General features: G+C 57.4%; 95 protein-coding genes and 1 pseudogene (1 of these 96 running past the window's edge). 45 read left to right on the forward strand and 51 right to left on the reverse strand.

What is annotated here, in order from left to right; all coding sequences use genetic code 11:
* Positions 1-190, forward strand: a 190-nt coding sequence (locus ACIQYF_RS16960) for a hypothetical protein (RefSeq protein ID WP_402864127.1), incomplete at its 5' end; no start/stop codon positions are given.
* Here the strand turns inward: ACIQYF_RS16960 and grxD are convergent.
* Positions 187-528, reverse strand: coding sequence for a Grx4 family monothiol glutaredoxin (gene grxD / locus ACIQYF_RS16965; RefSeq protein ID WP_402864130.1), 342 nt, complete (start codon positions 526-528; stop codon positions 187-189). The two genes, ACIQYF_RS16960 and grxD, sit on opposite strands and share 4 nt — an antisense overlap.
* Positions 529-981: 453 nt before the next feature.
* Between grxD and argF the strand changes: the two genes are divergently transcribed.
* Positions 982-1,902 carry an ornithine carbamoyltransferase gene (gene argF / locus ACIQYF_RS16970; protein WP_402864133.1) on the forward strand — a complete coding sequence of 307 codons (921 nt, stop codon included), beginning with the start codon at positions 982-984 and terminating at the stop codon, positions 1,900-1,902.
* Complete coding sequence (locus ACIQYF_RS16975; RefSeq protein ID WP_402864136.1) at positions 1,899-3,008, forward strand: ABC transporter ATP-binding protein; 1,110 nt, start codon at positions 1,899-1,901, stop codon at positions 3,006-3,008. The genes argF and ACIQYF_RS16975 overlap by 4 nt, the downstream gene beginning before the upstream one ends.
* A gap of 84 nt (positions 3,009-3,092) precedes the next feature.
* Here the strand turns inward: ACIQYF_RS16975 and ybaK are convergent, their stop codons facing one another.
* Positions 3,093-3,566, reverse strand: coding sequence for a Cys-tRNA(Pro) deacylase (ybaK, locus tag ACIQYF_RS16980; protein ID WP_402864139.1), 474 nt, complete (start codon positions 3,564-3,566; stop codon positions 3,093-3,095).
* A gap of 379 nt (positions 3,567-3,945) precedes the next feature.
* Here ybaK and ACIQYF_RS16985 point away from each other — a divergent pair, with 379 nt between their 5' ends.
* From ACIQYF_RS16985 to ACIQYF_RS17050, 14 genes are all read left to right on the forward strand, one after another.
* Positions 3,946-4,797, forward strand: a complete 852-nt coding sequence (locus ACIQYF_RS16985; RefSeq protein WP_402864142.1) for an MIP/aquaporin family protein — start codon at positions 3,946-3,948, stop codon at positions 4,795-4,797.
* 88 nt (positions 4,798-4,885) lie between these two features.
* Complete coding sequence (gene glpK / locus ACIQYF_RS16990) at positions 4,886-6,391, forward strand: glycerol kinase GlpK (protein WP_402864145.1); 1,506 nt, start codon at positions 4,886-4,888, stop codon at positions 6,389-6,391.
* A 149-nt stretch (positions 6,392-6,540) separates the two neighbouring features.
* A complete protein-coding gene (locus tag ACIQYF_RS16995) occupies positions 6,541-7,296 on the forward strand; it encodes a DeoR family transcriptional regulator (RefSeq protein WP_402864148.1) in 756 nt (251 codons plus the stop codon).
* 264 nt (positions 7,297-7,560) lie between these two features.
* On the forward strand, positions 7,561-9,099 hold the full coding sequence (gene glpD, locus ACIQYF_RS17000; RefSeq protein WP_402864151.1) for a glycerol-3-phosphate dehydrogenase: 1,539 nt from the start codon (positions 7,561-7,563) through the stop codon (positions 9,097-9,099).
* 373 nt (positions 9,100-9,472) lie between these two features.
* A complete protein-coding gene (locus ACIQYF_RS17005) occupies positions 9,473-10,387 on the forward strand; it encodes a glutamate/aspartate ABC transporter substrate-binding protein (RefSeq protein ID WP_402864154.1) in 915 nt (304 codons plus the stop codon).
* A 195-nt stretch (positions 10,388-10,582) separates the two neighbouring features.
* Entirely contained in the window at positions 10,583-11,329 is a 747-nt protein-coding gene (locus ACIQYF_RS17010; protein ID WP_402864157.1) for an amino acid ABC transporter permease, read from the forward strand.
* Positions 11,329-12,003: an amino acid ABC transporter permease gene (locus ACIQYF_RS17015; RefSeq protein ID WP_402864160.1), complete on the forward strand. Its 675-nt coding sequence runs from the start codon at positions 11,329-11,331 to the stop codon at positions 12,001-12,003. The genes ACIQYF_RS17010 and ACIQYF_RS17015 overlap by 1 nt, the downstream gene beginning before the upstream one ends.
* Positions 12,000-12,734 (forward strand): amino acid ABC transporter ATP-binding protein, encoded by a 735-nt coding sequence (locus ACIQYF_RS17020; RefSeq protein ID WP_019410994.1) that lies wholly within the window; start codon positions 12,000-12,002, stop codon positions 12,732-12,734. The genes ACIQYF_RS17015 and ACIQYF_RS17020 overlap by 4 nt, the downstream gene beginning before the upstream one ends.
* Before the next feature lie 161 nt (positions 12,735-12,895).
* Positions 12,896-14,800, forward strand: a complete 1,905-nt coding sequence (locus ACIQYF_RS17025; RefSeq protein WP_402864164.1) for an ATP-binding protein — start codon at positions 12,896-12,898, stop codon at positions 14,798-14,800.
* Positions 14,797-16,122, forward strand: a complete 1,326-nt coding sequence (locus ACIQYF_RS17030) for a sigma-54-dependent transcriptional regulator (RefSeq protein ID WP_402864167.1) — start codon at positions 14,797-14,799, stop codon at positions 16,120-16,122. The genes ACIQYF_RS17025 and ACIQYF_RS17030 overlap by 4 nt, the downstream gene beginning before the upstream one ends.
* Before the next feature lie 8 nt (positions 16,123-16,130).
* A complete protein-coding gene (locus ACIQYF_RS17035) occupies positions 16,131-16,460 on the forward strand; it encodes a GlpM family protein (protein ID WP_402864368.1) in 330 nt (109 codons plus the stop codon).
* A gap of 106 nt (positions 16,461-16,566) precedes the next feature.
* Complete coding sequence (locus tag ACIQYF_RS17040) at positions 16,567-17,487, forward strand: arginase (RefSeq protein WP_402864170.1); 921 nt, start codon at positions 16,567-16,569, stop codon at positions 17,485-17,487.
* On the forward strand, positions 17,484-17,858 hold the full coding sequence (locus ACIQYF_RS17045) for an EamA family transporter (protein ID WP_402864173.1): 375 nt from the start codon (positions 17,484-17,486) through the stop codon (positions 17,856-17,858). Before ACIQYF_RS17040 ends, ACIQYF_RS17045 begins: the two co-directional genes overlap by 4 nt.
* Before the next feature lie 11 nt (positions 17,859-17,869).
* Positions 17,870-18,289 carry a transporter gene (locus ACIQYF_RS17050; protein ID WP_402864176.1) on the forward strand — a complete coding sequence of 140 codons (420 nt, stop codon included), beginning with the start codon at positions 17,870-17,872 and terminating at the stop codon, positions 18,287-18,289.
* Positions 18,290-18,427: 138 nt separating this feature from the next.
* Here the strand turns inward: ACIQYF_RS17050 and ACIQYF_RS17055 are convergent, their stop codons facing one another.
* Positions 18,428-19,192 (reverse strand): MipA/OmpV family protein, encoded by a 765-nt coding sequence (locus ACIQYF_RS17055; protein WP_402864179.1) that lies wholly within the window; start codon positions 19,190-19,192, stop codon positions 18,428-18,430.
* Positions 19,193-19,418: 226 nt separating this feature from the next.
* Here ACIQYF_RS17055 and ACIQYF_RS17060 point away from each other — a divergent pair, with 226 nt between their 5' ends.
* From ACIQYF_RS17060 to ACIQYF_RS17085, 6 genes are read left to right on the forward strand one after another with little or no spacing between them, the layout of a single operon-like run.
* Positions 19,419-20,114 carry an MtnX-like HAD-IB family phosphatase gene (locus tag ACIQYF_RS17060; RefSeq protein WP_402864182.1) on the forward strand — a complete coding sequence of 232 codons (696 nt, stop codon included), beginning with the start codon at positions 19,419-19,421 and terminating at the stop codon, positions 20,112-20,114.
* Positions 20,107-21,501, forward strand: coding sequence for an aspartate aminotransferase family protein (locus ACIQYF_RS17065; RefSeq protein ID WP_402864185.1), 1,395 nt, complete (start codon positions 20,107-20,109; stop codon positions 21,499-21,501). Before ACIQYF_RS17060 ends, ACIQYF_RS17065 begins: the two co-directional genes overlap by 8 nt.
* Positions 21,498-22,379, forward strand: coding sequence for an alpha/beta hydrolase (locus ACIQYF_RS17070; RefSeq protein WP_402864188.1), 882 nt, complete (start codon positions 21,498-21,500; stop codon positions 22,377-22,379). Before ACIQYF_RS17065 ends, ACIQYF_RS17070 begins: the two co-directional genes overlap by 4 nt.
* A 15-nt stretch (positions 22,380-22,394) precedes the next feature.
* The gene (locus tag ACIQYF_RS17075; protein ID WP_402864191.1) at positions 22,395-23,519 is read left to right on the forward strand and encodes a GNAT family N-acetyltransferase; all 1,125 of its coding nucleotides are present in this window, start codon (positions 22,395-22,397) and stop codon (positions 23,517-23,519) included.
* A complete protein-coding gene (locus ACIQYF_RS17080; RefSeq protein ID WP_402864194.1) occupies positions 23,519-25,282 on the forward strand; it encodes an ATP-binding protein in 1,764 nt (587 codons plus the stop codon). Before ACIQYF_RS17075 ends, ACIQYF_RS17080 begins: the two co-directional genes overlap by 1 nt.
* Positions 25,279-26,670 (forward strand): sigma-54-dependent transcriptional regulator, encoded by a 1,392-nt coding sequence (locus ACIQYF_RS17085; RefSeq protein ID WP_402864198.1) that lies wholly within the window; start codon positions 25,279-25,281, stop codon positions 26,668-26,670. Before ACIQYF_RS17080 ends, ACIQYF_RS17085 begins: the two co-directional genes overlap by 4 nt.
* An 87-nt stretch (positions 26,671-26,757) precedes the next feature.
* On the opposite strand, the gene metE is transcribed toward ACIQYF_RS17085, so the two are convergent.
* Positions 26,758-29,061 (reverse strand): 5-methyltetrahydropteroyltriglutamate--homocysteine S-methyltransferase, encoded by a 2,304-nt coding sequence (gene metE / locus ACIQYF_RS17090; RefSeq protein ID WP_402864201.1) that lies wholly within the window; start codon positions 29,059-29,061, stop codon positions 26,758-26,760.
* Positions 29,062-29,168: 107 nt separating this feature from the next.
* Between metE and metR the strand changes: the two genes are divergently transcribed.
* Positions 29,169-30,086 carry a transcriptional regulator MetR gene (metR, locus tag ACIQYF_RS17095; protein ID WP_402864204.1) on the forward strand — a complete coding sequence of 306 codons (918 nt, stop codon included), beginning with the start codon at positions 29,169-29,171 and terminating at the stop codon, positions 30,084-30,086.
* A 65-nt stretch (positions 30,087-30,151) separates the two neighbouring features.
* Here metR and ACIQYF_RS17100 read toward each other — a convergent pair whose 3' ends face one another.
* The 4 genes from ACIQYF_RS17100 to ACIQYF_RS17115 form a co-directional block, all read right to left on the reverse strand.
* Positions 30,152-30,661, reverse strand: a complete 510-nt coding sequence (locus ACIQYF_RS17100; protein WP_402864207.1) for a GNAT family N-acetyltransferase — start codon at positions 30,659-30,661, stop codon at positions 30,152-30,154.
* 15 nt (positions 30,662-30,676) lie between these two features.
* A complete protein-coding gene (locus tag ACIQYF_RS17105) occupies positions 30,677-31,315 on the reverse strand; it encodes a LysE family translocator (RefSeq protein ID WP_402864210.1) in 639 nt (212 codons plus the stop codon).
* A gap of 22 nt (positions 31,316-31,337) precedes the next feature.
* Positions 31,338-31,778: an NUDIX domain-containing protein gene (locus ACIQYF_RS17110; protein ID WP_402864213.1), complete on the reverse strand. Its 441-nt coding sequence runs from the start codon at positions 31,776-31,778 to the stop codon at positions 31,338-31,340.
* Between the two features lie 244 nt (positions 31,779-32,022).
* A complete protein-coding gene (locus tag ACIQYF_RS17115; protein WP_402864216.1) occupies positions 32,023-33,348 on the reverse strand; it encodes an APC family permease in 1,326 nt (441 codons plus the stop codon).
* A gap of 2 nt (positions 33,349-33,350) precedes the next feature.
* On the opposite strand from ACIQYF_RS17115, the gene ACIQYF_RS17120 reads away from it, so the two are divergent.
* Positions 33,351-33,479, forward strand: a complete 129-nt coding sequence (locus tag ACIQYF_RS17120; RefSeq protein WP_402864219.1) for a hypothetical protein — start codon at positions 33,351-33,353, stop codon at positions 33,477-33,479.
* Here ACIQYF_RS17120 and ACIQYF_RS17125 read toward each other — a convergent pair.
* The gene (locus ACIQYF_RS17125) at positions 33,476-34,294 is read right to left on the reverse strand and encodes a carbon-nitrogen hydrolase family protein (RefSeq protein WP_402864222.1); all 819 of its coding nucleotides are present in this window, start codon (positions 34,292-34,294) and stop codon (positions 33,476-33,478) included. The genes ACIQYF_RS17120 and ACIQYF_RS17125 overlap by 4 nt on opposite strands.
* A gap of 93 nt (positions 34,295-34,387) precedes the next feature.
* Here ACIQYF_RS17125 and ACIQYF_RS17130 point away from each other — a divergent pair, with 93 nt between their 5' ends.
* The 4 genes from ACIQYF_RS17130 to ACIQYF_RS17145 all read left to right on the forward strand — a co-directional run bounded on the left by ACIQYF_RS17130 (position 34,388) and on the right by ACIQYF_RS17145 (position 38,582).
* On the forward strand, positions 34,388-35,152 hold the full coding sequence (locus tag ACIQYF_RS17130; RefSeq protein WP_402864224.1) for a response regulator transcription factor: 765 nt from the start codon (positions 34,388-34,390) through the stop codon (positions 35,150-35,152).
* Positions 35,153-35,376: 224 nt separating this feature from the next.
* Positions 35,377-36,996 (forward strand): FMN-binding glutamate synthase family protein, encoded by a 1,620-nt coding sequence (locus ACIQYF_RS17135; protein ID WP_402864226.1) that lies wholly within the window; start codon positions 35,377-35,379, stop codon positions 36,994-36,996.
* 21 nt (positions 36,997-37,017) lie between these two features.
* Positions 37,018-37,302 (forward strand): putative quinol monooxygenase, encoded by a 285-nt coding sequence (locus ACIQYF_RS17140; RefSeq protein WP_402864228.1) that lies wholly within the window; start codon positions 37,018-37,020, stop codon positions 37,300-37,302.
* 164 nt (positions 37,303-37,466) lie between these two features.
* A complete protein-coding gene (locus ACIQYF_RS17145) occupies positions 37,467-38,582 on the forward strand; it encodes an OpgC family protein (RefSeq protein WP_402864230.1) in 1,116 nt (371 codons plus the stop codon).
* 102 nt (positions 38,583-38,684) lie between these two features.
* Here the strand turns inward: ACIQYF_RS17145 and ACIQYF_RS17150 are convergent, their stop codons facing one another.
* The gene (locus ACIQYF_RS17150) at positions 38,685-40,103 is read right to left on the reverse strand and encodes an amino acid permease (RefSeq protein ID WP_402864232.1); all 1,419 of its coding nucleotides are present in this window, start codon (positions 40,101-40,103) and stop codon (positions 38,685-38,687) included.
* Between the two features lie 412 nt (positions 40,104-40,515).
* On the opposite strand from ACIQYF_RS17150, the gene ACIQYF_RS17155 reads away from it, so the two are divergent.
* The 3 genes from ACIQYF_RS17155 (at position 40,516) to ACIQYF_RS17165 (ending at position 45,145) form a co-directional block, all read left to right on the forward strand.
* A complete protein-coding gene (locus tag ACIQYF_RS17155; protein ID WP_402864234.1) occupies positions 40,516-43,572 on the forward strand; it encodes a transglycosylase domain-containing protein in 3,057 nt (1,018 codons plus the stop codon).
* Between the two features lie 209 nt (positions 43,573-43,781).
* On the forward strand, positions 43,782-44,363 hold the full coding sequence (locus tag ACIQYF_RS17160; RefSeq protein WP_402864236.1) for a PadR family transcriptional regulator: 582 nt from the start codon (positions 43,782-43,784) through the stop codon (positions 44,361-44,363).
* Positions 44,360-45,145: a siderophore-interacting protein gene (locus tag ACIQYF_RS17165; RefSeq protein ID WP_402864238.1), complete on the forward strand. Its 786-nt coding sequence runs from the start codon at positions 44,360-44,362 to the stop codon at positions 45,143-45,145. The genes ACIQYF_RS17160 and ACIQYF_RS17165 overlap by 4 nt, the downstream gene beginning before the upstream one ends.
* Positions 45,146-45,229: 84 nt before the next feature.
* Here the strand turns inward: ACIQYF_RS17165 and ACIQYF_RS17170 are convergent, their stop codons facing one another.
* Both ACIQYF_RS17170 and ACIQYF_RS17175 read right to left on the reverse strand, forming a co-directional pair.
* Positions 45,230-45,865, reverse strand: coding sequence for a Pr6Pr family membrane protein (locus ACIQYF_RS17170; RefSeq protein WP_402864240.1), 636 nt, complete (start codon positions 45,863-45,865; stop codon positions 45,230-45,232).
* Positions 45,866-45,872: 7 nt separating this feature from the next.
* Positions 45,873-46,103, reverse strand: coding sequence for a VF530 family DNA-binding protein (locus tag ACIQYF_RS17175; protein ID WP_055101051.1), 231 nt, complete (start codon positions 46,101-46,103; stop codon positions 45,873-45,875).
* A 220-nt stretch (positions 46,104-46,323) separates the two neighbouring features.
* On the opposite strand from ACIQYF_RS17175, the gene ACIQYF_RS17180 reads away from it, so the two are divergent.
* The 3 genes from ACIQYF_RS17180 (at position 46,324) to ACIQYF_RS17190 (ending at position 52,642) form a co-directional block, all read left to right on the forward strand.
* A complete protein-coding gene (locus ACIQYF_RS17180; protein ID WP_402864244.1) occupies positions 46,324-48,363 on the forward strand; it encodes a TonB-dependent receptor in 2,040 nt (679 codons plus the stop codon).
* A gap of 386 nt (positions 48,364-48,749) precedes the next feature.
* Positions 48,750-50,132, forward strand: a complete 1,383-nt coding sequence (locus ACIQYF_RS17185) for a carbohydrate porin (RefSeq protein ID WP_402864246.1) — start codon at positions 48,750-48,752, stop codon at positions 50,130-50,132.
* A gap of 95 nt (positions 50,133-50,227) precedes the next feature.
* A complete protein-coding gene (locus ACIQYF_RS17190) occupies positions 50,228-52,642 on the forward strand; it encodes a glucose/quinate/shikimate family membrane-bound PQQ-dependent dehydrogenase (protein ID WP_402864248.1) in 2,415 nt (804 codons plus the stop codon).
* 70 nt (positions 52,643-52,712) lie between these two features.
* Here the strand turns inward: ACIQYF_RS17190 and ACIQYF_RS17195 are convergent, their stop codons facing one another.
* The 6 genes from ACIQYF_RS17195 to ACIQYF_RS17220 form a co-directional block, all read right to left on the reverse strand.
* On the reverse strand, positions 52,713-53,663 hold the full coding sequence (locus tag ACIQYF_RS17195) for a DUF6708 domain-containing protein (protein WP_402864250.1): 951 nt from the start codon (positions 53,661-53,663) through the stop codon (positions 52,713-52,715).
* 114 nt (positions 53,664-53,777) lie between these two features.
* A complete protein-coding gene (locus ACIQYF_RS17200; protein ID WP_402864252.1) occupies positions 53,778-54,695 on the reverse strand; it encodes a hypothetical protein in 918 nt (305 codons plus the stop codon).
* On the reverse strand, positions 54,692-57,973 hold the full coding sequence (locus ACIQYF_RS17205; RefSeq protein ID WP_402864254.1) for a toxin VasX: 3,282 nt from the start codon (positions 57,971-57,973) through the stop codon (positions 54,692-54,694). Before ACIQYF_RS17205 ends, ACIQYF_RS17200 begins: the two co-directional genes overlap by 4 nt.
* 23 nt (positions 57,974-57,996) lie before the next feature.
* Positions 57,997-58,833, reverse strand: a complete 837-nt coding sequence (locus tag ACIQYF_RS17210; RefSeq protein ID WP_402864256.1) for a DUF4123 domain-containing protein — start codon at positions 58,831-58,833, stop codon at positions 57,997-57,999.
* On the reverse strand, positions 58,830-60,860 hold the full coding sequence (locus tag ACIQYF_RS17215) for a type VI secretion system tip protein VgrG (RefSeq protein ID WP_402864258.1): 2,031 nt from the start codon (positions 60,858-60,860) through the stop codon (positions 58,830-58,832). The genes ACIQYF_RS17210 and ACIQYF_RS17215 overlap by 4 nt, the downstream gene beginning before the upstream one ends.
* A 211-nt stretch (positions 60,861-61,071) precedes the next feature.
* Positions 61,072-63,414, reverse strand: coding sequence for a putative bifunctional diguanylate cyclase/phosphodiesterase (locus ACIQYF_RS17220; RefSeq protein WP_402864260.1), 2,343 nt, complete (start codon positions 63,412-63,414; stop codon positions 61,072-61,074).
* 627 nt (positions 63,415-64,041) lie between these two features.
* On the opposite strand from ACIQYF_RS17220, the gene lon reads away from it, so the two are divergent.
* The 5 genes from lon to cmoB all read left to right on the forward strand — a co-directional run bounded on the left by lon (position 64,042) and on the right by cmoB (position 69,450).
* Positions 64,042-66,471 (forward strand): endopeptidase La, encoded by a 2,430-nt coding sequence (lon, locus tag ACIQYF_RS17225; RefSeq protein WP_402864262.1) that lies wholly within the window; start codon positions 64,042-64,044, stop codon positions 66,469-66,471.
* A 333-nt stretch (positions 66,472-66,804) separates the two neighbouring features.
* Positions 66,805-67,179, forward strand: coding sequence for a hypothetical protein (locus ACIQYF_RS17230; protein WP_402864264.1), 375 nt, complete (start codon positions 66,805-66,807; stop codon positions 67,177-67,179).
* Positions 67,180-67,265: 86 nt separating this feature from the next.
* Positions 67,266-67,661: a protease inhibitor I42 family protein gene (locus tag ACIQYF_RS17235; protein ID WP_402864266.1), complete on the forward strand. Its 396-nt coding sequence runs from the start codon at positions 67,266-67,268 to the stop codon at positions 67,659-67,661.
* A gap of 92 nt (positions 67,662-67,753) precedes the next feature.
* Positions 67,754-68,497: a carboxy-S-adenosyl-L-methionine synthase CmoA gene (gene cmoA, locus ACIQYF_RS17240; RefSeq protein WP_402864268.1), complete on the forward strand. Its 744-nt coding sequence runs from the start codon at positions 67,754-67,756 to the stop codon at positions 68,495-68,497.
* Positions 68,494-69,450, forward strand: a complete 957-nt coding sequence (gene cmoB / locus ACIQYF_RS17245; protein ID WP_402864270.1) for a tRNA 5-methoxyuridine(34)/uridine 5-oxyacetic acid(34) synthase CmoB — start codon at positions 68,494-68,496, stop codon at positions 69,448-69,450. Before cmoA ends, cmoB begins: the two co-directional genes overlap by 4 nt.
* A gap of 93 nt (positions 69,451-69,543) precedes the next feature.
* Here cmoB and tadA read toward each other — a convergent pair whose 3' ends face one another.
* The 7 genes from tadA to treP form a co-directional block, all read right to left on the reverse strand.
* Positions 69,544-70,035: a tRNA adenosine(34) deaminase TadA gene (gene tadA, locus ACIQYF_RS17250; protein WP_402864272.1), complete on the reverse strand. Its 492-nt coding sequence runs from the start codon at positions 70,033-70,035 to the stop codon at positions 69,544-69,546.
* On the reverse strand, positions 70,035-71,411 hold the full coding sequence (locus ACIQYF_RS17255) for a multicopper oxidase family protein (RefSeq protein ID WP_402864274.1): 1,377 nt from the start codon (positions 71,409-71,411) through the stop codon (positions 70,035-70,037). The genes tadA and ACIQYF_RS17255 overlap by 1 nt, the downstream gene beginning before the upstream one ends.
* A 269-nt stretch (positions 71,412-71,680) precedes the next feature.
* On the reverse strand, positions 71,681-71,956 hold the full coding sequence (locus ACIQYF_RS17260) for a PTS glucose transporter subunit IIB (RefSeq protein ID WP_402864276.1): 276 nt from the start codon (positions 71,954-71,956) through the stop codon (positions 71,681-71,683).
* Between the two features lie 2 nt (positions 71,957-71,958).
* Positions 71,959-74,517, reverse strand: coding sequence for a phosphoenolpyruvate--protein phosphotransferase (gene ptsP / locus ACIQYF_RS17265; RefSeq protein ID WP_402864278.1), 2,559 nt, complete (start codon positions 74,515-74,517; stop codon positions 71,959-71,961).
* Positions 74,518-74,579: 62 nt separating this feature from the next.
* Positions 74,580-75,803, reverse strand: coding sequence for a maltoporin (locus ACIQYF_RS17270; RefSeq protein WP_402864280.1), 1,224 nt, complete (start codon positions 75,801-75,803; stop codon positions 74,580-74,582).
* A 129-nt stretch (positions 75,804-75,932) separates the two neighbouring features.
* A complete protein-coding gene (gene treC, locus ACIQYF_RS17275) occupies positions 75,933-77,576 on the reverse strand; it encodes an alpha,alpha-phosphotrehalase (RefSeq protein ID WP_402864282.1) in 1,644 nt (547 codons plus the stop codon).
* A 32-nt stretch (positions 77,577-77,608) separates the two neighbouring features.
* Entirely contained in the window at positions 77,609-79,051 is a 1,443-nt protein-coding gene (treP, locus tag ACIQYF_RS17280) for a PTS system trehalose-specific EIIBC component (protein ID WP_402864284.1), read from the reverse strand.
* Positions 79,052-79,341: 290 nt separating this feature from the next.
* Here treP and treR point away from each other — a divergent pair, with 290 nt between their 5' ends.
* Positions 79,342-80,046, forward strand: a complete 705-nt coding sequence (gene treR / locus ACIQYF_RS17285; protein WP_402864286.1) for a trehalose operon repressor — start codon at positions 79,342-79,344, stop codon at positions 80,044-80,046.
* A gap of 53 nt (positions 80,047-80,099) precedes the next feature.
* Here treR and ACIQYF_RS17290 read toward each other — a convergent pair whose 3' ends face one another.
* The 5 genes from ACIQYF_RS17290 to ACIQYF_RS17310 form a co-directional block, all read right to left on the reverse strand.
* Positions 80,100-81,524, reverse strand: a complete 1,425-nt coding sequence (locus ACIQYF_RS17290) for a gamma-aminobutyraldehyde dehydrogenase (RefSeq protein WP_402864288.1) — start codon at positions 81,522-81,524, stop codon at positions 80,100-80,102.
* A gap of 126 nt (positions 81,525-81,650) precedes the next feature.
* Complete coding sequence (locus ACIQYF_RS17295) at positions 81,651-82,982, reverse strand: APC family permease (RefSeq protein ID WP_402864290.1); 1,332 nt, start codon at positions 82,980-82,982, stop codon at positions 81,651-81,653.
* Between the two features lie 10 nt (positions 82,983-82,992).
* Positions 82,993-84,150, reverse strand: a complete 1,158-nt coding sequence (locus ACIQYF_RS17300) for an iron-containing alcohol dehydrogenase (protein WP_402864292.1) — start codon at positions 84,148-84,150, stop codon at positions 82,993-82,995.
* A 378-nt stretch (positions 84,151-84,528) separates the two neighbouring features.
* Positions 84,529-85,986: a gamma-aminobutyraldehyde dehydrogenase gene (locus ACIQYF_RS17305; protein WP_402864294.1), complete on the reverse strand. Its 1,458-nt coding sequence runs from the start codon at positions 85,984-85,986 to the stop codon at positions 84,529-84,531.
* A 98-nt stretch (positions 85,987-86,084) separates the two neighbouring features.
* Entirely contained in the window at positions 86,085-86,999 is a 915-nt protein-coding gene (locus ACIQYF_RS17310; RefSeq protein ID WP_402864296.1) for a LysR family transcriptional regulator, read from the reverse strand.
* Between the two features lie 172 nt (positions 87,000-87,171).
* Here ACIQYF_RS17310 and ACIQYF_RS17315 point away from each other — a divergent pair, with 172 nt between their 5' ends.
* Positions 87,172-88,668 carry an MFS transporter gene (locus tag ACIQYF_RS17315; protein ID WP_402864298.1) on the forward strand — a complete coding sequence of 499 codons (1,497 nt, stop codon included), beginning with the start codon at positions 87,172-87,174 and terminating at the stop codon, positions 88,666-88,668.
* Between the two features lie 12 nt (positions 88,669-88,680).
* On the opposite strand, the gene ACIQYF_RS17320 is transcribed toward ACIQYF_RS17315, so the two are convergent.
* The 5 genes and pseudogenes from ACIQYF_RS17320 to ACIQYF_RS17340 form a co-directional block, all read right to left on the reverse strand.
* Entirely contained in the window at positions 88,681-88,947 is a 267-nt protein-coding gene (locus tag ACIQYF_RS17320; RefSeq protein WP_402864300.1) for a hypothetical protein, read from the reverse strand.
* A 111-nt stretch (positions 88,948-89,058) separates the two neighbouring features.
* Positions 89,059-90,636 (reverse strand): glutamine-hydrolyzing GMP synthase, encoded by a 1,578-nt coding sequence (gene guaA / locus ACIQYF_RS17325; RefSeq protein ID WP_402864302.1) that lies wholly within the window; start codon positions 90,634-90,636, stop codon positions 89,059-89,061.
* Positions 90,637-90,739: 103 nt separating this feature from the next.
* Positions 90,740-92,209 (reverse strand): IMP dehydrogenase, encoded by a 1,470-nt coding sequence (guaB, locus tag ACIQYF_RS17330; RefSeq protein WP_402864304.1) that lies wholly within the window; start codon positions 92,207-92,209, stop codon positions 90,740-90,742.
* A 131-nt stretch (positions 92,210-92,340) separates the two neighbouring features.
* Entirely contained in the window at positions 92,341-92,889 is a 549-nt protein-coding gene (locus ACIQYF_RS17335; protein WP_402864306.1) for a sugar ABC transporter ATPase, read from the reverse strand.
* A 118-nt stretch (positions 92,890-93,007) separates the two neighbouring features.
* Positions 93,008-93,109 (reverse strand): annotated as a pseudogene (locus tag ACIQYF_RS17340) (sulfite exporter TauE/SafE family protein); the annotation flags it as partial.
* Positions 93,110-93,201: 92 nt separating this feature from the next.
* Here ACIQYF_RS17340 and xseA point away from each other — a divergent pair.
* The 3 genes from xseA (at position 93,202) to leuA (ending at position 97,419) form a co-directional block, all read left to right on the forward strand.
* Complete coding sequence (gene xseA, locus ACIQYF_RS17345; RefSeq protein ID WP_402864308.1) at positions 93,202-94,581, forward strand: exodeoxyribonuclease VII large subunit; 1,380 nt, start codon at positions 93,202-93,204, stop codon at positions 94,579-94,581.
* 4 nt (positions 94,582-94,585) lie between these two features.
* Positions 94,586-95,410, forward strand: a complete 825-nt coding sequence (locus ACIQYF_RS17350; protein WP_402864310.1) for a peptidoglycan DD-metalloendopeptidase family protein — start codon at positions 94,586-94,588, stop codon at positions 95,408-95,410.
* Positions 95,411-95,739: 329 nt separating this feature from the next.
* Positions 95,740-97,419 (forward strand): 2-isopropylmalate synthase, encoded by a 1,680-nt coding sequence (leuA, locus tag ACIQYF_RS17355; protein WP_402864312.1) that lies wholly within the window; start codon positions 95,740-95,742, stop codon positions 97,417-97,419.
* 117 nt (positions 97,420-97,536) lie between these two features.
* Here leuA and ACIQYF_RS17360 read toward each other — a convergent pair whose 3' ends face one another.
* The 16 genes from ACIQYF_RS17360 to hscB form a co-directional block, all read right to left on the reverse strand.
* Positions 97,537-100,983: a DUF4329 domain-containing protein gene (locus ACIQYF_RS17360; protein WP_402864314.1), complete on the reverse strand. Its 3,447-nt coding sequence runs from the start codon at positions 100,981-100,983 to the stop codon at positions 97,537-97,539.
* Between the two features lie 399 nt (positions 100,984-101,382).
* Positions 101,383-102,174 (reverse strand): amidohydrolase, encoded by a 792-nt coding sequence (locus tag ACIQYF_RS17365; protein WP_402864316.1) that lies wholly within the window; start codon positions 102,172-102,174, stop codon positions 101,383-101,385.
* Positions 102,162-103,310 (reverse strand): pyridoxal phosphate-dependent aminotransferase, encoded by a 1,149-nt coding sequence (locus ACIQYF_RS17370; protein WP_402864318.1) that lies wholly within the window; start codon positions 103,308-103,310, stop codon positions 102,162-102,164. The genes ACIQYF_RS17365 and ACIQYF_RS17370 overlap by 13 nt, the downstream gene beginning before the upstream one ends.
* 106 nt (positions 103,311-103,416) lie before the next feature.
* Entirely contained in the window at positions 103,417-104,886 is a 1,470-nt protein-coding gene (gene der / locus ACIQYF_RS17375; RefSeq protein WP_402864320.1) for a ribosome biogenesis GTPase Der, read from the reverse strand.
* Positions 104,887-105,024: 138 nt separating this feature from the next.
* Complete coding sequence (bamB, locus tag ACIQYF_RS17380) at positions 105,025-106,176, reverse strand: outer membrane protein assembly factor BamB (protein ID WP_402864370.1); 1,152 nt, start codon at positions 106,174-106,176, stop codon at positions 105,025-105,027.
* The gene (locus ACIQYF_RS17385) at positions 106,169-106,810 is read right to left on the reverse strand and encodes a tetratricopeptide repeat protein (RefSeq protein WP_402864322.1); all 642 of its coding nucleotides are present in this window, start codon (positions 106,808-106,810) and stop codon (positions 106,169-106,171) included. Before ACIQYF_RS17385 ends, bamB begins: the two co-directional genes overlap by 8 nt.
* A 40-nt stretch (positions 106,811-106,850) precedes the next feature.
* Positions 106,851-108,140: a histidine--tRNA ligase gene (gene hisS, locus ACIQYF_RS17390; protein ID WP_402864324.1), complete on the reverse strand. Its 1,290-nt coding sequence runs from the start codon at positions 108,138-108,140 to the stop codon at positions 106,851-106,853.
* A 21-nt stretch (positions 108,141-108,161) separates the two neighbouring features.
* The gene (gene ispG / locus ACIQYF_RS17395) at positions 108,162-109,271 is read right to left on the reverse strand and encodes a flavodoxin-dependent (E)-4-hydroxy-3-methylbut-2-enyl-diphosphate synthase (protein ID WP_019408672.1); all 1,110 of its coding nucleotides are present in this window, start codon (positions 109,269-109,271) and stop codon (positions 108,162-108,164) included.
* Positions 109,272-109,274: 3 nt separating this feature from the next.
* On the reverse strand, positions 109,275-110,255 hold the full coding sequence (locus ACIQYF_RS17400; RefSeq protein ID WP_402864326.1) for a RodZ domain-containing protein: 981 nt from the start codon (positions 110,253-110,255) through the stop codon (positions 109,275-109,277).
* Positions 110,255-111,013: a type IV pilus biogenesis/stability protein PilW gene (gene pilW / locus ACIQYF_RS17405; protein WP_402864328.1), complete on the reverse strand. Its 759-nt coding sequence runs from the start codon at positions 111,011-111,013 to the stop codon at positions 110,255-110,257. Before pilW ends, ACIQYF_RS17400 begins: the two co-directional genes overlap by 1 nt.
* 12 nt (positions 111,014-111,025) lie before the next feature.
* Positions 111,026-112,174 carry a 23S rRNA (adenine(2503)-C(2))-methyltransferase RlmN gene (gene rlmN, locus ACIQYF_RS17410; RefSeq protein ID WP_322238258.1) on the reverse strand — a complete coding sequence of 383 codons (1,149 nt, stop codon included), beginning with the start codon at positions 112,172-112,174 and terminating at the stop codon, positions 111,026-111,028.
* 28 nt (positions 112,175-112,202) lie between these two features.
* Positions 112,203-112,628: a nucleoside-diphosphate kinase gene (gene ndk, locus ACIQYF_RS17415; protein ID WP_019408668.1), complete on the reverse strand. Its 426-nt coding sequence runs from the start codon at positions 112,626-112,628 to the stop codon at positions 112,203-112,205.
* Positions 112,629-112,722: 94 nt separating this feature from the next.
* A complete protein-coding gene (gene iscX / locus ACIQYF_RS17420) occupies positions 112,723-112,923 on the reverse strand; it encodes a Fe-S cluster assembly protein IscX (protein ID WP_402864331.1) in 201 nt (66 codons plus the stop codon).
* A gap of 14 nt (positions 112,924-112,937) precedes the next feature.
* On the reverse strand, positions 112,938-113,279 hold the full coding sequence (gene fdx / locus ACIQYF_RS17425; protein WP_153328855.1) for an ISC system 2Fe-2S type ferredoxin: 342 nt from the start codon (positions 113,277-113,279) through the stop codon (positions 112,938-112,940).
* A 2-nt stretch (positions 113,280-113,281) separates the two neighbouring features.
* A complete protein-coding gene (gene hscA / locus ACIQYF_RS17430; RefSeq protein ID WP_402864334.1) occupies positions 113,282-115,144 on the reverse strand; it encodes a Fe-S protein assembly chaperone HscA in 1,863 nt (620 codons plus the stop codon).
* Positions 115,145-115,195: 51 nt separating this feature from the next.
* Positions 115,196-115,343: the 3' portion of a co-chaperone HscB gene (hscB, locus tag ACIQYF_RS17435; RefSeq protein WP_402864336.1), read on the reverse strand. It continues 374 nt past the right edge of the window; the window shows 148 of its 522 coding nt (coding positions 375-522); its start codon lies beyond the right edge, outside the window; it ends in the stop codon at positions 115,196-115,198.

Here is a 115,343-nt window from a genome sequence, read left to right on the forward strand (position 1 = left end):
AGCGTGTAATCACGCTGACTGCGCCTTTTTCCCGAATCCATTGAGTCCTCCTGAAGATAGGTCAGAAGGTGTAAACCCTATTCAGGACGGGACAACACCCACAAAAAAGCCCCGCTCTGATTATTCAGTTGCGGGGCTTTTTTATGCGCCGCCACTGAATAACAAAAGTGGCAGCAGCAACAGCGATTAAGCGTCAGCTTTATTCGCAGCAGCTTTGGCAGCAGCTTCTTTGATCAGGGTCTGCAAGGAACCGTCTGCAGCCATCTCAGCCATAATGTCGCTACCGCCAACTAACTCGCCAGCTACCCACAATTGCGGGAACGTTGGCCAGTTAGCGTATTTGGGCAGATTGGCACGAATTTCCGGGTTCTGGAGGATGTCCACATAAGCGAACTTCTCGCCACAGCCCATGACGGCCTGAGCCGCTTTGGCCGAGAAGCCGCACTGCGGGGCATTTGGAGAGCCTTTCATGTAGAGCAGAATGGTGTTGTTAGCAATCTGTTCTTTAATAGTTTCGATGATATCCACGGAGCACCTCGGCTGAACTTTCCGACTCAGATGTCGGCACGGTGGCGAATTGTAACGCAAAGCCGAGCATGGCGCTCGGTCTCCCAGACAGACAATCGTCGCCATCCTGAGCCACAAATCCAAACCCGCCGTCCAAAACCACAGCATTCCCACCCTCAGAGAACGACGTGTAGATGGCACGTAGAATTGCCAAGCAACCTGAGGGCAGTGTACAACTGGGCAGCTGAGGTAAGGCACACCGCTGAAAAGGGGCTCTGCCGCGTGCTCATGCAGCGCAAGGCTCGCTCAAACCTCTAAACACGTGACCCTTATTGGCAAGGTGCGACATTTCCTTATAAGATCGCGCCTTCCCCTATTTCGTCGCCCCGTGCGGCTTTCGCCGCAGGTCTCGCCCGTTTTTCCGAAAAACCCGGCTTTGAGTATCTGCGGTCGTTGCAAAAAAGGTAGTTAATGATGAGCGCAAGGCACTTTCTCTCCCTGATGGATTGCACGCCCGAAGAGCTACTCAGCGTGATCCGTCGCGGCATCGAGCTAAAAGACCTGCGTGATCGCGGCGTTCTCTTCGAACCCCTGAAAAACCGCGTTCTGGGCATGATTTTCGAAAAGTCATCGACCCGAACCCGACTGTCATTTGAAGCCGGCATGATCCAGCTTGGCGGCCAGGCTATTTTCCTGTCCCCGCGCGACACTCAACTGGGCCGCGGCGAGCCCATTGGCGACTGCGCAATCGTCATGTCGCGCATGCTCGATGCGGTCATGATCCGTACCTTTGCCCACAGCACCCTGACCGAGTTCGCGGCCAATTCCCGCGTCCCCGTCGTTAACGGTCTGTCGGATGATCTGCATCCCTGCCAGCTACTGGCAGACATGCAAACCTTCCTTGAGCACCGAGGGTCCATCAAAGGCAAAACCGTGGCCTGGATCGGCGACGGCAACAATATGTGCAACAGCTATATAGAAGCGGCCATTCAGTTCGACTTCCAACTGCGCGTTGCCTGCCCTGAAGGTTATGAACCCAACCCTGAGTTCGTGGCCCTGGCCGGTGATCGCGTGACCATCGTTCGCGATCCGCGTGATGCCGTGATCGGCGCTCACTTGGTCAGCACAGACGTCTGGACCTCAATGGGCCAGGAAGAAGAAACCGCCAAACGCCTGGAGCTGTTTGCGCCGTACCAGGTCAACCGCGCTTTGCTCGACCTTGCCGCCGACGACGTGCTGTTCATGCATTGCTTGCCCGCTCACCGCGGAGAGGAAATCAGCCTCGACCTGCTGGACGACTCGCGCTCCGTGGCCTGGGATCAAGCTGAAAACCGCCTGCACGCACAAAAAGCGCTGCTCGAGTTTCTCGTCCAGCCTGCGTACCAGCCAGCATGAGTCAGCCGCTATTGCTTAACCTTCGAGATCTGGCCTGTGGGTACCAAGGCCAGAGCGTGGTGCAAAACCTCAACCTGCACCTTAATGCAGGCGACATTGGTTGTCTGCTCGGCTCTTCAGGCTGCGGCAAAACCACAACCTTGCGGGCAATCGCCGGTTTTGAGCCCGTGCATCAAGGTGAAATCAAGCTCGCGGGCGAAATCATTTCCAGTGCGGGCTTCACCTTGGCCCCAGAGAAACGTCGCATCGGCATGGTGTTTCAGGACTACGCTCTGTTTCCACACCTGAGCGTGGCCGACAACATTGCGTTCGGCATCCGAAAACTCCCGAACAAAGAGCGCGTCACTGAAGAGCTGCTTGAACTGGTCAACCTTAAAAACTTGGGCAAGCGCTTTCCCCACGAGCTTTCAGGGGGGCAGCAACAACGTGTTGCCCTCGCCCGTGCCCTCGCCCCCGAGCCACAGCTGTTGCTTCTGGATGAGCCGTTCTCCAACCTGGATGGCGAATTACGCCGCAAGCTCAGCCATGAAGTACGCGACATTCTGAAAGCCCGTGGCACCAGTGCGATTTTGGTCACCCACGATCAGGAAGAAGCCTTCGCGGTCAGTGACCATGTCGGCGTGTTTAAGGAAGGTCGCCTTGAACAATGGGATACGCCTTACAACCTCTATCACGAACCGTTGACGCCCTATGTGGCGAGCTTCATCGGCCAAGGCTATTTCATCCGCGGACAATTGCTCAGCCCTGAGTCGGTGCAAACCGAGCTGGGCATATTACGCGGCAATCGGGCTTACACCTGGCCAACCGGTGGCGCGGTGGATGTGCTCCTGCGCCCCGACGACATTGTCTATGCGCCCGACAGCGCGTTAAAAGCCAAAATCATTGGTAAAACATTCTTGGGCGCATCGACCCTGTACCGCTTGCAACTGCCAACAGGCAGCCAGCTGGAATCGATCTTCCCCAGCCATGCCGACCATCCGCCGGGCACAGACGTCGGTATCCGCGTTGCAGCTGAGCACTTGGTCATGTTTCAAACCAGCGGCAGCACCGCCGCACAAATCCCGCCTACCGAATCAGGCGTAAGACGTTTGAGCAGCGCCAGCTAAAGGCAGACACAAACCGGTTTTAACGCGCTTGCTCCCGATCTTTTTAAAGATCAAACGATCGCGAGCAAGCGCGCTCCTGAGCCGTCAGGCTTTGCGCCCGATACCCGCAAAAATCGCCTGCGTATGCTCAGCCAGGACGGCGGGTGCCAGTTCCACTTCCAGCCCACGTCGACCGGCACTCACATAAATCGATTCGAACCCTTTTGCGCTTTCATCAATAAACGTGCGCAAACGCTTCTTTTGCCCTAACGGACTGATCCCACCCAACAAATATCCGGTTGCCCGCTGCGCGGCCACAGGGTCGGCCATCTCGACTTTTTTAACCCCAGCTGTATGCGCCAACGCCTTTAGATCGAGACTTCCGACGACCGGTACGACTGCGACCAATAATTCACCTTTTTCGCTGCTGGCCAATAGCGTCTTGAACACTTGCGCAGGTTCGAGACTGAGCTTTTCCGCTGCTTCCGTCCCATAAGACGCGGCCTTGGGGTCATGTTCGTAGCTATGGACTCGATGTTCGGCGCGAACTTTTTTCAGCAGATCCAGTGCAGGTGTCATGGCAGCCCCTGTTGCGTGTTGGACAAAGAAAGCGATGCCGAATTTTAAGCCATTGCCCAGTAAAAAGGCGCTAGAACGGGCATCTCGGCGTTTTTTCCTGGCTGAAACGTTACATCTGCCCTACCAATTTGTAGTGTTTTCTTACAGAAAAACGTTACCAAAAACTCATATGAAAGTCAGAATGTGAATGATGGTTCACTTTCGACCTTTGACAGCCGTGTTTCTTGTCTATATTTTTTCGAATGCGAATATGCCTGTTCGTTACACGTATTCCGTTACTCACATATGAAAAGCCGAGATCAAGACGTCCTGCTTTTATGTGTTGCTGCATTGCCACCCCCGACTGACGACGTCAAAAACAACAAAAACGAGGTTTGAAATGACGACTGCAACGCAGCACCCTACGCTTTTAGGCCAATGCACAGCCGAGTTTCTTGGCACAGCACTTTTGATTTTCTTTGGGACAGGATGCGTTGCGGCTCTCAAGGTCGCAGGTGCCAGCTTTGGCCTGTGGGAAATCAGTATCATCTGGGGCATTGGCGTCAGCATGGCGATTTACCTGACGGCTGGCGTTTCCGGCGCTCACCTGAACCCTGCGGTCAGCATTGCGCTGTGTCTGTTCACTGATTTTGATAAACGCAAACTGCCGTTCTATATTCTTGCCCAAGTGGCGGGAGCCTTCTGCGCCGCCGCGTTGGTTTATACGCTTTACAGCAACTTGTTCTTCGATTACGAACAAACCCACCATATGGTTCGCGGTAGCCAAGACAGTCTCGAATTGGCCTCGGTGTTTTCGACGTATCCACACCCAGCCCTCTCGACACTGCAAGCCTTCCTGGTTGAAATGGTAATTACCGCCATCCTTATGGGCGTGATCATGGCCCTGACCGATGACAAGAACGGTTTGCCACGCGGCCCATTGGCCCCGTTGCTGATTGGCCTGCTAATCGCCGTGATTGGTAGCTCAATGGGACCACTGACGGGTTTTGCTATGAACCCTGCGCGCGACTTCGGGCCTAAGTTGATGACGTTCCTTGCTGGATGGGGTGAAGTTTCATTCACCGGTGGGCGCGATATTCCTTATTTCTTGATTCCGATTTTTGCACCGATCGTGGGGGCAACCCTGGGTGCAGCCATTTATCGCGGGCTGATCGCCCGCCACCTGCCAGAGGCCGAGTCCGTTACGGCGCCCGCCCCAACAGGTGGCGAAGTGAAAACCCAGGCTTCCTGATATCGACTTATGAAACGGGGCGCACGAGACTACTGCCCGTTACCTTCTCGCGCCCTGAAACCATTACTTCATTCTGCAAGGCAATCACATGACCGACATTCAGAATAAGAACTACATCATTGCGCTGGACCAAGGCACCACCAGTTCGCGAGCGATCATTTTCGATCGTGACGCCAACGTGGTCTGCACCGCACAACGCGAGTTCCAACAGCACTACCCGCAAGCAGGCTGGGTTGAGCATGACCCGATGGAGATCTTCGCGACCCAAAGCGCGGTCATGGTTGAAGCCCTGGCTCAAGCCGGCCTGCATCATGACCAGGTCGCTGCCATTGGTATCACCAACCAGCGTGAAACCACCGTCGTCTGGGACAAAATCAGCGGCCGCCCGATCTACAACGCCATCGTGTGGCAGTGCCGCCGCAGCACCGAGATTTGCGAGCAGCTCAAGCGCGATGGCCACGAGCAATACATCAACGACACTACGGGCCTGGTAACTGACCCGTACTTCTCCGGCACCAAACTGAAATGGATCCTCGACAACGTCGAGGGCAGCCGTGAACGCGCGCGCAATGGCGAGTTGCTGTTCGGCACCATCGACAGCTGGCTGATCTGGAAATTTACCGGCGGCAAGACCCACGTCACCGACTACACCAACGCTTCGCGCACCATGCTCTTCAACATCCACACGCTGGAGTGGGATGCCAAGATGCTTGAAGTGTTGGATATTCCGCGAGAAATGCTGCCAGAAGTGAAGTCTTCTTCTGAAATCTATGGCCGCACCAAAAGCGGTATCGCCATCGGCGGTATTGCCGGTGATCAGCAAGCCGCACTGTTCGGCCAAATGTGCGTAGAGCCTGGACAGGCCAAGAATACCTACGGCACTGGCTGCTTCCTGCTGATGAACACCGGCACCAAGGCAGTCAAATCGAGCCACGGCATGTTGACCACCATTGCCTGCGGTCCAGGCGGCGAAGTGGCTTACGCTCTGGAAGGCGCGGTCTTCAACGGCGGTTCCACCGTTCAATGGTTGCGCGACGAGTTGAAAATCATCAACGACGCGCACGACACCGAATACTTCGCCAACAAGGTCAAAGACAGCAACGGTGTGTACCTGGTGCCTGCCTTCACTGGCCTCGGCGCACCTTACTGGGACCCGTATGCCCGTGGCGCACTGTTCGGCCTGACCCGTGGCGTGCGGGTCGACCACATCATTCGCGCAGCCCTTGAGTCGATTGCCTACCAAACCCGCGACGTCCTGGACGCCATGCAGCAAGACTCCGGCGAACGCCTCAAAGCACTGCGCGTTGATGGCGGTGCCGTGGCCAACAACTTCCTGATGCAGTTCCAGGCCGACATCCTTGGCACCATGGTTGAGCGCCCACAAATGCGTGAAACCACTGCCCTGGGCGCCGCTTATCTGGCCGGCCTCGCCTGCGGATTCTGGAGCAGCCTGGATGAGTTGCGCGGCAAGGCTCTTATTGAGCGCGAGTTCGAACCTCAGCTCGAAGAAGCCAGCAAAGAGAAGCTCTACGCCGGCTGGAAAAAAGCCGTGAGCCGTACCCGTGACTGGGAACCACACGAAGAAAGCAACTAAGCCTTAAGGCCAGAACTTCAAGTTAAGGCAGACAACGGGCGCTCTTGGCGCCCGTTGTCACATCTGCCCTCAAGGCACCTGCGTGTAGCAGACCGAGCATTCCTGCGGCATCATGGGCAAATTTTGCTTCGCCGCCCAAAGGAAACTCAATGAATCTGCCTCCACGCCAACAGCAGATCCTCGAACTCGTTCGCGAGCGCGGCTATGTCAGCATCGAGGAAATGGCTCAGTTGTTTGTCGTTACACCGCAGACCATCCGTCGCGACATCAATCAGTTAGCTGAAGCCGATCTGTTGCGTCGCTATCACGGTGGCGCCGCCTATGACTCCAGCGTCGAAAACACCGCCTACTCCATGCGCGCCGACCAGATGCGCGATGAAAAGCGCCGTATTGGCGAAGCCATCGCCGCGCAAATCCCAGATCACGCCTCGATCTTCATCAATATCGGAACAACCACCGAATCGATCGCCCGCGCGCTGCTGAATCACCACCACCTGAAAATCATCACCAACAACCTGCATGTCGCATCAATTCTGAGTGCCAAAGACGACTTTGAAGTGCTCATCGCCGGCGGTAACGTGCGTCGCGATGGCGGCATCGTGGGTCAGGCCAGCGTCGACTTTATCAACCAGTTCAAGTTCGATTTCGCACTGGTGGGCATTAGCGGTATTGATTCTGACGGCAGCTTGCTGGACTTCGACTATCAGGAAGTACGTGTTTCTCAAGCCATCATCGCCAACGCCCGCCAGGTGATTCTGGCAGCGGACTCCAGCAAATTCGGACGTAACGCAATGGTTCGCTTAGGCCCAATCACCCTGATTGATTGCCTGGTCACCGATCAGCCGCCAGTGCCCGAGTTGGCCCAACTGCTGGCGCAAAACAAAATCCGCCTGGAAGTGGTGTAAGCCTCAACACCTTCAGCCACAGCCGCAGGCTGCGATAAGCGCCGACGCACCTTCGCTGCTGAAAAGCGCGTCCCCGCAAGGCTCGATCGCAGCCTGCAGCAGGGGCGCAGGCTCTCTAATGTTCGAAAATCTTCCTTTACACCCTCTTCGATGAGTTTTTTCAATCGAAGGAGGCTGGCTGCGCGTGCATTTATCCGCTAAAATTTTCGAAAATGAACATTAATGTTCGAATTCAAATATGCGTAAAGAACGCGAGGCCTGCACATGTCACTGACCACCTTGCCTGCCACACCTCTCGCTGAGGTATACGACGTTGCCGTGATTGGCGGCGGGATTAACGGGGTCGGGATCGCGGCAGACGCGGCCGGCCGCGGCCTTTCAGTGTTCCTTTGCGAAAAAGACGACCTGGCCAGCCACACTTCGTCAGCCAGCAGCAAACTGATCCACGGCGGCCTGCGCTACCTTGAACATTACGAGTTCCGCTTGGTGCGTGAAGCATTGGCCGAACGGGAAGTGTTGCTGGCCAAAGCCCCGCACATTGTGAAACCGATGCGCTTTGTATTGCCTCATCGCCCGCACCTGCGCCCGGCGTGGATGATCCGTGCAGGTTTGTTCCTGTACGACAACCTGGGCAAACGCGAAAAGCTCGCAGGTTCGGTCAGCCTCAAGTTTGGCGCAAACAGCCCGTTGAAGCCTGAGATCACAAAAGGCTTTGAGTACTCCGATTGCTGGGTCGATGACGCCCGCCTTGTCGTACTCAACGCTATGGCAGCGCGGGAAAACGGTGCCCATGTCCACACGCAAACTCGCTGTACGGGTGCTCGCCGCAACGCTGGCTTGTGGGATCTGAACTTTGAACGCGCCGACGGCAGCCTGTTCTCGATCCGCGCCAGAGCCTTGGTAAATGCTGCCGGGCCTTGGGTTGCCAAGTTCATCAAAGATGACCTGAAACTGGACTCGCCATACGGCATCCGCCTGATTCAGGGCAGCCACTTGATCGTGCCTAAACTGTACGACGCACCGAACGCGTTCATCCTGCAGAACGAAGACCAGCGGATCGTGTTCACTATTCCGTACATGGACCAGTTCACCATCATCGGTACTACCGACCGCGAATACACCGGCGACCCGGCCAAGGTCAGCATTACCGAGGAAGAAACCGACTACTTGCTCAACGTGGTCAATGCCCACTTCAAACAGCAAGTCAGCCGTGCCGACATTCTTCGCACCTACTCGGGCGTACGTCCGCTGTGCAACGACGAGTCGGACAACCCGTCAGCCGTGACCCGTGATTACACCCTTGCCTTGTCAGGCACAGCGGGTGAAGCGCCATTGTTGTCCGTGTTCGGCGGCAAACTGACCACGTATCGCAAACTGGCCGAATCGGCCATGGCACAACTGACCCCATACTTCACTCAGATCAAACCAAGCTGGACCGCCACAGCCACCTTGCCGGGCGGTGAAAACATGACCACCCCTCAAGCCCTGAGTGCGGCCTTGGTCAGCAAACACAGCTGGCTCGATGCTGCCATTGCCAAACGCTGGGCAATTACCTACGGCAATCGCTCATGGCGCCTGCTGGATGGCGCACAAAGTCTAAGCGACATGGGCGAGCACATTGGCAGCGGCCTCTACAGCCGTGAAGTGGATTACCTGTGCAACCAGGAGTGGGCACTGGATGCGCAGGACATCCTGTGGCGCCGCACCAAGCTCGGCTTGTTCACCACCTGCGAAGAACAGGAACACTTGGCGCATTACATGGCCGGCCTAAACCTTAAACACCGCAAGGTGCAAGCGGCTTAAATGACGGCTACGTAGCCGCTGCCGTTGGCTGCGATAAGGGCTTTGGCTCTTAATGAAACAGGGCTGCTGCGCAGCCCAACGCAGCCTTCGGCAGCGGCTACAGGTTATTCCCTCACTCTTTATATTCGGTTTTCCGAACACCCAAGCCGCCATCAGTTCGGCTTTCCGGGCACGCCCCTCTACTTCCCCCTCGCCAAAAACATTTAAATCCTTATAAATCAATAAGTTGATCTAAAGCATCGTCTCTGGCACGACTCATGCTCTACACTCTGGGCCGAAAGCAAAACAGCGCACAAGCCTGTTGAGCTATTCGAAGTACACCAAGGGCTCGTGAACGGGCTCAAATAAAAAAAACAATGTCGAGGAAACATCGATGCGCATCGTTCCGCAACTTTTGAGCGCAGCAATCGCCGCAGCTCTGATTAGCACTCCAGTTTTTGCAGCCGAATTGACCGGCACACTGAAGAAAATCAAAGAATCCGGCACTATCACACTCGGTCATCGTGACTCCTCCATTCCGTTCTCCTACATCGCGGATGCTTCCGGCAAGCCGGTGGGTTACTCCCACGATATTCAACTGGCAATCGTTGAAGGGCTGAAAAAGCAACTCGACATGCCTGACCTGAAGGTCAAGTACAACCTGGTCACCTCCCAGACCCGTATCCCGCTGGTTCAGAACGGTACTGTCGACGTTGAGTGTGGTTCCACCACCAACAACGCTGAACGCGCTCAGCAAGTTGATTTCTCGGTCGGCATCTTCGAAATCGGTACCCGTCTGCTGTCCAAAGCAGACTCGACCTACAAAGACTTCGATGACCTGAAAGGCAAAAACGTCGTGACCACAGCGGGCACCACTTCAGAGCGCATCCTCAAGGCGATGAACGCTGATAAGCAGATGGGCATGAACGTCATTTCCGCGAAAGACCACGGCGAAGCTTTCCAGATGCTGGAATCGGGCCGCGCTGTCGCCTTCATGATGGACGACGCCCTGCTCGCCGGTGAAATGGCCAAGGCCAAGAAGCCTACTGACTGGGCCGTTACCGGTACGCCACAGTCGTACGAAATCTACGGCTGCATGGTGCGTAAAGACGACGCTCCCTTCAAAAAAGCCGTGGATGACGCGATCGTTGCGACCTACAAGTCTGGCGACATCACCAAAATCTACGGCAAATGGTTCCAGTCCCCGATTCCACCCAAAGGCCTGAACCTGAACTTCCCGATGAGCGACCAACTTAAAGAGCTGATCGCCAACCCAACCGACAAACCAGCGCCTGACGTCAAAATCTGATTTTTGACGAGCCCCCGAGCGTGAATGACCACGCTCGGGCGCTTTGATCAGCTGCTGTACTGGCTTCTTATTGCTTCACTGAGCACTCGAACCGCTGGTTGTCGAGCGGTCACGTGTGCCCGACTGCACTGTCGGTGAGAACGGATTCCCTGAAGCAAGTGCTTGTCTATAGACCCATCTGAGGGGAGACCCTACATGAATTACAACTGGGACTGGAGCGTGTTCTTCAAGTCCACTGGCATAGGCAGCGAGACGTATCTCGACTGGTTTATTTCCGGACTGGGCTGGACCATCGCGATTGCTGTTGTCGCCTGGATTGTCGCGCTGATACTGGGTTCGCTGCTGGGCGTGATGCGCACCCTGCCGAACCGTTTTCTCTCGGGTATCGCCACGGTCTACGTGGAAATTTTCCGTAACGTGCCCCTGCTGGTACAGCTGTTTATGTGGTACTTCCTGGTACCCGACCTGCTGCCACAAAACCTGCAGGACTGGTACAAACAAGACCTCAACCCGACCACCTCGGCTTACCTGAGCGTTGTCGTGTGCCTGGGCCTGTTTACCGCTGCCAGGGTGTGTGAACAGGTGCGTACGGGGATCGAAGCACTGCCCCGAGGCCAGGAAGCCGCGGCCCGTGCCATGGGTTTCAAGCTGCCGCAAATTTACTGGAACGTGCTGCTGCCCCAGGCTTACCGCATCATCATTCCACCGCTCACCTCCGAATTCCTCAACGTGTTCAAGAACTCCTCCGTGGCTTCCTTGATCGGTTTGATGGAACTGCTGGCACAGACCAAACAGACGGCCGAGTTTTCCGCCAATCTGTTTGAAGCCTTCACCCTGGCCACCTTGATCTACTTCACCTTGAACATGAGCCTTATGCTGCTGATGCGTCTGGTCGAGAAGAAAGTCGCAGTGCCTGGCCTGATGTCTCTGGGGGGCAAATAATGGACTTCTTCGATTTCAGCGGTATTGTTCCTGCCCTGCCGGGTCTGTGGAACGGCATGATCATGACCTTGAAACTCATGGTTCTCGGGGTTTTAGGAGGCGTTGCACTCGGCACAGTGCTGGCGTTGATGCGCTTGTCGTCCAGCAAGTGGATGGCCAATCTGGCCGGCGCTTACGTGAACTACTTCCGCTCGATCCCACTGCTGCTGGTGATTACCTGGTTCTACCTGGCAGTGCCGTTTGTACTGCGCTGGATCACCGGCGAAGACACCCCGATCGGTGCGTTCGAGTCGTGCATGGTGGCCTTCGTGATGTTCGAAGCCGCTTACTTCTGTGAGATCGTGCGGGCTGGCGTACAAGCCATTCCAAAAGGCCAGATGGGCGCCGCCAAAGCGCTGGGCATGAGCTACGGCCAGGCCATGCGCCTGATCATCCTGCCTCAGGCATTTCGCAAAATGACCCCGTTGCTGCTGCAACAAAGCATTATTTTGTTCCAGGACACCTCGCTGGTTTATACCGTTGGCCTGGTTGACTTCCTCAATGCTTCGCGCTCCAGTGGCGACATCATCGGCCGCTCCAATGAGTTCCTGATTTTCGCCGGTCTGGTGTATTTCATCATCAGCTTTTCCGCCTCGCTGCTGGTCAAGCGTCTGCAAAAAAGGTTTGCCGTATGATCTCGATCAAGAACATCAACAAGTGGTACGGGGACTTCCAGGTACTGACCGATTGCAGTACCGAAGTTAAAAAGGGCGAAGTGGTTGTGGTCTGCGGCCCATCGGGCTCGGGTAAATCGACCCTGATCAAGTGCGTCAACGCCCTCGAACCGTTCCAGAAAGGCGACATCGTGGTCGACGGCACATCAATTGCCGACCCGAAGACCAACCTGCCAAAACTGCGCTCGCGCGTCGGCATGGTGTTCCAGCATTTCGAACTGTTCCCGCATATGACCATCACCGAGAACCTGACCATTGCGCAGATCAAGGTGTTGGGCCGCAGCAAGGAAGAAGCCACCAAAAAAGGCCTCGAACTGCTTGAGCGCGTAGGTCTGTCGGCTCATGCCCATAAACACCCTGGCCAGCTTTCGGGCGGTCAGCAGCAGCGTGTAGCCATTGCCCGCGCGTTGGCCATGGACCCGATCGTCATGCTGTTCGACGAACCGACCTCGGCACTCGATCCAGAAATGGTTAACGAAGTACTCGACGTGATGGTGCAACTGGCCCACGAAGGCATGACCATGATGTGCGTGACCCACGAAATGGGTTTTGCGCGCAAGGTTGCCAACCGAGTGATCTTTATGGACCAGGGCAAAATCGTCGAAGACTGTGAGAAAGAAGAGTTCTTTGGTGATGTAACCGCTCGTTCCGAGCGCGCACAACACTTCCTCGCCAAAATCCTGCAGCACTAAAGCGCAAAAACCTGTAGCCGCTGCCGCAGGCTGCGATAAGGGCCAAAGGACCTTCGCTTTTAACAAAGCCGGGGCTGCTAAGCAGCCCATCGCAGCCTGCGGCAGCAGCAACACGTTTCGTAATACCCTTACCGCGCAGTGGTTGACCCAAGGCATCTGTGATGAAATGCGACCCCAATCTTTATCGCGGTGCCCCGCCCTCACTTGCCGTGAAACCTCGCTTGCTACGCCATCTGCTGCTGCCTCCACTGATCATCTTGCTGACGATCGGTCTAGGCTATGCCGGCTATCGCATCAGTGAGCACTTTGGCATTCGCACGCTCAACGAAAGCGGTGAACGTCAGCTTGAGTTGCATGCTCGCACCGTCGAAAGCGAACTCAGCAAATACACCTACCTGCCCAGCTTGCTCGAGCTGGAATCCAGTGTTTCGCAATTACTGGCGGATCCGTCCGCGCAAAACCGGGTCACCGTCAATCAATACCTCGAAGGCCTTAACCGCCGCAGCCGCAGTCGGGCAATCTACGTGCTCGACACCACAGGCCGGGTCGTGGCCACCAGTAACTGGCGCGACACCGACAGTTACCTGGGTGAAGACCTGTCTTTCCGTGCCTACTTTCAGGACGCCGTGCGTGGCCAGCCCGGACGTTTCTACGGTATCGGCAGTACCACCGGCGAGCCGGGCTACTACCTGGCTCACGGCCTCGAAGAGCAAGGCAAGATCATTGGTGTCGCGGTGATTAAAGTCCGTCTTGAAGCCCTTGAAGAACGCTGGCAACGTGCCCGCCTCGAAGCGTATGTGAGCGATGAGAACGGCATCATTATTCTGTCCAGCGACCCGAGCAGACGGCTCAAGTCTGTACGTCCGTTGACCGCTGACATCAAAGAGCGGCTGGCGCGCAGCCTGCAGTACTACTGGTGGCCGCTCATTGAACTGCAACCCCTTGCCAGCGAGCAATTGGGCGAAGGCACCGAAAAAGTCACGTTCGCGGCCAATCCAGGGGACGAGAGCGATGACAAGGAAGTCAGTTATCTGGCCCAGACTCGCCGGCTGAACGACACCCCATGGGACATCACCTTACTCACGCCCCTGCAGGATTTACGTCGCGAAGCGGCCAACCAAGGGATGTTGGCGGCGGTAGCCTTTGCTCTGCTGGCGTTTCTGCTGATTGCCTGGAACGAGCGACGCAAAGTGATCGCCACTCGATTGGCCGCACGTGAAGCGCTGCAAGCGGCCAATAACCAGCTGGAACGCAAAATCACCGAACGCACCGCGCATTTGCGCGCCAGCAACGAGCGCCTCAAAGACCAGATTCGCGAGCGCCGCCAGGCTGAAGACACCCTGCGCCTTGCCCAGGACGAACTGGTGCAGGCCGGCAAACTGGCGGCCATCGGTCAAATGTCTACCAGCATCGCCCACGAGTTGAATCAGCCTCTGGCCGCCTTGCGCACACTGTCCGGCAATACCGTGCGCTTCCTGGAGCGTGGCGACCTGAAAGTGGCCGCAGACAACCTCAGCACCATTAATAACCTGGTCGACCGCATGGGCCGTATCACCGCTAACCTGCGCTCGTTTGCGCGACGTGGCGACGATCACGGCCAGGCAAGTCTGGGCAAAGCGGTCGATGCGGTACTGCAGTTACTCGCCAGCCAACTCGACGCGTCTGGCGTGCAATTGCAGCGCGACCTCAGCGACGTTGGACTCAAGATCGACCAAACCCGGCTTGAGCAAATTCTGGTCAACCTGATCAGTAACGCGCTGGACGCCATGCATGGTCAGCCAACAACCCCACAGTTGTGGCTTGAAGGCGAACACAGCGAAGGCAAATACCGCCTGCGCGTGCGCGACAACGGCCCCGGTATCAACCCGCAAAACCGTAAGCATCTGTTTGAACCGTTCTTCACCACCAAACCCGGCGAACAAGGCCTGGGCCTGGGCCTGACCCTGTCTGCCAGCCTGGCGGCGGCCGCTGGCGGCAGCCTCAGCGTCGAGTTTCCGCAGGCCGGTGGTGTTGCGTTTGTCCTCCTTTTACCGCTGGTGCAACCCGCTAAGGCCGAGCCGATATGAACCACGAGCTGACCGTCCTGATTGTCGAAGACGACCCCCATGTCCTGCTCGGATGCCAACAGGCGCTCGCGCTGGAAGACATTCACAGCGAAGGCGTGAGCAGCGCCGAACAGGCGCTGGCCTTGGTCGGGGACAACTATCCCGGCATCGTCATCAGTGACATTCGTTTACCGGGGATTGATGGCCTGGAGTTGCTCAAACGCCTCAAGGCCCGCGATCGCAGCCTACCGGTGGTACTGATTACCGGGCACGGCGATATTTCCATGGCTGTGGGCGCGATGCGTGATGGCGCTTATGACTTCATGGAAAAACCCTTTTCTCCCGAGCGGCTGGTCGAAGTGGCACGCCGGGCGCTGGAACAACGCAGCCTGGCCCGTGAAGTCTGGTCGCTGCGTCGGCAACTGGCCGAACGCGACTCCCTTGAAGGCCGCATCATTGGCCGCTCGCCGGCCATGCAGCAATTGCGCGAATTGATCGCTAACGTCGCCGATACCTCGGCCAACGTGCTGATTGAAGGCGAAACCGGTACCGGTAAAGAGCTAGTGGCCCGTTGCCTGCACGACTTCAGCCGCCGTCAGCCCCAGCAGTTCGTCGCGCTCAACTGCGGCGGGTTACCGGAAAACCTGTTTGAAAGTGAAATCTTCGGCCACGAGGCCAACGCCTTCACCGGGGCGGGCAAGCGTCGGATCGGCAAAATCGAGCATGCCCACGGTGGCACATTGTTTCTCGACGAAGTCGAAAGCATGCCGCTCAACTTGCAAATCAAACTGCTGCGCGTCTTGCAAGAGCGCACGCTGGAGCGCCTGGGCTCCAACCAAAGCATCGACGTGGACTGTCGGGTGATTGCAGCCACCAAATCCGATCTCGACCAACTGAGCAAGGCCAGCCAGTTCCGCAGCGACCTGTATTACCGCTTGAACGTGGTGACCCTCGAACTGCCGCCTTTGCGCGAGCGTCGCGAAGACATCCTGCAATTATTCGAATACTTCCTGCAGCAGTCGTCCCTGCGCTTCGACCGCACGGCGCCCGAGCTGGACAACCAGACCCTGTCCAACCTCATGAGCCATGACTGGCCGGGCAACGTACGTGAACTGCGCAATGTGGCCGAGCGCTTTGCCTTGGGCTTGCCCGCGTTTAAAAAAGCCGGCAGCAACGCGTCGCAAGGGCTGGGCTTTTCAGAAGCGGTAGAAGCCTTCGAGCGCCACCTGCTCAACGATGCGTTGCAACGCAGCGGCGGCAACCTGACCCAGGCCAGCCAGGAGTTGGGCATGGCCAAGACCACACTCTTCGATAAAGTTAAAAAATACGGGCTCACTCACTGATGGATCTGATACTTAAAGCGGCTCTGGGCGCTGGTGTGGTGATCATTCTGGCGATGCTGGCAAAAACCAAAAACTATTACATCGCAGGGTTGGTCCCGCTGTTCCCGACTTTTGCCCTGATTGCACATTACATCGTCGGCAAAGGGCGTTCCGTCGACGACCTGAAAACCACGATTGTGTTCGGTATGTGGTCGATCATCCCCTACTTCGTCTACCTCGCGACGCTGTATGTGCTGGTTGATCGGTTGCGGCTCGAAGCCTCGTTGGCGCTGGCAGCGCTGGCATGGTTGATGGCTGCGACCGTACTGGTCAGCGTCTGGGTACGCCTGCACGGATAGCCCCACACGCTCCTACCGTAATCAGACAACAGGCACGCGCCTTGCATTTACCCCTTAAAGCCCGCCAGGCCTGGTTCGGCGGCGACTAAATGGGGTAAATAGCACGTTGAATATTCTCGATCTCGATCATAGCCTGACCGCTCAGGCGCCTATTGCGCAGCGGCTGGTCGATGGCCGCGCTACACGTCTCGACTTGCTGGAGTTGGGCCCAAAACTGCGCCTGTGGTCCACCGAACGCAACTATCAGCGCTTCGCTAAAAGTCTGCTGCAACGAGCGAAAAAGCCTGCAGACAAACCTGAATTGTTCTTCATTGGTTCCGGCGACTATCACCATTTAACCCCGGCGCTATTGACCGATCTGCCCGAGGCAGTGACGTTGATTCACTTCGACAACCACCCCGACTGGGTCCGCTTTGCACCCCGCCGTCACTGCGGTTCGTGGGTCAATCGCGCACTCAAACTGCCGAACATCAAACGCATCATCACCCTCGGCCCGTGCAGTGATGACCTGCAGAGCCCGCAGTTGAAGGGCGGTAACTTGGGCGCTCTGCGCCGCGGCGACTTGCAGCTATTTCCGTGGCAACACGCCCCCACCAAAGTCTGGGGCCGGATCGGCGATGGTCCTGGCCATGAGCAACACGAAAACCTTCTGCACTGGCACAACCTGTCCGAACAGGACTGGCCGAGCTTTATCGATCAGCTGATCCTGGGCCTGCCTACAGAAGCGATATGGATCACTATCGACAAAGACGTCCTGGCCAGTGAAGACGCCGCCACCAACTGGGATCAAGGCGGCATGCGCCTCACCCACCTGCTGCACGCCATCCGCGCTCTGGCCGCCCGTAAACGTGTGCTGGGCATCGATGTGTGCGGCGAGTTTGCCAAGGCGCCCCACAGCAACTTGCTAAAACGCTGGGAAGCCAAATCCGACCAACCGCCGCCCCAGCGCTGGAGCGACGCCGACCTGTTGCGCAACTGCGACACCAACGAGGCGCTGATTTCGCTGTTTGAGGAGCTGTTCCCGTGACCCTGATTGTCATTGTGCTGGTGGCGTTCTCCATCGTGCTCGATGTGATCGGCCAGCTGTGTTTCAAGAGTGGCCTCGACCGCTTGCCCGAGCTTGAAGGCGGCTTTCGCCTTAATGCCTTTTGGGGGCAGGTGTTTAACGCACCGATGCTCTGGGCCGGGATCGGCGCGTATGTGATCGAGTTTTTCGTCTGGCTTGAAGCCCTGTCACGCGCCCCCTTGAGCCTGCTTTTTCCGGCCGCGGCGCTGGCGTATTGCGGCGTGGTCTTCGCCGGCAAAGTGTTCCTCGGTGAGCATGTCAGCCGTCGGCGCTGGATGGGCACACTGGTGATTACCCTCGGCGTGATGCTGGTCTGCATCGCCGGGGCTTGAGGAGATGAACCATGGGTAACACTAAAACGCTGAACAGCACACCCAGCGGCTGGCTGCACGGTCGCTTGGGCACTGTTGTGCTGTGGGCGCTGCTGATCGCCCTTGAAAGCGGCGGACAAATTGCCACCAAAGTCGGCGGCGATCAATTGGGCCAGATGGACTTCACCCTGCAATGGTTACAGGCAGTGATGCTCAATCCGGGGGTTTGGGTCGCGATTGCCTGCTACATCGGCGCGTTTTTCGTATGGATGCTGATTTTGCGCCGCAGCAGCCTGTCACTGGCCTTTCCGCTGAGCTCGCTGGTGTTTGTGGGGGTTTTGCTGGGGTCATGGCTGGGGCTGGGCGAACACATCAGCGCCCTGCACTGGGTGGGCGTGGCAGTGATTATTGGCGGAATTGCATTGCTGGCAGAGGGTGAGCCGCAGCACTGATCGTTAAAATACAGCACACTTTGTAGCCACTGACGAGGCACGAAGGCTACGATGCGGGACCGCTGTCTGGAGCTCGCTTCGCAACCTATCGCAGCCTCGTGCCTCGTCCGCAGCTACAGCGTTTCATGCCGGCAATGGTTAAAACTTATAGCTCACGGCTGTTTGTACCGTGCCTTGGTTCACATCACCCAACTCTTTAACAATGCTGCTGTCGGCGGCAGAACCTACGAGGTGTACCCAGCTCGCGCTGGCCACCAGCGACCAATGCTCAGCCAGCGGAAATTCAACGTTCTGGGTCAGGGTCACGTTCTGAAAACCGCCACTGGCGTTGTACCGAGAGATCCCCGAAGCCTGGGCTTGGGCTTCGCTCACGCCAAAGAACGTCGACATTTGCCGGCCATCAGCGAAGTGCGCCGCCAACTGGCTGCTGCCGGTAATCCCCAGCCCCAGCGGATAACCCAGTTCCCCCCCAACCTGTCCCAGCACGCCGCCCTGCCCGCCCGCAGCGCCTACGGCCTGACCGACTTGTGCATACACACGCCAGAAATCAGCCGGGCTGTATTGCACAAAACCGCCGAGCTGCGCCATGTCTGACACATCACGCAAACCGCGCAACGAGCCATTGGCGTTCCGACCCGGCAAGTAGTTGATAAACGGCCCGGCCGTCCAACCATCAGCATTGAGCGCGCTCCAGGTCAGACCATCGTCGGTATTGAGGCTAACATCGCCCCAGTCCACATCGAAGTACGGTAACGGCACAGTCTGATAGCGGCTGCCACTCGGGTCGTACGGCTGATAACCCACCCCGACACCCACTTCTCCGCTGGGGCCGTCCGCTGCGTGCGCAGCCGCACCGACGCTCAACAAAGTGAGCAGCAAAAATGCAGGTAATGGCGTTTTCATGACACGGGCTCCATAAAAATTCATGCGCGCATCAATCTCTTTTTTAGCCGCACGACGCAAGCACTGATGTTGTTTGTAGCGAGCTACAAAAATTGTAGCTCGCACAGCCAGATTGTCCTTAAACAGCGACCAAAGCCCCAGCCAGCAGAGCGTTTTCAAGTTGGCACAGTCAATGCAATCACCTGTTTATGCGCAAAGTGCGCCTCTCCTCAACAGGACAATGCAGATGATGCAATGGCATATCGTGTGTGATTTCGACGGGACCATTACCCGTACCGACGTCATCGACAACATTCTTCAACGCTTCGCCGACCCAAGCTGGGAGACGATCGAAGAACAATGGGTGCAAGGTGAAATCGGTTCGCGTGAATGCCTGAGCCGCCAGCTGTCGCTGGTCAAAGCCTCACCAGCTGAGTTGCTGGCCTATTTCGACACCGTTGAGATTGACCCGGACTTTCCGGATTTCGTTGATCACGTCATCAGCCTTGGCGCTTCCATTGAGGTGGTCAGCGATGGCATCGAGCAAGGCATCGCCCGCATTCTGGCCCGCCACTACGTGACCCTGCTGCCGATCCTCGCCAACCGTTTGCGTCAGGTCGACCAGAACAGCTGGCGCATCGATTTCCCATACTCCAGCGACGCCTGCCGTGCGGCCTCCGGCAACTGCAAATGCAAGTCCACCCCCAGCGGCAAACGCGTACTGGTGATTGGTGATGGCCGCTCCGACATGTGCGTGGCGTCCAGCGCCGACTTCGTATTCGCCAAAGACAGCCTGGCCGAACACTGCGAACGCAACGGCATCCCGTACGCGCGCTTCGACACTTTCGCCGAACTCCCGGCCTTGCTCGCCAAATTGCCAAGCAATGCCGCTAACGCACCTCATTATTCTCGTGACCAGCAGGAACTCTTCAATCATGTCTGATATCCGAATCGCTACCCCTGAAGACCAAGTTCTTCTGGAAAAAGAAGCTAAGTACTGCTCATACGGCGACACCGTTCACTACATCGAACCACCGCGTATTTTCAGCCGCTGCGAAGGCTCTTACGTCTGGGACACCGAAGACCAAGCCTACCTCGACCTGCAAATGTGGTACTCGGCCGTTAACTTCGGTTACTCAAACCCACGGCTGAACAACGCCCTGAAACAACAGATCGACACCCTGCCGCAGATTGCCAGCCAATACCTGCACAAAGGCAAGATCGAGCTGTCGGAGCGCATCGCCGTCGACGCTAAAAACAAGTTTGGCCTCGACGGTCGCGTGCATTTCAACGTCGGCGGTTCGCAGTCCATTGAAGACTCGCTGAAAGTGGTCCGTAATGCCACCAACGGCAAAAGCCTGATGTTCGCCTTCGAAGGCGGCTACCACGGCCGTACGCTGGGTGCGTCCTCGATCACCTCGAGCTACCGCTACCGTCGCCGCTACGGCCACTTCGGCGAGCGCGCCAACTTCATCCCGTTCCCGTACCACTTTCGCGGCCCCAAAGGCATGACCAAAGAAGAATACGGCAGCCACTGCGTACAGCAATTCGCCCGTCTGTTCGAAACGGAATACAACGGCGTGTGGGACCCGAAAGTCGGTCAAAGCGAATACGCCGCGTTTTACGTGGAGCCGATCCAGGGCACCGGCGGCTACGTGATTCCACCGATGAATTTCTACAGCGAACTCAAGCAAGTGCTGGATCAACACGGCATTTTGATGGTGGTCGACGAAATCCAGATGGGCTTCTGGCGTACCGGCAAGCTGTGGTCGATTGAACACTTCGACGTCAAACCCGATGTGATCGTGTTCGGCAAGGCGCTGACCAACGGCCTCAACCCGCTGGGCGGCATCTGGGCCCGCGAAGAACTGATCAACCCGAAGGTGTTCCCGCCGGGTTCGACTCACTCCACTTTCGCCTCCAATCCGCTGGGCACCGCAGTGGGTCTGGAAATGTTCAAGATGACCAGCGAAATCGACTACGGCGCGATGGTCATGAAAAAGGGCAAATACTTCCTGGAAGGCCTCAAAGACCTGCAGAAACGCTACCCGATCATCGGCGACGTCGATGGCTTGGGCCTGGCACTGCGCTGTGAAATCTGTGGTCCGGACGGTTTCACCCCAGACAAGGCAACCCTGGACTACATGGTTGAGGAAGGCATGAAGGGCGACATCGAAATCGACGGCAAGCGTCTGGGTCTGATTCTGGACGTGGGCGGCTACTACAAAAACGTGATCACCTTGGCCCCGTCGCTGGAAATCAGCTACGCCGAAATCGACTTGGGCATCGCCCTGCTCGACCGCCTGCTGCATCGGGCGATGAAACGGTGAACGCGGCCGCTTTCACCACAGGTGATATAAATCTGGGAGAAGGCGACGCCGGGTTCGTTCTCGGCACGGGTGAGGTCGGGATTCTGTTGATCCACGGCCTCACGGGCACCCCGACCGAATTGCGTCGGGTGGCCCAGGGCTTGGCCAAGGACGGTACGTGCACGGTGTACGTACCGACCCTGGCCGGGCACTGCGGTGACAACAGCGACCTGCAAGCCACCGGCTGGCAAGACTGGTACGAAGGCGTGCGCAAAACCTTCGCCGGCATTCGCCAACGTCATCAACAGGTGTTCGTCGGCGGTTTGTCGATGGGCGCGGTGATGTCCATGTACGTGGCCAGCGAGCACCCCGGCCAAGTGGCAGGCTTGCTGATGTACTCCACCACCCTGCGGTATGACGGCTGGAGCATCAACAAACTGGCGTTCATGACCCCGCTGCTGATGAAAATCCCGGGCGGTGTACACCTTTGCAGCTTTGAAGAAAAACCGCCCTACGGCATCAAAAACGAGCGCTTGCGGGCGATTGTCGAGCGCCAGATGAAAGCCGGCGAAAGCAGTAATGCCGGGCTGTTGACGATGGAAGGCGTGACCGTGCGCGAACTGCACCGGATGAACGCAGTGGTGAAAAAGCGCATGCCGTCGATCACCACACCCGCCCTCGTGCTGCACTCCATCGAAGACGACATCACCAGTCGCTGGAACGCCGATTATGTCGAACGTCATCTCGCCGGCCCAGTGACCAAAGTGCTGCTCGACAACTGCTACCACATGATCACGGTCGACCTGCAATACCGCCGCGTGATTGAACTCAGCGACGCTTTCGTGAAAAACAACAGCAGCATTTCGCAGCACACCATTGAGTATTTGCAACAAGCCTGACCCCAAGGACGCCCCATGATTACAGCCCACGCCTTTTCATCAATCCTGGCCATCGAACGCGAGGCCTGGAATGACTGCTTTCCAGATGCTCTGGAGGATTGGGACTACATCATGGCGGTCGAAAAAGCCGGCATTGAGGACTTCGAATGGCGTTACCTGACGCTGTTCGACGGCCCGACACTGATGGCCGTCGCCACCGCATTTACCACCGGCTATCGCCTCGACACGACCGTTCAGGGCATCGGCAAGCGCTTTACCGAACACCTTTACCGCGTGCTGCCAGGGTTGATGCAGTTACCGCTCTACGCCATCGGCTCTCCGGTGACAGAACAATGCAGCGCGGGCATCGCCAGCCATGTGGCGGCGTCACAACGCCCGGCGCTGCTGGCCCAATTACTGACATTGGCACACAACGACGCCGCCCAACTGGGCATCGGCCTGATTGCCGTCAAAGACGTGCCCAGCCACGATGATGACTGGACACGAAGCTGCAAGGCCGCGGGTTTTCAGTCGATGCCGAGCCTGCCCAGCGCGATGCTGCCGGTCCCCTTTGGCTCGGTTGACGGCTACCTCGGCTCACTGGGTAAATCCACGCGCAAAGACATGCGCCGCAAACTCCGCGCGCCTGAACCACGCGTGGAATGGCGTAACAATATTGACGACGTTCTGCCCGAAGTCATGCGCCTGTACGAAGCCACGCTGGCGCGCAGTGATTTGCAGTTCGAGCGCTTACCACCCGCCTACTTCACCGGTATCCTGCAGCAATTGGGTAACCGTGCGGTATGCGTGTTGTATTGGGCCGGCGAGCAACTGGTGGCATTCAACCTGGTGCTGATCGACGAGCATCGGCTGATCGACAAATTTTTTGGCCACGACTTTGAACTCAGCCGTAAGTACAACTTGTACTTCAGAAGCTGGGTTGTGAATGTCGACTACTGTATTCGTCACAACATTGCGCTATACGAATGCGGTCAGGCCGGATACGCCAGCAAAATTCGTTTGGGGTGTACCTTTCAGAGCAACACGCTGTTTTTCCGCCACCGCAACCGGTTGCTCAACAGCGCGCTCAAACTGGTCAAACTGTTGATCCGACCTGACCGCCATGACCCCGCTCTGGCCGCAGCGATAAGCGAGTATTAATGCCCATCACGCCTGACTCATCGCGCAAGCCCCCGCCGTTCAAAGTCTCGCGCTGGACGGTACAGCGCAAGCTGGTACTGGCTTTTTGGCTGGTCAGCGTCATCCCGACCATGATCGCTGCCGAACTGGCTGCCACCACCCTGTCGCAGATTTTCGACAGCAACGTGCGGGTCTGGCTGCAAGAGTCGACCAAGATCGTCAAAGACGAAATCAGCGAGATCCTCCAGGAAAACGCCCGGGTGGCCAAACTGTTCCTGCAATACACCCATCCGCCGTCGTCAACCAAAGCCATTCGCCATGACAAGCTCACCGCCGACATCGCCGATGCGATGGGCATCGACGTGGTGGCGTTGATTCGCAACAGCGATCACAAAGTGGTGTTCAGCACCGCCAGCGACAACATCGTCGACCAGATCAGCCTGGCACCCAACGCCGTCCTGCAAACCATCAACGTTGGCGGGGTTCCTACCGGCACAGTGGTTTCGACTTTTCCTACGACTCAAGATGACACGGACTACCAATTGCTGGTCGCGACCTATATGGACAGCAGCTTCCTGACCAGCGTCGCCGATGTGCATTCCCTCGACCTGCGGCTGTACCTGTCCAACGCCAATGGTTTTGCCGAGATTTTTTCCAGCCAGCATTTCGATGACCGCCAACTGGTGTTGCCGCATGGCATTGAACAGACCTTGCGCACGACCAAACTGCCCAGCGAGCAGTTCACCAGCCGCTACAGCGGTTTGTACTGGCCGATCATGAACGACGCCGGCGAGCTGCAAGGCGTGATTTACAGCGGCCTGTTGCGCCACACCAGTCTCGTGGGGCTGGTTAACCAGACCAACTTATTTGCGTTGATTTTTCTACTCAGCTCGCTGCTGTCACTGACCGTTGGCTGGCTGGTGTCCGAGCGTCTGACACGGCCGCTGCGCGCGCTCTCAGAAGGGGTACGCGCCGTGACCGCCGGGGATTACAGCCAGCGCGTGGGCGTTTCTGGGCACGACGAACTGGCCGAGCTGAGCAGCACCTTTAACCACATGACCGTGCGGCTCGGCGAGTTGCATCATCTCGAAGCCCAGTTGCGTCGACGCGACCGCCTGCACGCACTGGGCGAAGTTGCCATGGGCTTGGCCCACGAGATCCGCAACCCACTGGGCATCATCAAAACCGCGACCCAGTTATTGCATCGCCGGGCCGACCTTGGCGAGACCGACAGACGCCATCTCGAATACGTGGTCAGTGAAGTTACCCGCATCAACGAGCTGATCACCGACTTTCTCGACTTCGCCAAACCCAGCGCCCCCATTCGCTCACAGCAGCCAGCGCTGCCGTTGGTCGAGGACATTCTGGGTTTCTGCGAGCCAGAGCTTAAAAGCCACAACATCAAGGCACAGATCGACGATCAGGCACCGGGGGCAACTCTGTACGCCGATACCCGGCAGTTGAAACAGGCCTGCCTGAACCTGATCCTCAATGCCATCGACGCGATGCCCGAGGGTGGGCACCTGACATTGCGTATTACCCGCGATGACCGCGGTGATACTGTACTGAGCATTATCGATACAGGCCAAGGCATTGAACCTGACATGATCGAACGCATTTTCACCCCTTTTGTGACCACCAAAGCGTCGGGGACGGGCCTGGGCCTGCCCAAGGTTTACTCGATTATGGAAAACCACGATGGACGCGTTGAGTGCGTCAGCGAAAAAGACGCCGGGACCACTTTCAACTTGTATATCCCGGCCCACGGAGGGGATGAGTCATGAGTCATAACGTGCTGGTTGTCGACGATGAGCCAAAACTGTGCGACTTGCTCAGCTCGGCACTGACCCAGAACGATGTGCACGTTTTCACCGCGGGCAACGGCCTGCAAGCCCTGGCAGTGCTGGAGCAGGAAGACATCGACCTGGTAATCAGCGACTGGCGCATGCCTGGTATGGACGGCCCGCAGTTGCTGGCCGAGGTTAAACTGCGCTACCCGCAATTACCGGTGATCGTGATGACGGCCTACAGCACCGTCAAAAACGCCGTGCAGTCGATGCGCAACGGCGCCTACGACTACATCGCCAAACCGTTCGACATCGACGAACTGGACATCACCGTCACCAAGGCCCTGCAGTTTCGCGACATCGTGCGCGATAACGCCCGCATGCGCGCCGAACTCGACGAACATCAGCACATTGAAAGCCTGGTGGGTGAAAGCCCGAGTTTTCGCCGCGTACTGAACGCCATCGAATCGGTGCGTGACAGCAACGCCACCATCCTGCTTACCGGCGAGAGCGGCACCGGTAAAGAGATGGTCGCCCGCGCCATCCACAAACATGGCAGCCGCGCCGACAAGCCATTTGTCGCGGTCAACTGTGCGGCGATTCCTGAAGGGCTACTCGAAAGCGAGATGTTTGGCCATCGCAAAGGTGCATTCACCGGGGCCGTGGCGGATCGCGTCGGGCGCTTTATGCAGGCCGACAAGGGCACGCTGTTTCTTGATGAAGTGGGCGATATGCCATTGGCACTGCAGGCCAAGATCTTACGTGCGTTGCAAGAACGGGTGATTGAGCCGGTGGGCGACCCGCGTGAACGTAAAGTCGATGTGCGGGTGATCGCCGCGACCAACAAGAACTTGCTTGAAGCGGTGGCCAACAAAGAGTTTCGCGAAGACCTGTACTACCGCTTGAATGTCTTCCCGATTCCGCTGCCCGCCCTGCGCGAACGTGTAGAAGACATCGCACCGCTGGCGCGGCACTTTGCCCATAACCTGGGGGCAACGGCGGGTAAACGGATCAGCGGTTTCAGCCCTAGCGCCCTTCAAGCGATGGTTGAATACACTTGGCCGGGCAATATTCGTGAACTGCAAAACTGCGTAGAACGCGCCACCATTGTGGCCAACAGCAGCACGATCGAAGACAGCGATTTGCCGCCGTATCTGTTCAGCGCCCAACCGTTGCAGAGCAACCGCTTGCTGACACCCGACGTGAGCGTACCGCCCGACCTCGAAGCCGCGTTGGCTGAAGTTGAAAAGGCCTACATCCTGGCAGCCTTGCAACAAGCGCAAGGGGTTCAGGCTGCGGCGGCACAGTTGATTGGTATTTCAGAAAGAAGCTTCTGGTATCGACTGAAAAAGCTCGACATCCATGTCGATAAAATCGTCAGGTGAACCTGACAGCGGCAAGTGACAAGCAGCAAGCCGCAGGTTTAAAAAACACCAGTCGCTTGGAGCTTGTGGCTTGCCGCTCGTGGCGCGCTACGCCCTCAGTTGCCGGGCCGCCGCGACCATGTTCACCAGGGCCGCTTCGGTCTCTGGCCAGCTTCGGGTTTTGAGGCCGCAGTCAGGGTTGACCCACAGCCGCTCAGCAGGGATGCGCTTGGCCGCCTTGGCCAGCAACTTCACCATTTCAGCCGTGTCCGGCACACGTGGCGAGTGAATGTCGTACACACCCGGGCCAATGTCGTTCGGGTAGTCGAACGCTTCAAAGGCGTCGAGCAATTGCATGTCTGAACGCGAGGTTTCGATGGTGATGACATCCGCATCCATCTGGGCAATCGACTTGATCACGTCGTTGAATTCGCTGTAGCACATGTGGGTGTGGATTTGGGTTTCATCTGTCACGCCCGAGGCGCACAGGCGGAACGCTTCTACTGCCCAGTCCAAATACGCCTGCCACTGAGCACGGCGCAGCGGCAAGCCTTCGCGCAAGGCCGCTTCATCGATCTGCACAATCTTGATGCCCGCCGCTTCGAGGTCGAGCACTTCATCACGGATGGCCAGCGCCAGTTGCTGCGCCTGTACTTTGCGCGACACATCTTCGCGTGAAAATGACCACATCAGCATGGTCACCGGGCCCGTCAGCATGCCCTTCATCACCTTGTCGGTCAGGCCTTGGGCGTATTTGATCCACTCGACGGTCATGGCCTTTGGACGGCTCAGGTCACCGAAGATGATCGCTGGCTTGACGCAACGCGAACCGTAGCTCTGTACCCAGCCGTATTGGGTGAACGCATAGCCGTCGAGGAGCTCGGCAAAGTATTCAACCATATCGTTACGTTCCGCTTCACCGTGGACCAGCACGTCCAGGCCCAAACGCTCCTGCACCTGCACTGCATGGCGAATTTCGCTGTGCATGGCGTCGGTGTATTCGCTGACCGACAGTTTGCCTTGCTTGTAGGACTGGCGAGCCAGACGAATCGAAGCGGTCTGCGGGAACGAACCAATGGTGGTGGTCGGGAACGCAGGCAGGTTCAGGCGAGCCCGTTGCCGATCAATCCGGGTGGCAAAGGGTGATTGGCGCTGGCTGTCGGCTTCGGTGATGGCGTCGATGCGAGCTTGTACCACGGCCTTGTGGATACGCGGCGAATTCGCACGGCTGGCCTGTACGGCGCGGCTTTGGGCCAGTGCTTGTTGAACCTTGGCATCGTGCGGGGTGTTCAGCGCATCACGCAGCACAGCGATTTCGCCACACTTTTGCTTGGCGAAGGCCAGCCAGCTTTTCAGTTCGGCATCCAGCCTGGTTTCGCGGTCCAGATCCACCGGGCAGTGCAGCAGCGAGCAAGAGCCGGCCACCCACAGGTTGTCGCCAAACCGCTCTTCGGCGTCTTGCAGTTGAGCCAGCGCGTTTTCCAGGTCGCAACGCCATACGTTACGGCCGTTGACCAGCCCCAACGACAACACTTTATACGTCGGCAGGCGATCCAGGACGGCTTGCAACTGCTCAGGTGCGCGCACCAGATCAACGTGCAAGCCAGCAACTGGCAGGCTCACGGCCAGGCCGAGGTTGTCTTCCAGACCGCCAAAGTAAGTGGCTACCAGCTTCTTCAGTGGCGAGTATTGAAGGATGTGATAGGCACGTTCAAAGGCGTTTTTCCAGTCTTGTGGCAGGTCCAGTGAGAGGATGGGCTCGTCGATCTGCACCCATTCCACGCCTTGTTCAGATAGACGCGACAGAATGTCAGCGTAAACCGGCAACAGATTTTCCAGTAATTCGAGTTTGTTAAATGCGTTGCCTTTGGCCTTGCCCAGCCACAGGTAGGTCAGGGGGCCGATGATGACAGGCTTGACCTTGTGGCCCAGCGCAAGCGCTTCGGCGGTTTCTTCGAAGAGTTGTTGCCAACTCAGCTCAAAGCGTTGATCTACGCTGAATTCCGGTACCAGGTAGTGATAGTTGGTGTCGAACCACTTGGTCAGCTCTTGAGCGTACTGCACCTTGCTGTGCTCGCCGCCGCAGCAACTGCTGGAGGCCCCACGGGCCATGCCGAAAAGGGTATCGAGGGTGGGGCGGCCTTCGTTGTTCAGGGTGCTGGCAAAACGCTCAGGGATCACCCCGAACATCAGCGAGTGGCTCAGGACCTGGTCGTACCAGGCGAAATCGCCCACCGGCAGCCAATCCAAGCCAGCGTCTTTGTGCAATTGCCAGTGTCTGGCCCGCAGTTCACGGCCGGTCGCTTGCAGGGAGGCCTGGTCGGTATCGCCTTTCCAGTAGGCCTCGAGTGCTTTTTTCAGCTCGCGGTCCGCGCCGATGCGTGGGAAACCAAGATTGTGGGCCAGGGCCATCGCAACATTCCTCCGTGTCAGTAATGACACAATTATCGACACCCGCAGCAACATGAGACAAACTCAACGTTTTCGTGTTCATCATCAAATTTACTCATGGAGTCATCGTGCTGGAAATTCGTCACCTCAAAACCCTGCACGCTTTACGCGAGTCCGACAGTCTGGTCGAAGCGGCCGAGCGCCTGCACCTGACTCAATCTGCGTTATCACATCAATTCAAAGAGCTTGAAGAGCGCATGGGCATGCCGCTTTTTGTGCGTAAAACCAAGCCGGTACGTTTCACCAGCGGCGGGTTACGCCTGCTGCAATTGGCCGACGCCATGTTGCCGCTGATGCGCGCTGCCGAGCGCGACATCACCCGTTTAGTCGGAGGTACCGCCGGGCGCTTGCACATGGCCATCGAATGTCACAGTTGCTTTCAGTGGCTGATGCCGACCATCGATCAGTTCCGTGATGCCTGGCCTGAAGTTGAACTCGACCTGGCCTCGGGTTTTGCGTTTGCGCCATTGCCAGCGCTGGCACGCGGGGATCTGGACTTGGTCGTAACCTCCGACCCACAAGAAATTGCCGGCCTGACCTATGTGCCGCTGTTTACCTACGAAGCCATGTTGGCCGTGGCCAATCAGCACACTTTGGCCAGCAAGCCGTTCATCGTGCCTGAAGACCTGAGCACGGAGATCTTGATCACCTACCCGGTCGAGCGTGATCGCCTCGACATCTTCACCCGCTTTCTGGAGCCTGCGGATGTTGAGCCTGCGCAAGTGCGCACTTCGGAACTGACGGTGATGATGATGCAACTGGTGGCCAGCGGCCGTGGGGTGTGCGGGATGCCGCATTGGGCGCTGCATGAATACAGCTCACGCGGCTACGTGCAGGCCAAGCGTTTGGGCGAGAAAGGATTGTTCGCCACCCTGTATGCCGCCGTGCGAACGGACATGCTGGATGCGCCTTATATGCGTGATTTCTTGCTGACCGCCAAAGACATATCGTTCTCGACGCTGGACGGGGTGAGTGCGGTTAGATAGTTCGCACCACACATCACTGTGGGAGCCTGGCTGGCCAGCTCCCACAGATTTGCGCTCGCAAGACGCTACTTGGCAGCCTCAACCAACCGCCGCATGTGTACTCGGTCGTAATACTCGTCTCCCACCCGAATCGCGCTGTCTTCCAGCCCCGACTGCTCAAAGCCGCAACGCCGGTACAGCGCCAGCGCGGCAGAACTGTCGGCGCTCACCGTCAGTTCGACCACTTTGATCTCAGGCTCTTGCTCGGCCAACGACAACACGGCCTGCACCAGTTGTTCGCCAATCCCTTGCCCGCGAAAGGCTTGGGGCACGTACAGGCCAAACAAGGTGGCCTTGTGTTGAGCTTCTTCCCAGGGCTCGAACGCCAAGCCAACAATGCCCACCAGTTGTGCGTCGACAAAAGCGCCAAACAAGGCGCTCAAGTCATCCTCCAATTGCCCTTCCCACCAGCTCAACGGCAATTTCTCGCGATGAGCAATGCTGGAAACAAAGGCTTGCGGGTGCAACGAATACGCTTGCAGCATCAACTGCCGGTAAGCCTTGGCGCGGGAGGGATCAAGCAGTTCTATAGCCATGACTACGGGTCCCAATCATAAGGGTTTACGTTGTTCCAGCATCAGCCTGATCGCCAGCCCCGCCAACACAAAGCCCATCACGTAGCGTTGCACGGCCAACCACGTGGGGTTGCGCACAAACCATACGGCTATGCCCGAAGCAAACAGCGCAATCAGCAAGTTAACAGTGAAGCTAACGCTGATTTGAATCAGGCCCAGTTCAATACTCTGAGTGAACAGTGAGCCGTGTTCAGGGCTGATGAATTGTGGAAATACCGAGAGATAAAACACCGCCACTTTAGGGTTCAGGACGCTGGTCATAAAGCCCATCAGCATTAGTTTTGGCGTTGAGTCCGGCGCCAGGTCGCGCGCTTCAAACGGTGAACGCGCGCCCGGCTTCAAGGCCTGCCAGGCCATCCATGACAAGTACAGCGCGCCCGCCCACTTCAACGCTTCATAGGCCATCGGCACCGCCAGAAACACAGCGGTAAGCCCTGCCGCTGCCGCGAACATGTGCACAAAAAAACCTGCCACAACGCCCACCAGTGACGTGACTCCCGCCTTGCGCCCCTGACAGATGGAGCGCGAAATCAGGTAGATCATGTTCGGCCCTGGCGTCAGTACCATCAGCAAACACGCCGCAGCGAAGATCAGCACATCATGGGCAGGGATCATGGCAGTCCTTGTTAACGAGAGGTCAGACAGAGGTCAACAAAGAGTCACGGTAGAACGGCAAGATGACATCACGCGTCAACGGTGCCAGCACCAGCCCGCCATCGCCCTTGGGATCGATCCACTGCACCTCTTCAATTTCGGCAGCCGGTATCACGTCTTGGTCGATGTGCAGCACAAACATCTGCGCCTGTACGTCAAAGCCCGGTTCATTGGCCGCAGGTGCCGTAAATTGCCCCAGATAGCTGGCGCGCAAAGGGTCGATCTGCAACCCAAGCTCTTCTTCCAGCTCACGAGCCAGGGCATGAATCGGTTGTTCGCTGGCTTCGATTTTTCCGCCTGGCTGCATAAACGCCTGGGTACCGCGTTTGCGCACCAGCAAGGTTTGGCCATCAGGACCGATCAATACGGCAGCGGCAATACGGATGATGTTGGCGGGAGGAGCGGTGTGTTCTGGGAGGGTCACGGGAATCGGCCAGCAAGGTAGAAAGTGCGCAAAGGATTACATGGCCGAACGCTTAAGCAAAGACACAGATGGCGCGCATAGACGAACCCTCTGTATGGACACGGGGCTCTTTGCGCCTGCGTTTCAGGACGTGTTAAACCCGGCGATCCGGCCTTCAGCCTGGGTCTTGCGCTGCTGACCGGTGTACACCAGATGAATGCCCAAAAACGAGAACCGATTGCAATAAGGATAGACCCAAGGCTTGTCAGGACGCTTCCTGGAAATCCATTTCTGGCGGTTGTACAGAGAAGCCGCGCGTCAAGAAACCCAAGTACACGCAACCAATCACCAGCCAGGTCAGGCCCAGATATATCGCCAGGTGGTCGAGGCTCATCATCAACCACAGGTCGGCCACCAGGCCAATGCTCGGAAATACCAGAAACAGCACAATCTCACGCAGGCCTCGGTGTTTGGCGCCGATCCAGTAGTGGAAGATCACCGAGAGGTTCACCCGCGAAAACGCCAGGAAGGCACCGAAGTTGATGAACGAGGTCGAGGTGGTCACGTCCAGTTTCAGCGCCAGCAGGGCAACCACGGCGCACAGCAAAATGCTGTTGGCCGGCGTGCCGAACTTGGCATGCAGGGTGCCGAAGAATGACTTGGGCAACACACCGTCACGGCCCATGGCAAACAACAGGCGCGAACCACTGGCCTGGGCTGAAAGGCCCGACGCAAACTGGCCGACGATCAGACCAATCATGAAGATCGACACAAATACGTCGCCACCGATGTTGCGAGCAATCTCGTAGGCCGCCGAATCGACGTCCGTAAATTGGAACGACGGGTGGGCGATTTGCACAAAGTACGACACACCCACAAAGATCAGCCCGCCAATCAAGGTGATCAGCATGATAGCGCGAGGAATGGTACGACGCGGGTCGCGGGTTTCTTCGGTGAGGGTGCTGACGGCGTCAAAGCCCAGAAACGAATAACAGGCGATGGCCGCACCACTCATGATGAGCGGCATGTGCATTTGGCCATTGAAGAAAGGCTCGATGGTCCATAGCGGCGTGCTTGCATCACCGCCAATGTAGTGCACACACAGCACCACAAACGCCACCAGCACCAACCCTTGGATCAGCATCAGCAAGGTGTTGATGCCGTTGGCCAGTTTCAGACCAATGATGTTGATCACGCTGGTAATGCCAATAAAGGCCAGTACCCAGATCCATTGCGGCACGGCTGGAAACGCCGAGTGCAGGTAAGCCGCGCCGATCAGCCAGATAGCCATGGGCAAGAACAGGTAGTCGAGCAACACCGCCCAACCGGCGATGAAGCCAAGCTTGGGACTGATGGCCTTGCGCACGTAGGTGTAAGCGGAACCCGCCACCGGGAATGCCGACGCCATTCGCCCGTAACTCATGGCGGTGAAAAACATCGCCACCAGGGCGGCCAGGTAAGCGGCCGGGACCATCCCAGCGGTGGATTGCGCCAGGATGCCGAAGGTACCGAGCACGATGATCGGTGTCATATAGGCGATGCCAAACAGCACCACCGACCCTAACGACAGGGTGCGTTGCAAACGAGCCATGGATGAATCTCCGCGCAATTATTGGTTTTATGGCAGAACTGGAAGTGGATGAAGCTGATATTTTTTTTATGGTCGATCACACCCACGCTCAGCGCGGGCGTGTCGCTTTGGACGCTGCGCGTGCGTGTTAGGCAGGGATCAACAACTCCCGTGTCCCGTCAGCGCGCTGGAGCACCTCACCCGGCAATTTCAAGCGCTGGTCGTCCAGATAGCGGTAGTCCTTGCGAGCCGCCTTGAGTTGCGCGAGATCCAGTTCCACGCTGAACTGGCCCTCTTCACGCCCGGCTTCAAACAGCAGCGTGCCGAATGGGTCCACCAGGGCGCTCCCGCCCGCGAACGTCAGGCCGCCGTCACCCTCCTCCACCCGGTTGACCATCAGCGCAAACGCTTGGTTTTCCTGGGCGCGAGCCATGATCGAGGTGCGGTGCGTAGGGCCGTAGGGGTCCATGTTGCCGTTGGTGACGATGAGTAATTCAGTGCCCAGTTGTGCCAGGGCACGGGCACTTTCCGGGAACTCGATGTCGTAGCAGATCAGCAGGCCCACACGCACACCGTTCCACACGCAAGTGCTGTAGCGGTCGCCGGCGTTAAAGACGCCACGGTCGGAAGCCCACAGATGGGTCTTGCGATAACGCAAGGCCACGCCTTCTGGGGTGATCATCAGCGTGGTGTTGTAGAATTTGCCGTCATCGTTTTCAGCCATGCCAATCACCACGGCAATATTGCGTGCGTGAGCGGCCTGGATAATGGCCTTGACGGTCGGACCGTCGACAGGCTCGGCAACCGCTGCAACGGTTTCGGCAGAGGGGAAACCCATCAGGTGCGTTTCCGGGAACACGATCAACTGGGTGTCGGACGCGCAAGCTGCAATGGCCGCAAGGGCCCGTTCAAGGTTGTAGGCAGTGCCGTTGTCACGGCCTGCCAATTGAGCAAATTCGACCTTCATGGGTATTCCCGTTCTTATAGCGTTGCCGCAGTATGCTTAGCCACAACCTGCCAGGGAATCACGCGGCGGGGTTAACCCGATAGGGGTAGATAGATGACCATGTCGCTGGAAGACATCGCCTGGCACCGTTCGGTAGGTCAAATGATCGATGCACTGGACCAGACCAACTTCTGGACGCAGCTCGTGCGCCTGCTCAATCAATATGTCCCGTTTGACAGCTGGGTCGTGCTGCTGTTCAGCAGCGAGCACAAACCCCTGGTATTCGCCGAGTGCCCAGGGCAGGACGGCAGCCCTGACCAGTTGTTCCAGGACTACCTCAACGGCCTGTACCTGCTCGACCCGTTCTACATCGCCAGCCGCGAATACTCGCGCACCGGCCTGTTTCGTTTGGCCGAGGTAGCGCCGGAACATTTCGAACTCACTGAGTACTACCAGCGTTACTTTCGCCTCAACGTGGTGGCCGATGAAATCCAGTTCAACAGCCACCAGCCAGACGGGCGCACCTTGTGTCTGTCACTCGGTTCGCGCCAGCGATTTGACCGCGAACAGATCGCCCTGTTGTCGCTGATCCAGCCGTGGATACTGAGCCTGTTACGCCAGCGCCTACCCTATGAGCTCAGCCTGGTGAATGCTCCCGAGTCACCGGCACTGAACGACGAATGGGGCTCGCACCTGACCGCCCGCGAACTGGACGTTGGCCGTTTGATGCTCAGCGGCTGCTCCAGCAAGGAGATCGCACGCAAGCTGGAGATTTCGGTGGAAACCGTGAAAGTGCACAAGAAGCACATCTATCGCAAGCTGGGCATCAAGTCACAGTCAGAGCTGTTCTCGATCTTTTTGCAGGCGCAAAAGGAATAGAACGGGTTGGCTCGTGGTCTTTTTGAACGATCAAAAGATCGCGAGTCAGCTCGCGTCTACTTTGATTGGCTAATGGCAATTGAGCCGCAGTTCGTCAACACTCCACTGCAAGCCCCGACTCAAAGAGAGGCTGCCTGCTCCAAACCGTTGCATCGCCGGGGTAAACCGCCTCATTCTTGCTGTTCAAACCCGCCTGAACAGTTAAGCCTGAAACAGGAAACCGTATGAGTCTGTCACTGTTAAGCCGTTATGCGTTTTTTGCCGTTTGCGTGATTTTCACCCTCGCCAGCCTGCCGTTTATGCACTATGAGTGGTTATGGCCCTTCACTGCGGTGACGTTGGCCCTGAGCCTGCTGGGTATTTTCGACTTGCTGCAAAGCCCCCATGCGGTGCGCCGCAACTACCCGATCCTGGGCAATATTCGCTATTTGGTTGAAGCCATTCGCCCGGAAATTCGCCAGTACTTGCTGGAGTCCGACAGCGATGCGTTGCCCTTCTCTCGTGCGCAACGCTCGCTGGTGTACTCGCGGGCCAAGAATGAAAGCGCCGACAAGCCGTTCGGTACACTGATTGACGTCTATCAACCCGGCTTCGAGTTTATCGGCCACTCCATGCGCCCGGCGCCGCTGACAGACCCCAGCAGCTTTCGGATCACCATCGGCGGCCCGCAGTGCACCCAACCGTATTCGGCATCGATTTTTAATATCTCGGCCATGAGCTTTGGCTCGTTGAGCGCCAATGCGATTCGAGCGCTGAACCAGGGCGCCAAGCTCGGTAACTTTGCCCACGATACAGGTGAAGGCAGTATCAGTGCCTATCACCGTGAGAACGGTGGCGACCTGACGTGGGAACTGGGCAGTGGCTACTTTGGCTGCCGTACCTCCGACGGCCGTTTCGACCCGGAACGCTTTGCCGCCCAGGCTCGCACGCCACAAGTGCGGATGATCGAAATCAAGATGAGCCAAGGCGCCAAACCGGGCCACGGCGGGATTTTGCCCAAGCACAAAGTCACCCCGGAAATTGCCGAAACCCGTGGCGTGCCGCTGGGCGAGGACTGCGTTTCACCGTCACGCCACAGCGCGTTTTCAACCCCCATCGAACTGATGCACTTCATCGCGCAACTGCGTGAGTTGTCGGGTGGCAAACCGGTGGGCTTCAAGTTCTGCCTGGGGCATCCGTGGGAATTCATGGGCATCGCCAAGGCCATGCTCGAAACCGGCATCCTGCCGGACTTTATCGTGATTGACGGTAAGGAGGGCGGGACCGGCGCGGCCCCCGTGGAGTTCACCGACCACATCGGCGCACCGATGCGCGAAGGATTGCTGTTTGTGCACAACACGTTGGTTGGCCTCAACCTGCGCGACAAGATCAAGCTCGGCGCCAGCGGCAAGATTGTCAGCGCCTTCGACATTGCCAGCGTGCTGGCCATTGGTGCGGACTGGGCCAACTCGGCACGCGGCTTTATGTTCGCCATCGGCTGTATTCAGTCGCAGAGCTGCCACACCAACAAGTGCCCAACCGGTGTGGCCACCCAAGACCCACTGCGTCAACGTGCGCTGGTAGTGCCCGACAAAGCGCAGCGGGTATTCCAGTTCCACCGCAACACGCTTAAAGCGCTGGCCGAAATGCTCGCCGCCGCCGGCCTTGAACACCCGGCGCAACTCACAGCCAAACATTTGGTGCGGCGCATGTCGGCCACCGAAATCAAACTGTTCTCGCAGTTGCACGTGTTCCTCAAACCCGGCGAGTTGCTGACGGGTGAGGTCAATGGCGAGTTTTATTCACGCATGTGGCAAATGGCCCGAGCCGATAGTTTTGAACCGAACGAGATCAAAGCCGCTTAAGTGCGTACAGGGACTGTCAACGTGTTGAAAGTTATTGCTGAAGATTTCATCAAACCTGAACACCTCGAAAAGGTGCGTCCCTGGTACGCCGAGCTGGTGGAAAAAACCCGACTGGAGCCCGGCTGTATGGCTTACGACTTATACGTTGATCAAAAAGACCCGGGGCATTTCATCTTCGTTGAACAATGGCCCGATCAAGCCGCGCTCAATGCCCACTGTCAAAGTGAGCACTTCAGACGGCTGGTGCCGCAGATCAACGCCTGTCAGGCACGTGAGTGTACGTTTGTGTTTATGGACGCGTTTTGATTAAACAGACGGGCGGCCGTTACACGCGGCCCAGAGACATTTGGCAATCGCCAACCTTTGCAATTGCTGCACAATACCCTCACCCTGCGCGCCGCCGATAAAGGGCGCGCACTTATACTGCGTTCGCCGACTTTCATTAAACCTATGGTTGAGTAAACGCCGTCATGCTTAACGGACGCGATCAGCGCATCGACTTCTTTCGAGGTCTGGCGCTGATCTTTATTTTCTGGGATCACATCCCGCACAACCCACTGGCGGCATTGACCGTGCGTAATGTCGGTCTGAGTGATGCGGCCGAAATTTTTGTGTTTCTGGCCGGTTATGCCGCCGTGCTGGCCTACGGAAAAATTGCCCGGCGTGATGGATTGCTGGTGGCCAGCGTGAAGATCCTGCGTCGCGCCTGGGTGCTGTATGTGGTGCATATTTTTTTGCTGGCGGTGCTGATGGGCATCGTGTTCTTTGCCAACAGTCACGTTGAAACCCGTGATCTGGTGCAAGACATGGGCTTGCAATACTTCTTGAGCAACCCGCAACAGGCGCTCACCGATGAATTGCTATTGCGCTTCAAACCTAACCTGATGGACCCCTTGCCGTTGTACATCGTGCTGCTGATCGGTCTACCGCTGGTACTGCCGATGCTGCTGCGCAGGGCACGTTACGTGGTCGGTGTTTCGCTGGCCCTGTATTTGATAGCGCCTTACTGGAACCTGTCGTCGCAAGAAGGCGGAGTGTGGTTTTTCAACCCGATAGCCTGGCAGTTCCTGTTTATCCTCGGGGGGGCGCTGGCGCTGTACAGCCAAAATAACCCGGCCATTGACCCTCGACCTTTACGCCGTCAGCCACTGTTCTTGAGCGCTGCTGTTTATCTGCTGCTTACCGGCTTGCTGGCACTGTCGTGGAAGTGGCCGCAGGTGCACGATGCGTACATGCCCTTGGCATTGGGTGAGCTGATATACCCGATCAGCAAGACCAATTTGTCGCCCGTGCGATTGCTGCACTTTCTGGCCTTGGTCTATGTGGTGGCCAAACTGGTTCCGCACAGCGATTGGCTCAACCAGTGGTGTGCCCGGCAAATCTGCCGCATGGGCCGTTACTCGCTGGAGGTGTTCTGCCTGGGCGTGATCCTGGCCCCGTTGGCGGACATGCTCAACGCGCTGGGCGATGATGCATGGACCATGCAAGTGTTCAGTGCGCTGTTGGGCGTTGGACTCATGGCACTGCTGGCCATGTGGCTGGACTGGAACAAGCGTTTGGGGTTAGCGCCTTCGACGACACGATAATGCCTTGTCACCCCCCTGAAGGAGCGAGCTTGCCTGCGATCTCTTGAGCTTCTAAATGATCGCGAGACACGCTCGCTCCTACCGTTGATAGGTACAGCCTGTTTAGTGCGTTAACGAAGCCGCTGATGTCTGTTCTTTAGGCGACAGTTTGAACACGTAGAACAATACCGTCAGCAGAATCAGGAACGCCGGGCCTACAAACAGGGCCACGCGGGTTTCTTCGAAGTAGGCCATCAAACCGACGACCATCAGCAAGAACGCCAACGCCGCGTACGAGCTGTAAGGGTAGAGCCACATGCGGTATTTGAGGCTGGCCGCTTCTTCTGGGCTGAGGTTTTTGCGAAAGCGCAACTGCGCCAGCAAGATCATCAACCACGTCCAGATTGCACCAAAGGTCGCGATCGCCGTCACCCACACAAACACTTTTTCAGGCGCCAGGTAGTTGAGCACCACGCCCAGCAGCAACATCGCAATCGACAGCAACAGCGCGTTACGCGGCACGCCGTTCTTGGACGTGCTGGCGAAGCTGGCCGGGGCCTGGCCATTTTGCGCCAGGCTGTAAAGCATGCGCCCGGTGCTGAAAATGCCGCCGTTACAGGACGACAAGGCGGCCGTGATCACCACGAAGTTGATGATGCCAGCGGCGGTCTTGATGCCCAGACGCTCGAAGGTCATCACAAACGGGCTACCCTGGGTGCCGATTTCGTTCCATGGGTAGATCGACAGAATCACGAACAGTGCGCCCACATAGAACAGCAGAATGCGCCAGAACACCGAGCCAATCGCGCTTGGAATGGTCTTTTGCGGATTCTTCGCTTCACCGGCGGTCAGGCCGATCATTTCTACGCCGAGGTAGGCAAACATCACCATTTGCAGGGACATGAGTACGCCCTGGATGCCATTGGGCATAAAGCCGCCGTGGGTCCAGAGGTTGGAGATACCCAGCGCCACGCCGTTATTGCCGAAACCGAAGGCAATGATGCCGATACCGCCGAGCACCATCGCAATGATGGTGACGATCTTGATCAAGGCAAACCAGAACTCGAACTCACCGAATGCCTTGACCGCAATCAGGTTGATCGAGCCCATGCTGATCAGCGCCGCCAAGGCCCAGATCCAGCGCGGAACGTCAGGGAACCAGATGCCCATGTACACAGCGACCGCAGTGATTTCCGCGACACAGGTCACCAGCCACAGGAACCAGTAGTTCCAGCCGGTCAAAAAGCCCGCCAATGGGCCGAGGTAGTCTTGAGCGTAGCGGCTGAAAGAGCCGGCTACCGGGTTGTGCACGGCCATTTCGCCGAGTGCGCGCATGATCACCAGAATGGCCAGGCCACCCAGGATGTAAGACAGCATGATGGCCGGACCGGCCATTTCGATGGCTTTGGCCGAGCCCAAAAACAGGCCGACGCCGATACAGGCGCCAAGCGCCATCAAGCGGATATGGCGTTCGCCCAGCTCGCGTTTAAGCGGGCCGCCCTGCGCGGTTTCACCGTGGGATGGGGGGTTGCCGACTGGCATAAAAGTACAACCTCATATTGTTATTGGATGTGCATCAGCAGAGCGCTCTATTAAGCCGGGCCGGTTGCCTGGCTCGCCCTTGTGAACGGCTCGTACCTTGTGGGTTGGCCGGTCATAAGGGAAACGCCCTACTGAGATCGGCGGCGAGTATTGCACAGGGTTGGTGCACAGTCATTCCCCTACCTAGGACGTATTTACCCCTCTAGAAGGCTCTATCCCTACATTTTCAGCGATTGCACGTTGCCTCCATCCTGAGAAGAAAAGTCTCTGTAAGGCCTTCACAAATCCTTCGCCTACGTCGAGCACCGTCTACGCTTGTGATAAGCGCAATCAATAGACGCACGTGGATCGACTGACTATGGGCGCACTGTGGCATTCCAATTCCAATAAAACTTCGGAGCCACCAGCAACAATGGCAGAGCCCCCGTCGCCGCCACAAAAGCCAAAAGGCCGGGGCAAACGCTATGCATGGCGTCTGTTCTGGCTGTTGCTGCTGGTGGGACTGATTGGTCTGGGCTTTGCCATCGCCAAAGAAGTACGCAGCTCGAAACTCCAGGCACGTGAGTTCAGCCGCTTTGCCGCCTCCCTCAGCTATTCAATGCACACAGGCCCCAGCAACTCGATGCTCTACCCCGGCAACGGGCCTTTCGATCAACGTTTGGGTTACAGCGCACTGGGTGACTTTTTGCCGCGCCTGCTAAAACGCGGCTACGTGATCGAACAACAGACACGCTTTTCACCTGAGCTACTGAGCTACAGCCAAAAAGGCTTTTTCGTCCCGTACGCAGAAAAAATTCAGGCCGGACTTTCCATCACTGACTGCTCGGGCACCCCGCTCTATCAATACAAGTACCCGCAGCAGCTGTACGCCAACTTCGCGCAAATTCCGCCGGTGGTGGTGCACAGTCTGCTGTTTATTGAAAACCGCGACCTGCTGGATCCCAAGCAACCGTTGGCCAATCCGGCCGTGGACTGGCCGCGTTTTGCCATGGCCGCGTACTCGCAAATCGCCAAAATGCTGCATCTGCCAGGGCAGTCGGCGGGGGGCAGCACGTTGGCCACACAGTTGGAGAAATACCGGCATTCGCCCGATGGCCTGACGGTGTCGGGCAGCGAGAAACTGCGGCAGATGATTTCAGCCAGCGTGCGGGCCTATCAGGATGGCCCACAGACTTTGCTGGCCCGGCAAAAAGTGGTGCGTGATTACCTAAACAGCGTGCCGCTCTCCGCAGTGCCCGGCCACGGCGAAGTTCACGGCATGGCTGAAGGGTTGCGTGTGTGGTACGACAGCGATTTCAATCAGGTCAATCAGCAACTGGCCAGCACCGCCACGGATGCCCGCAGTCTGGCAAGCAAGGGGCTGGCCTTGCGCGAAGTGTTGTCGCTGATGATTGCCCAGCGACGGCCCTCGTATTATTTGACCAAAGGCCGCAAAGAACTGGCGCAACTGACCGACAGCCACATCCGCTTACTGGCGCAGAACAATGTGATAGACGCTGCACTGGCGTCTGCCGCGCTGGCCAGCCAGGCGACCTATCGTGACTGGCAACTGGCGCCGACCACTCAGCCCATCGAAACCAACAAGGGCATCAGCGTGGCCCGCAGTCGCTTGTCGACGCTGCTCCAGCGCCCGCTGTATGACCTGGACCGCCTTGATCTGTCGGCCACCAGTACCTTGCAGGCAGACTTGCAAGCTCAGGTCAGCACTTACCTGCAGCAACTGGCCGACCCCGACGTTGCCAGCAAACTTGGCCTGCTGGGGCCGAGCCTGTTGACTCCGGCCAGCACCGCGCAAGTGCGTTACAGCTTCACCCTGTTTGAACTCACCCCGGACGGCGCGCGAGCGCGGGTGCAGACCGACAGCACTGATCAGCCGTTCGACATCAACGAAGGCAGCAAGCTGGAGCTGGGCTCGACCGCCAAACTGCGGGTGCTGACCACCTACTTGCAGATTATTTCCGAGCTGCATGATCGATACGGCGAGCAGTCCAGCGCCACCCTGAAAAAAATCCCGATGACCGATCAAGATCCCCTGACCCGCTGGGCCTTGGGCTATCTGATTCAAAACCCCGGCGCCAAACTCGCCAACATGCTTGATGCGGCCCTCAATCGCCAATATTCAGCCAACCCGGGCGAAGGGTTTTTCACCGGTGGCGGCATGCATCACTTCCACAATTTTCGTAACCAGGACAACAACCGCAGCCCCAGCTTGCGCGACGCGATACGTGAGTCAATCAACCTGCCGTTTGTACGGCTCATGCGCGACGTGGTGCGGTACACCTCCTATCAATCGCCGAGCAACAACTCCGACCTCTTGAGCGATGATCAAAACCCGCGTCGCCAGGAATACCTGAGCCGCTTCGCTGACCGCGAAGGCACCACTTACATGCTCAAGTTCTGGAAAAAATACAAAGGCAAAGACTCAACGGCGCGCCTTGATACCTTCCTCGACAGCATGCACCCGACCGCGATCCGAATGTCAGCCGTGCATCGCTACCTGTTCCCGAACGCAGACCAGGCCGCATTCAACAATTTTGTCCGCTCTCATCTGCGCACCGACAAAGTCACTGACGAACGCTTGAGCAAGCTCTACCAAAGCTATGGCCCGGGAGCCTACAACCTGCCGGATCAGGGCTACATTGCCAAAGTCCACCCGCTGGACCTGTGGCTGTTGGGCTATTTACTAAAAAACCCGCAGGCCACCTTCCAGCAAGCCGCCGCTGCCAGCGAGTTTGAGCGTCAAGAGGTCTACAGCTGGCTGTTCAAAAGCCGTCACAAGAGCGCCCGCGATAGCCGGATTCGCACCATGCTGGAGATCGAGGCGTTCCTGGACATTCATCAGCGCTGGCAGAAAGTGGGCTACCCGTTTGACCATCTGGTGCCCTCTCTCGCGACCGCATTGGGCAGCTCAGGGGATCGCCCGGCAGCGCTCTCCGAACTGATGGGTATTATCCTCAACGATGGCGTACGTTTGCCGGTGTTGCGCATTGATACCCTACATTTCGCCGCCGATACCCCCTACGAAACCCGTTTGGTCAACGACCCGGACAAAGGCGTGCGGGTCATGCCCAGCGAAGTAGCGACCGCGATTCGCGAAGCCCTGTCACAAGTGGTCGATGCGGGTACTGCGCGACGGGTATCGGGCAGTTTCAAACTCACTGATGGCAGCCCCTTGGCCATGGGCGGCAAGACCGGCACCGGTGACAACCGGATCGAGAGTATGGGCGCGGGGGGGCGGATCATCAGTTCCAAGTCGATCAATCGCACTGCCACGTTCGTGTTTTACATCGGCCCGAAACACTTCGGCACCCTGACCGCCTTCGTTCCGGGCAGCTCGGCGCAAGCCTTCAAATTCACCTCAGCGCTCCCAGTGCAAGTGCTCAAAGGCATGGCACCGATCCTCACGCCATACCTGCAAACCGATACCCATACCTTGTGCCAGGCACCCGCCCTCGCCCATCACTTGTAGCCGTTGTCGAAGGCTGCGGTGGGCTGCGCAGTGGCCCCCTCTTTTTTGGAATCTACAGACAACGTCGCTTAGGACTTTTTCGCAGCCTTTGGCAATGGCGGCAAGACTCGCCTAGCATTGTTGCGAATCATTACCGCTCATCAGCTCTGTTTGCGCACTCTAAAGATATATCTTAAGTTGCTTCTCACAAACACAGAGGACCAAGAGAAATGAGAGAGCATCACCCCCATCCCCCCCATCGCGAACACAACGTCGGTCAAGACGGCTTTGAAAAGCGTGCCGGTCAACGCGGTGGTCGCGGCCCACGCGTATTCGCCCCCGGCGATCTGAAATTACTGCTGCTGGCATTGATTGCCGAGCAGCCCTGCCACGGCTATGACCTGATTCGCCAGATCGAAGGGATGTTCGATGGCGCTTACAGCCCGAGCCCCGGCGTGATCTACCCGACCCTGACCTTTCTTGAAGAAAGTGAACTGATTGAAGGCGACGCTGCAGGCGGGAAAAAGCGCTATAGCGTGACCGACGCCGGTCGCCAATCGCTGATTGATCAAGCCATTGCCCTGGACGGTGTGCGCATGCGCATCGACGTCAGCAAACGTTCCTTGCGCGGCCATGATCGCCCTGCCGAAATTCACGAGGCGGTACACAACCTGCGCCATGCCTTGCAAATGCACCATGGGCGCTGGAGCCCGGCTGAAATTGCCCGCGTGCGCGACCTGCTCAACACCACCGCCAAAGCCATCGTCGATGGCCCTGTCACTGCCCAGCCTGCGCAGGAGAACGCTGAATGAATACCGCTAATACCCAGACCATTCACCGCGTCATGCATGAAATCAAACGTCGCAAATTGAACGTATTGCGCGTGGTCGACCTGACCCCGCGCATGCGGCGCATCACCGTGGGCGGGCCCGAACTGGCAGGCTTTATCAGCCTGGGTAGCGACGACCATGTGAAGCTGTTTTTCCCACAGACCGCCGAGGAACAGGCCGCGCTTGAAAACCTGGAGTTAAGCGCCGGGGCCAAAAGCAAAACCTTGCCCCCTATGCGCGACTACACCCCACGCCGCTATGACCTGGACACGCTCGAGCTGGATCTGGATTTTGTGTTGCACGGTGACGGCCCTGCCTCCACCTGGGCAGCGCAAGCCCAGCCGGGTCAGTTTTTGCACATCGGCGGCCCGCGCGGCTCAATGATCGTGCCGGACATTTTCGACCGTTATCTGCTGATCGGTGACGAAACCGCCCTGCCTGCGATTGCTCGTCGCCTTGAAGAGTTGCCGGTCAATCGCCATGCACTGGTCGTGGTTGAAGTCGAGAACGCGCAAGAAGAACAGCCGCTCGAAAGCGCCGCTTCAGTCGAGGTGATTTGGGTCCACCGTGATGCGCCAGCCGAGGATTTGCTGCGCACCGTCGAAAGCTTGAACATCCCGAGTGGCAACCTGTACGCATGGGTCGCCACCGAAAGCGCGCTGTCACGCAAAGTGCGCCGGGTATTACTCGACACCCATGGCTTGAACGAGGAATTCGTCAAGGCCGCAGGCTACTGGCGTCTGGATGACAGCGCCGAAGAGTAAGCGTTCTGCCAAAACCACGTCGGAGCTGCCCCAGGCTGCGATTTTTTGATCTTAAAAAATCGCAGCCTCGGGCAGCTACCGCCACTAGAGTGCGCGTTTATACCGATCCACAGCAACGACCATCAGCGCCACGCCAACAAACCCCGCCAAGATTCCTAACGCGTTCACAAAGGTCTGTGCATAGCCCAGTTTTTCGACATCTATAAATGGATACGGGTATACACCTAGCAGGTGCCCTCTGAGCAAGATGTAGGCGAAGTACACGATCGGGTACAGGCCCCATAACCCGATATGGCTCAGGCGTAACGCCCCCTTGGGCACGCAAAACCACCAGTACAGCGTGAACAGGACCGGCATGACGTCATGCAGCAACTCATTGGCCAGCCATTGCAGGCCTTGAGGCTGCCACAGGTTACGCAGCAACAGGCTGTACGCCACACCCACCACGATAATGCTCACGACAACACCGCTGCTGACCCACGGCTGCAGGAAAAACGTCCTGCCCTTTGAGCTGCGCGTATCTGCCGCATAGGTCAATACCGTCGCGACCAGGGTGTTGGTCAAAATGGTGAAAAAACTGAAGTAGTTCACCAGCCCGCCCAGCAGGCTCGCGCCCGATGTCCAGCGAGCGAGCAGTACCATGTCGAGCTGAATCGCCAGCCCGCTCCAGCCCAACAGGGCCATCAAGGTCAAGAGCAGGTGCTTGTGCATGGCCCTCATACGCGATTCAAATCTCGCGTTTGGTGCGGGCGTATTTCACGTAGAGCTTTTCGACCTTTTCCCGCGCCCAGGGCGTTTTGCGCAAGAACGTCAGGCTCGACTTGATGCTCGGATCGCTCTTGAAGCAGCGAATATCAATGCGCTCAGCCAGCCCTTCCCACTCGTAATGCGCCACCAGCGCAATGAGGATTTGTTCCAGCGTCACGCCGTGCAATGGGTTGTTGTTGGGTTCAGTCATGCCGAGCCTTTTTAAACAGAAGAAGGAAAGCCGCGCACCTTAGCCGAGCCCCTGCTCAGGGGGAAGTCATTTGGCACACGGGGAGTCTAGCCGGGGCAAAACCGATGTGGAGAAAGTTCCGAGTGGCGCGATTAAATGAAATGTTATATTGTAACCATTAGTGGCGTTATCCAGAGCGCCCAGCGCCCGCGCTTTCATCACCCTTGCCAAGGAACCTGCAATGTCTTGCCCTGCATTCCCACGCCACCTGCGTCGTCTGCGCCTGACTCCGCTTGCCACCTCATTGCTTATTGCCTCACCCGCCTACGCCTTGGAACTGCAAACTCAAGTGATCACCGGCAACCCCTTGGGCAGCAGCCAATTGGCAGCACCGACCACCGTATTGGAAGGTGACGACCTCACGCTGCAACAACAAGGCAGCCTCGGTGAAACCCTGAACAAACAACCGGGTGTGTCTTCGTCCTACTTCGGCCCGGGGGCCAGTCGGCCCATCATTCGCGGCCTGGATGGCGACCGGATTCGCATTTTGCGCAATGGCGTTGGCGCATTGGACGCTTCGTCACTGTCGTACGATCACGCGGTGCCACTGGACCCGGTCAACGTTGAGCGCGTCGAAATCGTACGCGGCCCGGCCGCCCTGTTGTATGGCGGCAACGCCATCGGCGGCGTGGTCAACACCTTCGACAATCGCATCCCCACCGAAGCCATTGACGGCATTCATGGCGCAGGCGAACTGCGTTATGGCGGCGCCGACACCACACGCAGCAGCGCGGGCAATCTGCAAGCCGGTGACGGCACGTTCGCCTTGCATCTGGACGCCAACGCCCGCGAGTTCAACGACCTGAAAATCCCCGGCTACGCCCGTGACCGGCATGCCCCGGCAGGCGACGATGACGACGACCAAAAGAAAGGCCGTTTGGGCAACAGCAGTGGCCGTCAAGACGGCGGCGCGGTAGGCGGTTCCTACACGTGGGACGATGGCTACGCAGGCTTGTCCTTTAGCAATTACGACGCCAATTACGGCTCACCGGCCGAGCAAGACGTGCGCATCCGCATGAAGCAGGATCACTACGCTTTCGCGTCAGAAATCCGCAATCTGCAAGGCCCTTTCAGCTCGCTCAAATTGAATGCCGGTTACACCGATTACCAACACAGCGAAATTGAAGGCGGCGAAGTCGGCACCACCTTCAAGAACAAAGGCTACGAAGCGCGCATCGAAGCTCGTCACGTGCCTATCGGCCCGCTCAACGGCGTGATTGGCGCGCAGGTCAATCGCAATGAATTCTCGGCCTTGGGCGAAGAAGCCTTCGTGCCGCAGACTGATACCAACAGCGGCGCTCTGTTCATACTCGAAGAATTACAAGCCCCCGACCGTCTCAAACTCAGCCTCGGCGGGCGCTTGGAACACACCGTGGTCGACCCGCAGGCCAAGGGCAATGAGCGCTTCGAGGCCGCTGACAGCGCCAAAACCTTCACCGCGGGCAGCCTGTCTTCAGGCGCCGTATTCACCCTGACCCCGATCTGGTCGTTGGCCGCCACCTTGGGCTACACCGAACGTGCGCCCACCTTCTATGAGCTGTATGCGAATGGCGCGCACGTCGCCACTGGCACCTACGAACTGGGCAACGCTAACCTGTCGAAAGAAAAAGCCGTGTCCAGCGACCTGGCACTGCGCTTTGACAATGGCACCCACAAAGGCAGCGTCGGGGTGTTCTACAGCCACTTCTCCAATTACATCGGCTTGCTGGGCACAGGTCGTACCTTGAATGACGAAGGTGAGCCGGACGCAAACGGTATTCCGGAATACACCTATTCCGGGGTACGGGCACGTTTCAACGGCTTTGAAGCCTCGGATCACTGGAAGCTGGGCGAAAGTGCCTACGGAAAATTTGCACTGGAACTGTCAGGCGATTACACCCGCGCCACCAACCTCGACACCGGCGAAGCCTTGCCACGCATTGCCCCATTGCGCCTGAGCAGTGGGTTGCTGTGGGGGCTGGACCGCTGGCAAGCGCGGCTCGATGTTGAACACGCAAGTAATCAGGGTCGCGTACCCGACAACGAGTCGGGCACCCGTGGCTACACCACCCTGGGTGTCAGCGCGGGCTATCACTTTGATGTCGGCCGCAGCCAATGGCTGGCCTTCGTCAAAGGCGACAACCTGACCAATGAGACTGTGCGCTATGCCAGTTCGATTCTGCGTGACATTGCCCCGGCGCCGGGGCGCGGGATTGAGGTTGGCTTGCGTACAACCTTCTAATTTGTGCACCGCTCCTTCGTGGGGGGTGGGGCAGCCTGCGATCTTTAAATAGTGATGGATGAAACGTCAAAAGATCGCAAGTTGCCCCAGTCCCCACAGGTTTTGGCGACTCATTTTCAAAACTCCTTCACGCCCTCATTTTCCGCAAACACACATGAACGTGAGGCAAAAAGCCTCTGAGACGAACGGTCGCAGCACACTGTTACAGAATCAGAAATGATCCATGTCACTTAAAGTGCTGTTTCTAAACGTTTCTGCGCTTTATCATTCGCGCACTAAGGACTGAAACGTTTCATTCGGCCCTTAAATCTCAGAGTGTGAGTCCTGTCGCCAAAGACAGCGCTACCCACGCTACAGCCATACCAAAAAGACCTTCATCTCGACCTATGTCCACATTCTTGACTTTGCGCAAACACCGCGTGCTATTCCCTATGGCCGGGCAAAAAGCCCTGACCTTGATCGGCGGCATCACCGCACTGGGCCTCGCCAGTTGCGCCCAAGCTGCTCCAGCTTTCGACAGCGACTCAAAATGGATGCTGGGCGATTGGGGCGGCACCCGTACCGAACTGGAAAAGCAGGGTTATAGCTTCTCGCTCGATTACGTGGGCGAAGTGGGTTCCAACCTGCACGGTGGCTATGACCACGACCGTACAGCGCGTTACAGCGATCAGTTCGGCCTGGGCACTCACCTGGACTTGCAGAAAATTTTGGGCTGGGACGACGCTGAGTTTCAACTGACGATTACCCAGCGCAGCGGCAACAACATCAGCAACGACCGGATCAATGATCCACGGGTTGGCGGCTTCACCTCGGCGCAAGAAGTCTGGGGCCGTGGCCAAACTACCCGCCTGACGCAGATGTGGTACAAGCAAAAGTTCTTCGATCAGAAGCTCGACATCAAGGTCGGCCGCTTTGGTCAGGGCGAAGACTTCAACAGCTTCCCCTGCGACTTCCAGAACCTGGCGTTCTGTGGTTCACAGGTCGGGAACTGGGCAGGCAGTATTTGGTACAACTGGCCCGTCAGCCAATGGGCACTGCGGGTCAAATACCACCTGACGCCTGAGCTGTACGCACAGGTCGGCGCTTATGAGCAGAACCCGTCCAACCTGGATCGCGGTAACGGCTTCAAACTCAGCGGCAGCGGCACTCAAGGTGCGGTGTTGCCCGTTGAGCTGGTATGGACTCCGAAGATTAATGGCCTGCCAGGTGAATACCGCGCCGGTTATTACTACAGCAGCGCCAAGGCCACCGACGTTTACAAGGATGCCAATGGCCAGCCGGCGGCCTTGAGCGGCGAAGCCTATCGCAGCAGTTCGAGCAAACACGGTATGTGGCTGGGGGTGCAACAACAACTGACCACCCGCGCCAGTGATCAATCCCGGGGGTTGAGCGTCTTCGCCAACGCCACGGTGCACGACAAGAAAACCAACGCCATCGACAACTATGTCCAGGCAGGCGTTGTGTACAAAGGGGTGTTCGATGCACGCCCCAAAGACGACATCGGCTTCGCGATGGCTCGGGTACACGTTAACCCGGCTTTTCGTAAAAACGCTGAAGTCACCAACCAGGCTCACGCCATTTACAACTTCGACAACCCGGACTACTTGCCACCTCAGGACACTGAATACAGCGCCGAATTGTATTACGGCGTGCATGTCACTAACTGGCTGACCGTGCGACCGAACCTGCAGTACATCCGCCATCCAGGTGGCGTCAACCATGTTGATGACGCCTTGATCGGCGGCCTGAAAATTCAAAGTTCGTTCTGACGAACGAGCTACAAGCCGCAAGTTGATAGCTAACCGCTTGAAGCTTGCCGCTTGCAACTTGCAGCTACATTTCATTTACAACGGAGAACCACACTATGAGCACTGATGGTGCTTTCAGTAGAAACCGCCTGCTACCGACATTGCTCGGTATCTTGCTGGTGCTAATGGGCCTGGCCATGTTGGTCGGGGGTATCAAGCTGGTCACGCTCGGCGGGTCGATGTATTACCTGCTGGCCGGTATCGGTTTCGGTTTATCGGGCGCACTGCTGATCGCCGGGCGCCGCGCGGCGCTGGCTCTGTACGCACTGGTTCTGTTCGCCAGCACCGTATGGGCGCTGGTGGAAGTCGGTCTGGACTGGTGGCAACTGGTGCCACGTCTGGCGCTGTGGTTCGCCATCGGTATCGTCCTGCTGTTGCCATGGTTCCGTCGTCCGCTGTTGTGCGGTCAGTCGGCACCGGTGGCCACTGGCGCACTGAGCATCGCCGTGATCTTGGCGGGTGTTGCTGCACTGGCTAGCCAGTTCACCAACCCTGGCGAAATCAAAGGCGAGTTGGATCGCGATGCCGTACCGGGCATGGCCAACACCGCACCGGCCATGCCGGATGGCGACTGGCAGTCCTACGGCCGTACCGGTTATGGCGATCGTTACTCCCCCCTGAAAGAAATCACCGCGCAAAATGCGCACAAACTGGTCCCAGCCTGGACCATGCGCACCGGTGATATTCCTGGTGAAGGCGATCCGGGTGAAACCACTGCCGAAAACACCCCGTTAAAAGTCAACGGCATGCTGTATGTGTGTACCCCACACAGCCAGGTGATCGCCCTTGACCCAGACAGCGGCAAGGAAATCTGGCGCTACGATCCGAAGATCAGCACGCAAAACGCTGCCAACTTCAAAGGCTGGGCACACATGACCTGCCGCGGCGTGAGCTATCACGACGAAAACGCCTACGCCAAAGCCAGCACTGAACAAAGCGCTGCCGAGCCTGCTGCTGCTTCAAGCAACGCGTGCCCACGTCGCCTGTTCTTGCCGACTGCCGACACCCGTCTGATTGCACTCAATGCCGACACCGGTAAAGTCTGCGAAGAGTTCGGTGACCACGGTTCGGTAGACCTGCGCCACAACATCGGCAGCTTTGCACCAGGCGGCTACTACTCCACCTCGCCACCTGCCGTGACCAAAGACTTGGTTGTGATTGGCGGCCACGTGACCGACAACATCTCCACTGACGAGCCATCCGGCGTGATCCGTGCGTACGACGTACGTACCGGCAAGCTGGTGTGGAACTGGGACAGCGGCAACCCGGACGACACCACGCCGATTGCCGAAGGCAAAACCTACACCCGTAACTCGCCTAACATGTGGTCGGTATTCTCGGTCGACGAAAACCTCGGCATGCTGTACCTGCCGATGGGCAACCAGATGCCTGACCAATATGGCGGCGACCGTACCGAAGACTCCGAGCGTTACAGCGCAGGCGTGACTGCTCTGGACATCAACACCGGTAAAGTCCGTTGGTATCGTCAGTTCACTCACCATGACCTGTGGGACATGGACGTGGGCGGTCAACCTACCCTGATGGACCTCAAAACCGCTGATGGCGTGAAACCGGCTCTGCTGGCCTCGACCAAGCAAGGCAGCATCTACGTTGTTGACCGTCGCACTGGCGAAGACATCGTACCGATCCGTGAACTCCCGGCACCGGGCGGCGCAGTTGCTGGCGACCACACCGCGCCAACCCAACCGCGTTCGGACCTGAACATGATTCCGCCAGAACTGACTGAGCGTGACATGTGGGGCGTTACCCCGTTCGACCAAATGCTGTGCCGGATCAACTTCAAATCCCTGCGTTACGACGGCATGTACACCCCGCCATCGCTGCAAGGTTCGATCGTGTATCCAGGCAACTTCGGCGTGTTTGACTGGGGCGGTATCTCGGTCGACCCAGTGCGCCAGATCGCATTCCTGAACCCTAGCTACATGGCCTTCACCTCCAAGCTGGTTCCACAGGCAGAGGTTGCAGCCATGGGTCCACGTAAAGGCGAAACCTCGGGCGTACAACCGAACAAAGGCGCACCTTACGGCGTGATCCTGGAACCTCTGTTGTCGCCAGTTGGCTTGCCTTGCCAGGCACCTTCGTGGGGTTACGTTGCTGCGGTCGACCTGACCAACAACAACGTCATCTGGAAACACAAAAACGGCACCGTGCGTGACAGCTCGCCGGTACCGATCCCACTGCCAATGGGCGTTCCAAGCCTGGGCGGCACCGTTACCACAGCCGGTGGCGTTGCCTTCCTGAGCGGCAGCCTTGACCAATACCTGCGTGCGTACGACGTAAACAACGGTAAAGTCCTGTGGGAAGGTCGCCTGCCAGCAGGCGGCCAAACCACTCCAATGACCTACACCGGCAAAGACGGCACCCAATACGTGGTCGTCATGGCGGGCGGTCATGGTGGTCTGGGCACCAAAAAAGGTGACTACATCATGGCGTTTAAACTGGCTGAGTAAGTTTTACAGCTGGTTTTAGAGAAGGCGGCTATCGCGAGATAGCCGCCTTTTTTGTGGGTGGGGTTTGAGACTAACTGGCGCGCGCTGCCAGTTGCGCTTCACGGGCGGCGATGGCGAGTTCTAACTCTGGGGAGCGCTTGGCCCATTGCTCGGGTGGGAGGGGTTTGGACCATTCGATGATGTCGGGATGATCAAGAGTGGGCGGTGGAGAAAGCTTCCACGTTTGGAGCATAAATACGATGGGGCCGCCAAAAATAAAAATACCTGCAAATAACCATGCAGCCTTTAGGAACTCACCTGCCCGCACGTGCTGCCATATACCGTTCGCGTATTCACAACAAACACCCCAGATAACCCCCCGCCCTTTCAAATTAGCGCGACCGCTTTCAAAGTCATTACCTTGAGGCAAAATATGAGGACCTATTTCCATATAACTGCGTATACATTCCCACTGCGACATGGCTGCTTCGTTGCCGCCACAGTTAAACCCCAACATAAAATGTTTATTGTTTTCTGCCACTAGGGCATTGGGGTTATCGAAACCGATAAATAATAAGCCTGTTGTAGTTCGCCCAGCCTGACTGACAGACGAGTGTTGAGAGGCCGCGGCAGTTACCGTTTCCCATGGCACGATCCAGTATTCACCCTCTCCACGGGGGACACAGACTTCACGGCGCTGGCGGTTAAAGCGGATGGGTAAAGGGGTTGGACGGAGCAAGCCGTACAAAAACATAAGCGAGGGAATACCGATAATTATCGCAGTGCCTATTCCAATTATGTAGAACGTAGCGTCATTCCATGAGTAATATCCCATGACTGAAAACATCAACGACATAACCCAAATTGACATAACTGCGCCTGCGACATTGAAATTTCCAACATCTAAGAACACATCATTTTTTCGCCAAATCATATTTAACCTATCCATAGGTTTTTTTCCTGTTGGAATAGGAAATGGTGCCAAATAATCTTGCTGCGAAAACAAGTTTTTTTTACTCGTGCCGGCGGCTGGCATACTCATCGTTTGATACCTGGCTGCAAACCGACCGAGTATCTTACGCAGAACTCATTATCAAATACTTGGTCATCACAGGAAAATAATTCACCGCTAATCAGGTGGAAATTAAAAATCATACTACGCCATCCTCGCTGCTAGTTCGGCTTCACGTTGGGCGATGGCGAGTTCTAACTCTGGGGAGCGCTTGGCCCATTGTTCGGGCGGGAGGGGTTTTGACCATTCGATGATGTCTGGACAAGGAAACTCTGGTAAAGGATAAAGTTTCAATCGCTCAAGAGCGTCAATAAGAAAAGTATTAAATATAAATACCCCACAAAAGCCCTCCCACAACAAAGCCATAAACCAGCCTTTACGCTTAGCCGCTTTAAAAAGACTTTCCACGTAAGTAGCTAATATTCCTTTGGGGTGGTGAAATCTCGCACTATTATCCTGTACGACATGCGGCCCTACTTCCATAAAACTGCGCATACACTCCCACTGCGCCATCGCCCCCTCATTTGACCCGCAATTAAATCCTAAAAAAAAGTGCTTGTTTCCAGCCTCTCCCTGTACATCCGGATTATCGAAACCTATCAACAGCATCCCCATAGAATGCTTTCCCACTTGACTGACAGTCGAGTGCTCAGAGGTTGCGGCGGTTACCGACTCCCACGGCACAATCCAGTATTTTCCGTCTTTAAGAGGGACACAGACTTCTCGGCGCTGGCGGTTGAATCGAATGGGTAAGGGGGTTGGCTTGAAGAGGCTGTAGATCAACATCAGTATAGGAATAATCAATATACAAGCTCCATACAGATAGATGCCAGAGTCGTTCGTCATATAAGCAAGGGATATGAAAAGCAAAATCATTGGCCATAATATTAATATTCCAGACCCAATGCTGTAACTCCCAATATCTAAATACACATCATTTTTACGCCAAATCACGTTAACCATGTCAACTGCCACCTCGCCTGTGGGTATAGCTAAGGGGGCCAGGTAATCTTGTTGAGAAAACAGACCTTTCTTTCTCGTGCCTGCAGTTGGCAAGCTCATCGTTTGATCCCCGGCTGCAAATAAATTGAACGTTGCTGACCGTCCAATTGATAACGCTTTGCGCTGTCCAACTCTGGCGTTGGGTCATTACGCAAGGCGATTACTCCGGTTGCAGCGCTCAATGTGAACGCAACACCTTGTTCTCCACCTACAAATTTGAGAGCGCCTAGCATTGAGGTCAAGGGGGTTTGGTATCTCAAGCGCAAAGACACTGTGGTGGGTTGCGATCCAAACAAGTTAGGCACAGTGTTGAATGGTCCGCTCAAACGTAAACCCTGCCCTTGAGTATGCGGAATCCACTCACAACGACTGTGGTGTATCCAGCAGTCGCCAATATCTTGCATAGGATCTTCACGAGAGTATTTCCCCTCGCCATTTTTTATCCGCTCGCGCATCGCCAGAGTATCTAGCGGATTACCAATCAGGGTTATATCTAGATATGCATTACTGGGTTCTGCTCCTGGCAGATCTATGGTGAGGGTTTTGATCGAACTTTTCATTACACCTGATTGCAAAGAATTTATCACACCCTTTGGCTCTGCGGATTCAAAGCTGACTCTGGGGGTGTAAAGAATGCCGTATAAGCGATTAAGTTCATCTTGCTGGGCATCAAATGTAATTGGGGTCAGGTTTCTTGCACGTGACCTAGACCAGCAACAATAATTTAGAAAATTCTGCATCGGCGTTTGCTGGAAATACCAAGCGATCAGGTAAAGCACACCCAGTACAGCAATCAGAAGGTTAAGCGGCCCCATCCAAAATAAAAATCGTGACAGTGCAAATGCAACACTGAGATTTCCGCTTAGAGCTCTAAAAGTGTAAATCGCCCCATTGAGTGCTACAGCCCCACCAGTAAAAATTTGGCCGCCAACAATGTTTTTACGCATTTGTAGCCACGGATCGATAGAGCATTGCGAATTTTCAAGTTGTAGTTGGAGAGATTTAAACTCGTTGATTGCAGCCACACCAGAAAGTGCTCCAATAATCCCTCCAAGGAGAGTCCGTACAGGTGCTGCGGCTAAACCGATCGAAAATCGAGCTGTCTTACTAACCTGACTATCAACCACTGCCACCAATGCCGCTCCGGCATATAGCTTCGCCGACCAAGTGTCATATATCCGTTGTTGATCCATCCCCTCCAACTCACTTGCCTGCGCCAGATAATTACTGGCATTCCAACTGTTGAGCAGTAACGCTGTCAGGGCGATCAAACCGCCACTGTTTTTAACTGCCACAGAGTCGACTATTTTTGAAACGTGACCGCGGCCGATGGCTTTACCCGTGGTATTGACCCATTGCGCGAGGTCTTCCGCAGCCTTGCCAAACTGCTGTAAGACTTGATATTTGCCTTGGCTAACTAATCGTAGGCCAATTTGATGAGCGGCTCGGGTGGCGGTCATGATGGCCAGCCAAGGCCCTTTAAGCGGTTCCCCTGCTTTGCTGCTAAGCAACAACAGTGATGCGCTCAAGCGTTTTACTAGGGTGTTCCAAAGACTATTAGCGTTGCCCGCCATAGCACTGAGGCCAGACAAGATATTGATACCCTCTGGCCCCAGTACCTTGCTCATTGCAGCTATCGCATTGGCCTGATTCTCACTACTCAGCGCCGCAACCAACTCAACGGCACGACTGCTGGTATTGACCGCGCCCTCAAGTGTCGGCCTCCAGCCGTAAAACAGCTGCCGCAACGCCCCGTCATCCGCACTGCGCACGTACGCTGCATATTGCTCTGCCCCGACGTTGCGCAAGCACTGGGCGCTCAGGCACGCCAAGGCCAACTCATCGAGCCATTGGCGATGTTCGCTATCGTGGTAATCCACAAACCACGTGCCGCTGTGGTGTCGCAGCAAGTAGACGCCACGGTCGGCGTAAAGCGTTTCGTGTCGTTTCTTAAGATGTTCAAAGTGTGCCGGAGCCGTTTCGTCAAGCCATTGGTTCATGGCTGGCAGGTCGATGTACTCCTCAACTTTATCGCTGACATGACGATTTTCGAGGTTGGCGACTTTGACATCACGGTAGTCACGGACTACCCCTTCGATTTCAGTGTGAAGTTGATGCGGGATAAAGCCTCGAACAGGCGCTACGGCGGCCTTTACATCAGCTTTCACCTTAAGCAAGAGTGCATCAGCCTCTTCGTGGCTGTACTGACGACCGCGTTGCTGGTTGATGCGTGATTCTTCTTTGAACAATTCATCCAATCGATGATGAGCCTTGAGCAAGGTTTTACCCTGTTCTGGCGTCAATTCAATATCGTGCTCGCGATAGCGATAACTCAGGTTTCCCGCAAGTTCTGCGCCGTCTTCTGTAATCAAGCTGCGCACAAACCCGCCAATACTCAGCCGCAGGTTGTTGTCGGCTTGCCACTGTTCATGCCGAGATTCGACGAGTTCTTGTTCGTGGTTGATGTCGCGTAATACGCCGAGGTCATCGTCCAGGCAAGCCAGTACGGTGTACAAGCCGCGTGATTGGGTGTGGGCGGTTTCCATCAGGCTTTGGGTCGTGGTCGGTGCCCATGGCACGGCGCTCCATTCACCCGGCGCAGGGATGTCATCGGGAACCGGGGGGTACTGCGCAGCAACTTTGGCTCGCTCACTGAGCCAACGCTGGGTGTCGGTGTAGTCTTTGATCGTGCTGGGTGTCGGATCGTTGATAGCTTCTTTGCCCAACTGCTCTGCCTGCTTGTGCAGGGCGGGTTGATTACGCTGGTAATCAATCGCCAGCGCCAAGTCATAGGTGCTCGGGATCAGCTCGGCCATGAGCGTGTTGGCTTCTGTCAACGGCACGCAATGCGGCGCTTGCAGGGTGTTGGCGACTTGCCGCAGGTCGAGGCGGCGCATGCGTTTGGCACGATTTTCGGGTTCGCTGAGGTGCGCGCAGGAGGTCGAGTTCAGCGGGATTTCGCTGTAGAGCATCCAGGCTTCCTGGTGCTTGTCCAACGCGATACCGCTGTGGGTGCCGACATTGATGACGGTGTCATCGTCCTCCAGTTCTTGTTCGCGCAGCAGGTGGTTTTCAGCCATCGCATAACGCTGAAGCGGGCCGTTGCCTTGCCACACATAGACAAATCCCGTGCGCAAAAGACGGGCTGCCATGGGGTGGCTTTTGGGCTCGACCCCGGGCTGACAGGCCGAGTGGCTGGCAGGCTCTTCGCTGAGGGCGTAGCGCACGGGGACCACGAAGATCTGCGGCTGGCTGGCCGGACATTGCTGCACGGTGCTGTTGATGTCGACGTGTTCGCGGGCGTTGGCTGCGCGTCTGGCTTCAGCCAGATTGACCACTGTGGCAAGGCTTTTATCGAGGCTCATACCGCGCTCTCTCTGGGGGTAAATTGTGAAATCAATTGGTCCAGAACCTGTTCCAGACGCCGCTCAGGCGATGCATCACGCTGACTCAACAACTGGCGATACACCTCTTGGCCCGACCCGTCGGGAAACTCATCGCCAAAGGCGGCATACACACTTGCCCAGGCCATCACTTCGTTGTCTGCGCTGTAGCCCTGACGTGCCGCATGACGCTGACATCTCTGCGCCCACTCCTGCTGGGCCTGCGCGTCAAGGCCCTGCAAGCAATGAGGAAAGTAACGCTGGCAATGGGCAACAAGGTGTTGCGTGAACAACTCACGCTGGGCTTGGCAAAGGTGCTCCAACTCTTGCGCACTTAAACTCAACCAAGGCGTCGCTGCGTATTGGCCACAAGGCTGCTCAGGATTTTTCTGATGGATGACAAGCCCCGCGGGTAATCGGATGCAGCGCACCGGCCCCATCAGTCGATCACGCTCGGCCTCGGCCAAATCCGCTAGCCACAGGCGGGCAATGCACGGGTCGTAATAGCGGAAAAAAGCGCTGACATCGCCCTCCAGCCGGACATGGATCAGGCTGCGCAGATGCTCAACCACGTGGACCTCATTTGCGTCAGATTCCAGCCAGATACCTGCACTGGCCTGCCATTGATCGACAAAGGTACTGGCCAGCGCACTGCCCGGCTCAACCGGAACTAACACCGGGCCAAAAGAGGCCATCCCGGCGTAGCGGGTGGTCAGATACAGCGAATGTGTCACGGTGATTTTTGCCAGCTCAAACAGGCGCGGGTAGAGATGTGGGATCAGGTTGCTGTCGAGCAACAGATAGGCGCGAGTCATGCTTGCCCCTCCTTAAGTGTTTGACAGACCAGGCACACGGGCGCTTTTTGGGCGCTTGCGCGGAGAAAGGTTCGTTGCTGGGATTCAAGCGCCACCGCCGTCATCACCTCGACCCCATCCGGCACCGCCAACAAGGCAGGCATGCCCGGTATCGGCACGCCCCCGGGCAAAATCGGTGAGCTGCTGTAAATCCCGGCCGGTGTGAGTTGCAGGTGTTGCCCACCCGCCATCAGGGTCATGCTCGCGCCGCCGTTCACCACCAACGTGGCCCCGGCCTTGATGTGTGCGTGGACCCCGGCTTCAATCGCCATCACCAGCCCCACCCGGGTGTGGCTGCTGACGGCGACGGCCTGAAAGTCATTGCCTTGCAGTTCAATCTTTCGATCCGCAGTGACGGTCTGCTGGTCTTCTGCTCCAAGCACCACCACGCTGTTGCCCACGATGGTTTCTTCTCGCTTGCCGTCGACTTGCACGTGGCTGTCGTTTTCGATGTGTTGCGCCATATCGCGCTGGGCATGCAGGTAGATTTTTTCCTGACCTGTGCGGTCTTCGATGCGCAGCTCGTTATAGCCACCGCCCGCCAGTGAGCTGCGACTGCGAAAGATGCTTTGGGTTTTCTCGGCCGGCAACTGGAGTGCGCTTGGGGTGAGGCTCGACACCAGGCAGCCCGACACCACGGGCTGGTCAACATCCCCTTCGAGGTAGCTGACCAATACCTCCATGCCCACTCGGGGGATGGTCACGGCGCCGTGGCTGTCGCCTGCCCAACTGGACGCCACACGCAGCCAGCAACTGCTGGTGTCGTCGTCCACCCCGCTGCGATCCCAATGAAAGCTGACTTTGACTCGGCCAAACTGATCGCAGTGGATTTCTTGACCCGCCGGGCCGGTGACACGCGCCGTCTGGTTGCCATGCAAACGCGGCCTGTCGAAGACGATGGGCGAGCGGTAGGTCACGTTCTCTGGAGTGGCGAGAAAGCAGTTGCGATAGCCCTGGGCAAAGTCCAGGGCATGCTCGATCTGCGATTGGCCGCCCTGCTCTTCCAGCACCTGCGGCTGCTTGCCTTCGTGGTGAACGCGGGTCAACAACCACGGCGCATTCCAGTCGCTGTAGGGATGCTGACTCAGGGTCAGAAAATGGCCACTGCTCAAGGTCGGCTGATCGCTGTGGCCGCTGGCCTGACGGTAATCGCTCTGATGCTGCTCCAGGGCTCTCTGGCTTTGGCGTTCGCCGTGGGCGTCGTTGCTGAAACGGCCGGGGTAGGTGTAATGCTCAAGCGGGCGTCGATTGAGGTCGGCGCGGCTCTGCGCCTGGAGCGTGCGGCTGGCAGTCTTGAAATCGTAATCGCGACGCAGGGTGCTGTTGGTCCGGGTTGTCAGGCGCAGATCAAAGCGGTCGACTGCCGCTTCTTGGGCCACCATGCCAGCGTTTTGCACGTAGGGTGTCGCCCGCTCCAACGCAGTGAAAGCCGTCTGACCATCGCCGAACTGCAAATAATGGGCGTCGGACGAATGCTTGAAGTGATAGTGAATACCCTCTTCAAAACACAGCCGCTGAATAAAGTGCAGGTCTGATTCGCCGTACTGCACGCAGTATTCACGCGGCGCGTAGGTCGCCTGCAGGGAAAAGCCGTAAATCGTGCTGAGAATGCCGTGCTCTTCGAGCAGGGTTTCGATGATCTGCTGCACGGTCTTATTCTGAAAAATACGCTGATTCGTGCGGTGCTCAAGGTAAGCCAAGCGCGGGACCAGCGTCAGACGATACAGGCTCAAGCGTTTACCGGGGCTGCTGTGGGCGATGCGATAAATCTGCCCGTGGATGCCATGCCCCTGTCGATCAAACCCAAGAAAGGCCGAAGTGTGCAGCAACGCTTCGAGGTCCAGATCAGCGCGATCACACACCAGTTCGACGTCAAACGAGAAGGGGCTGCTGATCGCTTCGTCACCGCTGAATGCCAGCACCTGGACCGGGTGAGCGCATGCAGTGAGGGTCAGGCTGAACGAAGTGTCGCGAGCAATTGCGGGCATCCATGACTCCTCAGGCGTAAGGGCTCACTTGCGAGGAAGCAGCCTCAACACAAAGGGATGAACGCTAAAGGATGGACGCGGGAGTGGATGTAGGACGCTTCCCTAACTCTTGTTAGAAACGGGCCTTACTTTTATCGTGTCTCGCGGTCCTGTGTTTTTAAAGACCAAAAGATCGCGCGCAAGCTCGCGCCTACAGGGGATTAGCGCGAGCTCAGGCCGTGGCCCGCAACTGGTTAACCCACACTTCGAATGCCACTGCGTCCAACGGCCTGCTGATCAAGTACCCCTGGGCCGTGTCGCAGTGCCAGCGCTTAAGCAGGTCAAGGCTGTGTTGGTACTCCACGCCTTCGGCCACTACTTTAAGCCCAAGGTTGTGGCTCATTTCGATGGTCGAACGCACGATCACGGCATCTTCACTGGCTTCGTCCAGGTTACGCACAAAGGATTGGTCGATTTTCAGCTCTTGCACCGGCAGCCGTTTAAGGTGTGCCAGTGAGGAATAGCCGGTGCCAAAGTCGTCCACCGACAGGCTGATGCCGCAGTCACGCAGCCCTTCAAGCACGGTGAGTGAGTGTTCGGGGTCGAGCATCACAGCACTTTCAGTGATTTCAAAAATCAGTTGCTGAGCCGACACCTGATAGCGGGCCAGCAACGCTGCAACCTTGGTCGCCAAGTCATCGCCGCGCAAATCAGCAGCCGAAATATTGATCGACAGTTGCAGGTGCAACCCTCGCTGGTTCCACTCGGCCATCTGCCGAATACCTTCCTCGATCACCCAGTCGGTCAGCAAGTTCATGCTGCCGGTGCTTTCGGCCAACGGGATAAATTCTGTCGGCGATACCCGTCCAAACTCCGGGTGCTGCCAACGCAGGAGCGCTTCGGCCTGGCTCACATGACCATTACGCAGGTCTAGCTTGGGTTGATAGTGGATAAACAATTCGTCTTCGCTCGCCGCCCGGCGCAAGTCGCGAATCAACTGGATCTGGCGCTGGTGCGCCAGGTCGCGGTCTTGCTGATAGACCTGCAAGTAACCCGGCGAAGACGCTGCATCATTGCGGGCAATGGCTGCTCGGGCGATCAAATCGTCGGCGGTTTGGCCGTGGATCGGGTACACCGATATTCCCATGCAAATTTCCAACTGCACGTCGTGCCCGTCAATGTTGAACGGCCGGCTCAATAATCCATGCAAGCGATCCGCCATCACGATCCCGGCATCCACCTGAGTCTTTTCAAGCAGAAGTAAAAACTCATTGCCACTGAGGCGTGCGGCGGTGGCGCTTTGCGCCAGCGTTTCAAGCAGCAGGCGGCTGATCTCGCGCATGATCCGTTCCAGCCCTTGCGGACCAGAGCTTTCGCTGATCAGACGGTAGTTCTCAATGCCTAAATAGATCAACACCACGCTGCGCCGAGCACTGATAGCATTGCCCAGACGCTCCATGACCAACGCGCGGTTGGGCAACCCCGTGAGCGGGTCGTGCAGCGCGTTATACGCCAATTGCTGCTCGCGCTCGGCAATCCCGTTTTGCATCATGTTGAAAGCGCGAGCCAGAAAACCCAACTCATCGCGGCGCTTAAGCAGCACTGGGGTTGAATAGTCACCCCGGCCAATGCGTTGCGCCGCTTCGGCCAGCAGGCTCACGGGGCGAGAGACTTCGCGGGCCAACCACAGCGCCCCCAATAAAGACGCCAATAAGGCGGCGAGGGAGATCCACAGAAACTTGCGGTCCAGCGAGGCAAAGGCTTGAAGGGTTTTATCCAGCGGGCTTTGCAACAAGGCCAAAACCTGGCCGTTGGCTGGGTCGCCGGAGTTGCCCAGTTGTAACACCTGGCCCAGGAAGCGTTGATCGCCGATCTCACAGAAGTGGGTCATGGGCCCCGCCGGATGTTCACGCAGAAACGCAACGATACCGGCGTCCATCGCCTCTGGCTGAGTGCTGATCAAGGTAGCGGACTGACCGTCTTTTATTGCCAGAAATGACACTTCGAGGTTGCTCAGGGTGCGCAGTTCGCGGGCAAACACGTTATTCATCGGCATGCCCGAAACGATCCGCATCACAGGCAAGGGCGCCAGTACGACACCCTGGACCATCATGTAAGGGCGCCCATCAAGCACACCAATCAGCATTGTCTGTGCGGCGCGCCGCGCATGCGCCAGGGCGTTGGCGTAGGGAAACACCGTTCCGGGCGGCAAGCTTTTCAGCGGACTGATGACGATCTTGTCTTGCAAGTCGAGGACAAACACATCACTGCCGCGAAGGCTCGGCTCGAAGGCCTCCAGCGCGTGTTCTATTTTCTGCGCACGGCCATCTACGGCAGCTTCGCGAAAGTCCTGGTCGTTGGTTAACCAGTTAAGGCCGTACTGAATACGGCGCCCGCGAAAGTCGATAAAACGCTCGAACACCCGAGTCCCGTTTTTCAGTTGCTCCTGGGCCTGATCGCTGGCAGCCGTCACGGTTGCTGCTTTCACGGCAAAATACACCGCACCGATCACCACCAGCAAAAGCAGCGCCAGTACCACGCTGATATGGGCCTGAAAGCTATTGCGCAGCTTCATGGGGTGCCCTCAATCCTTTGACGATACCCCGTCTTTTAGAAAATCCCTTAGGGTCTGTTCCCGTTTCATTGCAGCCGCGACGAAAGCCCACGTGGTGCAGGGCAAGGCGCGAGAAGCATAGTTTGGTTGTTCCCAATAAGCTTCGAGCAACGCCGCCCTGCGCCACGTGGACTTTCGTCCCTAGGGGCCTCGTGTCAAATTTAGCCAGGCTGTGTTGCAGAGCTTGGGAAGGGAACAACCATTCCCTTCGCTCTGCGCCTTGCCTGGCTAAATTTGACCCAGCGACGCGGCTTGCAATGAAACGGGAACAGACCCTAGGCATTCGTGCATCCTCTGCATCCTGATGAAAGTCAAATAACTGGCTTTCTGCTCAATCCTTTTTTTTTCAGCACCACGGCTTCGCGATAGAAGATCGCCTAATAAATACGGGCCGTCTACCGTCAAGTTGTTGGCGACAAAGCGCTAACTTTTGGCACGCATCACACCCGCCAGCGCCTGCCAGGAAAGAGTCGGGAGATTAGCCTAATGTGGGTCATTGGCTGATTTTCACGGTGAACAAAACTTCACCATTGAAACCTCTATCACAGTGCCCCATCTAAGACACATACCCCATTGCGCAGGTGCCCCATGAGCGACCAGCAGGATTTTACGGACAACACAGCTGAGTACACCGATGTAGAGCACACCGAGACCGAATCCACGGTACACACAGGAGGGACTGAACTGGCTCTGCCAGGGCAGAATCTGCCGGACAAGGTTTACATCATCCCGATTCATAATCGGCCGTTCTTCCCGGCACAAGTGTTGCCGGTCATCGTCAATGAAGAACCCTGGGCCGAAACTCTGGACTTGGTCAGCAAGTCGCCTCATCACTCGTTGGCGCTGTTTTTTGTCGACACCCCGACTGACGATCCGCGCCATTTCGACACCAACAGCCTGCCGGAGTACGGCACGCTGGTGAAGGTTCATCACGCCAGCCGTGAAAACGGCAAACTGCAATTTGTAGCCCAGGGCCTGAGCCGTGTGCGCATCAGCATGTGGCTCAAACATCACCGCCCACCGTATCTGGTGGAGGTCGAGTACCCGCAAGAAGTGAAGCAGCCCACCGATGAGGTGAAGGCTTACGGCATGGCGCTGATCAATGCGATCAAAGAGCTGTTGCCGCTCAACCCGCTGTACAGCGAAGAGTTGAAAAACTACCTCAATCGCTTTAGCCCCAACGATCCGTCGCCGCTGACCGACTTTGCGGCCGCGTTGACGTCGGCCACCGGCAACGAGCTGCAAGAAGTGCTCGATTGCGTGCCGATGCTCAAGCGCATGGAAAAAGTGTTGCCAATGTTGCGCAAGGAAGTCGAAGTCGCGCGGCTGCAAAAAGAAATTTCGGCCGAGGTAAACCTCAAGATCGGCGAGCATCAGCGCGAGTTCTTTCTTAAAGAACAACTCAAGGTCATCCAGCAAGAGCTGGGGCTGACCAAGGATGATCGCAGCGCAGACATTGAACAATTTCAGCAGCGACTGGAAGGCAAGAACCTGCCCGCCCAGGCGCGCAAGCGCATCGACGAAGAGATCAACAAACTGTCGATCCTGGAGACTGGCTCCCCCGAATATGCCGTCACCCGTAACTACCTGGACTGGGCCAGTTCGGTGCCGTGGGGCGTGTTTGGTCAGGACAAACTCGACCTCAAGCACGCGCGTAAAGTGCTCGACGCACACCACGCAGGGCTTGATGACATTAAAGATCGCATCCTCGAGTTCCTCGCCGTAGGGGCCTACAAAGGCTCCGTCAACGGCTCGATTGTATTGCTGGTCGGCCCGCCGGGCGTGGGTAAAACCAGTGTCGGCAAATCCATTGCTGAATCGCTGGGTCGCCCGTTCTATCGCTTCAGCGTGGGCGGCATGCGTGATGAAGCCGAGATCAAGGGCCATCGTCGCACCTACATTGGCGCCCAGCCGGGCAAGCTGGTACAGGCGCTCAAAGATGTTGAAGTGATGAACCCTGTGATCATGCTCGACGAAATCGACAAGATGGGCCAAAGCTTCCAGGGTGATCCTGCTTCGGCATTGCTTGAAACCCTGGACCCGGAACAAAACGTCGACTTCCTCGACCACTACCTGGACCTGCGTCTGGACTTGTCGAAAGTGTTATTTGTGTGCACCGCCAACACCCTGGACTCGATCCCCGGCCCCTTGCTCGACCGCATGGAAGTGATTCGCCTCTCGGGCTACATCACCGAAGAAAAAATCGCGATAGCCAAACGTCACCTGTGGCCTAAGCAGCTCGAGAAAGCGGGTGTTGATAAAACCAGCTTGAGCATCAGCGACAGCGCCTTGCGCGCAGTGATTGACGGCTACGCCCGTGAAGCCGGTGTACGCCAGCTGGAAAAACAATTGGGCAAACTGGTGCGCAAATCCGTGGTCAAGTTGCTGGATAAGCCTGACGCCGTAATCAAGATCGGCCCCAAAGACCTTGAAGCTTCGCTGGGTACCCCAGTGTTCCGCAACGAGCAGGTCATTAGTGGTACCGGGGTGATTACCGGCCTGGCCTGGACCAGCATGGGCGGCGCAACGCTACCGATTGAGGCCACGCGCATTCACACCCTCAACCGTGGCTTCAAGCTGACCGGGCAACTGGGCGATGTGATGAAAGAGTCTGCAGAAATCGCCTACAGCTATATCAGCGCTAACCTCAAACAGTTTGGCGGCGATCCGCGATTCTTCGACGAAGCCTTTGTGCACTTGCACGTGCCTGAAGGGGCGACGCCAAAAGACGGCCCAAGTGCCGGCGTGACCATGGCCAGCGCCTTGTTGTCTCTGGCCCGAAATCAGCCGCCGAAAAAAGGGATTGCCATGACTGGCGAGCTGACGCTCACCGGGTATGTTCTGCCGATTGGGGGCGTGCGTGAAAAAGTGATTGCAGCGCGTCGGCAGAAAATTCACGAATTGATCTTGCCCGAGGCTAACCGTGGCAACTTTGAGGAACTGCCGGACTACTTGAAAGAAGGCATCACCGTGCACTTTGCCAAGCGCTTTAACGATGTGGCTAAAGTGTTGTTTTAAAAAACCGTCGTCACAGCCCGTGCCACTGTAGAAGCGAGCGTGTTCGAGATCTTTTGATCTTTTAAAAGCTCGCTTCTCCAGTCGGGACTGCGCTGCAACCCGCTACAAAGCTGACTTTAGTAAACGCCCTGTTATTTCTGACAGTAGACACATGTTTTTTTCCCACCGTTAATAGCGCCTTAGCCGATACGAATTAACGTTAGGGCCTTGTTTATGACACACCATCATCCTGCCTATAGAAACCCTAAAGTCATTTGGCCTAAAGTCCAATTTCCAAAGGTGTTCAATCCCCGAACACGAGGCGAACTCCACGCCGAGGTGCTCGATAGACCCGTGTTTGCTGCACAAGAAATGACCTTCGCCAGCAGCCACAAAAAGATCATCATCACCGCAGAATTCGATGATTTCGGGTCCGAGAAATATCGCGCCATCGCCCTGAATCTGGACATTAATATCCAGTCAGGTATTTACCTGTTTAAAAAAGGCGAACCCGGGCCGGTGCTCTCGATGTCTTACATCGAATACGTGGAAGTTGATGGTCGTGGGATGTATCACTTGAACCAGGCCGATGTCGGCACGGTGCACCTCAGCGTGATCGAAAGTTGCTATAGCGCTCGCTTGTTCACGTTTGAAGGCCTGGACCATAACGACGAAACAGTGGAGATGTGCGGCGACTTCAAAATCAGCCCTCCCCACGCCGGCTTCTGACAAGCGGGCTGCTGCAAGACGACAAATGGCGCAGCCGCCATCATGGGTTATGCTGCGCGCTTGTGTTTGTCCGACCGGAGCCTTCAATGTCCCTCGCACGTCTTTTTGCCCTGCTCAGCGTCGGCTTGCTGACAGCCTGTGCACATCAGTCAGCTAACAACACCGTTACCGTTGAAGAACAAAGCGACTGCCCTGTTGAACTGCAAACGGGGCAAAACCTGATTGTTTCGTTGCCCAGCAACCCCACCACCGGCTATCGCTGGGCCATTCAAGACTCTGCGGGCGGCGTGCTGCGCAGCCTCGGCCCTGAGGTCTACCAAAGCAGCGATAACGGCCAACTGCTTGGCAGTGGCGGGCAATCAACATGGCGTTTTCAGGCATTTGCACAAGGCAGCGGGCGCTTGCGCCTGACCTCTCAGCAACCCTGGGAGCCAGAATCCGAACCCGCTGAAAGTTTCGACTGCCCAATCACCGTGAAATGACAGGGCGCGCGGTTTATCAGACAGACCGCGCATCCCGGCGCCAACTTGGCTAAAATGCGGCCCCTTTTCTACTACCCAGCGCCGGAACTGTCGTGAGCAAAGAACCTGACCGTATTTTCGCCCAGCCCCTGGCCCAGGTGCCGGACTTCGCCTTTAACGAAGACGTGGTGCGGGTGTTCCCGGACATGATCAAGCGCTCGGTGCCCGGTTACCCGACGATTGTCGAGAACCTCGGCGTACTCGCTGCCCAATTCGCCCAGCCCAACAGCGTGCTGTATGACTTGGGCAGCTCGCTGGGCGCCGTGACCCAAGCGTTGCGCCGCCATGTGCGCAGCGAGGGGTGCAAGGTGATTGCCGTGGACAACTCGGCCGCCATGGTCGAGCGCTGCCGCGAGTACCTCAATGCCCAGAACTCTATGTTTCAGGAGTTACTGCCGGTTGAGGTGATTGAAGGCGACATTATCGCGCTGGCGTTTGAACCGGCCTCGGTTGTGGCGCTGAACTTCACCCTGCAATTTATCGCGCCTGAGCAGCGCCTGGCCTTGCTCGGTCGGATTCGCCAGTCGTTGCTGCCGGGGGGAGCGCTGATTCTGTCAGAAAAGCTGCGCTTCAATGATTGCGAAGAGCACACGTTGCTGACTGATTTACACATCGCGTTTAAGCGCGCCAACGGTTACAGCGACCTCGAAATCGCGCAAAAGCGCAGCGCCATCGAAAACGTCATGAAGCCCGACAGCCTTGAAGAACACCGCGAACGCCTGCTGGCGGCCGGGTTTTCGAAAGTCGTGCCGTGGTTCCAGTGTCTTAACTTTGCCTCGTTGATTGCCTTGCCATGATTGATCTTTCCCCCCTCGCCCGCCGTTTGGCGGGCACGCCATTGGCTGAATGGGCGAACACCCTGCAAGCGCAACTCGACACCAAAATGGAGAAAGGCCACGGCGACCTGGAGCGCTGGCAAAGTGCGCTGGATGCATTGCCTGACGTGCTGCCGACCGAAATTGACCTGCTCAACGGCCTGACCCTAGACACCCACTGCGACGACGAGACCCGCGTGCAAATGCGCAAAGCGCTGCTCGGCTTGTCGCCGTGGCGCAAAGGACCGTTCGATCTGTTTGGGGTGCACGTCGACACCGAATGGCATTCAGATTGGAAATGGTCACGGGTTGCCCCGCACATCGACCTTAAAGGCAAACGCATCCTCGATGTTGGCTGCGGCAATGGCTATTACATGTGGCGCATGCTCGGTGCAGGTGCTCATAGCGTGATCGGTGTCGACCCGAACTGGCTGTTTTTCTGCCAGTTCCAGGCCGTGCAGCGCTTCTTGCGGCAAGAAGCTGCCTGGCACCTGCCGTTCCCGTTTGAAGACCTGCCGCCCAACCTCGAAGGTTTCGACACCGTCTTTTCCATGGGGGTGTTTTACCACCGCCGCTCGCCTATCGAGCATTTGCTGGCGTTGAAAGACTGCCTGGTCAAAGGCGGCGAATTGGTGTTGGAAACCCTGGTGATCGAAGGCGACGTGAATCAGGTGCTGGTGCCTGAAGACCGTTACGCGCAGATGCGCAACGTGTGGTTTCTGCCCTCGATCCCGGCCCTTGAGCGCTGGCTGCGCCGTGCCGGTTTCAGCGACGTGCGCTGCGTGGATGTGAGCATCACCACGGTCGAAGAACAACGCGCGACCGAGTGGATGAAATTCCAGTCCCTGAGCGACTACCTGGACCCAAATGACCACAGCAAAACCATCGAAGGCCTGCCCGCGCCAATGCGCGCCGTGATCGTCGCCAGGAAATAAAAGCCCCCTTTGCGCGTGCAAGCTGCCCCTGGCTGCGATCTTTTGATGCTGAAGATCAAGAGATCGCAGCCTGCGGCAGCTCCCACGCGGGTTTTAGGATTTAGCCCTGCGTGCCTTAAAGAACTCACTCAGGACAGTGCCGCACTCGTCAGCCAATACCCCGCCTTCAAACAGCACCCGGTGATTCAAAAAACCCTGGGTGAAGAATTGCCCCTGACTCTGCACAATCCCGGCCTTGGGCTCCAGCGCGCCGAACACCACCCGCGCCACTCGCGAATGCACAATCAAGCCCGCGCACATGCTGCACGGCTCCAACGTCACGTATAGCGTACTGCCGGGCAGGCGGTAATTGCTGACCGCAGCCGCGGCCGCACGAATGGCGACCATCTCGGCATGCGCGCTGGGGTCGCTGCCGCTGATCGGGCAGTTGAAGCCGCGACCGATGATTTCACCGTTTTGCACCAGCACCGCGCCCACCGGCACTTCACCCAGCGCTGCGCCCTGAGCAGCCAGCGCCAGGGCTTCTCGCATAAAGTCTTGATCGCGGCTGCGGTCAATGATCTGGGGTTGACGCCCTTGTCGCATCAGGAAACCTCAATAGCGGCCATGAGGCCGGTTTCCATGTGGTCAATCACATGGCAGTGGAACATCCACACGCCGGGATTATCCGCCACCAAGGCCACGCGGGCACGTTCGTTTTTACCTAACAGGTAGGTATCGGTGAAATAAGGGGTAATCTTTTTGCGGTTGGATGCCAGCACCTTGAAACTCATGCCGTGCAGGTGTATCGGGTGCTGGTACTGGGTCATGTTCTTCAATTCGAAGATGTAGCTTTGGCCCAGCTTGAGTTTTGCGATAGGTCGGTCAGCGCAGGTCTTGTCTTTGATGTCCCACGCCACGCCGTTGATCTGCCACAGACTAGGTGGCTGGTCCGCGTCCGGGTTCTCAGACACGGAGCCGACCCATTCAAAATTGAAATTAATCTTCTCGGCATTCGCCACATCCGGCTCGGCAATCGGATTGGCGGGCAATGCAGGCGGCCACTCGCCAGGCGCATCGTTATTGGCCACCGACAGCAGCGTGCCCAAACGCACCGGGCCATCTCGCAGCGACAATTCTTCGCCTGCATTCGGCGCCTTGATTGCCAGGCAAATACGCATGCCGGGGCCTAGCCAGTATTCCTTGCCCAATGGCCGTGGCTCGATGGGGTTGCCATCCAACGCATAGATGCGCGCTTGCACACCGGGAATATTCAGGCGGTAGGTCAAGGTGTTGTCGAGGTTGAGAATGCGTACACGGGTAATCTGCCCGGCGGGCAACTCAATAGTGGGCACATGCGTGCCATTAATCGTCGATAAGCGCCCAGGCGTGCCGCCGCGCGCGGCTTCGCGGGTGATGCTGAACGGCAGAAAGCCGCCTTCTTCATCCACGTGCCAGTTTTTGATGCTCAGGGTACGTTCATGCTTGAAGCCGGTGGGCTCACGCTCTTCGATAATCAGCGGCCCGACCAGGCCACGGCCCAGTTCTTCGCTGCTGTTGACGTGCGGGTGATACCAATAGCTGCCAGCATCGGGCACGCGGAATTTGTAATCGAAGTATTCGCCCGGCAACACCGGCAATTGTGAGACGTAAGGCACGCCGTCCATTTCCAGCGGCAGACGGATGCCGTGCCAGTGAATCGTGGTGGCGACGGGTAAATGGTTAATAAACCGCACCCGCAGCCATTCACCCTGACGCACCCGCAGCTCAGTGCCCGGCGCCGAAGGGCCAAAAGCCCAGGCTTGGGTCTGATGACCCGGCACCAGTTCAACGTCCAGCGGGGCGGCAATCAGTTCGTAATCATGACCGGCCTGCTCATCGGCCATCTTGCCCAACCAGTAACGCGAAGCGCCTCCTGCGCCAACACCCACCACTACCAGGCCGGCTAAACCACCGAGTATTTGTCGACGGGTAAAGGACATGGGATTCACTACCTCTCGTATCTGGCGCGGGTATAGAGCCCGCAAAAGGCGAATACGATACACCTGCAATTGCGAAACAGTAAGGGCGGGGTGTCGCCCCCCTTGTATTCGCTGACAAGGCATGAGGCTGCAATCGTCAGCGCAGCAGTCGTAAATCAGACGCCTCGGTCTATCAGACGCATTGAGTGTTGAGGTCTTACCGGCACTGCGCTCCCGATCGCAGCCTCATGCCTCGTCAGCGACGACAGATCGTTTGCACAGCTTAAAAGTTAAAGTCCCACCACCAAATGCACCACGCCACCTTCCAGCGCCATCACCCCCGGCACACCCGCCAGGCGCAGGGCTTGCGGGTCGATACGCGTGGCATCGTGGAGTTCGACGCGGATACGGGTCAGGGCCACGCGCTGTTCGGACTTGAGGTTGCTGGCACCGCCAAGCGCCGCCAAGACCGCCGCCTCCAGGGTCGAGGTAGATGTCTTCGGCTCATCCGCCACCAGATCCGGGGTCAGGGCTTTCCAAAACGCCTGCTGAAATTTTGCAAACATGTTCAGTTCTCCAACACCAGTGAGGGGGCGGCCTGGGCCGATTGCGGCTGTTGCAAAACGGCTCGAACCTGATCGGCACTTTCCAGCGCCAGCACCTGTTGCGCCAGGCGTTGACAGGCTGTGTAGTCCAGCTCGCGTACCCGCGCTTTAATCGCCGGAATCAACGGCACGCTCACCGATAACTCATCAACACCCAGCCCCACCAGCACCGGCACCGCCAGTGACTCGGACGCCAGCGCGCCGCACACCCCCACCCATTTGCCGTGGGCATGCGCTGCTTTGACGGTGTTGGCGATCAGGCGCAATACCGCCGGGTGGACGCTATCGGCCTGACTGGCCAGACGCGGGTGGTCGCGGTCCATCGCCAAGGTGTATTGGGTCAAGTCGTTGGTGCCAATCGAGAAGAAGTCGACCTCGGGCGCAAACAGGTCGGCCATCAAGGCGGCAGCGGGTACTTCAATCATGATCCCCAGCTTGGGCAACTGCTGGATGCCCAGGCGCTGCGCCTGTTCTGCCAGTAACTGGCGCGCCAAGCGCAATTCAGAGACCTGCGTGACCATCGGCAACATGATGTGCAGACGTGTCAGGTCGGCGCTGGCCAGGATCGCGCTGAACTGTTCACGCAACAGCTCTGGACGTTCCAGGCACAAGCGAATCCCGCGCATGCCCAAAAACGGGTTGGCTTCATGTGCCATCGGTACGTAAGCCAGCGGTTTATCGCCCCCTACATCCAGGGTGCGTACGACCAGGTTGTACTCAGGCCCCACGGCCCGGGCGATGGCGCTGTAAGTGGCGACTTGCTCATCGTGGCTGGGCGCACGACTGCGTTCCAGGTACAAGAACTCCGAACGCAACAAACCGACGCCTTGCGCGCCGAGTGTCATGCCGTGCTCCGCCTCGGCCAGTGACGCAATGTTGGCCGACACTTCGATGTGACGCCCATCACGCGTATCGGCCCGCAACGACGCGTGCGCCAGCTCGCGCTGCTGGCGCAGACGCTGTTGCTCGCGCTTGGCCGTGAGCTGTTCAATCGCCGAGTCACTCGGGTGCACGTGCAACTCACCCTGTTCAGCATCCAGTAACACCGGCGTCCCGCTGGCCAGCGACAGAACCCGTGCTGGCAAACCGCACATCGCGGGCAAGCCCAAGGCACGCGCCAAAATCGCGACGTGACTGGTCGCGCCGCCACCGACGGTGGCAAAGCCCACCACCTTGCCCGTGTCGAGCCCTGCCGTTTGCGACGGGCTGAGCTGATCGGCAATCAGGATGGCGTTGTTCGGCAGCGTTTGAATCGTGTCCTCTACCCGCAGAATCAGCTTGAGCACCCGCTTGCCGACATCGGCCAGGTCTTGAGCCCTTTCAGCAAGAAACGTGTTGCCCATATTTCGAAACCGTTTTTCGTTCACTTCAACCGCATCGGCCCACGAGAAGGCCGCACTTTTACCCGAGGCTAAAAGCGTTTGCGCATGTTCAAGCAGACTTGGGTCTTGCAGCAGCTCTCGGTGCGCACTGAAAATCTGCGTTTGCGGCCCCTGACTGAATTCGCGGCCAAGCGTATCGAGCGCTTGGTCGGCCTTAAACAAGGCGCGTTGCAATTGCGCCTGTTCAAACGATTCACCGGCGCCCGCTTCTGGGTAGTGCAGGGCTTGCTCGGCGATTTGCACCACCTGCCCAAACACCGCACCGGATGACGCACAAATGCCGCGCAACACCGTGTCATCCACGGCAGGCGATTCGCTAGCCGCCACCGGCTCGGGTTCCACCCCGGCGGGCGTAACAGCCGTGACCACCTCGCCGCAGCCCGCCAGCAACAATTCTGACAACACGTGAATGGCCTGCTCGGCATCGTCACCTGTCGCACTGACTCGTACCACATCGCCGTGGGTCGTTTGCAGGGTCATGATGGCGACCAGCGACTTGGCGTTGATGCTTTCTTGGTGTTTATGCAAGCCGATGGTGGCACTAAAACCCTTGGCTGCCTGCGCGAACACCGCTGCCGGACGCGCATGCAAACCGTTGGGATTGGGCAGTGCAATGGCCGCCGAGAACAGCGCCTCACCTTGGGTGGCAGTCACGCGGGGCGCTGTCTGCGGCTCGGTGGCGCCCAAGCGCAATACCGATTGGCCGCACTCGACCCAACCGCTGCTGCCCGTCTCAGGGGTAAAGCTTTCGCCGCTCACCACCAACATCAACGTCAGCAAGCTGCGGGCCTGCTGAGCGATGTAATCGGCATCAAACTCGATCAATGCTTGCCCGGCCGTAACCTGTTGCCCCTCTTTGACCAAGGCGGTAAAGCCCTTGCCGCCGAGGTTCACTGTGTCCAGACCAATGTGCAGCAACACTTGCATGCCATTGGCGTGGGTGATGCTGACAGCATGCCCGCTGTGTTGCAGGTTGCTGACCACCCCGGTCAGCGGCGCGCACAGCACCTGCGACGTGGGATCGATACACAGGCCATCGCCCATCAAGCGGCTCGAGAACACTGGATCAGGAACGTGATCCAGTGGCATCAGAACACCCGACAGCGGCGCCAGCAGTTCCAGTTGTGGGGATGTGAGCATGTGATTTCACCTGCGGTTGATTCAGTTAAATGCCGCTGGAGCGCGAGCCCCGCCAGCGTCGCTTATTTCCACCAGTACTCGATTTGTACACCGGCGTTTGACCCCTGCAGCGCCTTGCCAAAGGCGCCGCTGTCAGACAATGCCGAACCGGCGTCGAACTCATTGGCGGCTCGTTGCGCCGCCGCGTTCCAGCTGGCGTAGGTGTAGTACAAACGCACCTCGGGGCGCGCCCAAAAGCTTGGGCCGTTAGGGGACCACGTCGGCGCGAACGTAAACTTGCTCAGCTTGCGCGTGCCATCTGTGGCCTTGACCTGATCATGACCAAACTCGGTCACCAGCTTGAATTGCTCGGTGATCGCATAAGTAGGTCGCACGCCCAGCGAAAGCCACTCTTGGTTGCCACCGTCCGGACGGAAGTCCTTTTGATACACCGCTTCGACTTGCCCACCAAAGCGCGGTGTCACTTGCCAGTCGAAGAACTCAACGACCCGATAACGCTTGCTGCTGTTATCCAGTTGGGTATTGCCGGTGTAGCCCAGCCCGGTGCCGGAGCCTTCGCCGTACTGCACGGCGAACTTGTTTTTACCGCCCAGAAAATCGCTTTGCACGTGCTGCGCAGTGATCGCCCAGCCGCTGTGTGCATCAGTGCGCTGCGGTTTTTCGAGGTAACTGAGGCCGAACTCGAGCTGACCGCCAGGGTTGGTGTTGAAACCCGCGACGTTGAAATCGTGACGCGTGACGTAGTCTTCTTGATACAGGCTGTCTTTGCGCGACAGGGCGTAGCTGTATTTCAAACCACCGATCAACACGTCTTCGATACCGGCACCCGTGGCGCTCTGGTTCCAGTAGTAGAAGTCGGAAATGTGAATGTCGTTACGTTTGTAGTAACGCCGCCCGGCCCACACCGAACCGCCATTGAGGCTCGACAGGTTGGACCATTGCGCGTACAGCTGCGGCAAACGTGCCGAGCCGTTGTCGCCCTGAAAGGTCAACTGGCGGTTGTACTGGTTGTACAGGGAGGCCATGCCGTCGACGCTGAGTACCGAGCCGTCATCGAAGCTATAGACGTCCTGGCGTAGTTCCAGCTCTGCGTACTGTTCACATTCGTTGCCCAAGCGATATTTGGACTCGGCGCCGGGCAGTTTGAAACACGATTGTTTGCCACCTTCAAGCGAGTTGCCGATGCCGCTGCGCAGGTAACCCGCAAACTCCAGGGCGTTGGCTGAAAGAGGCGCCAACAGGCACACGCATGCGGTGAAAAGACTGCGGTTGAGTGTTGTGTTCATGAACGACCTTTTTATTTTTATTTTTTGGATATGAAACGTTTTGATCTGTGCAGGCGCGAGCTTGTCTCGCGATCTTTTGATCGTTAAAAGATCGCGAGCAAGCTCGCTCCTACCGTTTTTTGCGCCGAGCTATTTAAGATGCAGGGCGAACGACTCGTAGGGGCGCAAGGTGATACGCCGTGTACGCAACGGGCAGTCGCTGTAGTTGCTGATCAACAGCCGCTGCGTCATGCCTTCGGTGATCACCTCTTGCGGCAGTTCGATCTCGCACGGCGTGCCGTAGAAGTTGTTGAGCACCAGCAAGCGCTCCCCTGCACCTTCACGTACGTAGGCCCACACCTGCGAATGCTCAGTCAACAACTGGCGGTATTGGCCGTCACTCAAAAGCGGTTCATTGCGGCGCAAGGCAATCAGTTGGCGGTAGTGATGCAGCACGGAGTTTGGGTCGTTGCGCTGGTCTTCGACGTTGATGACCTCAGCGTTTTGAGGGATGCCAATCCACGGTTCAACGGTGCTGAAGCCCGCATTCGGCTGGTGATCCCATTGCATCGGTGTGCGGCTGTTGTCCCGCGATTTCTGCATGATCGCGGCCATGCAATCGTCATGCGACACACCGGCTTCGCGCTTGAGGCGATAGATGTTCAGGGTTTCGACGTCGCGGTACTGGTCGATGCGAACGAAGCCTGGGTTGGTCATGCCGATTTCTTCGCCCTGATACACATACGGCGTGCCTTGCAGGCAATGCAGTGCGGTGGCGAGCATCTTGGCCGAGACCCCATGAAACTCACCGTCATCGCCAAACCGCGACACGGCACGTGGCTGGTCGTGGTTGCACCAGAACAAAGCGTTCCAGCCGCCGCCAGCCTGCATGCCCACTTGCCAGTCGGACAGGATGCGCTTGAGTTCCAGGAAGTCGAAGTCGGCGCGCACCCACTTCTGCATGTTCGGGTAATCAACTTTCAGGTGATGAAAGTTGAAGGTCATCGACAGTTCTTTGCTCTCGGGACGCGAGTAGCGAATGCAGTGTTCAAGGCTGGTGGATGACATTTCACCCACGCTGACCAAATCGTGCCCGGCGAAGACTTCGCGGTGCATCTCTTGCAGGTACTCGTGCACGTTGGGGCCGTCGGTGTAGAAGCGCCGACCATCCGTGTTGTCTTGCGGGAAGTGCGCGGGTTTGGAGATCAGGTTGATCACGTCCAGACGGAAACCACCCACCCCCTTGTCACGCCAAAAGCCCATCAGTTTGTAGACTTCGGCGCGGACCTTGGGGTTGTCCCAGTTCAAGTCGGCCTGGGTGTGATCAAACAGGTGCAAGTAGTACTGGCCGGTTTGCGCCTCGTATTCCCACGCCGAGCCGCCAAACTTGGACTCCCAGTTGTTCGGCTGATCGCGCCAGATATAAAAGTCGCGATACGGGTTGTCGAGGCTGCTGCGCGCTTGCTGGAACCATTCGTGTTCAATGGAGGTGTGATTGACCACGATGTCGAGCATCAGTTTGATACCGCGCGCCCTGGCTTCGCTGATCAACACCTCGCAGTCGGCCATATTGCCGTAGCTCGGATCGATGGCGTAGTAGTCGCTGATGTCATAGCCATTGTCGCGTTGCGGCGAGCGCAGAAACGGCGTCAGCCACAGGTAATCAACGCCCAGCCATTGCAGGTAATCCAGTTTGTCGACCACGCCCAGCAAATCACCGGTGGCGTTGCCTGCGTGACTGTAAAAACTTTTTGGGTAGATCTGATAGATCACCGAACGCTGCCAGTCTTGCATGGGGGCTCCTCAAAAATAGGGGGGATGACCGATCAGGCGACGCGATAGCCGGGACGAATGATTTTCAGGCTCAGCGCGCACGTCAGGACAAAAGGCACGACAAGCGCAACCAGCATGCCGATCACGAACATCGGGATGTACTGGGGAATAATCGAGATAAAGCCTGGCAAGCCGCCGACCCCGATGGCCGAGGCCTGGACCTTGTTCAGCGACAGGAAAATGCTGCCCAGCGCCGAGCCGATCAAGGCGGCGTAGAACGGGAATTTGTAGCGCAGGTTGATCCCGAACATCGCGGGTTCAGTGATACCGAAATACGCGGATACCGCAGAGGTCGACGCCATGCTGCGTTCGCGCACGTTGCGGCTCATGTAGAAGACACCAAGCGCAGCGCTGCCCTGGGCAATATTGGACATGACAATCATTGGCCAGATAAACGTACCGCCCTGCGTCGAGATCAGTTGCAGGTCAACGGCAAGGAACATGTGGTGCATGCCGGTGATCACCAGCGGTGCGTACAGCAGGCCAAAAATCATCCCGCCCAGTATCGGCGCCAGGTCAAACAACATAACCACGCCTTCGGTGATCAAAATACCCAGGTGACGAGTCACCGGGCCAATGATGGCCAGCGCCAGCACGCCGGTAATGACGATGGTGGTGATCGGCACCACCAACAATTGAATGGCATTGGGTACACGTGCGCGTAGCCACTTTTCGATCACGCTCATGACGTAGGCCGCCATCAGAATCGGCAGGATTTGCCCTTGGTAGCCCACTTTCTCAATCTGGAACACTCCCAGAATGTTGAAGTACGGCAGGCTCTGGCCGTCGAGCCCGGCCACGGCCTTACCGTAGTTCCAGGCATTGAGCAGATCGGGGTGAACCAGCATCAGGCCGAGCACGATGCCGAGAATTTCGCTGCCGCCAAAGCGTTTGGCCGCCGACCAGCCCACCAGCGCGGGCAAGAACACAAACGAGGTGTTGGCCATCAGGTTGATCAGGCTCCACACGCCATCCAGTGACGGGTAGGCATCGAGCAGGGTTTTATCGGCGATGAACATGCCTTTGGCGCCGAGCAGGTTGTTAACCCCCATCAGCAGGCCGGCAATGATCAGCGCAGGCAGAATTGGCATGAACACATCAGAGAACACCCGCACCAGACGCTGCAGGGCATTGGTCTTGTCGGCGCCCTTTTGCTTGACGTCAGCAATGGTGGAGGCGGCGAGACCGGTTTGTTCACGCAAGGCGGCGTAAACCTTTTCGACTTCGCCTGGGCCAATCACCACTTGGTACAGGCCACCGGTGAAGAAGGAACCTTTGACCAGGTCAATCTGATTAAGGGTCGCGCTGTCTACCAGGCTCGGGTCTTTGAGCGCCAGACGCAGACGTGTGACGCAATGCGCCGCCTGCTCCAGGTTGTCAGCGCCACCGAGGCTGTGCAGTAACTCGCTGGCGATCTTTGAATAATCGTGGCTCATGCGTTGTCTTCCGCGCGAAATTTTTATTATGGAGCGTCGTTTTGGCAGCACGCCGAAGCGAAAAATACTCGTCTGTACGAGCTAAAGCAATAACTGGTATAGACGAGTTGGGTAAATTTTTTAAAACCCCCTGCTTAACTGTGCAGTAGTTGGCGATTACAACAATCAGTTACATCCAGAAAGCGCGCCTGAAAATTCCTAATTCTCCGGCTTTGCAGCGGGGCTTGCGCTGCCTACCCCCTGCCCTTAAGGTTCGGGACCTGAACACCCAACGGCAAAGACCCATCGTCATGACTAAATACAGCCAGATCTACACCGATCTGCTTGCGAACATCACCACTGAGCGTCTGGCGCGCGGTGCGCGCTTGCCGTCTGAAACCGAATTAATGACCCGTTACGAGGCCAGCCGCGGAACGGTGCGCAAGGCGATTGAGCAGCTTCAGGAACGCGGCTTTGCGCAGAAGATCCATGGCAAAGGCACCTTTGTATTGTCATCCAGCCCGATTGAGTTTCAATTGGGCGGCATCGTCAGTTTTCAGGAAACCTACCCAAGCCTGGGCAATGACGTGAGCACCGACGTGGTCGAGTTCACTCACTTTGTGCTGGAAGGCGCGCTGTGCGAGAAGATCGACGCACCAGCAGGCAGCCTGATTACCCGCATCAAACGGGTACGGCGGATTGACGGAAAGCGGGTGATTTTAGACATCAACTGCTTCGTCAGCGAGCTGATTCCAGGCCTGGATCAAGAGATTGCCCAGCACTCGATTTATGCCCATATCGAACAAACCCTGAACCTGCAGATCAGCTACGCACAGCGCACCATCGAAGCGGTGCCGCGCAGCAAGGACGATCAATTGCACCTGGATCTGGAGGGGCAAAGCCATGTGATTGTGGTGAGCAACCAGACGTTTTTGCAGGATGGTCGGCAGTTTGAGTACACCGAATCGCGGCATACGCTGGACAAGTTCTATTTTTCGGATATTGCCAGACGCTAAGTCAAAAAAACCTCACCCTCCGCGAGGGTTGGGGTGAGGGGCTTTTGCTTCACTTAGTGCTTGAACATCACATGCCGAACGGTGGTGTAATCCTCAAGCCCGTACATCGACATGTCTTTGCCATACCCCGAAAGCTTGGCGCCACCGTGGGGCATTTCGCTGACCAGCATGAAGTGTGTGTTCACCCAGGTGCAGCCGTATTGCAGGCGCGCAGCCAGGCGATGGGCGCGCCCGACATCATGGGTCCAGACCGAGGACGCCAGACCGTAGTCGGAGTCGTTGGCCCACGACAGGGCCTGGGCTTCGTCGTCGAACTCGGTGACCGTGACCACCGGGCCAAAGATTTCGCGGCGCACCACTTCGTCGTCCTGACGGGCACCCGCGAGCACGGTCGGTTCAAAGAAAAAGCCCGGCCCCGCAACCCGCTGGCCACCTGTCACGACGTCGATGTGTGACTGTTGTCGGGCACGCTGCACAAAACCTTCAACACGCTCCAGATGCTGCAAGGTAATCAACGGGCCTAGCTCGGTCTCTGGGTCATCCTGCAGGCCGTAGCGAATGCTCGATACTGCTTCTGCGAGTTTTCTTACAAACTCGGGGTAGATGCCTTTCTGCACATAAAGACGGCAAGCGGCCGTGCAATCCTGACCCGCATTGTAGAAGCCGAAGTTGCGCACCCCTTCGACGGCGGCGTCGATATCGGCATCATCGAACACGATCACCGGCGCTTTGCCGCCCAGTTCCATGTGCATGCGTTTCACGCTGTCGGCGGTGCCCGCAATAATCTGGCTACCGGTGGCAATGGAGCCGGTCAGCGACACCATGCGCACTTTAGGGTGGCTGGTCAGGGGCTTACCAACATTCATACCACGACCGAAGACCACGTTAACTACCCCAGCCGGGAAGATTTCCGCCATCAATTGCGCCAGCTTCAACGTACTCAACGGGGTTTGTTCAGACGGCTTGATGACCACGGTATTGCCAGCAGCCAACGCCGGGGCGAGTTTCCAGGCGGCCATCATCAGCGGGTAGTTCCATGGCGCGATGGAGGCCACTACGCCGACCGGATCGCGGCGGATCATCGAGGTGTGACCCGCCAAGTACTCGCCTGCTGCGCTGCCTTGCAGGCAACGGCTGGCCCCGGCGAAAAAGCGGAATACATCGGCAACACCCGGCAGTTCGTCGTTCAGTGCAGCGGTGTAGGGTTTGCCGCAGTTGTCGGACTCAAGACGCGCCAGCTCCAAGGCGTGGGCGTCGATGGCGTCGGCCAGTTTCAGCAACAGGTGTGAGCGGTCCTTGGGCGTGGTTTGCGACCAGGCTTCGAAAGCGGCATCTGCAGCACAGACTGCAGCGTCGACCTGAGCCAGACTGGCCTCGGAAATCTCTACCAGGGTGGCGCCCAGAGACGGGTTCAGCACCGACAGCTTTTCGCCTTCACCGGCGATGAGTTGACCATTAATCAGCAGGCAGGTTTGCATGGGTTCTCCTGTGGGCGGGATTGGCCACCGCCCTGAAAAAGTCGCAACCGCCCCCGCATGCGCACACACATGCGCATGGAAGGCTGCTACAGGTCTTTGGAAGTTAGGCGCCAGGCGCCCGGGAAATCAGAGCGCGGCTTCAGGCACTGCGGTGCTGAACAGCCGGGTTCGCAAGGCCAGGTACACCAGCCCCAGCAACACCCAGCAGCAACCGAGAATCAGCGCGTCCGAGTCGAGGCTGATCAGCATCCAGCCGGAGGTGAAGGCGCCCGCCAGCGGGAATAGCACGCCGCGCAGCACACCGGCCTTATCGCCGAGCGTGCGATCAAAGGTGAGTTTCAGCGCGCACAGGTTGACGGCAGTAAAGGCCAGGAAGGCGCCGAAGTTAACCAGCGAAGTAGCGGTGGCAATGGTCAGGCCAAACCCGACAAGGCCAAAGGCACCGGACAGTACGATGTTGAACACCGGGGTTTTGTAGCGTGGGTTGAGCACGCCAAACAGTTTTTGCGGCAGTTGGTTGTCACGGCCCAAGGCATACAGCAGACGACCGACACTGGCCTGGAACGACAGACCGGCCGCGAAGTGGGCAATGATGATGCCGGTCAGCACCACACCGAAGAACAGGTCACCACCGATGGTCTTGGCGATTTCGAACGCTGCGCCGTCGATGTTCTCGAACACGCCAATTGGGTGCGCCAGGTACATGAAGTACGACGAACCGATGTACAGGCTGCCGCCGATCAATGCCACCAGTAAAATAGCCCGTGGAATGGTGCGCTCAGGCTCTACGGTTTCTTCACTCAAGGTCGACAGGGCATCGAAGCCAAGGAACGAATAAGCGGCGATGGCGGCTCCGGCCATGGTGGCCGAGAACGGTACGTCGGCATTGAAGAACGGTTTGACGGACAGCAAACCGCCGGGGCCGTTGATCGCGGTGACGTAGTGCCAGCACAAGGCGATGAACACTGTAATGATCGTCAGTTGGATCAGCATCAAGATGATGTTGAAACGGTTGGCCACCTGAATCCCGAGAATGTTGAGCAAGGAGGTGGACACGATGAAGCCGGTGATCCAGCACCACTGCGGCACATCAGGGAACGCCAGGTTGAGGTAGCTCGCCCCCAGCAGCCAGATCAGCATCGGGATAAAGAAGTAATCGAGCAGTGCCGCCCAACCGACCATAAAGCCGATATTGGGATTTAGCATTTTTCGCGTGTAGGTGTACGCGGAACCGGCAGCGGGGAAAACCCGAACCAGTCGCCCGTAGCTCAAGGCAGTGAAGATCACCCCTATGGAAGCCACGACATAAGACAATGCCACGGTGTTCTGGCTGGCCTGAGCAATCACACCATAGGTGCCAAACACGATCAGCGGGGCAATAAAGGCCAGGCCAAACAGCAGCACGGAAACCGGCCCGAGGGTGCGACGCAGATGCGGAGTAGAGATCGATGCGCTCATGGGTCTGGCCTCAAGCGGTGTAGTTGTAGGCGGCACGAATCACATCGAGGTAGCTCTCGACGGTCATGTCTTTGGTGTTGCTCGCATCGGAAATATTGCTCTTGGACTTCTGCGCAATGGTCAGGAAGTCTTCTTCGCGAACCCCGGCCACGTCCGCGAAGCGCGGGATCCCCAGTTCGCGGTTCATACGGAACAACTGCTCCACGGCGGCTTGGGCTGCGTCGGCGGCGCTCAGGTTGGGGTCGATGCCCAGGGCATAAGCGACATCGGCGTGACGGCGCAGGTCAGCGTCGCGGTTATGGCTGAATACGAACGGGAGGAAGATTGCGTTGCCGACCCCATGAGGGGTGTCGTACATGCCGCCGATGGCTTCGGAAATACAGTGCACGCTGGCGATGTCGGCATTACCGAAGGCCATGCCGGCAATCAGGCTGGCAATCAGCATCTGCTCACGGGCTTCACTGTTGTGCGGGTCTTGTACAGCAGGCTTGAGGTTCTGCGCGATCAAGCGGATTGCATGCAGGGCCAAACCATCGCTGATCGGGTTAGCGGGCTTGCCGGTATAGGCTTCGATGGCGTGTGTGAGGGCGTCCATCCCGGTAGCGGCGGCGATGTGCGGCGGCAACGTCGCGGTGATGTCCGAGTCGAGCAACGCCAGAACCGGGCCGATGCGATAATCCAGCAGGCTCATCTTAAATTGGCGGCGGGTGTCGGTGATCACCGAAAAAAACGTCACCTCGCTGCCGGTGCCTGCTGTAGTCGGGATTGCCACAATCGGCAGCACCGGGCCTTTAAGGGTAAAAGCGCCTTCGTAGTCTTCAACCCTGCCGTCATGGGTCAGCAACACGCTGATCGCCTTGGCCGCGTCCATCGCGCTGCCACCCCCCACCGCCAGCACACCGTCTATACCCTTGCCGCGATAGAGGGCGGCGGCGCGATTGACGTCTTCGCTGCGCGGGTTGGGTTTAACGTCGGCGATCTCATCAAAGCGAACACCGGCCTGTTCCAGGCTGGTGTAGATGCTGTCGAGCAGACCGGCGTTCTTGACGCCCGGATCGGTGACCAGCAGCACATGACGCAAGCCGAGACCGGCTATATGCTCGCCGGTACGCTGGCGCAGGCCAGGTTCCATGACGATTTTGGTGGGTAGTAGAAACTGGAATTGCATGGGGAAGTTCCTCTCGCTCTGTGGCGCTCTTGCAATGTTGTCGTTATGGCAGACGAGTCAGAGAACCGCTGGAGCGGCTGATATTGGTTTTATTGTTGAGGATGCCGATTAGTGTGAGCACAAGCCGGTATGGGTCGAAACAGTAAGTGACGGGTAATGGATCAACAAATACTTAAAACTCAAGGGAGCATTCGATTAAATCGAATGCTCCAAAAGCTGACCACGCACCAAACCCGTAGTCGCTGTCCAAGCACGAGGCTGCGATCGGCGGCGCAGCCGTCGCAAACGGGCAAGCGGTTATTGCGTGAGATCGGATTTTGAGGATTTACGATCGCTTCGCAATCGATCTCGACCGCGACTACAGGGGCCGACGCTTAGCTACAGATGCTGCCCATGCCGGGCCATGATGTGGCGCACCACGCTGTAGTCCTGCAACGAATCGCTGGAGAGATCCTTGCCGTAGCCCGAGCGTTTAAGGCCGCCGTGAGGCATTTCGCTGACCAGCATGAAGTGGCTGTTGATCCAGGTGCAGCCGTACTGCAAGCGCGCCGCCACTTGCATGGCCTTGTCCAGGTTCTGGGTCCAGACCGAAGAGGCCAGGCCGTACTCGGAGTCGTTGGCCCAGTCCACCGCGTGTGCGAGCTCGTCAAAACGGGTCACGGTGACGACAGGGCCAAAGACTTCACGCTGGACGATTTCATCATTGGGCTTGCAGCCCGCCAGCAGCGTCGGCTGGTAGTAGAAGCCCGCTCCCGGATGCGCAGCAGCCCCGGTGACACATTCAATGTGCGGCTGACCGAGCGCGCGCTCGACAAAACTGGACACACGGTCACGCTGGCGAGTGCTGATCAGAGGGCCAATTTCGTTATCGGCATCGCGCTTGCCAGCAAACCGAATGCTGCCCACCGCAGCCCCCAACTCGGCCACCAAGCGCTCGTAAATACCGGACTGCGCATAAACCCGGCAGGCTGAGGTGCAATCCTGGCCAGCGTTGTAATAGCCATAGGCCCGCACGCCTTCAACTACCGCCTCAATGTCGGCGTCATTGCAGACGATCACCGGCGCCTTGCCGCCGAGTTCGAGGTGGGTGCGTTTAAGGGTCTTGGCTGCAGTTGAGAGGATTTTCTGCCCGGTGACGATGTCGCCGGTCAGTGAAACCATGCGCACTTTGGGGTGGCTGACCAAATTGCTGCCGACGTTTTCACCGCCGCCACAAATGATGTTGATTACCCCGCGTGGCAGGATCTCGGCCAATGCGGGTGCCAGTGCCAGGATGGACAGCGGCGTGTGCTCGGAAGGTTTGAACACCAGGGTGTTGCCGGCGGCCAGCGCGGGCGCGATTTTCCAGGCGGCCATCATGATTGGGTAGTTCCAGGGGGCAATCGAGGCCACCACGCCAATCGGATCACGACGAACCATGCTGGTGTATCCGGGCATGTATTCCCCGCTGAGCTGGCCGGTCTGGCAGCGCACGGCACCCGCGAAAAAGCGGAACACGTCCACGGTTGCGTTCAAATCGTCCTTGCGGGCCAAGTGCAATGGCTTGCCGCAGTTCAGCGATTCGAGACGGGCCAAATAGTCGGCGTTTTTTTCAATCGTGTTGGCGATTTCCAGCAACAGGTTCGAACGTTGTTGCGGGGTGGTGCGCGCCCAGCTGGAAAACGCCCGGTGCGCGGCGAGGATCGCCGCCTCGGTCTGCTCGGCGCTGGCTTCGGCGATACGAGCCAGCACTTCACCAGTGGCGGGGTTGAGGATGGGCTCGACAACGCCCTGGCCGGCGACTAATTCACCATCAATCAACAGGGCGGTGAACAACGGGGTCTGCGCGGCTGGCATTTAGCGGACTCTCTTTTCTGGTGGCCAGGGGCTGCCCGACCGTCTTATCGAGGTAACAAGATTAATCTTCGCGGGTCGAGACCCACAAACACTAAATACTAAATCAACGGCTTGCGCCCGCCATGCGGCTGCTCGCGTGCAACCGTCAAAAACGGGTCTACCAACGCCGGGCGCGCAGTACCACGGCGCCAGGCCAACCCCACATCGAGCGTCTGATTAAGGTCGGCAATGGGCCGGGCTTCGATAATGTCGCCTTCCAACGACCACGGACGGTAAGTCATGTCGGGCTGAATCGACACTCCTAACCCCGCAGCGACCAGGCTTCGCACCGCTTCGGTCGACGCCGTGCGCAATGTAATACTCGGTTGCAGACCGGCCTGAGCCCACAAACGCTGGGCATTGCTGTCCATCTCATCGACATTGAGCTGAATCAGCGATTCCCTGGCCACGTCGGCCAAGTTGATGCTGTCGAGTTCCAGCAGTGGGTGCTGAGCCGGCAGCCACAGCCGATGAGGCGAATGCGTCAGCACTTCGGACTGCAAAGCGTGGCGGTCTTCGAGGTTGGAGAGAATCAACACCCCCACATCAATCTCGCCGCTGACCAGCAAATGCTCGATATACGGCCGTTCGTCTTCCATCACCCGGATTTCAACGTTAGGGTAAGCACGCTGAAAACGGGTGAGCAAATCGGCGAGGTAGTAGCCTGCCACCAAGCTGGTTACACCGACGATTAACTGCCCGGCCACCTGGTCGGTGCTTTGCTGCAAGCTGCGTTTGGCGTTATCGACGGTTGCCAGAATCAAGTGCGCCTGACGCAGGAATTGGTGGCCTTGGTGAGTCAGGGTCATGCCCTTGGCGTGGCGATTGAACAGGCTGACGCCGATTTCCTGCTCCAGTTGCTGGATGGCCAGTGTCAACGTTGATTGGGAGATGTAAACCGCTTGAGCAGCGGCCGAGATCGAACCGGTTTCGGCCACCGCAATGAAATGGCGGATCTGACGCAACGTCATCATGAGGGAAACACCCAGCGGTCTTTTTTATAGATGCTGGCGAGTGTATATCTTTTTAATCGATGGCTTGGGGTGAATAACCTGCGTATGAAGCCCCGTCACAAAAAAGCTGCGCGTGGGACGTAAAGTCATCTACACCCTCTGCGTCGATACCTGTTGATCGAGAACCTTAACCATGTCCTTTACTGTCCCTAAACGCTGGCTGATCCTGATCGCGGTGATGCTGGCCTTTGTGCCCATCGTGATCGACATGACCATCCTGCATATTGCAGTGCCCGCACTGACGCTCGCGCTTGGCGCCTCGGGGACTGAGGTCCTGTGGATTATTGATATCTACCCGCTGCTGATGGCTGGCCTGCTGGTGCCCATGGGCACACTGGCCGATCGCGTGGGCCATCGACGCATCCTGCTGTGCGGCCTCAGCGTGTTCTGGGTGGCCTCGTTACTCGCGGCTTTCGCGCCGACGCCGAGCATGCTGATCGCGGCTCGAGTGCTACTGGCGCTGGGCGGGTCGATGATCATGCCCTGCGTGCTGGGCATCATCCGCCGTACCTTCGAGGATGAGCGCGAGCGCGCGATGGCCCTCGGGCTGTGGGGCACGGTAGGTGCCGCAGGCGCTGCGGTCGGCCCACTGATCGGCGGCGCGCTGCTCGAACACTTCTGGTGGGGCTCGGTATTTCTGATCAACGTGCCGGTGATGGCGGCGGTCATCCCGGTGGTGTTCACACTGTTGCCTCGTGCAGAAGCCACCACCCCCGGCAAGTGGGCAATAGGCCAGGCGCTGACCCTCATCGCTGGCATTATCAGCGTGGTGTACGCCGTGAAAACGGGTATTGGTGCTACCCAACCACTGCTGATCACCACACCGGTGCTGATCGCAGGGCTTGGGCTGCTGGCGCTGTTCGCCCGTCAGCAACTGCGCTCTGCCACGCCGATGCTGGATCTGTCGCTCTTCACCCACCCGCCGCTACTGGCCGGGATGATCATGGCCCTGGTGACCATCGGAGCGTTGGCAGGCGTGGAGTTAACCCTGGCGATGGAACTGCAATACGTGCTGGACAAAACTGCGCTACAGGCCGGGATTTTCCTGATCCCCATCATGGCCGCTGCCGCACTCGGCGGCCCGGTGGCGGGCTATCTGTCCAACCGCTTCGGCCTGCGCTGGGTCTCCAGCCTGTCACTGGCTATTTCTGCCGGGGCGCTGGGCTTTCTGGCCTTTGCCGATTTACGCGCAGCCGTCATCGCTGTACCAGCCATGCTGGCGGTGTTGGGGCTGGCACTGAGTATTGGGCTGACGGCTTCATCCATTGCCATCATGAGCTCGGTAGAAGCCAGCAAGGGAGGCGCGGCAGGTTCATTGGAAGCCACGGCTTACGAGCTGGGAACAGGGTTGGGAATCACCTTCTTCGGGGTGTTCATGTCCAGCGTTTTTGGACACACCCTCTTGTTACCCAGCGGTCTGGCGCAGCCCCTTGCCGAACGGGCAGCAAGATCGATAGGAGACAGCTACGTGGTTGCCAGTGAGCTACCCGCCGAGCAGGCCAGTGCATTGATTGAAGCGGCCAAGGCCGCGTTTTCGAGCACCCACTCGGTGTTGCTCACGACCTCGGCCGTCGTGATCGCTCTATTGGCCGTGGGGGTATTTATTCTTTTCAGTCGCCAACGGCCATAGACACAGGCGCGGTCAGTCCGCCACCGCCTCTGTTTTTGCAACGCCAATGGTTTTGCGCTCACCGGTTGAGGAAACTTCGTACACGTTTATGACCCAAGTGTCGGCAATTACGGTTTCAGCCCCGAAAATCTTCTTAGCTTGCGGCGTGAATTGCTGCGCCACAGGCTGCTCCTTGTAAACCTTTTTGTCAGCCTCGACCCGTTGACTGATGCTGTCAGTACCACCGGCGATTTTCTTCAGATAAGCCGGTATGCGCTTGAAGTAAGCCGAGTCATACACTCGATCACCCGCGCTCACAGAGCCCGTATTGCCCAGAAAGCCAAAAGCCCGCTATTAAGCGGGCTTTTGGGTATTTATTGCGAATGGGCGCCGGTCAATTCCGGCATCCCATCATTCCCACTCAATCGTCGCAGGCGGCTTGCTCGACACGTCGTATGTCACACGTGAGATGCCTTCGATTTCGTTGATGATGCGACCGCTCACGGTTTCGAGCAGTTCGTAAGGCAGGTGTGCCCAACGCGCAGTCATGAAGTCGATGGTTTCAACAGCACGCAAGGCCACAACCCACGCGTAACGACGACCATCGCCTACTACGCCAACCGATTTAACCGGCTGGAACACTACGAATGCCTGGCTGACTTTGTGATACCAGTCGGCCTTGCGCAGTTCTTCGATGAAGATGTGGTCAGCGCGACGCAGGAGGTCGGCGTATTCTTTTTTCACTTCACCCAGGATGCGCACGCCCAGGCCCGGGCCCGGGAACGGGTGACGGTAGACCATGTCGTAAGGCAGGCCGAGTTCCAGACCCAGACGGCGGACTTCGTCCTTGAACAGCTCGCGCAGGGGTTCAACCAGCTTGAGGTTCATTTCTTCCGGCAAGCCACCCACGTTGTGGTGCGACTTGATGACGTGAGCCTTGCCGCTTTTGGCGCCAGCCGACTCGATCACGTCCGGGTAGATGGTGCCCTGCGCCAGGTACTTGATGTTTTCCAGCTTGCAGGATTCGGCATCGAATACGTCGATGAAGGTGCGACCGATGATCTTGCGCTTTTTCTCTGGGTCGCTTTCGCCAGCCAGGTTGTTCAGGAACTGATCGGCAGCGTTGGCGCGAATCACTTTAACGCCCATGTTCTCAGCGAACATGGCCATCACTTGCTCACCTTCATGCAAGCGCAGCAGGCCGTTGTCCACGAAGACGCAGGTCAACTGGTCGCCGATGGCCTTGTGCAGCAAAGCCGCCACGACCGAGGAGTCCACGCCGCCGGACAAGCCCAGCAGAACGTTGTCGGTGCCGACTTGAGCTCGGATGTTGGCAATTGCGTCTTCAGCAATTTTCGACGGGGTCCACAGGGCTTCACAGCCGCAGATGTCGAGAATGAAGCGCGACAGGATACGACCGCCCTGCTTGGTGTGGGTCACTTCAGGGTGGAACTGCACGCCGTAGTAACCGCGCTCGTCGTTGAACATGCCGGCAATCGGGCAGCTCGGGGTGCTGGCCAGAATATGGAAGTCGGATGGCATTTTGGTGACTTTGTCACCGTGGCTCATCCATACGTCCAGACCGAACAGGCCGTCGGCATCGATGTGGTCTTCGATGCCGTCGAGCAGACGGCTTTTGCCAACCACGTCTACGCGGGCATAACCGAATTCACGCAGTTCGGAACCTTCAACCTTGCCACCCATCTGTTCAGCCATGGTCTGCATGCCGTAGCAGATACCGAAAACCGGTACGCCCAGGTCAAATACAGCTTGCGGTGCACGCGGGCTGTTGGCTTCGTGTACGGACTCAGGGCCACCAGCAAGGATGATGCCTTTAGGGGCAAATTCGCGGATCGCGGCGTCGTCCATGTCGAACGGGTGCAGTTCGCAGTAAACGCCGATTTCGCGAACGCGACGAGCGATCAACTGGGTGTACTGGGAACCGAAGTCCAGGATCAGAATGCGGTGGGCGTGAATGTCGAGGGCCATGACAAAATCTCGATAAATTTCAGAAACGACACGGGGCTGAATCAAACAGCCCCGGTGATTTAATTCGCATCGCACCCGGGCGTGTGCCCGAATGCGATCACTATCAACCTACGCGATAGTTTGGAGCTTCTTTGGTGATCTGCACGTCGTGGACGTGGGATTCAGCCATGCCCGCACCCGTGATACGCACAAACTCAGGCTTGGTGCGCATTTGCTCGATGTCGGCGCTGCCGGTGTAACCCATCGAGGAACGCAGACCACCCATCAGTTGGTGAATGATCGCGGTCAGCGAGCCTTTGTACGGCACGCGACCTTCGATGCCTTCTGGCACCAGCTTCTCGGCACCCGCAGAGGAGTCCTGGAAGTAACGGTCGGAGGAACCCTGGGATTGCGACATCGCACCCAACGAACCCATGCCGCGATAAGCCTTGTACGAACGGCCCTGGAACAGTTCGATTTCGCCTGGCGCTTCTTCAGTACCGGCAAACATCGAGCCCATCATGACGCTGGAAGCACCGGCGACGATGGCTTTGGACAGGTCACCCGAGAAACGGATGCCGCCGTCAGCGATCAACGGTACGCCAGTGCCTTCAAGCGCTGCCGCCACATTGGCAATTGCGCTGATTTGCGGAACGCCAACACCGGCCACGATACGGGTGGTGCAGATCGAACCTGGGCCGATACCGACTTTGACAGCGTCAGCGCCAGCTTCAGCCAGGGCCAGAGCCGCGGCGCCAGTGGCGATGTTGCCGCCGATGACCTGGACTTCAGGGAAGTTCTGCTTGACCCAACGTACGCGGTCAATCACGCCTTTGGAGTGACCGTGTGCAGTATCGACGACTACAACGTCAACGCCAGCCGCAACCAGCGCCGAAACGCGATCTTCGGTGTCTTTACCCGTACCGACCGCAGCGCCTACGCGCAGACGACCCTGGTCATCCTTGCTGGCCAGCGGGTAAGCCTTGGCTTTTTCGATGTCGTTGACGGTCATCATGCCTTTAAGGGCAAATGTGTCGTCGACGATCAGCACGCGCTCGATGCGGTGCTTGTGCAACAGCTCACGGGCTTCGTTCTTGTCGGCGCCTTCCTTGACCGTGACCAGACGCTCTTTAGGCGTCATCACTTCACGAACAGTGGCTTCCATACGGTTTTCGAAACGCACGTCACGGGACGTCACGATGCCGACCAGGTCGCCATTGTGCAGTACCGGTACGCCGGAGATGTTGTGCAGGCGGGTCAGTTCAAACAGTTCACGAACCGTCGCGTCAGCTTCGATCGTGATGGGCTCTTTAACCACACCGGCTTCGTAGCGTTTGACCTTGCGCACTTCGTGAGCTTGCTGCTCGATGGTCATGTTCTTGTGGATGATGCCAATGCCGCCTTCCTGAGCCATGGCAATTGCCAGACGGGCTTCAGTCACGGTGTCCATTGCGGCGGAAACCAGCGGAATATTCAGTTCAATGCCACGGGTCAAACGAGTCTTTAGACTGACTTCGTTCGGAAGAACCTCGGAATAACCGGGAACGAGAAGGATGTCATCGAAGGTGAGTGCTTCTTGGCTGATACGCAGCATCGCTGGGGCTCCCGAGCGGGAAAATGGAAGCGCGCCATTGTACTCAAAACACCTGTAGCTCTCAACGGAAACCTTTAGAGAGTTTTGCGCTAAAGGCCATGATTTATTGACTCCGGAGGCAGAATCCCCCCTTACAACTCTACTTTGACCCACGCCACCGGTTGATCCAGCCAATCGGCAAACTCATCCAGAAAGTGCTGCTTGAAACCCGCCTCAGCCCAATTATTGAAGATAAACCCCAGATTGGAAAACGCGCACGGCTGCAAAAAAAGGAAACCGTTGATGTCGTCTTCATGGCCACACAGTGGGCATATGAAGTTATCGGTGCGCCCCGGCATCCAGTCTTCGAGGCTGTCGAACAGGGCTTCTCCGACTTCCTTGCGGCATTCGGCGCAGCCTGCTTCTTCAAGAAAGCCCTTGGCCGGGGTGTAGATGCAGCGCTTGGTGACGATCTCCAGGCCGTTGACCGGATGACCGAAGGGTAACGCTTCAGGGTGCAGCACAACGCTCGCGGCACCCGGGGCGATGGCATAGGCCATGCCATTGCCCGTACGCCCGCAGGTGCTGAGTTCTTCTTCGATGATGTTCTTGCGCACCAGCCAGCGCACGATCGCCCGCGCCCGAGGTTCGTGAACCGGCAAGGTGGAGATTTTAGGAACGATGATGCTTTGCGAATTCATGGGTACGGCACGTGTAGAGAAAAGGAAAACGCCCTGCGCAGGAGCAAGCTCGCGTCTGCAGCACGGCGGGCGCAGCTTAAAGCTTCAGCCCCAGAGGTCAAGCGCTCAGGTAGCGCGCGATCAAGGCACTTTGCGTGGCCCGAGCCGCGTCTTTGGGCAACCGCGCATTCAAGTACAACGCGTACAGAAATCCGCTGCGGCCAAACAAAGCGCCAAACAGAAGGTAAACCCATGGCCCTACTTTCTTGTTTTAGTGCGCGGACTGTCACCAGACAGGTGCAGTCAAAACAATCCGCCCTTATGATGGCGCGCATGATTAAAGATCCTTTTGCACGACTCAATCTTGACCGAGAAGTCCTGACCGTCAGCCAGCTCAACGGCCGGGCGCGGGTCTTGCTCGAAGACGTGTTCAGCAACATCTGGGTCGAGGGCGAAATCTCCAACCTCGCCCGTCCCGCATCCGGGCACATTTACTTCACCCTCAAAGACAGCGGCGCCCAAGTGCGCTGCGCGTTGTTTCGCAACAACGCCGCGCGGGTGCGTCAGGCGCTCAAAGACGGTCTGGCGGTCAAAGTACGCGGCAAGGTATCGCTGTTTGAAGGGCGCGGCGATTATCAACTGATCCTCGACACTGTCGAACCGGCCGGTGATGGCGCGCTGCGCTTGGCCTTTGATGCACTCAAAGAAAAACTCAGTGCAGAGGGGTTGTTCAGTGCCGATCGCAAAGTGCCGTTGCCTGCACACCCACAGCGCATCGGCATTATCAGCTCGCCCACCGGCGCGGTGATTCGCGACATCATCAGCGTGTTCCGCCGCCGTGCGCCTCAGGTTGAATTGACCCTGATCCCCACCGCTGTCCAGGGCCGTGAAGCGACTGCGCAAATTGTCCGGGCGCTAAAGCTGGCCGATGCGCGGGGCTTTGACGCCTTGATTCTGGCCCGTGGCGGTGGCTCGCTCGAAGACCTGTGGTGCTTTAACGAAGAAGCCGTTGCGCGCGCGGTCGACGCCTGTGTCACGCCAATCGTCAGTGCGATCGGGCACGAAACCGACGTGTCGATCAGTGACTTTGTCGCTGATGTGCGCGCACCGACGCCGTCTGCTGCGGCTGAATTACTGGCACCAGACGCCAGTGATCTGCAACGCCGCGTTGATAGCCTGCATCGCCGACTGGTCATGCGTATCCGCGATCGGCTGATGCGCGACCGTCTGCGCCTCGATGGCCTGGCCCGACGCCTGCGCCATCCGGGTGAACGGTTGCGCCAGCAGGCACAGCGCCTCGACGACCTGGATATGCGCATGCGCCGCGCGTTTGAGCGCAGCCTCAATACTCGCCGCGAGCGCTTGATACGTCTGGAAACACGCCTGGCAGCGCAACATCCAGGTCGCCAGCTAGCCTTACTCCGCCAACGCTTGGACAGCCTTGCCGAACGCCTGCCACGGGCCATGCGCGAAGGTCTGAAGGCCCGCCGGCTGACGCTGCAAAGCCAGATGCAAACCCTGCATGTGGTGAGCCCGCTGGCCACCTTGGGGCGTGGCTACAGCATATTGCTCGATGAACGCGGCAATGCCATTCGCAGCGCCGAACAAACCCACAATGGCCAACGTCTCAAGGCCAGATTGGGCGAAGGCGAATTGCAGGTACGGGTTGAAGACAATCACCTGACACCCGTGACCCTTTCTTTACTGGATTGAGCTAATGCCACGCTTATTGACTGCCGCTTTATTGCTGTGCCTGGCCTTCAACGTCTCGGCCGCCGACAGCTACATCACCCGACTGCTCAACAAGCCGGTACCGGGCGGCGTGGCGGTACTCGACCTAGGCACTGGCGCGCAACGGCCAGAGGCCAAATACGATGGCAAACCCGTGCTGGTGATCAAAGAACAGGATAACTGGCGCGCGATTGTCGGTATCCCTCTGAGCGTTAAGCCGGGCACGCAAACACTCTCTACCAACGGCCGAAGCCTGACGTTCAAGGTGGGCAACAAGAAGTACCCCGAGCAGCACATCACCCTTAAAAACCAGCGCCAGGTCAACCCTAACCCGGATGACCTAAAACGCATCGAAAACGAGCTGGCGGTACAGATCAAGGCATACCGAACCTTCAGCCCGAACACGCCGAGCAACCTGCTGCTGGACAAGCCCGTCAACGGCCCGCTGTCGAGCAAGTTTGGTGTGCGCCGCTTCTTCAATGGCGAAGAACGCAATCCGCATGCAGGTCTGGACTTCGCCGTGCCCGCAGGTACGCCGATCAAAACCCCGGCCGCAGGCAAGGTCATTCTGATTGGCAACTACTTCTTCAATGGCAACACCGTGTTCGTTGACCACGGCCAAGGCTTTATCAGCATGTTTTGCCACATGTCGAAAATCGACGCCAAGCTTGGACAGCAGCTGGCGCGCGGCGACGTGGTCGGAAAGGTCGGATCAACGGGCCGCGCCACCGGGCCGCATATGCACTGGAACGTCAGTCTGAACGACGCCCGAGTGGACCCGGCGATCTTTATCGGCGCGTTTCAACCCTGACCCACCGCGTCGCTTACAAGTTGCGACCCCCGCCTGAGTGACGCAATTTAAAAAACAAATCCAAACAAAAATCGCCATAAAAAATCAAAAAAAAGCGTTTTAAGAGCATTTATCTCAATCTTTTTTAGTCGCTTGCCAACTTTAAGCTCAATGGTTAGGGTTGAGGCTATGAAAACATCTCATACCCTCATTCAATTACGCCAACACCGAAGCCTCTGCCTCGTCAGTGCACGACTGCAAAGCTGACACGCGCTGCCTCGCCCCCCTGCTTTGTATTTCTTCAGCGAGCCACTTTTATCGATACGGCTCGCCCTTTAAAGGATTGCCTGATGACCATGCTCAAAGACCCTTCTTCCAAATACCGCGCCTTTGCGGTCATTGATTTGCCTGACCGTACCTGGCCATCGAAAACCATCACACAAGCACCTATCTGGTGCAGCTCCGATTTGCGCGACGGCAACCAGTCGCTGATCGAGCCAATGGATGCGGTGAAGAAGCTGCGCTTCTGGAAAACCCTGGTCAGCGTTGGCGTAAAAGAAATTGAGGCTTCGTTCCCGGCCGCATCGCAAACTGACTTCGACTTTGTGCGCACCTTGATCGAAGACGGCCACATCCCGGACGACACTACGATTCAGGTATTGACCCAAGGTCGTGAAGACTTGATTGCACGGACCTTCGAATCGCTGCGCGGGGCTAAAAAAGCCATCGTTCACTTGTACAACGCAACGTCCCCCTCGTTCCGCCGTATCGTGTTCAACCAGGACAAGGACGGCATCAAGGAGATCGCTGTCAGCGCAGCCAAGCTGTTCGTCAAATACGCTGCCCAGCAGCCAGAAACCCAGTGGACATTCGAATACTCGCCAGAGACGTTCAGCGCCACCGAACTGGAGTTTGCCAAGGAAGTGTGTGACGCGGTGATCGAGGTATGGAACCCGACGCCCGAGCACAAAGTGATCCTCAACTTGCCCGCCACCGTTGAGTGCGCCACCCCGAACATTTACGCCGATCAGATCGAGTGGTTCGGTCGCCATATCAACCGCCGTGACAGCGTGATTATCAGCCTGCACACCCACAACGACCGTGGCACTGGGGTTGCCGCAACTGAACTGGGCTTGATGGCCGGCGCTGATCGCGTCGAAGGCTGCCTGTTCGGTAACGGCGAGCGCACCGGCAACGTTGACCTGGTGACCGTGGCCCTGAACATGTACACCCAAGGCCTGGACCCGCAGTTGGACTTCTCCGACATCGACGGCGTGCGCAAAGTGGTCGAAGAGTGCAACCAAATCCCGGTTCACCCACGTCACCCGTATGTGGGCGACTTGGTACACACCGCATTCTCAGGCTCGCATCAAGACGCTATCCGCAAGGGTTTCGCCCAGCAAAAGCCGGACGCTCTGTGGGAAGTGCCGTACTTGCCGATTGACCCGGCTGACATTGGCCGCAGCTATGAAGCCGTGATTCGGGTGAACAGCCAGTCAGGCAAAGGCGGCATTGCTTACCTGCTGGAGCAGGAATACGGCATCAGCTTGCCGCGCCGCATGCAGATCGAGTTCAGCCAGGTGGTTCAGCGCGAGACCGACCGTCTTGGCCTTGAGATGACCGCACAGCAAATTCACAGCTTGCTGCACAGCGAATATCTGCAAGCCAACACGCCTTACGCGTTGGTGAGCCATCGCCTGCAGGAAGAAAACGGCCACAGCGCCGTCGAAGTTGAAGTGTCGGCCAAAGGCGCTGGCGAGACTAACCTGCGCTGGAACGGCAAAGGTAACGGCGCGCTGGAAGCTCTGGTGGCGGGCCTGCCTGTGACTGCCGAAATCATGGATTACAACGAGCATGCCATTGGTGCTGGCACCAATGCCAAGGCAGCGGCCTACATCGAGCTGCGGGTGAATGGCGAACGTGCTGTACACGGCGTGGGCATCGATGAAAACATCACCACTGCCAGCTTCAAGGCTCTGTTCAGCGCCCTGAACCGCTCGCTGAGCGAAGCCGACGCTAAAGCTGCGTAAGCGCCCGGTCTGAAACCAAAAAGCCTCCATGGCGTTCACCATGGGGGCTTTTTTGCGCTTGATGTGCCTACCCCTTAATGCCTTGAGCCATTGGCCAGAGCCTATAGGTTTTGGCGCTTACAATTCGTCACGTAAAGGCCCGACCTTTAAATTCGCAATGGGTTGAGCGGGAGTCGTGCCTTCATAGTTCAGACCAGAAGGCTCTGTTGAGATCGTATGGGGGCTGTGAATCCCGCCCTGAAGCGGCCAACTGGCACTGCTGACGAGCACGCGCAAACTGCCAAAATTGAGCAGTTTGGTCATGATTTCACTGGCGGGGGTCGGGGTCGGAAGAGGCTGGGCGTTCTCGACAAAATAAGCCTCAGTGGTCCACCCGTAACCACTGACACCATTACACAGCGCAAAAGTCGCCGCATCGTTACCGCGCCCATAGCGCAAGAGTCCTCCATCGTCTGCCGAGACATAAACGTAGTCATACACCGCCCCTCTGACGTCTTCGGTATGGAAGGCATAGCAAAGGTCTTCCGGCCACGGGATATTACGGATCAGTTGGGTTTCAACCCCAGAGACAGCCCTGATCCCTCGCACATCACGCGAGTAATGCAGGCTAACCAGTGAATAACCGAGGGGAAGCACGGCTCTGGCAGAGCCTTGCTGTTGATAGCTGTGGGTTTTGTTAATCATCTCAGCCACATTGACGGATTCACCATTGACCACCGGCTCAAGCGCCACGTAGCTGCCGTAAGTGGCGTCATGTAAGACACCGCCCATGATATTGACCGTGTGCGGCAGTTTTATCCGGCGATGCACAAAGCGCGCGGCATCATCGGGGTGGGAAAATACCGGGCTTGCCGGGAAAAACTTGAGTGTACTCGCAGGTCGAGGCACGCTTTCCAAGCCGTAAGGCTGCCACCCCCCCGACACATGACCCGGCTCGTGCCACACCGCATTGGTCTGCAGCACATGCAACTCGCCCGCCATCGCCACTTGGCGCACATATTCCAAAGGCGTCAATCTAAGCGCTGTCAGTTCATTCAGTAACGCCTGCCCGGCGTCTTTAAACAGCCCTGTCGAGAGCTGCACAGCATCCAATGTGTTGATAAAACGCAACAGGGCACCCTCGCCACCCGAGATATAAACCACACTCCCCTCGCCCACTAAAGCCACTTCGCGCTTGAGACTGATAGCCAGTTGCAACGCTTTGACCAGGTCCACAGGTGAGATAAACGCCTCGTAAACCCGTCTGTTGGTAAGGTGACCTTTGATCTGCGCTACTTTTTTAGACGCGCCGACATAGACCCCATGCAGTTTAAAAGCCAACGGTAGGTTGTATTGGCCGGTTAACTCATCGCGCGAAAAAAGGCGCTCCATACTGAAATCGCCACCCTCCAAAGGCAACGTAGTCACGTACTCCTCGCTGTGGGTACTGCGCAAAATCACCCCGTATTGAGCAGTGGCACGGGCGCCCATGTGCTCATGGGCATAACGCACCGCGTCTTCAGACTGCGCGAATATCGGACTCAGGGCCGGTAGTGACAAGGCGTGTGTCACGGCGGCGGTGCTGACTCTGGGTTTCCAGATTGGCGTGATTTTACCGGGGGGGCCCCATAACGCACTGCCCACGACGACGCACAAGTCCCCGGCCTCTGCCACGTGGGAAATGTATTGCCCAGGCTTGAGCGTGTTGGCGCGCATGGCTGCCCCCAGTGTATTTCGACGGACCTGTTCGGGGTTTAGCGCCGGCGGCGAAATTAGGCGAAATAGATTAGCTTCCTTTGCCGATCCACTTGGCGTGTACCTGAGCAGCGTGCCGTTTTGTGTCGAAAAATAACGCGCACTGGCCCAATCACGATTCTTGATCGCGTCATAGAGCTCATGGGGTTCAAGCATGTTGCGAAATAGCTGTTCTTCGTCTGCAGAACGCCATAGTTGCAACGGATGCACACAATGTGTGTGGTAAACCGCCGCCACCGAGCAACCATGCGGCACGTGCTTCATCAGTTCGGGAGGAAACACCTGCGTGGCGTCAAACGTTTCATTTTTTACCGCCATGGGTTCGGTGGCGACAAAACGATTATCCAGGCGCTGGTAGATAAGGCCGCCATAGGTGTAGTCCGTTCGCTTGGCGATGACGTTATGAGCGTAGCGGGCAGCATCGTCAGCAGACACAAAGGATGGCCCCAACTCGCGCCGATAAAAGTCTTTATAGGGCTGCCAGTTCGCATCTACACGACCTGCATAACGCCACAGATCACTGGTGTGCAACACGCTCAACTGTCCGGCAGCGGCCAGGTCACGGATGTAAGTGCCGGGCGTATAGAAGCCACCTAGCAGGTCTCTGAGGATCGCTAAACCGCCGCCTTCGCCTTGCGGCAGTGCCGCCAGAAATTTTTCCTCGGCCGCGGCCAATGTTGAAACGTATTTTAGGAGCGCGCCGTCGCGGCACACGATATACAACGGCACCGCCTGTGAGGCCGCTGGCAGCTTCAGGCTTTTAGCCACCTGAATACCCTTGGCCAGTGCGTCAGGGTGCAGGAAGTTCTTGAACACCGTCGGTTCTTGCGCAGGGACCAGACTGGGGTCACGGTAAAAACCGTCGCAGGCATACAGCCCGACAATCTCGAAATTGGTCGGGACTAAAGCCTTACCTGCGGTGCTGCGACCAAAAATCCGCGCCAGCGAAAAGTCCATCTCCTCGATTACCGGCTCAGTGCTGATGTAAATAGGACGGTCTTTAAATTTTAAAATGAAGCCAAACTGGCTTTCAGCAGTTTGATGAACACGCGCCCGAGCTTCTTTGAGGGCCTGTTCAAGCGTGCTACTGATCGAACTGAACGCGGGTTGGCTAATCATTACCGGAGCAGGATCGAGCAAGGCATGCGCGGTGAACACTTTGAAATCTGCGCTCACCTTACCGAGCTTGCCCCCCCACACCTCATTACTCTGGATAATACTCAGCGCCCCGGTGCGGGCCACCTCCTGAACATACTCGGCAACCGTGGAAAAGCTAAGTTTTTCGGCCTGCATATCGAGTACAAAGCGTTCAACCAGGGCACGCTCCGCAGCCGAACCACTGGACACATACTTGAGCAAAGCACCATTGGGGGCTGATAAATAATGCGCCACTGCAAAATAGGCATTGAGCATATTGACCACAATATCGGTTCTTGAGAAAAAACCGATCGATGTCATGACCTCTTCAGCGCTAGCGCTCAAGTGTTCTAACCCGTGCAGCAACTCATCGTAGTGGCTCGGATGTGAATGATAAAAGGCATAACAGGTGTAACCGGCAGGCGTAATGAAGTTACCTTGAGCGTCGGTTGAAATAACCCGGGTCGGGTTAAAAGAGCCCGACTGGTCTTTGACAGGGCGCGTTGCAAAGAAACGCCCTTGAGCATCTTTTAAGATGACGCCACCGTATTCGGCACTTCGAAAATCGCCGATCAAGCGATGCGCATAACGGGCAGCATCATCGGCGCTTACATACGCCGGGCTCAGCGCGGGTAGTTCGACGTTTACATTGGGTTGCGCATGGCGCTTTTCACGATCGTTTATATGCCTCATCACCGTTTAATCCTTGATTAGAAAAAGAAGACGGAACACGCATGCCCGCCGTCTTTACATCATCAAGAACATCACCTTCGAACAAGCGGTACATAGTTAGCAATCTTAAAACTCGCCTTGTCTCTCGCTTTGCCGAACGTCCTCAAGGCAGATGACGGTTAGGGACTCGGAAAACGAAATGTAAAGCACGCTAAGACTTTGGCAGCGGCTTGAGCGGCCTGCACTTCCCCGCCCCGACCTTGGCGCTGCAGCGCCAGAGGTAATCGCAGGTCAGGTTTATGTGCTCATTGCTGAGCATCAATCGGGGCATTGCGAGCTCGTATTGGTCGTGCTTGAGAACTAAAACAATACGAGCTTGCTCATACAGATCGAGGGGTGAGTGCACAACGGGAGCAGCCCCTAGCGCAACTCAAAATCGTCCGCATCCAGATTCGCCGGGAACCGCTTGCGGTATGCTGCCAGATCACTGGCGCTCAGGCTTACCTGAAACACGCCATCGGCCTCGCCTGCACTCAACAATGATTCACCCTGGAAGTCGAAGATGTGGCTGTCACCGGTGTAGACCAGACCTTTTCCGTCTATGCCCACGCGATTGACCGCACCGACATAACACAGGTTTTCAATCGCCCGGGCTGGCAGCAGACGGTTCCAGTGCAGTCGGCGTGCGCCCGGCCAGTTGGCGGTGTAGAGCAACAGGTCGGTGTCACGCGGGTCGCTGCTCCACACAGGGAAGCGCAGGTCGTAGCAAATCAACGGACGAATACGCCAGCCTTTGACTTCAAACTGCACCTGACGCTCACCCGGCGTGAAGTGCTCGTGCTCCCCCGCCATGCGAAACAAGTGGCGTTTGTCGTAATGCAGCACTTCGCCATCAGGTCGCGCCCAGAGCAAGCGGTTGCGATGGCTGCCATCAGCCGCTTGCACAATCACGCTGCCGGTCACGACCGCATTGAGCTTTTTCGCCTGATGCAGCAACCACTCGGTTGTGGGGCCGTTCTCGGGCTCGGCAAGGGTCTCGGACTCCATGCTGAAACCTGTGGTGAACATTTCTGGCAAGACCACCAGGTCTGCACCACTCGCTTGCTCAAGCAACTCTTCCAAGCGCTCAAAATTGGCCTGGCGGTCATGCCAGACCAATGTGGTCTGCACCAGCGCCAGGGTTAGATCGGGTAAACCACTTAGATCACGCATAGTTTTTCTGCTGCTTCACGCAGCGTCTCCTCGCGTTTGGCAAAACACAGACGAACCAGCCGCTGCCCTTGAGGCGGGGTCTGGTAGAACACCGAAACCGGGATCGTCGCCACACCATGCTCGCGGGTCATCCACAAGGCCATGTCGACGTCATTGAGGTCCGGACGAATAAGGGAATAATCCACCAACTGGAAGTACGTCCCCGCCACCGGTTTAAAGCTGAAACGCGATGGCTTTAACACATCACAAAACAGGTCCCGCTTGGCCTGGTAGAACGCTGGCAACTCATCAACGTGCTCGGGGCAGGCCGCCATAAAATCGGCCAACGCATACTGCAGCGGTGTCACACCACAAAAGCTCACGTATTGATGCACCTTGCGCAACTCGGCCGTCAGTGCAGGCGGCGCCACGACATAACCGGTTTTCCAACCGGTGACGTGGTACGTCTTGCCGAATGAACTGACAACAAAGGCACGATGGTACAACTCGGGGTGCGACAAAACACTGACGTGGGGCACGCCGTCGTACACCAAGTGCTCGTAGACCTCATCGCTGACCAGGTAAATATCGCGGTCTGCGATCAATGCAGCCAACTGGTCCAGTTCGGCACGGCTGATCAACGCACCGCTTGGGTTGTGCGGACTGTTGAGGATGATCATTCGCGTGCGCGGCGTCAGTGCATCTTTCAGCTTTTGCCAGTCAATAGAGAAGTCATCCAGCCCCAACTGCACATGCACGCAACGACCACCGGCCAATTCAACCGAGGGCTCGTAGCTGTCATAGCAAGGGTCGAACACGATGACTTCGTCACCGGCGTGAATCACCGCCTGGATTGCACAAAAAATAGCTTGAGTGGCGCCGGGGGTGATAGTCACCTCGGTATCGGCATCCACGTACACGCCATAGCTGCGGGCAATTTTTGCCGCAACTTGCATACGCAAGGCGGGCAAGCCGGTCATTGGCGAGTATTGGTTGTGACCACTGGCGACATGTTGGCCAACCGCATCGCGCAGCGCTTGCGGGCCATCAAAATCAGGAAAACCCTGAGACAAGTTAAGCGCGCCGGTTTCAGCCGCAAGTTGCGACATGCGCGTGAAGATGGTGGTGCCGACATTCGGCAACTTACTGACAATCATGGACGTGACCCTTTTAGGGAGCTGCTAGTCGTTAGCCTCAAGCTGCAAGCTAAAAGCATATTCGCTCTAACTTACAGCTTGCAGCTTAAAACTTACAGCTAGCGCGTTAGCGCTTGTCTCTACGCTTTTTGTCCGCTTTTTTGTGGTGCGACATCATGCGGCGCTTTTTGTTGACCTGACGGTCGGTCAACGAGTTCTTATTGGCTTCGTACGGGTTCTCGCCACCTTTGAACTCGATGCGGATCGGTGTACCGACCAGCTTCAAGACACGACGGTAGGTGTTTTCGAGATAACGGACGTAAGACTTCGGAACCTTCTCAACCTGGTTACCGTGGATCACGATAATCGGCGGGTTAGCACCGCCCAAGTGGGCATAACGCAGCTTGATCCGGCGGCTGTTAACCATCGGCGGCGCGTGCTCGCTTACGGCGTCTTCCAGGATCTGGGTCAGACGGTTGGTTGGCCAGCGGGTAACCGCCGATTTGAAGGAGTTCTGCACCGATTGGTACAAGTTACCGACACCGGTGCCGTGCAAGGCCGAGATGAAGTGAATATCCGCGAAGTCGACGAAGAACAGACGACGGGTCAATTCGACCTTCACGAACTCGCGCTCGCTTGGGGTCATGCCGTCCCACTTGTTGATCGCGATAACCAGAGCACGACCGGCCTCCAGCGCAAAGCCCAACAGGTTGAGGTCGTGGTCAACCACGCCTTCACGGGCGTCCATCACAAAGATCACCACGTTGGCGTCTTTGATGGCTTGCAGGGTTTTGACCACGGAGAATTTTTCGACTTCTTCGTGGATCTTGCCGCGTTTGCGCACACCGGCGGTGTCGATCAGCGTGTACTTCTCGTCGTTACGCTCGAACGGGATGTAGATACTGTCACGCGTGGTGCCGGGCTGGTCATACACGATGACGCGGTCTTCACCGAGCATGCGGTTAACCAGCGTCGATTTACCGACGTTAGGACGACCAATGATGGCGATCTTGATACCGTCTTTTTCGCTAGGGCCAGGAATGCGTTTGGCTTCCTCACCCTCAAGAACGATTTCTTCTTCGCCGTCTTCAGGCTCTTCTTCGTCACGCGGGAAGTTGCTCAGGGCAATTTCCAGCAGTTGTGTGATACCGCGACCATGTGCGCCAGCGATCGGGATCGCGTCGCCCATGCCCAGCGGTGCGAACTCGGCGCGAGCCATGTCCGGGTCGATGTTGTCGACCTTGTTAGCCACCACGTAGGAGCGCTTGTTACGCTTGCGAAGGTGCTCGCCGATCATCTGGTCAGCGGCTGTGAAACCTGCTTTTGCATCTACCAGGAACAGAACGACATCAGCTTCTTCGATGGCCAGCAGCGACTGCTCGGCCATTTTTTCGTCCATACCGTGCTCGTCACCGGAGATACCGCCGGTGTCGACCAAAATGTAGGAACGCCCTTGCCACTTGGCCTCACCGTATTGGCGATCACGGGTCAGACCGGACACGTCGCCGACGATGGCGTCGCGAGTCCTGGTCAGGCGGTTGAACAAGGTGGACTTGCCGACGTTTGGTCGGCCCACCAGGGCGATTACGGGAACCATGCGGCTCTCCACTTCGTTATTTCAGAAAATACAAAAGCCGCTGCAAGGCAGCGGCCAGAGTTCGGAACAGCACAGATGTGCCGCAAGCCTTGCCAGAGCAAGGCTGCCTGAGACCCTAGAGCCTCAAGCATAGACGCCTTAGCGAATGGTCAGGGCTTCCAGTTTGCCGCTGTTACCAAACACGTAAATCATGTCACCGACCACCAGCGGACGCGCCCGAAGACCATCGCTGTCAATGCGAGTACGGCCTACGAAACGGCCATCGACCTGGCTCAACAGGTGCAGATAGCCTTCCATGTCACCGACTGCCACATAGCTGGAGAAGACTTCTGGAGCCGACAGTTGGCGGCGAGCCAGCGCTTCATTGGTCCACAGTACGGTGGTCGACCGTTCGTCAACGCCTTCTACAGTGCCCGACGCCAGGCTGATGTAGACGTTGCCAAAACCTTGAGCGACACCTGCATAGCTGGAAGCATCACGCTGCCAGAGTACACGACCGCTTTCCAGCTCCAGAGCCGCCATGCGGCCCTGATAGCTGGCGACATACAGGGTGCCACCAGACAGAAGCAGACCGCCGTCGATATCGACGATACGCTCCAGTTCCGAACGGCCTTGCGGGATGGCAACGCGTTGCTCCCACACCGGTACGCCGTTCTGAGTATCAAGGGCAACTACTTTGCCGGTCGAAAGACCTGCAATGGCCAGATGATTGGTCACCAGCGGCGCGCCGGTACCACGCAAGGTCAAAACCCCTGGCGTGCTGTCGTAGATCCAGCGCCGGTCGCCGGTCGAGGCATCCAGGCCCACAAGATGGTCGTCCTGGGTCTGAACCACCACGATGTCACCGTTGGTGGCAGGCGGTGCAAGCACCTCACTGTTAACGCGAGTGCGCCATTTTTGTTCGCCAGTGCTGGCGTCCAGGGCAATCACGTCACCTTGCAAGGTGCCGAGCATGACCAGGCCGTAGCCAACGCCGATTGCGCCGGAAACAGGCAGCTCGAGGTCTTTCTTCCACTGAACGTCGCCGTTCATGCGGTCCAGAGACATCACGATTCCGTTCACGTCAGCGGCGTAAATGGTATTACCTTCAACCGCTGGAGTCAGCATGTTGTAGGTTTTACCCTGACCGTCACCGATCGAACGATCCCACTGCTTTTGCAGAACGACTTCTTCTTTGAAGTCAGTCAGCTCAGCGGGTGGAAGTTCTTTTTTGCTGTTGCTGCTGCAACCCGCGGCCAAAACGACCAGAGCCAGCAATGCCGCATGTTTCCAACGCATCACTTCACGCATCCCCTTTGGCCAAGTCATCAAGCTTGATTTGTAAGCCACCGACCGCCGCGTCATCGGACAGTGCAGCCTTGGCTTTTTCGTAGGCTTTACGTGCGTCGTCAGTACGACCCTGCTGAACCAGCAGATCGCCTTTCAGTTCTTCACGGCCAGCCAGGAATGCTTTGTCCGAGTCACCTTCAAGCAGCTTCAAGGCGTCATCCGCCTTGCCTTGCGCGGCCAGAACCTGCGCCAGACGCTGACGCGCCACTTCACCCAAGGTTGGGTTAGCCGGCTTGTCGACAATTGCCTTGAGCTCGGTAGCCGCATCATCCAGCTTGCCAGTGTCTACGGCCACTTTAGCCACAAACAGACCGCCAAATTGGGCGTAGGCCGAACCGCCGTACTCGCTTTTCAGCTTGTTGGCCAAGTCGGCCACACGGCCCGCATCTGGCTGCCCATTAGGCGTCAGCGCGGTTTCGAGCAATTGTTGATAGAGCATCGACGCACCCTGCGACTGATTGCTCTGATATTTGTGCCAAGCCTGCCAGCCGAACACCACCACCAGCGCCAGCAAGCCGCCAGTGACCAGGGGTTTGCCGTTGCGCTGCCACCAGTCTTTCAACTCGCCCAGCTGATCATCTTCGTTACTCGACACCCCAACACTCCTTATTCGATAAATCGGCTGTTTTACAGCGTCAACCCTGCACGACGCAGGTGGCCAAGTGCTCGGAAAGAGCATCCCAGGCAATAGTTTGTTGTTCGCCCTGGCCACGCAGGGGTTTGACGCCTACCACGTGCTGGGCCAATTCGTCGTCACCCAGAATCAGCGCATACAGCGCACCGCTCTTGTCCGCCTTTTTGAACTGGCTTTTGAAGCTGCCAGCGCCTGCGTTGATTTGCAGACGCAGGTTCGGCAACTGATCGCGGACACGCTCGCTGAGCGTTAAAGCGGCCAGTTCAGCGGCCTCACCGAACGCGCACAGGTAAACATCCACCTGACGCGCGATTTCTTCAGGGACTTGTTCCAGGGTTTCGAGCAGCAGAATCAGACGCTCGATGCCCATTGCAAAGCCAACACCGGCGGTCGGCTTGCCACCCATTTGTTCAACCAGACCGTCATAGCGACCGCCAGCACACACGGTGCCTTGAGCGCCGAGCTTGTCGGTGACCCACTCAAAAACGGTTTTGCTGTAGTAATCGAGCCCGCGAACCAGCTTGGGGTTGATGACGTAAGGAATACCGGCAGCATCCAGACGCGCCTTGAGGCCTTCGAAGTGCACGCGCGATTCTTCGTCGAGGTAATCGACCAGCTTCGGCGCATCCACCAGCACGGCTTGCGTGCCGGCATTTTTGGTATCGAGCACACGCAGCGGATTGGATTTCAAACGACGCTGGCTGTCTTCGTCAAGCTCGCTCAAACGCGAGGACAGGTATTCAACCAATGCTGCACGGTAGCGGGCACGGGCTTCGCTGGTCCCCAGGCTGTTGAGTTCGAGCTTGACCGCATCACGGATGCCCAGCTCGCCCCACAGACGCCAGGTCAGCACGATCAGTTCGGCGTCGATGTCCGGCCCATCAAGGTTGAACACTTCAACCCCAATCTGATGGAACTGGCGATAACGGCCTTTCTGAGGGCGTTCGTGGCGGAACATCGGGCCGATGTACCACAACTTCTGCACTTGGCCAGCCCCCGTGATGCCGTGCTCAAGCACAGCACGCACGCACGCGGCAGTGCCTTCTGGACGCAGGGTCAGCGAATCGCCGTTGCGGTCTTCGAAGGTGTACATCTCTTTTTCGACGATGTCGGTGACTTCACCAATCGAGCGTTTGAACAGCTCGGTGAACTCAACGATCGGCATACGGATTTGCTTGTAACCGTAGTTATCCAGCAAACGCGAGACCTTACCCTCGAAGTAGCGCCACAGCGGCGTCTGCTCAGGCAGGATGTCGTTCATGCCACGAATGGCTTGCAAAGACTTGCTCACAAAAAATCCTTTATTCGTTGGTTAGCCGCGCGCGATGACTGCTGCGTCAGCTTCGACCTTGTCGGCCGCCTTCTGGCGGATCAGCTTTTCAAGCTGGTCCACCAGGTTTTCATTCGTCAACTTCTGCGACGGCTTGCCGTCGATGTAAATCAGGTTGGGCGTACCACCGGTCAAGCCCACATGAGCCTCTTTGGCTTCGCCCGGGCCGTTGACCACACAACCAATAACCGCCACATCCAACGGCACCAGCAAGTCTTCAAGCCGCACTTCCAGCTCGTTCATGGTTTTCACCACGTCGAAGTTCTGCCGGGAGCAGCTTGGGCAAGCGATAAAGTTGATGCCTCGCGAACGCAGGTGCAGGGATTTGAGAATGTCGTAGCCGACTTTTACTTCCTCTACCGGGTCTGCTGCCAACGAGATGCGAATAGTATCGCCAATCCCTTCGGCAAGCAGCATACCTAGGCCCACGGCAGATTTCACTGTGCCAGAGCGCAAACCACCGGCTTCGGTGATGCCCAAATGCAGCGGCTGGACGATTTCCTTGGCCAGCAAGCGGTAGGCTTCAACGGCCATGAACACGTCAGAGGCCTTCACGCTGACCTTGAAGTCCTTGAAATTCAGGCGTTCCAGGTGCTCTACGTGGCGCAGTGCCGACTCAACCAGCGCGGCTGGTGTCGGCTCGCCATATTTTTTTTGCAAGTCTTTTTCAAGCGAACCGGCGTTCACACCGATCCGGATCGGAATGCCGCGATCACGCGCAGCATCAACCACAGCACGCACACGGTCCTCACGGCCGATGTTGCCCGGATTGATCCGCAGGCAGTCAACGCCCAATTCCGCAACGCGCAGGGCAATGCGGTAGTCGAAATGGATGTCGGCGACCAGCGGCACTTTAACCAGTTGCTTGATGCGACCAAAGGCTTCCGCTGCGTCCATGTCCGGCACGGAGACGCGAACGATGTCGACGCCAGCAGCTTCCAGACGATTGATTTGAGCCACGGTGGCAGCGACATCATTGGTGTCGCTGTTGGTCATGCTCTGCACTGCAATGGGGGCATCGCCACCTACTGGTACAGAGCCAACCCAGATTTTGCGCGATTCGCGACGTTTAATTGGTGATTCGCCGTGCATGACTTATTGACCTAACTTCAGGCGAGCAGTCTCGCCACTGGTGAAAGGAGCCACATCCACAGGCTGACCGTTGTAGGTCACCTGTGCGCCACGGGCATAGCCCAGGCGCAGGCCGAGTGGAGCCTTGCCGCTCACATCAAGCGTTTCGCCCTTGCGCTTCAGACCACCAAACAGCACCTTGCCGGCGCCATCGGTGACTTGAGTCCAGCAATCGGCGGTGTAGTTGATCTTGACCTTGCCTGCGCCCGCAACCGGTTCGGTGCTGGTAGCAGCCGCAGCAACAGGCGCCGCTGGCGTTGCAGCAGCCGGGGTAACCGGTTGTGGCGCAACGGCTGGCGCTGGAGCCGAGGCCGCAGGCGTAGCCGATGGGGTTGCCGAAGCTGCCGGCAATACCAGCGCGGTGCTGCCTGCTTGCTCTGGCTCAGGTTGCGCTGCCGCGTCGTCTTCGACCCTGGATTGAGCTACCGCCTGATCCTCCGGCTCGTCGAGCGGATGGATCTGAGTCTTGCCGTCAGCGCCTTCAACTTCAACGTGTTCCGGAGTCAGGCCGACCAGATCCTTGGCGCGCATGGACGTTTGGTCCTGCCACCAGAAAAAAACCCCGCCGATGACGGCCAGCAGGAGCAACAAACTGACAATACGCAAAATGGTGTGCGATACGCGCACGGGTTCTTCAATGCGGCCAAGACTGTGCACGTTACTGCCATTGGCATCGGTGCCGGTGATCAGGTCGAATTCGTGTACCAGGCTGGCTTGGTCCATGCCCAGCAATTTGGCATAGGCACGTATATAGCCGCGCGCAAAGGTATGACCTGGTAGTTTGTCGAACGCTCCCGCCTCAAGGTTGCTCAAGGAACTGGCCGTGAGATTGAGTTTCAGGGCGACTTCAGCCAGGGTCCATCCATTGCTCTCACGGGCCTGACGCAAGGTCTCACCGGGATTGCCACGAGTCGCTGCTAGAACTTCGGGGTGCGCCGCTTTCATCATTGCTCCGACAGGTATTGCTGATATTCCGGCGTGCCGGGATAGAGTCGTTTTAGTTGCTGGCCATAGTTGGCTGTTGGGGTGCGCTCATCGAAAACACTCGCCAGTCGCGCACCGAGCAATAGACTACGTGCATTTTGCCCGCTAAGCAGGCTAAAACGATCGTAAAAGTCACGTGCGAGCACATAATGCCTGTCTTCGTAAGACAACTCAGCCATTTCGAGCAGTGCACGGGGTTGTTGGCGGTTCAGGCGCAAGGCTTTTTCAAGCTGCTGACGACCTGTTTCGCGTTGCCCCAGCTTGAGCGAGGTCATGCCAAGGTTCTCGTAAACGCGAGAACGCTCGGGATAGAGGCTGTCTGCCGAGGCTTTTTGGAATTGGCCGTAAGCCTCCTGATAGCGTTGCTGCTCAAACAGGAAGCTGCCGTAGTTATTCAGAATCCGCGTGTCAGAGGATCGCCCGCTTAACGCCGTTTTGAACGCTTGCTCAGCCAACTCAGGTTCCATCTCGGCCTGGAACACCAAGGCCAATGCAGCGTTGGTGTCCGGGTCGGTCTTGTTGAGTTCCAGAGCCTTGCCAAGCGGGATTTTGGCCTGTTCGATCATCCCTTGCTGAAGATAACCGAGGCCCAATTGAACATAGGCCTCGCGCGCTTGATCACGCCCCTTGTCGTTGCTCAGCGGGTTTGAACCACCCGATGAGACGCAGCCCGCCAGCAGGCCGACCATTACGACAGAGAGCGCAGCGCGCAAGATCATAGGTTTCCTCTCTCAGGGCTGAGTCGCAGCGTTTTGCGCCAGATCAGTCTCAGCATTGAGTTCACGTGCCGCGATAAGGCGCGAGCTACGGCGAGTACGGTCGTTGACCTGACCTACCAACTGCCCACACGCCGCATCGATGTCTTCGCCGCGAGTCGTACGGACGGTCACGTTGTAACCCGCCTGCTGCAACAACTCCTGGAAACGGCGAATGGCGTTGTTGCTTGGACGCTCATAGCCCGAATGCGGGAACGGGTTAAACGGAATCAGGTTGATCTTGCAAGGGGTGTCCTTGAGTAGTTCGATCATTTCTACAGCGTGATCGACGTGATCATTGACGTCTTTGAGCAGGGTGTACTCAACGGTCAAGACGCGCTTCTCGCCCAAGGTCGACATGTAGCGACGGCAGGATTCAAGCAGCATTTTGAGCGGGTACTTTTTATTGATCGGTACCAATTGACTGCGCAGCTCGTCATTCGGTGCGTGCAGTGACAACGCCAGGGAGACGTCGATGTGCTTGGCCAGCTCATCAATCATCGGCACCACGCCCGAGGTCGACAAGGTCACCCGGCGCTTGGAGATGCCATAGCCCAGGTCATCCATCATCAGATGCATGGCGGCGATGACGTTGTCGAAGTTCAGCAGCGGCTCACCCATGCCCATCATCACCACGTTGGTGATGGCACGGTCGACGGTCGCCGGGACGCTGCCAAAGGATTTGTTGGCAATCCACACCTGGCCAATGACTTCGGCGGCGGTGAGGTTGCTATTGAAGCCTTGCTTGCCGGTGGAACAGAAACTGCAATCCAGGGCACAGCCCGCCTGGGACGAAACGCACAAAGTGCCGCGTTTGCCCTGGGGAATATAAACGGTCTCGACGCAGCTGCCGGACTCAACGCGCACCACCCACTTACGGGTGCCATCGCTGGAGATGTCCTCGCTGACGACTTCAGGTCCACGAACCTCAGCAATAGCCTTGAGCTTGTCGCGCAAGGCCTTGCTGACGTTAGTCATGGCGTCGAAATCATCGACGCCAAAGTGGTGAATCCACTTCATGACCTGACCGGCACGGAAACGCTTCTCCCCGATTGAGTCGAAGAATTTCTCCATTTCCGGCTGAGTCAGACCCAACAGGTTAGTTTTGCCAGTCGTTGCAATCATGTCTTCACCCTCACTCACAAGCCAATGCTTAGCGAGTGGTTACTTCAGTAGCTGCGAAAAAGTAAGCGATTTCGCGAGCAGCAGCTGCTTCAGAGTCGGAACCGTGAACAGCGTTAGCGTCGATGGATTCTGCGAAGTCAGCACGGATGGTGCCAGCAGCAGCTTCTTTAGGGTTGGTAGCGCCCATCAGCTCACGGTTCAGAGCGATAGCGTTTTCGCCTTCCAGAACCTGAACGACAACAGGACCGGAGATCATGAAAGCAACCAGGTCGCCGAAGAAGCCGCGCTCGCTGTGCTCAGCGTAGAAGCCTTCAGCTTCAGCTTTGGACAGTTGCTTGAGTTTAGAAGCTACAACCTTCAGGCCAGCGTCTTCGAAACGGGTAACGATCTTGCCGATAACGTTTTTAGCAACGGCGTCAGGCTTGATGATGGAGAAAGTACGTTGAACAGCCATGGTGTAACTCCAGAAACAGTGATTTAAGCGAAAAATTAAACCCGCGAATTATACGCGGGTTCTTGGGTATTGCATAATTACGTGCGTTGCAGGCTTAGTCAGCCTCTTCGATCCACAACCCCTGAATGGCTTCGAGGACTTTTTCCCCGCCGCGATCCGGTATGTCGTCGAACTCCGGCAATGCCATGACCAAGTTGCGCAGCTTGACGAAGTTCACCGAGAGCGGATCGACATCCGGGTGAGCCTCAGCCAGCTGTATAGCAATTTCTTGTACATCAACCCATTTCAGGCTCATGACACTTCCTTTAATCAGTGCGGCGCTTCGGCAGCATGGTTGAGGGAGTATTTCGGGATTTCGACGGTGATGTCTTCGGTCCCGACCTTGGCCTGACAGCTCAAGCGCGAGTGAGCTTCAAGACCCCAGGCACGATCCAGATAGTCCTCTTCCAGCTCGTCCGCCTCTTCCAGCGTGTCGAAACCCTCACGAATGATGCAGTGGCAGGTGGTACAGGCGCAGACGCCACCGCACGCACTTTCGATTTCGATGTGATTGTCGTGTGCCACTTCGAGAATCGACTTTCCCGTCTCAGCCTCAACAACCATACCGTCCGGGCAATGCTCGGCGTGTGGCAAAAAAATGACCTGCGGCATCGTTATTCCTCAATCTCATTCAGGTTGCGCCCCGCCAGAGCGGCTTTGACGGTCAAATCCATACGGCGGGCAGCAAATGCATCGGTCACTTGCGACAGACGCTTGGTCTGCTGCTCGATGGCGTAACCATCGGTGCCTTTCAACAATTCGGACAGTTCCTGCATCTGCAGTTCAATGACCATACGCTCTTCAGGATCGAGCAGGCGCTCGCCATCAACCTCCAGTGCGGCCTGCACGGCCTCGATCAGACGCTGGCCATCGACTTGCTGCTCACGCAGAACGCGAGCGACCTTATCGTCACCGGCGTACTGGAATGAATCCTTGAGCATTTTGGCGATTTCACCGTCGGTCAGACCGTAGGAAGGCTTGACCTGAATATTGGCCTCAACACCTGAACCCAACTCTCGCGCCGAGACACTGAGCAAGCCATCCGCATCAACCTGGAAGGTCACGCGGATCTTCGCAGCACCCGCCACCATCGGAGGAATGCCACGCAGCTCAAAGCGCGCCAGCGAACGGCAATCGCTGATCAGCTCGCGCTCGCCCTGCAGCACGTGAATCATCATGGCCGTCTGGCCATCTTTGTACGTCGTAAAGTCTTGAGCGCGAGCCACCGGGATCGTGGTGTTGCGCGGAATGACTTTTTCCATCAACCCGCCCATGGTCTCAAGACCGAGCGACAACGGAATCACGTCAAGCAGCAACAACTCGCCACCATCACGTTTGTTACCGGCCAAGGTATCGGCCTGAATCGCAGCGCCAATGGCAACCACTTGATCCGGATCGATGTCCGTCAGCGGCTGGCGACCGAACATTTCAGCAACGGCTTCGCGCACACGCGGCACACGGGTCGAACCACCAACCATCACGACCGCCTGAACATCTTCAAGCTCGATGTTGGCGTCACGTACGGCACGACGACACGCCTTGAGACTGCGCGCAACCATCGGCTCGATGAGCGCATCGAAGGCTTCACGGGTCAGGTCTGCTTGCCAGTCACCGTAAATGACAGGAACAGAAGATGCATCCGTCAGCGCTTCTTTGGCGGCACAGGCAATTTGCAACAGTTGGCGCTGCGCTCCCGGATCAAGGTCAGCAGACAAACCCGCCTGCTCGACAATCCAGTTGGCAATCGCATGGTCAAAATCATCGCCGCCCAGAGCGCTGTCGCCCCCCGTGGCCAACACTTCAAACACACCGCCAGTCAGACGCAAGATAGAAATATCGAACGTACCGCCACCCAGGTCATAGATGGCCACAACGCCTTCAGCGTGCTGATCCAGACCGTAAGCAACTGCAGCGGCCGTAGGCTCGTTGAGCAGACGCAAGACGTTCAACCCGGCAAGCCGGGCAGCATCCTTGGTGGCCTGGCGCTGAGCATCATCGAAATAAGCCGGAACGGTAATAACCGCGCCCACCAATTCACCACCCAAGGTCTTTTCAGCACGCTCGCGCAATACCTTCAGGATGTCGGCCGACACTTCCACAGGGCTCTTAGGGCCCTGCACGGTGTCAATAAACGGCATATGCGACTCACCACCCACAAAGCGGTAAGGCAGTTGCTCACCCAATTGCTTGACGTCGGACAGACCACGACCCATCAAGCGCTTGACCGACAGCACGGTATTGAATGGATCGCTGGAGGCAGCCAGGCGTGCGGACTCACCCACCTCGATGCGGTCTGCGTGATAACGCACCGCAGAGGGCAGGATGACTCGACCTTCGGCATCAGCCAGCGGCTCGGAAAGACCACTGCGCAATGCAGCGACCAGCGAATTGGTAGTGCCCAAGTCGATCCCCACAGCCAGACGACGCTGGTGCGGTTGAGGACTTTGGCCGGGTTCGGCGATCTGCAGTAGGGCCATCGTTATCAGGACTTATCTGTATATCAGGCGTGCAACCGTGGCGGCACTGGGTTAATCGTCGAGGCGCTCTTCTAGCTGGCGCACTTCGTAAGTGAGCTTGTCCAGGAACTGCATGCGGCGCATCAGGCGTTCTGCCTGTTCGCGCTGTGCAGCATCATCCCAACAAGCAGCGAAGCTATCGTTCAATTGTTCCTGAGCG

The sequence above is a fragment of the Pseudomonas sp. NPDC096917 genome (genome assembly GCF_044762555.1).
Taxonomy (GTDB): Bacteria; Pseudomonadota; Gammaproteobacteria; order Pseudomonadales; family Pseudomonadaceae; genus Aquipseudomonas.

Coding starts and splice junctions, on each gene's coding strand:
- ACIQYF_RS17195 (WP_402864250.1), bottom strand. CDS start 53,663: ATGAGTATGCCAGCCGCCGGCACGAGTAAAAAAAACTTGTTTTCGCAG.
- rlmN (WP_322238258.1), bottom strand. CDS start 112,174: ATGATTGCAACGACTGGCAAAACTAACCTGTTGGGTCTGACTCAGCCG.
- xseA (WP_402864308.1), top strand. CDS start 93,202: ATGATTAAAGATCCTTTTGCACGACTCAATCTTGACCGAGAAGTCCTG.
- ACIQYF_RS17010 (WP_402864157.1), top strand. CDS start 10,583: ATGAATTACAACTGGGACTGGAGCGTGTTCTTCAAGTCCACTGGCATA.
- argF (WP_402864133.1), top strand. CDS start 982: ATGAGCGCAAGGCACTTTCTCTCCCTGATGGATTGCACGCCCGAAGAG.
- ACIQYF_RS17215 (WP_402864258.1), bottom strand. CDS start 60,860: ATGCCCGCAATTGCTCGCGACACTTCGTTCAGCCTGACCCTCACTGCA.
- ACIQYF_RS16975 (WP_402864136.1), top strand. CDS start 1,899: ATGAGTCAGCCGCTATTGCTTAACCTTCGAGATCTGGCCTGTGGGTAC.
- ACIQYF_RS17190 (WP_402864248.1), top strand. CDS start 50,228: ATGAGCACTGATGGTGCTTTCAGTAGAAACCGCCTGCTACCGACATTG.
- ACIQYF_RS17135 (WP_402864226.1), top strand. CDS start 35,377: ATGAGTCTGTCACTGTTAAGCCGTTATGCGTTTTTTGCCGTTTGCGTG.
- glpK (WP_402864145.1), top strand. CDS start 4,886: ATGACCGACATTCAGAATAAGAACTACATCATTGCGCTGGACCAAGGC.
- ACIQYF_RS17165 (WP_402864238.1), top strand. CDS start 44,360: ATGAATACCGCTAATACCCAGACCATTCACCGCGTCATGCATGAAATC.
- ACIQYF_RS17150 (WP_402864232.1), bottom strand. CDS start 40,103: ATGCCAGTCGGCAACCCCCCATCCCACGGTGAAACCGCGCAGGGCGGC.
- ACIQYF_RS17120 (WP_402864219.1), top strand. CDS start 33,351: ATGAATCTCCGCGCAATTATTGGTTTTATGGCAGAACTGGAAGTGGAT.
- ACIQYF_RS17020 (WP_019410994.1), top strand. CDS start 12,000: ATGATCTCGATCAAGAACATCAACAAGTGGTACGGGGACTTCCAGGTA.
- ACIQYF_RS17175 (WP_055101051.1), bottom strand. CDS start 46,103: ATGACTGAACCCAACAACAACCCATTGCACGGCGTGACGCTGGAACAA.
- ACIQYF_RS17050 (WP_402864176.1), top strand. CDS start 17,870: ATGGGTAACACTAAAACGCTGAACAGCACACCCAGCGGCTGGCTGCAC.
- ACIQYF_RS17300 (WP_402864292.1), bottom strand. CDS start 84,150: ATGCAATTCCAGTTTCTACTACCCACCAAAATCGTCATGGAACCTGGC.
- hscA (WP_402864334.1), bottom strand. CDS start 115,144: ATGGCCCTACTGCAGATCGCCGAACCCGGCCAAAGTCCTCAACCGCAC.
- ACIQYF_RS17115 (WP_402864216.1), bottom strand. CDS start 33,348: ATGGCTCGTTTGCAACGCACCCTGTCGTTAGGGTCGGTGGTGCTGTTT.
- pilW (WP_402864328.1), bottom strand. CDS start 111,013: ATGATCTTGCGCGCTGCGCTCTCTGTCGTAATGGTCGGCCTGCTGGCG.
- ACIQYF_RS17370 (WP_402864318.1), bottom strand. CDS start 103,310: ATGATTGTCAGTAAGTTGCCGAATGTCGGCACCACCATCTTCACGCGC.
- treP (WP_402864284.1), bottom strand. CDS start 79,051: ATGAGCCACGATTATTCAAAGATCGCCAGCGAGTTACTGCACAGCCTC.
- ndk (WP_019408668.1), bottom strand. CDS start 112,628: ATGGCTGTTCAACGTACTTTCTCCATCATCAAGCCTGACGCCGTTGCT.
- ACIQYF_RS17125 (WP_402864222.1), bottom strand. CDS start 34,294: ATGAAGGTCGAATTTGCTCAATTGGCAGGCCGTGACAACGGCACTGCC.
- ACIQYF_RS17145 (WP_402864230.1), top strand. CDS start 37,467: ATGCTTAACGGACGCGATCAGCGCATCGACTTCTTTCGAGGTCTGGCG.
- ACIQYF_RS17290 (WP_402864288.1), bottom strand. CDS start 81,524: ATGCAAACCTGCCTGCTGATTAATGGTCAACTCATCGCCGGTGAAGGC.
- ACIQYF_RS17210 (WP_402864256.1), bottom strand. CDS start 58,833: ATGACTCGCGCCTATCTGTTGCTCGACAGCAACCTGATCCCACATCTC.
- fdx (WP_153328855.1), bottom strand. CDS start 113,279: ATGCCGCAGGTCATTTTTTTGCCACACGCCGAGCATTGCCCGGACGGT.
- guaB (WP_402864304.1), bottom strand. CDS start 92,209: ATGCTGCGTATCAGCCAAGAAGCACTCACCTTCGATGACATCCTTCTC.
- ybaK (WP_402864139.1), bottom strand. CDS start 3,566: ATGACACCTGCACTGGATCTGCTGAAAAAAGTTCGCGCCGAACATCGA.
- ACIQYF_RS17200 (WP_402864252.1), bottom strand. CDS start 54,695: ATGAGCTTGCCAACTGCAGGCACGAGAAAGAAAGGTCTGTTTTCTCAA.
- ACIQYF_RS17005 (WP_402864154.1), top strand. CDS start 9,473: ATGCGCATCGTTCCGCAACTTTTGAGCGCAGCAATCGCCGCAGCTCTG.
- iscX (WP_402864331.1), bottom strand. CDS start 112,923: ATGAGCCTGAAATGGGTTGATGTACAAGAAATTGCTATACAGCTGGCT.
- ACIQYF_RS17180 (WP_402864244.1), top strand. CDS start 46,324: ATGTCTTGCCCTGCATTCCCACGCCACCTGCGTCGTCTGCGCCTGACT.
- ACIQYF_RS17130 (WP_402864224.1), top strand. CDS start 34,388: ATGACCATGTCGCTGGAAGACATCGCCTGGCACCGTTCGGTAGGTCAA.
- ACIQYF_RS17100 (WP_402864207.1), bottom strand. CDS start 30,661: ATGGCTATAGAACTGCTTGATCCCTCCCGCGCCAAGGCTTACCGGCAG.
- ptsP (WP_402864278.1), bottom strand. CDS start 74,517: ATGCTCACATCCCCACAACTGGAACTGCTGGCGCCGCTGTCGGGTGTT.
- ACIQYF_RS17170 (WP_402864240.1), bottom strand. CDS start 45,865: ATGAGGGCCATGCACAAGCACCTGCTCTTGACCTTGATGGCCCTGTTG.
- ACIQYF_RS17155 (WP_402864234.1), top strand. CDS start 40,516: ATGGCAGAGCCCCCGTCGCCGCCACAAAAGCCAAAAGGCCGGGGCAAA.
- ACIQYF_RS17360 (WP_402864314.1), bottom strand. CDS start 100,983: ATGAGGCATATAAACGATCGTGAAAAGCGCCATGCGCAACCCAATGTA.
- ACIQYF_RS17025 (WP_402864164.1), top strand. CDS start 12,896: ATGAAATGCGACCCCAATCTTTATCGCGGTGCCCCGCCCTCACTTGCC.
- glpD (WP_402864151.1), top strand. CDS start 7,561: ATGTCACTGACCACCTTGCCTGCCACACCTCTCGCTGAGGTATACGAC.
- leuA (WP_402864312.1), top strand. CDS start 95,740: ATGACCATGCTCAAAGACCCTTCTTCCAAATACCGCGCCTTTGCGGTC.
- ispG (WP_019408672.1), bottom strand. CDS start 109,271: ATGCACGGCGAATCACCAATTAAACGTCGCGAATCGCGCAAAATCTGG.
- ACIQYF_RS17055 (WP_402864179.1), bottom strand. CDS start 19,192: ATGAAAACGCCATTACCTGCATTTTTGCTGCTCACTTTGTTGAGCGTC.
- treR (WP_402864286.1), top strand. CDS start 79,342: ATGACTAAATACAGCCAGATCTACACCGATCTGCTTGCGAACATCACC.
- ACIQYF_RS17310 (WP_402864296.1), bottom strand. CDS start 86,999: ATGATGACGTTGCGTCAGATCCGCCATTTCATTGCGGTGGCCGAAACC.
- ACIQYF_RS17295 (WP_402864290.1), bottom strand. CDS start 82,982: ATGAGCGCATCGATCTCTACTCCGCATCTGCGTCGCACCCTCGGGCCG.
- ACIQYF_RS17065 (WP_402864185.1), top strand. CDS start 20,107: ATGTCTGATATCCGAATCGCTACCCCTGAAGACCAAGTTCTTCTGGAA.
- ACIQYF_RS17305 (WP_402864294.1), bottom strand. CDS start 85,986: ATGCCAGCCGCGCAGACCCCGTTGTTCACCGCCCTGTTGATTGATGGT.
- ACIQYF_RS17105 (WP_402864210.1), bottom strand. CDS start 31,315: ATGATCCCTGCCCATGATGTGCTGATCTTCGCTGCGGCGTGTTTGCTG.
- tadA (WP_402864272.1), bottom strand. CDS start 70,035: ATGCGACAAGGGCGTCAACCCCAGATCATTGACCGCAGCCGCGATCAA.
- ACIQYF_RS17160 (WP_402864236.1), top strand. CDS start 43,782: ATGAGAGAGCATCACCCCCATCCCCCCCATCGCGAACACAACGTCGGT.
- ACIQYF_RS17030 (WP_402864167.1), top strand. CDS start 14,797: ATGAACCACGAGCTGACCGTCCTGATTGTCGAAGACGACCCCCATGTC.
- lon (WP_402864262.1), top strand. CDS start 64,042: ATGAGCGACCAGCAGGATTTTACGGACAACACAGCTGAGTACACCGAT.
- ACIQYF_RS17075 (WP_402864191.1), top strand. CDS start 22,395: ATGATTACAGCCCACGCCTTTTCATCAATCCTGGCCATCGAACGCGAG.
- ACIQYF_RS17365 (WP_402864316.1), bottom strand. CDS start 102,174: ATGCGTGATCTAAGTGGTTTACCCGATCTAACCCTGGCGCTGGTGCAG.
- cmoB (WP_402864270.1), top strand. CDS start 68,494: ATGATTGATCTTTCCCCCCTCGCCCGCCGTTTGGCGGGCACGCCATTG.
- ACIQYF_RS17060 (WP_402864182.1), top strand. CDS start 19,419: ATGATGCAATGGCATATCGTGTGTGATTTCGACGGGACCATTACCCGT.
- ACIQYF_RS17335 (WP_402864306.1), bottom strand. CDS start 92,889: ATGAATTCGCAAAGCATCATCGTTCCTAAAATCTCCACCTTGCCGGTT.
- metE (WP_402864201.1), bottom strand. CDS start 29,061: ATGGCCCTGGCCCACAATCTTGGTTTCCCACGCATCGGCGCGGACCGC.
- ACIQYF_RS17260 (WP_402864276.1), bottom strand. CDS start 71,956: ATGTTTGCAAAATTTCAGCAGGCGTTTTGGAAAGCCCTGACCCCGGAT.
- ACIQYF_RS17080 (WP_402864194.1), top strand. CDS start 23,519: ATGCCCATCACGCCTGACTCATCGCGCAAGCCCCCGCCGTTCAAAGTC.
- der (WP_402864320.1), bottom strand. CDS start 104,886: ATGGTTCCCGTAATCGCCCTGGTGGGCCGACCAAACGTCGGCAAGTCC.
- ACIQYF_RS17085 (WP_402864198.1), top strand. CDS start 25,279: ATGAGTCATAACGTGCTGGTTGTCGACGATGAGCCAAAACTGTGCGAC.
- ACIQYF_RS17235 (WP_402864266.1), top strand. CDS start 67,266: ATGTCCCTCGCACGTCTTTTTGCCCTGCTCAGCGTCGGCTTGCTGACA.
- ACIQYF_RS17270 (WP_402864280.1), bottom strand. CDS start 75,803: ATGAACACAACACTCAACCGCAGTCTTTTCACCGCATGCGTGTGCCTG.
- treC (WP_402864282.1), bottom strand. CDS start 77,576: ATGCAAGACTGGCAGCGTTCGGTGATCTATCAGATCTACCCAAAAAGT.
- ACIQYF_RS17400 (WP_402864326.1), bottom strand. CDS start 110,255: ATGAAAGCGGCGCACCCCGAAGTTCTAGCAGCGACTCGTGGCAATCCC.
- ACIQYF_RS17255 (WP_402864274.1), bottom strand. CDS start 71,411: ATGTCCTTTACCCGTCGACAAATACTCGGTGGTTTAGCCGGCCTGGTA.
- ACIQYF_RS16995 (WP_402864148.1), top strand. CDS start 6,541: ATGAATCTGCCTCCACGCCAACAGCAGATCCTCGAACTCGTTCGCGAG.
- ACIQYF_RS16985 (WP_402864142.1), top strand. CDS start 3,946: ATGACGACTGCAACGCAGCACCCTACGCTTTTAGGCCAATGCACAGCC.
- ACIQYF_RS17185 (WP_402864246.1), top strand. CDS start 48,750: ATGTCCACATTCTTGACTTTGCGCAAACACCGCGTGCTATTCCCTATG.
- bamB (WP_402864370.1), bottom strand. CDS start 106,176: ATGCGTGAAGTGATGCGTTGGAAACATGCGGCATTGCTGGCTCTGGTC.
- ACIQYF_RS17350 (WP_402864310.1), top strand. CDS start 94,586: ATGCCACGCTTATTGACTGCCGCTTTATTGCTGTGCCTGGCCTTCAAC.
- ACIQYF_RS17220 (WP_402864260.1), bottom strand. CDS start 63,414: ATGAAGCTGCGCAATAGCTTTCAGGCCCATATCAGCGTGGTACTGGCG.
- ACIQYF_RS17315 (WP_402864298.1), top strand. CDS start 87,172: ATGTCCTTTACTGTCCCTAAACGCTGGCTGATCCTGATCGCGGTGATG.
- ACIQYF_RS17015 (WP_402864160.1), top strand. CDS start 11,329: ATGGACTTCTTCGATTTCAGCGGTATTGTTCCTGCCCTGCCGGGTCTG.
- guaA (WP_402864302.1), bottom strand. CDS start 90,636: ATGGCCCTCGACATTCACGCCCACCGCATTCTGATCCTGGACTTCGGT.